The sequence below is a fragment of the Micromonospora sp. NPDC049301 genome, assembly GCF_040678715.1.
Classification (GTDB): domain Bacteria; phylum Actinomycetota; class Actinomycetes; order Mycobacteriales; family Micromonosporaceae; genus Micromonospora.
In genome coordinates, this window is the sequence record NZ_JBFAQO010000007.1 from 199,606 (window position 1) to 291,611 (window position 92,006).

The 92,006-nt window shown below is 69.6% G+C and carries 69 protein-coding genes and 8 pseudogenes (1 of these 77 running past the window's edge); 38 read left to right on the plus strand and 39 right to left on the minus strand.

Annotated elements, in window-relative coordinates; translation table 11 throughout:
* Both AB0K07_RS22220 and AB0K07_RS22225 read right to left on the minus strand, forming a co-directional pair.
* Window positions 1-1,312, minus strand: partial view of a PQQ-dependent sugar dehydrogenase gene (locus AB0K07_RS22220; RefSeq protein WP_363757327.1) — the start only. The gene continues 1,511 nt to the left of window position 1, outside the view; the window shows 1,312 of its 2,823 coding nt (coding positions 1-1,312); its start codon is at window positions 1,310-1,312; the stop codon falls past the left edge of the window.
* An 88-nt stretch (window positions 1,313-1,400) separates the two neighbouring features.
* A complete protein-coding gene (locus AB0K07_RS22225) occupies window positions 1,401-2,570 on the minus strand; it encodes a ThuA domain-containing protein (RefSeq protein ID WP_363757328.1) in 1,170 nt (389 codons plus the stop codon).
* 338 nt (window positions 2,571-2,908) lie between these two features.
* On the opposite strand from AB0K07_RS22225, the gene AB0K07_RS22230 reads away from it, so the two are divergent.
* The 9 genes from AB0K07_RS22230 (at window position 2,909) to AB0K07_RS22270 (ending at window position 14,345) form a co-directional block, all read left to right on the plus strand.
* Window positions 2,909-3,232, plus strand: a complete 324-nt coding sequence (locus tag AB0K07_RS22230) for a metalloregulator ArsR/SmtB family transcription factor (RefSeq protein ID WP_363757329.1) — start codon at window positions 2,909-2,911, stop codon at window positions 3,230-3,232.
* Window positions 3,229-3,708 (plus strand): SRPBCC family protein, encoded by a 480-nt coding sequence (locus AB0K07_RS22235; protein ID WP_363757330.1) that lies wholly within the window; start codon window positions 3,229-3,231, stop codon window positions 3,706-3,708. Before AB0K07_RS22230 ends, AB0K07_RS22235 begins: the two co-directional genes overlap by 4 nt.
* Window positions 3,709-4,006: 298 nt before the next feature.
* A complete protein-coding gene (locus tag AB0K07_RS22240) occupies window positions 4,007-6,217 on the plus strand; it encodes a glycogen debranching N-terminal domain-containing protein (RefSeq protein ID WP_363757331.1) in 2,211 nt (736 codons plus the stop codon).
* Between the two features lie 9 nt (window positions 6,218-6,226).
* Window positions 6,227-7,192, plus strand: coding sequence for a PfkB family carbohydrate kinase (locus AB0K07_RS22245; RefSeq protein ID WP_363757332.1), 966 nt, complete (start codon window positions 6,227-6,229; stop codon window positions 7,190-7,192).
* Window positions 7,193-7,393: 201 nt separating this feature from the next.
* Window positions 7,394-7,870 (plus strand): hypothetical protein, encoded by a 477-nt coding sequence (locus AB0K07_RS22250; protein WP_363757333.1) that lies wholly within the window; start codon window positions 7,394-7,396, stop codon window positions 7,868-7,870.
* Between the two features lie 34 nt (window positions 7,871-7,904).
* Window positions 7,905-9,743 (plus strand): glycoside hydrolase family 15 protein, encoded by a 1,839-nt coding sequence (locus AB0K07_RS22255; RefSeq protein ID WP_363757334.1) that lies wholly within the window; start codon window positions 7,905-7,907, stop codon window positions 9,741-9,743.
* 112 nt (window positions 9,744-9,855) lie between these two features.
* A complete protein-coding gene (locus AB0K07_RS22260) occupies window positions 9,856-10,215 on the plus strand; it encodes a hypothetical protein (protein ID WP_363757335.1) in 360 nt (119 codons plus the stop codon).
* A gap of 329 nt (window positions 10,216-10,544) precedes the next feature.
* A complete protein-coding gene (locus AB0K07_RS22265) occupies window positions 10,545-13,025 on the plus strand; it encodes a M14 family metallopeptidase (protein WP_363757336.1) in 2,481 nt (826 codons plus the stop codon).
* Window positions 13,026-13,271: 246 nt separating this feature from the next.
* Window positions 13,272-14,345, plus strand: coding sequence for a CapA family protein (locus AB0K07_RS22270; protein ID WP_363757337.1), 1,074 nt, complete (start codon window positions 13,272-13,274; stop codon window positions 14,343-14,345).
* A 184-nt stretch (window positions 14,346-14,529) separates the two neighbouring features.
* Here the strand turns inward: AB0K07_RS22270 and AB0K07_RS22275 are convergent, their stop codons facing one another.
* Window positions 14,530-15,111 carry a type 1 glutamine amidotransferase domain-containing protein gene (locus AB0K07_RS22275; protein ID WP_363757338.1) on the minus strand — a complete coding sequence of 194 codons (582 nt, stop codon included), beginning with the start codon at window positions 15,109-15,111 and terminating at the stop codon, window positions 14,530-14,532.
* Window positions 15,112-15,355: 244 nt separating this feature from the next.
* Between AB0K07_RS22275 and AB0K07_RS22280 the strand changes: the two genes are divergently transcribed.
* Entirely contained in the window at window positions 15,356-16,198 is an 843-nt protein-coding gene (locus AB0K07_RS22280) for an aldo/keto reductase (protein WP_363757339.1), read from the plus strand.
* Between the two features lie 36 nt (window positions 16,199-16,234).
* Here AB0K07_RS22280 and AB0K07_RS22285 read toward each other — a convergent pair whose 3' ends face one another.
* Both AB0K07_RS22285 and AB0K07_RS22290 read right to left on the minus strand, forming a co-directional pair.
* Window positions 16,235-17,344, minus strand: a complete 1,110-nt coding sequence (locus tag AB0K07_RS22285; RefSeq protein WP_363757340.1) for a hypothetical protein — start codon at window positions 17,342-17,344, stop codon at window positions 16,235-16,237.
* 316 nt (window positions 17,345-17,660) lie between these two features.
* Window positions 17,661-18,344 carry a TMEM175 family protein gene (locus tag AB0K07_RS22290; RefSeq protein WP_363757341.1) on the minus strand — a complete coding sequence of 228 codons (684 nt, stop codon included), beginning with the start codon at window positions 18,342-18,344 and terminating at the stop codon, window positions 17,661-17,663.
* Window positions 18,345-18,503: 159 nt separating this feature from the next.
* Here AB0K07_RS22290 and AB0K07_RS22295 point away from each other — a divergent pair, with 159 nt between their 5' ends.
* The 3 genes from AB0K07_RS22295 (at window position 18,504) to AB0K07_RS22305 (ending at window position 21,766) form a co-directional block, all read left to right on the plus strand.
* Window positions 18,504-19,661, plus strand: a complete 1,158-nt coding sequence (locus AB0K07_RS22295) for a glutathione-independent formaldehyde dehydrogenase (protein ID WP_363757342.1) — start codon at window positions 18,504-18,506, stop codon at window positions 19,659-19,661.
* Window positions 19,662-20,240: 579 nt separating this feature from the next.
* Window positions 20,241-20,594, plus strand: coding sequence for a hypothetical protein (locus AB0K07_RS22300; protein WP_363757343.1), 354 nt, complete (start codon window positions 20,241-20,243; stop codon window positions 20,592-20,594).
* Window positions 20,591-21,766 (plus strand): zinc-dependent alcohol dehydrogenase, encoded by a 1,176-nt coding sequence (locus AB0K07_RS22305; RefSeq protein ID WP_363757344.1) that lies wholly within the window; start codon window positions 20,591-20,593, stop codon window positions 21,764-21,766. Before AB0K07_RS22300 ends, AB0K07_RS22305 begins: the two co-directional genes overlap by 4 nt.
* 356 nt (window positions 21,767-22,122) lie before the next feature.
* Here AB0K07_RS22305 and AB0K07_RS22310 read toward each other — a convergent pair whose 3' ends face one another.
* Window positions 22,123-23,277, minus strand: a complete 1,155-nt coding sequence (locus tag AB0K07_RS22310) for a CapA family protein (RefSeq protein WP_363757345.1) — start codon at window positions 23,275-23,277, stop codon at window positions 22,123-22,125.
* A 536-nt stretch (window positions 23,278-23,813) separates the two neighbouring features.
* Between AB0K07_RS22310 and AB0K07_RS22315 the strand changes: the two genes are divergently transcribed.
* The gene (locus AB0K07_RS22315) at window positions 23,814-24,107 is read left to right on the plus strand and encodes a hypothetical protein (RefSeq protein ID WP_363757346.1); all 294 of its coding nucleotides are present in this window, start codon (window positions 23,814-23,816) and stop codon (window positions 24,105-24,107) included.
* Here AB0K07_RS22315 and AB0K07_RS22320 read toward each other — a convergent pair.
* The 3 genes from AB0K07_RS22320 to AB0K07_RS22330 form a co-directional block, all read right to left on the minus strand.
* A complete protein-coding gene (locus tag AB0K07_RS22320) occupies window positions 24,082-24,717 on the minus strand; it encodes a poly-gamma-glutamate hydrolase family protein (RefSeq protein ID WP_363757347.1) in 636 nt (211 codons plus the stop codon). The two genes, AB0K07_RS22315 and AB0K07_RS22320, sit on opposite strands and share 26 nt — an antisense overlap.
* Before the next feature lie 108 nt (window positions 24,718-24,825).
* Entirely contained in the window at window positions 24,826-25,095 is a 270-nt protein-coding gene (locus AB0K07_RS22325; protein ID WP_363757348.1) for a hypothetical protein, read from the minus strand.
* Between the two features lie 21 nt (window positions 25,096-25,116).
* On the minus strand, window positions 25,117-25,305 hold the full coding sequence (locus AB0K07_RS22330; RefSeq protein ID WP_363757349.1) for a hypothetical protein: 189 nt from the start codon (window positions 25,303-25,305) through the stop codon (window positions 25,117-25,119).
* A 21-nt stretch (window positions 25,306-25,326) separates the two neighbouring features.
* Between AB0K07_RS22330 and AB0K07_RS22335 the strand changes: the two genes are divergently transcribed.
* Window positions 25,327-26,157, plus strand: a complete 831-nt coding sequence (locus tag AB0K07_RS22335) for an FkbM family methyltransferase (RefSeq protein ID WP_363757350.1) — start codon at window positions 25,327-25,329, stop codon at window positions 26,155-26,157.
* A 33-nt stretch (window positions 26,158-26,190) separates the two neighbouring features.
* Here the strand turns inward: AB0K07_RS22335 and AB0K07_RS22340 are convergent, their stop codons facing one another.
* From AB0K07_RS22340 to AB0K07_RS22350, 3 genes and pseudogenes are all read right to left on the minus strand, one after another.
* Complete coding sequence (locus tag AB0K07_RS22340; protein ID WP_363757351.1) at window positions 26,191-26,436, minus strand: integrase; 246 nt, start codon at window positions 26,434-26,436, stop codon at window positions 26,191-26,193.
* A 204-nt stretch (window positions 26,437-26,640) separates the two neighbouring features.
* Window positions 26,641-29,169, minus strand: coding sequence for a LamG-like jellyroll fold domain-containing protein (locus tag AB0K07_RS22345; protein WP_363757352.1), 2,529 nt, complete (start codon window positions 29,167-29,169; stop codon window positions 26,641-26,643).
* A 277-nt stretch (window positions 29,170-29,446) separates the two neighbouring features.
* A pseudogene (locus AB0K07_RS22350) lies at window positions 29,447-29,608 on the minus strand (LD-carboxypeptidase); the annotation flags it as partial.
* 303 nt (window positions 29,609-29,911) lie between these two features.
* Here AB0K07_RS22350 and AB0K07_RS22355 point away from each other — a divergent pair.
* Window positions 29,912-31,807, plus strand: a complete 1,896-nt coding sequence (locus tag AB0K07_RS22355) for a M14 family metallopeptidase (RefSeq protein WP_363757353.1) — start codon at window positions 29,912-29,914, stop codon at window positions 31,805-31,807.
* Window positions 31,808-31,879: 72 nt separating this feature from the next.
* Here the strand turns inward: AB0K07_RS22355 and AB0K07_RS22360 are convergent, their stop codons facing one another.
* The 9 genes and pseudogenes from AB0K07_RS22360 to AB0K07_RS22400 all read right to left on the minus strand — a co-directional run bounded on the left by AB0K07_RS22360 (window position 31,880) and on the right by AB0K07_RS22400 (window position 40,767).
* The gene (locus tag AB0K07_RS22360; protein WP_363757354.1) at window positions 31,880-32,596 is read right to left on the minus strand and encodes a hypothetical protein; all 717 of its coding nucleotides are present in this window, start codon (window positions 32,594-32,596) and stop codon (window positions 31,880-31,882) included.
* The gene (locus AB0K07_RS22365) at window positions 32,586-33,386 is read right to left on the minus strand and encodes a M14 family metallopeptidase (protein ID WP_363757471.1); all 801 of its coding nucleotides are present in this window, start codon (window positions 33,384-33,386) and stop codon (window positions 32,586-32,588) included. The genes AB0K07_RS22360 and AB0K07_RS22365 overlap by 11 nt, the downstream gene beginning before the upstream one ends.
* Entirely contained in the window at window positions 33,284-33,640 is a 357-nt protein-coding gene (locus AB0K07_RS22370) for a M14 family zinc carboxypeptidase (RefSeq protein ID WP_363757477.1), read from the minus strand. Before AB0K07_RS22370 ends, AB0K07_RS22365 begins: the two co-directional genes overlap by 103 nt.
* Window positions 33,641-33,952: 312 nt before the next feature.
* On the minus strand, window positions 33,953-35,593 hold the full coding sequence (locus AB0K07_RS22375) for an amidase (RefSeq protein ID WP_363757355.1): 1,641 nt from the start codon (window positions 35,591-35,593) through the stop codon (window positions 33,953-33,955).
* Entirely contained in the window at window positions 35,590-35,892 is a 303-nt protein-coding gene (locus tag AB0K07_RS22380) for a hypothetical protein (protein ID WP_109818861.1), read from the minus strand. The genes AB0K07_RS22375 and AB0K07_RS22380 overlap by 4 nt, the downstream gene beginning before the upstream one ends.
* Window positions 35,893-36,348: 456 nt before the next feature.
* A pseudogene (locus AB0K07_RS22385) lies at window positions 36,349-36,540 on the minus strand (hypothetical protein); the annotation flags it as partial.
* Window positions 36,541-36,564: 24 nt separating this feature from the next.
* The gene (locus AB0K07_RS22390) at window positions 36,565-38,289 is read right to left on the minus strand and encodes a glycerol-3-phosphate dehydrogenase/oxidase (RefSeq protein ID WP_363757356.1); all 1,725 of its coding nucleotides are present in this window, start codon (window positions 38,287-38,289) and stop codon (window positions 36,565-36,567) included.
* Window positions 38,290-38,367: 78 nt separating this feature from the next.
* Complete coding sequence (gene glpK, locus AB0K07_RS22395; RefSeq protein WP_363757357.1) at window positions 38,368-39,885, minus strand: glycerol kinase GlpK; 1,518 nt, start codon at window positions 39,883-39,885, stop codon at window positions 38,368-38,370.
* Between the two features lie 48 nt (window positions 39,886-39,933).
* Window positions 39,934-40,767, minus strand: coding sequence for an MIP/aquaporin family protein (locus AB0K07_RS22400; RefSeq protein ID WP_363757358.1), 834 nt, complete (start codon window positions 40,765-40,767; stop codon window positions 39,934-39,936).
* 190 nt (window positions 40,768-40,957) lie between these two features.
* Here AB0K07_RS22400 and AB0K07_RS22405 point away from each other — a divergent pair, with 190 nt between their 5' ends.
* The gene (locus tag AB0K07_RS22405; protein ID WP_363757359.1) at window positions 40,958-41,725 is read left to right on the plus strand and encodes an IclR family transcriptional regulator; all 768 of its coding nucleotides are present in this window, start codon (window positions 40,958-40,960) and stop codon (window positions 41,723-41,725) included.
* 46 nt (window positions 41,726-41,771) lie between these two features.
* Complete coding sequence (glpK, locus tag AB0K07_RS22410; protein WP_363757360.1) at window positions 41,772-43,295, plus strand: glycerol kinase GlpK; 1,524 nt, start codon at window positions 41,772-41,774, stop codon at window positions 43,293-43,295.
* Between the two features lie 95 nt (window positions 43,296-43,390).
* Here glpK (AB0K07_RS22410) and AB0K07_RS22415 read toward each other — a convergent pair whose 3' ends face one another.
* The gene (locus tag AB0K07_RS22415) at window positions 43,391-43,756 is read right to left on the minus strand and encodes an integrase core domain-containing protein (protein WP_363757361.1); all 366 of its coding nucleotides are present in this window, start codon (window positions 43,754-43,756) and stop codon (window positions 43,391-43,393) included.
* Between the two features lie 39 nt (window positions 43,757-43,795).
* On the opposite strand from AB0K07_RS22415, the pseudogene AB0K07_RS22420 reads away from it, so the two are divergent.
* A pseudogene (locus AB0K07_RS22420) lies at window positions 43,796-44,110 on the plus strand (tyrosine-type recombinase/integrase); the annotation flags it as partial.
* 354 nt (window positions 44,111-44,464) lie between these two features.
* Here the strand turns inward: AB0K07_RS22420 and AB0K07_RS22425 are convergent.
* A complete protein-coding gene (locus AB0K07_RS22425) occupies window positions 44,465-45,823 on the minus strand; it encodes a hypothetical protein (protein WP_363757362.1) in 1,359 nt (452 codons plus the stop codon).
* A 361-nt stretch (window positions 45,824-46,184) separates the two neighbouring features.
* Between AB0K07_RS22425 and AB0K07_RS22430 the strand changes: the two genes are divergently transcribed.
* Genes AB0K07_RS22430 through AB0K07_RS22465 form a run of 8 tightly spaced genes read left to right on the plus strand, consistent with a single transcriptional unit; the run spans window position 46,185 to window position 55,225 of the window.
* On the plus strand, window positions 46,185-47,231 hold the full coding sequence (locus AB0K07_RS22430) for a LacI family DNA-binding transcriptional regulator (protein WP_363757363.1): 1,047 nt from the start codon (window positions 46,185-46,187) through the stop codon (window positions 47,229-47,231).
* Window positions 47,232-47,270: 39 nt separating this feature from the next.
* Complete coding sequence (locus tag AB0K07_RS22435; RefSeq protein WP_363757364.1) at window positions 47,271-48,866, plus strand: FAD-dependent oxidoreductase; 1,596 nt, start codon at window positions 47,271-47,273, stop codon at window positions 48,864-48,866.
* Between the two features lie 27 nt (window positions 48,867-48,893).
* Window positions 48,894-50,177, plus strand: coding sequence for a sugar ABC transporter substrate-binding protein (locus AB0K07_RS22440; protein ID WP_363757365.1), 1,284 nt, complete (start codon window positions 48,894-48,896; stop codon window positions 50,175-50,177).
* Window positions 50,178-50,187: 10 nt separating this feature from the next.
* The gene (locus AB0K07_RS22445; RefSeq protein ID WP_252414336.1) at window positions 50,188-51,135 is read left to right on the plus strand and encodes a sugar ABC transporter permease; all 948 of its coding nucleotides are present in this window, start codon (window positions 50,188-50,190) and stop codon (window positions 51,133-51,135) included.
* Entirely contained in the window at window positions 51,125-51,967 is an 843-nt protein-coding gene (locus tag AB0K07_RS22450) for a carbohydrate ABC transporter permease (protein WP_252414337.1), read from the plus strand. Before AB0K07_RS22445 ends, AB0K07_RS22450 begins: the two co-directional genes overlap by 11 nt.
* Window positions 51,964-52,878, plus strand: coding sequence for an ROK family protein (locus tag AB0K07_RS22455; protein ID WP_363757366.1), 915 nt, complete (start codon window positions 51,964-51,966; stop codon window positions 52,876-52,878). Before AB0K07_RS22450 ends, AB0K07_RS22455 begins: the two co-directional genes overlap by 4 nt.
* Window positions 52,875-53,582, plus strand: a complete 708-nt coding sequence (locus AB0K07_RS22460) for a putative N-acetylmannosamine-6-phosphate 2-epimerase (RefSeq protein ID WP_363757367.1) — start codon at window positions 52,875-52,877, stop codon at window positions 53,580-53,582. Before AB0K07_RS22455 ends, AB0K07_RS22460 begins: the two co-directional genes overlap by 4 nt.
* Window positions 53,583-53,584: 2 nt before the next feature.
* Window positions 53,585-55,225 carry a DUF4127 family protein gene (locus tag AB0K07_RS22465; RefSeq protein WP_363757368.1) on the plus strand — a complete coding sequence of 547 codons (1,641 nt, stop codon included), beginning with the start codon at window positions 53,585-53,587 and terminating at the stop codon, window positions 55,223-55,225.
* Between the two features lie 120 nt (window positions 55,226-55,345).
* On the opposite strand, the gene AB0K07_RS22470 is transcribed toward AB0K07_RS22465, so the two are convergent.
* The 3 genes from AB0K07_RS22470 to AB0K07_RS22480 form a co-directional block, all read right to left on the minus strand.
* Entirely contained in the window at window positions 55,346-55,525 is a 180-nt protein-coding gene (locus AB0K07_RS22470; protein ID WP_363757369.1) for an acyl-CoA dehydrogenase family protein, read from the minus strand.
* Between the two features lie 175 nt (window positions 55,526-55,700).
* Window positions 55,701-56,726, minus strand: coding sequence for a hypothetical protein (locus tag AB0K07_RS22475; protein WP_363757370.1), 1,026 nt, complete (start codon window positions 56,724-56,726; stop codon window positions 55,701-55,703).
* 10 nt (window positions 56,727-56,736) lie between these two features.
* Window positions 56,737-57,369, minus strand: a complete 633-nt coding sequence (locus AB0K07_RS22480) for an alpha-ketoglutarate-dependent dioxygenase AlkB (RefSeq protein WP_363757371.1) — start codon at window positions 57,367-57,369, stop codon at window positions 56,737-56,739.
* 662 nt (window positions 57,370-58,031) lie between these two features.
* Here AB0K07_RS22480 and AB0K07_RS22485 point away from each other — a divergent pair.
* Together AB0K07_RS22485 and AB0K07_RS22490 are read left to right on the plus strand one after the other, a co-directional pair.
* Window positions 58,032-59,903 (plus strand): transketolase, encoded by a 1,872-nt coding sequence (locus AB0K07_RS22485; RefSeq protein ID WP_363757472.1) that lies wholly within the window; start codon window positions 58,032-58,034, stop codon window positions 59,901-59,903.
* A gap of 69 nt (window positions 59,904-59,972) precedes the next feature.
* On the plus strand, window positions 59,973-60,380 hold the full coding sequence (locus AB0K07_RS22490; RefSeq protein ID WP_363757372.1) for a DUF2267 domain-containing protein: 408 nt from the start codon (window positions 59,973-59,975) through the stop codon (window positions 60,378-60,380).
* A 28-nt stretch (window positions 60,381-60,408) separates the two neighbouring features.
* On the opposite strand, the pseudogene AB0K07_RS22495 reads toward AB0K07_RS22490, so the two are convergent.
* Together AB0K07_RS22495 and AB0K07_RS22500 are read right to left on the minus strand one after the other, a co-directional pair.
* Window positions 60,409-60,801 (minus strand): annotated as a pseudogene (locus AB0K07_RS22495) (IS6 family transposase); the annotation flags it as partial.
* Window positions 60,802-61,345: 544 nt separating this feature from the next.
* Window positions 61,346-61,708, minus strand: a pseudogene (locus tag AB0K07_RS22500) (transposase); the annotation flags it as partial.
* A 413-nt stretch (window positions 61,709-62,121) separates the two neighbouring features.
* Here AB0K07_RS22500 and AB0K07_RS22505 point away from each other — a divergent pair.
* Complete coding sequence (locus AB0K07_RS22505) at window positions 62,122-62,700, plus strand: dihydrofolate reductase family protein (RefSeq protein WP_363757373.1); 579 nt, start codon at window positions 62,122-62,124, stop codon at window positions 62,698-62,700.
* Here AB0K07_RS22505 and AB0K07_RS22510 read toward each other — a convergent pair.
* Together AB0K07_RS22510 and AB0K07_RS22515 are read right to left on the minus strand one after the other, a co-directional pair.
* Window positions 62,682-63,392 (minus strand): helix-turn-helix domain-containing protein, encoded by a 711-nt coding sequence (locus tag AB0K07_RS22510; RefSeq protein WP_363757374.1) that lies wholly within the window; start codon window positions 63,390-63,392, stop codon window positions 62,682-62,684. The genes AB0K07_RS22505 and AB0K07_RS22510 overlap by 19 nt on opposite strands.
* 161 nt (window positions 63,393-63,553) lie before the next feature.
* Window positions 63,554-64,078 (minus strand): hypothetical protein, encoded by a 525-nt coding sequence (locus AB0K07_RS22515; protein WP_363757375.1) that lies wholly within the window; start codon window positions 64,076-64,078, stop codon window positions 63,554-63,556.
* A gap of 619 nt (window positions 64,079-64,697) precedes the next feature.
* On the opposite strand from AB0K07_RS22515, the gene AB0K07_RS22520 reads away from it, so the two are divergent.
* From AB0K07_RS22520 to AB0K07_RS22535, 4 genes are all read left to right on the plus strand, one after another.
* Window positions 64,698-66,803 (plus strand): PQQ-dependent sugar dehydrogenase, encoded by a 2,106-nt coding sequence (locus AB0K07_RS22520; protein WP_363757376.1) that lies wholly within the window; start codon window positions 64,698-64,700, stop codon window positions 66,801-66,803.
* A 19-nt stretch (window positions 66,804-66,822) separates the two neighbouring features.
* A complete protein-coding gene (locus AB0K07_RS22525) occupies window positions 66,823-67,764 on the plus strand; it encodes a sugar phosphate isomerase/epimerase (RefSeq protein WP_363757377.1) in 942 nt (313 codons plus the stop codon).
* 281 nt (window positions 67,765-68,045) lie between these two features.
* Window positions 68,046-71,498: a ThuA domain-containing protein gene (locus tag AB0K07_RS22530; protein ID WP_363757378.1), complete on the plus strand. Its 3,453-nt coding sequence runs from the start codon at window positions 68,046-68,048 to the stop codon at window positions 71,496-71,498.
* A gap of 206 nt (window positions 71,499-71,704) precedes the next feature.
* A complete protein-coding gene (locus AB0K07_RS22535) occupies window positions 71,705-72,823 on the plus strand; it encodes a sugar phosphate isomerase/epimerase (RefSeq protein ID WP_363757379.1) in 1,119 nt (372 codons plus the stop codon).
* Window positions 72,824-73,069: 246 nt separating this feature from the next.
* Here AB0K07_RS22535 and AB0K07_RS22540 read toward each other — a convergent pair whose 3' ends face one another.
* A complete protein-coding gene (locus tag AB0K07_RS22540; protein ID WP_363757380.1) occupies window positions 73,070-74,611 on the minus strand; it encodes a ricin-type beta-trefoil lectin domain protein in 1,542 nt (513 codons plus the stop codon).
* A 1,270-nt stretch (window positions 74,612-75,881) separates the two neighbouring features.
* Between AB0K07_RS22540 and AB0K07_RS22545 the strand changes: the two genes are divergently transcribed.
* Window positions 75,882-76,010 carry a hypothetical protein gene (locus AB0K07_RS22545; RefSeq protein ID WP_363757381.1) on the plus strand — a complete coding sequence of 43 codons (129 nt, stop codon included), beginning with the start codon at window positions 75,882-75,884 and terminating at the stop codon, window positions 76,008-76,010.
* 152 nt (window positions 76,011-76,162) lie between these two features.
* Here AB0K07_RS22545 and AB0K07_RS22550 read toward each other — a convergent pair whose 3' ends face one another.
* From AB0K07_RS22550 to AB0K07_RS22580, 7 genes and pseudogenes are all read right to left on the minus strand, one after another.
* Window positions 76,163-76,597, minus strand: coding sequence for an ester cyclase (locus tag AB0K07_RS22550; RefSeq protein ID WP_363757382.1), 435 nt, complete (start codon window positions 76,595-76,597; stop codon window positions 76,163-76,165).
* Between the two features lie 319 nt (window positions 76,598-76,916).
* Window positions 76,917-77,204, minus strand: a pseudogene (locus AB0K07_RS22555) (YdcF family protein); the annotation flags it as partial.
* Between the two features lie 526 nt (window positions 77,205-77,730).
* Window positions 77,731-78,258 carry a carboxymuconolactone decarboxylase family protein gene (locus AB0K07_RS22560; protein ID WP_363757383.1) on the minus strand — a complete coding sequence of 176 codons (528 nt, stop codon included), beginning with the start codon at window positions 78,256-78,258 and terminating at the stop codon, window positions 77,731-77,733.
* 182 nt (window positions 78,259-78,440) lie between these two features.
* Window positions 78,441-78,884, minus strand: a complete 444-nt coding sequence (locus AB0K07_RS22565; RefSeq protein WP_363757384.1) for a PPC domain-containing DNA-binding protein — start codon at window positions 78,882-78,884, stop codon at window positions 78,441-78,443.
* 885 nt (window positions 78,885-79,769) lie between these two features.
* Window positions 79,770-80,828 (minus strand): CU044_5270 family protein, encoded by a 1,059-nt coding sequence (locus AB0K07_RS22570; protein ID WP_363757385.1) that lies wholly within the window; start codon window positions 80,826-80,828, stop codon window positions 79,770-79,772.
* Window positions 80,828-81,433 (minus strand): RNA polymerase sigma factor, encoded by a 606-nt coding sequence (locus tag AB0K07_RS22575; protein WP_363757386.1) that lies wholly within the window; start codon window positions 81,431-81,433, stop codon window positions 80,828-80,830. Before AB0K07_RS22575 ends, AB0K07_RS22570 begins: the two co-directional genes overlap by 1 nt.
* A gap of 110 nt (window positions 81,434-81,543) precedes the next feature.
* Window positions 81,544-85,053 carry a S8 family serine peptidase gene (locus AB0K07_RS22580; protein ID WP_363757387.1) on the minus strand — a complete coding sequence of 1,170 codons (3,510 nt, stop codon included), beginning with the start codon at window positions 85,051-85,053 and terminating at the stop codon, window positions 81,544-81,546.
* Between the two features lie 381 nt (window positions 85,054-85,434).
* On the opposite strand from AB0K07_RS22580, the pseudogene AB0K07_RS22585 reads away from it, so the two are divergent.
* The 3 genes and pseudogenes from AB0K07_RS22585 to AB0K07_RS22595 all read left to right on the plus strand — a co-directional run.
* Window positions 85,435-85,689 (plus strand): annotated as a pseudogene (locus tag AB0K07_RS22585) (transposase); the annotation flags it as partial.
* 85 nt (window positions 85,690-85,774) lie between these two features.
* Window positions 85,775-85,972: pseudogene (locus tag AB0K07_RS22590) on the plus strand (prolyl oligopeptidase family serine peptidase); the annotation flags it as partial.
* Window positions 85,973-86,571: 599 nt separating this feature from the next.
* The gene (locus AB0K07_RS22595; RefSeq protein WP_363757388.1) at window positions 86,572-89,883 is read left to right on the plus strand and encodes a S8 family serine peptidase; all 3,312 of its coding nucleotides are present in this window, start codon (window positions 86,572-86,574) and stop codon (window positions 89,881-89,883) included.
* A 647-nt stretch (window positions 89,884-90,530) separates the two neighbouring features.
* On the opposite strand, the gene AB0K07_RS22600 is transcribed toward AB0K07_RS22595, so the two are convergent.
* Window positions 90,531-91,106, minus strand: coding sequence for a hypothetical protein (locus AB0K07_RS22600; RefSeq protein WP_363757389.1), 576 nt, complete (start codon window positions 91,104-91,106; stop codon window positions 90,531-90,533).
* Window positions 91,107-92,006 lie beyond the last annotated feature (900 nt).

Consider the following 92,006-nt stretch of genomic DNA (forward strand, 5'->3'; position numbering starts at 1 on the left):
CGGCGTTGACCGCGATCGCCTTGATCCACCGGCGGCCGTACTCGCCGGCGAAGAACTGGCCGTCCAGCGACGCCGGGAACTTGACGCTGGAGTTGAGCCCGGCGTTGTACCGGTACACCGGCCCGCCCATGGGCGACTCGGAGCCGCCGCCGAACTCCGGCGGCGATCCGGCGTCGCCGTACTTGATCCAGCTGGGCTTCGCGGCGGGCAGCGTGGTGAGGCCGGTGTTGCGGAAGGAGTTGTTGGTCGGCCCGGCGGCGCAGTTGTACTTGGCCTGTGACGGCCCGGACGGGAACGTGTACTCGTTGTACGTCTCGGCCGTCGTGTTGGTGCCGGTGCAGTACGGCCAGCCGTAGTTGCCGGGTCCGGTGATGCGGTCGAACTCGACCTGGCCGCCGGGGCCACGGTTGGGGTCGGCGACGCCGGCGTCGGGGCCGTAGTCACCGAGGTAGACGATGCCGGTTGGCTTGTCGACGCTCATCCGGAACGGGTTGCGGAAGCCCATCGCGTAGATCTCCGGACGGGTCCGGGCCGTGCCGGGCGCGAACATGTTGCCGGCCGGGATCGTGTACGACCCGTCCGGCTGCGGCTTTATCCGCAGCACCTTGCCCCGCAGGTCGTTCGTGTTGCCCGACGAGCGCTGCGCGTCGAACTGCGGGTTGCGATTGGTCCGCTCGTCGATGGGCGTGTACGAGTTGGACTCGAAGGGGTTGGTGTCGTCACCGGTCGTCAGGTACAGGTTGCCGGCGGCGTCGAAGTCGATGTCACCGCCGACGTGGCAGCACTGGCCCCGGTCGTTGTCGACCTGGAGCATGATCCGCTCGCTGCCCAGGTTGAGCGTGTCGTCGGTGTTCAGGGTGAACCGGGACAGCCGCAGGTGCCCCTTCCACCGGTCGAAGTCCGCCGCCGTGCCCGTGGTCGGGGCGTCCCCGGCCGGGGTGTTCAGCGTGGGCGAGTAGTAGAGGTAGACGTACCGGTTCGCGGCGAAGTTGGGGTCGACGGCGACGCCCTGCAGACCCTCCTCGTCGTGCGTGTAGACGGACAGGGTGCCGGCGACCTTGGTGTTGCCGGCCGCGTCGGTCACCCGCACGGTGCCGTTGCGGGCAGTGTGGATCACTGAGCGGTTGGGCATGACGGCCAGGGACATGGCCTCGCCGAGCTCAGCCGAGCCGGTTGCGAGGGTGACCTGTTGGTAGTCGGCGGCGGGGATGACAGCCGCCTGGGCGGGGGTGGCGACGGCGAGGGTCACGCTCGCGGCGGTGGTGAGCGCCGCGACGAGTGCGCGGGGCCAACGCCGGGGGGAAGCGGGCATGATCGTCCTTTCTCGACGACCGGGGGCTGGGCGCGCGGGGGCGCGCCACGGCCAGGTGGTGGTGGCGTGCGGGTGGGACGGGCGGCGGTCAGCCGGTGACCAGGTCGAACTTCTCCCACTGGCCGATGGTGGTCCGGTTGGCGATCAGGGCGGCGGCTCCCGCGTTCTCCGCGACGACGTACCGGTTGTTGACCAGGGCGCGCAGGCTGACCGTGCCGTCGGAGTTGCGGACGAGCTGGAAGGTCTCCCAGGCGCCGGCGGCGGCCCGGTTGGCGATCAGCGGGGCGGCGCCGGCGTTCTCGGCGGCCACGTACATGCCGTTGGCCTTGGCGCGCAGCGCCACGTTGCCGCCGCCGAGGTCGACCAGGTCGAACCGCTCGGTGGTGCCGACGGCGCTCCGGTTGGCGATCAGCGCGGTGGTGGCGTTCGGCGCGCTGACGTACTGGTTGTTGGCCCGGGCGCGCAGGCTGGAGCCGCTGGGCGGCGGGGTCGTCGTTCGCGGCGTGCAGTCGGCCGTCACGGCGCCCGCCGCGACGCGGAGGCCGCCAAGCAGCATCCGGGTGAAGTTCGGGTCGGTGTACGACTGCTCGGTGTGCCCGAGGCCCGTGTACCAGGCACGCCCGCCGCCGTAGGCCTTGCACCAGGTGATCGGGTGGTCGCCCATGTTGCCGCCGCTGTACGACGACTCGTCGAGGCTGGCCAGGACCCGCACGTTCGGGCGGGGGTTGGTGCGGTAGTTGTACCACTCGTCGCTGCGGACCCAGGTGTCGGCCAGGTGGGCGGTGGACGGGTTCGTCCGGTCCTCGACGCGGATGGTGGCCGTCTGGATCGCCGGGTGCGAGTCGAACCACGCTCCGACCAGCCCGCCGTACCAGGGCCAGCTGTACTCGGTGTCGGCGGCGGCGTGCACACCGACGTAGCCGCCACCGGCGGCGATGTACGACTCGAAGGCCGTCTGCTGGGTGGCGTTGAGGACGTCGCCCGTCGTCGACAGGAAGACCACCACCTGGTACTGGGCCAGGTTGGCGGTGGTGAACTGCGCGGCGTCCTCGGTCGCGGTGACGGTGAAGCCGTTGGCGGCTCCGAGCTGCTGGATGGCCGCGATGCCGTTGGGGATGGACGAGTGGCGGAATCCGGCGGTCTTGCTGAAGACCAGGACCTTGGTCAGCGGCGCTGCGGAGGCCGGGGACGGCAGGGCCACCAGGGTGGCCAGCAACACGGCCAGGCCGGTGATGAGTGCTAACGCACGGGTACGCATGCTCTGCTCCTCTGCTGAGCGTCGGCCCGGGCGCGCACGGCACTGGCGTGCGGGGCCCGCCGGGGCCGGGGTTGGCGGTGGTACGGAGCCGGGCCGCCGATGCTCGGCTGAGGCGGTGCGAGGTGGTGCGGTGCCGCGATGGCAGGGCCGACGGATCCCGGACGCGCCAGTGTGGACGGTCGGAACGCATCGACTTGCATCGCTGAGGCAGTTAACCTCCGATGTCTGCGCCCCGTCAAGCCCTCACTTCCGGGCCTCCACGTGACAGGCCCCTCACCCCGATCCCGGGCGCTCGACGGCCTTGACCCGCCGATCCGGTAAGCTGTAGCTTACCGTTCGTGGCTACTTACCGAGTTGGTGATGGCTGGGACGCGCTGGGCGATCCCACCAGGCGCGCCATCGTGGCGTGCCTGGCCGAGCGGCCCCGGGCCGTCGGCGAACTCGCCGACGAGTTGCCGATCAGCCGCCCCGCCGTGTCGCAGCACCTGAAGGTGCTGAAGGACGCCGGTCTGGTCACCGACCGCGCTGCGGGCGCGCGCCGGGTCTACCGGCTCAATCCGGCGGGCGTGGCAGCGCTGCGGGACCAGCTGGAGACGTTCTGGAACCGGGCACTGGACGGCTATCAGGACGTCGTCGAAGAAACGACCAAGGAGGACAAATGACACAGGCAGCGGCCGTGGTGAGCCGTCAGATCGTCGTCGAGGCGCCGATCGCGCGAGCCTTCGCCGTGTTCACCGAGCGGTTCGGCGACTTCAAGCCGCCGGAGCACAACCTGCTCGGCGCGCCGATCGCCGAGACCGTGTTCGAACCGAAGGTCGGCGGCCACATCTACGACCGGGCCGCCGACGGCAGCGAGTGCCGCTGGGCGCGGGTGCTCGCGTACGAGCCGCCGAACCGGGTCGTGTTCAGCTGGGACATCAGCCCCCAGTGGCAGGTCGAGACCGAGCCGGACAACACCAGCGAGGTCGAGGTCCGGTTCGTCGCCGAGACCCCGCAGCGCACCCGGGTCGAACTGGAGCACCGCCACATCGACCGGCACGGCCCCGGATGGCAGGCCGTCAGCGACGGCGTCTCCCACGACGAGGGCTGGCCGCTGTACCTCACCCGGTACGCCGCGCTGCTCGCCCAGACGAGCTGACCACCCGCCAACGACCCGCACACCTCCCACCAATGGCCTGCCACTGGCGCGGCTGAGCAATCACCGGGGCGGGTCCGACCGACGGTGTCCGGCCGCGAGGCGGCCGAACCGGACAGTCGGGCCCGTACCGCCAGCGCGGCGTGCGGGACAGGTCAGCTTCACGCGGGCCCACACCCGGCGAACAGGCCGGGATGACTTGCGTGTGGCCGGGAACCCGGGAGCGGAGACGGCGGGGCGGGCTCGGCGGCGATCGGCCGCGGGCAACGCCCGCGGCTGGCGACGAGCCGAGGAGGTGCAGGTGACAGCGACGACACGGCGACCGACGCCGGCGGACCCGCGCCCGGACCTGTCGGCGGAGAGCCGGGTGCCCAGCGGCGCCTGCCGGGACCTGCCACCGGAGTTGGGGCCCGACGCGATCGGCGTGCTGGAAGGTCGGACGTTCATGTTCTCCGACGCGGCGGGGGACGTGCCGAAGGGCTCGATCGCCGGCCTCGTCCACGACGACACCCGGTTCCTCAACCAGTGGGAGCTGACGATCGACGACGCTCCGCTGATGGTGCTCTCCTCCGGGACCGTCGACGCCTACTCGGCGGCGTTCTTCCTGGCGAACGCCGACCTGCCCCACCTGCCCGCGAACCGGGTCGGCGTGCGGCGCCAGCGCTTCGTCGGCGACGGCCTCTACGAGCGCGTGGAACTTCGCTACTTCGGCACCGAAACCACGTCGATCCGTCTACGCCTGGCGATCGGGACCGACTTCGCCGACCTGTTCGAGATCAAGGAGTCCGGCCGGGACCGCACGCCGGACATCACCCGACAGCACGGGCCGGACGGCTCTGCACTCGGGTTCCACTACCGCAACGGCAGCTACGTCGCCTCCGTCCACGTCGAGGCCGACCCGCCGGCCGACCTGGTCGACGGCGATGCCCTCGTGTGGGACCTGCGCCTCGAGCGGGGACAGCAGTGGACCTGCGAGTTGAGCGTGCCGCTACGGTGCGGCGCGGAAAACACCCGCCCCTCGGTGCGCGGGTTCGGCGAGGCGGTCGATCACGGGCCGGACGACCCGTCGACGCGCTGGGTGACGGAGAAGCCCACTCTGCACGCGGAGGCGGAACTCCTTCGCGAGGTCTACCACAGGTCGGCGATCGATCTGGTGGCCATGCGGATCGAGAAGAGCATCGCCGGCGAGCCGGTCGTCCTCCTCTCCGCGGGTCTGCCGTGGTTTCTGACCACCTTCGGCCGCGACACGCTGATCACCGCCTACCAGACCATGACCTGCGGGCCCGAGGTTGCCCGGGGGGCACTCATCGTGCTGGCCCGGCATCAGGCCACCGCGTTCGACGACTTCACCGACCAGGAGCCGGGCAAGATCTTCCACGAGTACCGCTCGGGTGAGCTCAGCCAGCTCGGCGTCAAGCCCTACCGTCCCTACTATGGTGGCGCCGACACCACGGCCCTCTGGCTGATCCTGCTGTCCGAGTACTGGCGCTGGACGCGGGACGACGCGCTGGTGCTCCGGCTGCGCGGCAACGCCGAGGCGGCGCTGGGGTGGATCGACCGCCACGGCGACCGCGACGGCGACGGCTACGTCGAGTACGCCACCCGGTCCACCCAGGGCCTGGGCAACCAGTGCTGGCGGGACTCCCCCGACGGTGTGCAGTACGCCGACGGGACGATACCCGTCCTGCCGATCGCCACCTGCGAGACACAGGGCTACACCTATGACGCGAAACTGCGCATGGCCGAACTCGCCGACGGGCCGTGGGACGACCCGGAGCTGGCCCAGCGCCTACGCGCCGACGCCGCGCAGTTGCGCGAGAGGTTCAACCGGGACTACTGGATCCCCGAGCGGGGCGGCTACTACGCCATCGGCCTCGACGGCGACAAACGGCCCATCGACTCGATGACCTCCAACATGGGTCACCTGCTGTGGAGCGGCATAGTCCCCGACGATCGCGCCGGGCAGCTCGCGCGACATCTCATGTCGCCGGAGATGTTCTCCGGATGGGGCGTACGCACCCTGTCCACCTCCGACGTCGGCTACAACCCGATCGGCTACCACGTCGGCACGGTCTGGCCGCACGACAACTCGATCATCGCGGCGGGGCTGGCGCGGTACGGCTACCGGGAGGAAGCCAATCGGATCGCGATGGCGATGCTGGAAGCCTCCCGCCACTCCGGCTACCGGCTGCCCGAGGCGTTCTCCGGCTACGACCGGTCCTTCGGGCGTCAGCCCGTGCCGTACCCCACCGCCTGCAACCCGCAGGCCTGGGCCAGCGGGGCGCCGTTGCTGTTCCTGCGCACCATGCTCGGCCTCGAACTGGGCGAGGACGAGCTCCACGCCCGCGCCCACGTCCCCGACGAACTCGGCCGGATCGGCCTGCATCGCGTGGCGGCGCTCGGCCAGCACTGGAACATCGACGCCAGCGGTTCGGACTGCCGGGTGTCGCTCGCCGACCAGGCGATCCAGACCGCCGGGGCCGCGCCGGTAGACGTGACCGGTACGGGGTAGCACTGCACCATGAGCAACCCACGCGCGGTGGTGATCGGCCAGCTCGCCCGCGACCTCGTCCTTCAGATCGACCAGTGGCCGGAGGTCGGCCACGCCGCCGACGTCCACCGGCGGCACGAGATGCTGGGCGGCAAGGGCGCCAACCAGGCGGTGGCACTCGCCCAGCTCGGCGTGGCGGTGGCACTCGTAGCCGTGGCCGGCGACGACGACATCGGCGACAGCCTGCTCGCGCAGGCCACCCGGGACGGGGTGGACGTCTCACCGGTGGTCCGCCGGCCGGACACGTCCACCGGGCTGATCGTGGAGGCGCTGGACGGGAGCGGGCGGTGGCGGTACCTCCAACACCTGCCCGACGAGGTGCTCCTCACCGCGGCCGACGTCGAAGCCTCCGCCGGGCCGCTCCGCGCCGCGGATGCCGTACTCGTGCAGTTGCAGCAGCCGCCAACAACCGCCCTCGCCGCCGCGCGCCTGGCCGACGACGCCGGCCGGCTCGTGATCCTGGACGGCGCACCGGTCAGCGGGAGCGACCGTCCGGCATTGCTCGCCGCGGCCGACGTCGTGCGCGCCGACGCCCACGAAGCCAGCCTGTGGACCGGGGCGCCGACCGACGACATCGACCGGGTGCTGGCCGCGGCCGGCGACATCCTGGCGGCCGGGCCCGGGCTGCTCGCCTTCGGGGTGGAGGGCGGGAACCTCTTCGCGTGGCGCGACCAGCGGTGGGGCGACGGGCACCTGCTCGTCCCCCTGACCGACCAGACGGTGGTCGACACCACCGGAGCCGGCGACGCCCTCGTCGCCGCGCTGACCGCGGCGCTCCTGCGCAAAGACGCGCCCCCGGCCGCCGCCCGGTACGCCGTCGCCGCCGCCGGGGCAGCCGTCGGACGTCCCGGCGGCCGGCCGCACCTGAACGCGGATGCGCTGCGCGCCCGGCTGGCCGACGACGAGGCGAAGGCGACCACACCGACGACCCGGTGAGGTGCCGAGCGAGGGATTCCGCTCGACCGGACAGTTCGGTGGCTTATGGTGAAAAGCCGACGCGGCCAGTGCCGTGCGACGTCCAGATCCGGACCACAGACCTTCACGTTGTCCAGCGGAGGGACGGACCGATGACCGAGAGAACGTCGCGGTGCCGCGTGCCGACCGGTGCCGACGCGCGCGACGTCCAGCACCGCTGAGATGGACTGGGCCGGATGGGCGTTGTTCGGGTTGGTCGCCACCGCGGTGCTGACCGCAGCGCTGATCATCGCTCAACTGGCCGGCCTCACGCGCATCGACTTTCCCCTGCTACTGGGAACCCTGTTCACCGAGGATCCCGACCGGGCCCGCGTCGTCGGGTTCCTCATCCACCTGTGCGCCGGTCAGGGCTTCGCCCTCGGTTACGCGACCACGTTCGCCCTGCTGCACCGCGCCACATGGTGGATCGGGGCCCTGCTCGGGACCGTCCACGTCGGGATCGCGCTGGCGGTCCTCCTGCCGCTGCTTCCGGGCGTCCACCCGCGCATGGCCTCCCATCGGGCAGGCCCGGCCAGCACGGCTGTGCTGGAGCCGCCCGGCCTGTTCGGCGTCAACTACGGCATCCAGACTCCCGCGGTCGTGGCTGTCGTGCACGTCTTCTACGGGGTGGTCCTCGGGCTGCTCCTCCAGGCCGATTGACCCGCGTCGCACGACTCGTCACGAAGCGATCTCCATGACCGGTGGGCACGACACGACGGCTCCCCGGCCTTCAGCGCCGATCAGCGACTACGGGCTGCTGGGTGACACCCGCACCGCCGCCCTCGTCGCCGGTGACGGCGGCATCGACTGGCTCTGCGTGCCCCGCTTCGACGGCGAGCCCCTGTTCGGCCGGCTGGTCGGGGGCCCCGACGCGGGAACGTTCCGCATCGGCCCCGCCCGGCCCGCCACGGTCGTGCAACGGCGCTACCGCCAGCACACCGCCACCCTGGAGACGACGTGGTCGGTGGGCGGCGGCCGGCTCACCCTCACCGAGGGGATGGTGGCCGAGGTCAGCGGTCGCCTGCTGCCCACGACACTGATCGTGCGGCGGCTGTCGACCGAGCAGGCGGCGGTCGACGCCGTCGTCGAGTTCGACCCCCGCTTCGGCGTACGGCACCGCCGGCCCCGAGTCCACCACCGGCGCCAGGCGCTGGTGTGTCTGTGGGGGTCGCTCGCGGTCTCCCTGGGCAGCGCACCCGACGTCACCGTCGAACCCGGTCGGCCTACCTTGATCACGGTCAGCCCGGGCCGTCCCGTCACCCTCGTGCTGGCCGTGGCCCACCGCGAACCGCTGATCCACGTCGACCCGGCAGCGGCCTGGGACCTGCTGACCGAGGACGAGGACCGCTGGCGGGCCTGGTCCGCAGAGATCGACCGGTCACTGCCCTTCCGGGAATCCGTCGTACGAAGCCTGCTGACCCTGCGGCTGCTGACCTACTCGCCCTCCCGAGCCCCGGTGGCCGCACCCACCACGTCCCTGCCCGAGGATCCCGGCGGGGTACGCAACTGGGACTACCGCTACGTCTGGCCCCGGGACGCCAGCATCAGCGTCAGCGCCTTCCTCAGCGTCGGCAAAGCCGACGAGGCCCAGGGTTTCCTCGCGTGGCTGCTGCACGCCAGCCGGCTGCAACGGCCACGCCTGCCGGCGCTGCTCACCCTTCACGGCCGCCACGTGCCGGCAGAACGGGAACTGCCCGGCTGGCCCGGCTATCTCGACAGCGTCCCGGTACGGGTCGGCAACGGCGCCGCCGGGCAACACCAGCTCGACGGCTACGGCTGGGTTATCGACGCCGCCTGGGCGTTCGCGCAGGCCGGGCACCGCCTCTACAGCGAGACGTGGCGGGCGGTGCGCGGCTTCGCCGACATCGTCGCCCGGTACTGGCAGGAGCCCGACGCCGGCATCTGGGAGGTACGCCAACCTGCCCAACACGTACATTCCAAGCTCATGGGCTGGCTCGCCCTGGATCGAGCCCTGCGCATCGCCGACACTCATCGCCTGTCCGACCGCCAACGTCGACGCTGGCGGGAAGCACGAGATGCGATCGCCGCCGAGGTGCGGACATCCGGCTTCAACCCGACGGCGGGGAGCTACGTCCGCAGCTACGGCTCCGAGGGCCTCGACGCGGCACTGCTCGTCCTGCCGCTGCTGGAGATGGACAGCATCGAGTCACCCCGCGTGCAGGGCACCATCAACGCCATTCGGGACCGGCTCTCCGCTGGCGGTCCGCTGCTCTACCGCTATACGCCGGGATGTGACGGCTTCCACGGCACCGAGGGCGCGTTCCTGCCCTGCTCGTTCTGGCTGGTGCAAGCCCTCGCCCGCACCGGGCGCCGCACTGAGGCCGTCGAGCTGTTCCAGACCATGCTCGACCACGCCAGCCCGCTCGGCCTCTACGCCGAGGAACTGGACCCCGCGACCGGCGCCCACCTCGGCAACTACCCCCAGACACTGACCCACGCCGCGCTCGTCCAGGCCGCACTCGCCATTCGCGACGCCCCCGCTGGCGGGGCTGGCCGTCGCGCCTCCGCGTGACCACACCGCAGCGGCCCGCGCCCGGGTGACGGCAGCCATCGGCGCAGGCATGTGTAGGCAGCCGCGTGGGTGGACCGGCTGGCGGCCCTCGCACCCGCCGTACCATCCCACGATGGTCTTGAACAGCTTCGTTGCGCGCGGCGGGCTCAGCTACGTTGACCGCCTCGACTTCACCCGAGGCGACACTGCAAGGGTTGTCCGGCGACTGGCCTGGCCGACGGTAGGGCTCCGCGCCACCGACACCACGCTCACCTTCTCGTCGCGTACCGGTGCGGACACCGTGCAACACGCCCAGGTGACCGCACAGCCGCACCGACCGTTCTACGGGCGGTTTCCTCTGCCGGCGTCCGCCGTCTCCTTCGAGGTCGAGGGACGCGACCAGGTCCTGCTCTTCTGGACTCCCCGCGTGGGCGCGGTACTGCGTGGACTCGCCAAACTGGGCTGGGACGCCGAAGATCACCTTCATGACTGACTAGGCGTAGATCGCTTCCGCTCGCACCGGCCGACGCTCGTCCAGTCGTCAGTCGAGCGCCGGACGACGGCTGCTTCGGCCCCCGGGTGAACGACTAACTCAAGCAATGCTCAAGATCGGGCGCACGCCGTCCGTCGATGTGAAGAATTCACATACACTCACCGCACCCAGTTCGCTCACAGCCCGCACGCTGCTCTAACGACGTCAACCGCCGTCGTCAGCAGGCTCACCGCGGGCGACCTCAGCATGTCCATCCGAATGGATCGGTCCGGCCCGCTCGTGGGCCGGCCACGGCATCAACCACAGGCCGCAAACAGAAGGAGGGAAGCATGCAACGCAGACGGCTGCGCATCGCGCTTCTCGCGCTGCCCGCCCTGGTGGCGAGCGTCCTCATCGTGCCCGCGCCCGTAGGCGCGGATCCCGCGGCGTCCACAGCCGCGGCGCGTTCGGGACGATCCCACCTGGAGGACCAGGAGTCGGTACGCCTCGTACGCATCGGGCTGACCGGTGCCGACATGCTGGACAAGGTGGTGGGAGCCGGCTTCGACCTCGAACACGGCCTCAGGCGCGTGCCCAGCGGCATCGAAGGCGAGGCGGTGGTGACCGCCGAGCAGGTCGCCGAACTCGAGGCGATGGGCGTCGAAGTCCTCGGCGACGACGAAGGCTTCGCCTGGAGCGAGGAGGCCGACGGCGGCATCCAGGCCTTCCGTACGCAGGCTGCCCAGCCGCTCAGCCACGAGGCGACGGTACGGATCGTCCGCGCCGACTGGTTCACCACGAAGGGCCAGGGTTTCCTGTACGTCGAGGCGCGGACCACCGAAGGGCAGCAGGCGGATCCGATCGTCACGATGCAGCTCGAGAACGACTCAGGCCGGCGCACCCCGTTCGGCTTCGCCCGGACGATGAGCCGGTTCGTCGACTCCGGGCAGTACATGTTCCACCGGAACCTGTTCAAGCTCGACGCGCGCCCGCACCAGATCCGGGTCACGAGCTCGACCAACGGCGTCGCCACCGGCGACGTCTCCGACTGGCTCGAAAACGCTCCGCCGCCGCTGACGGAGAATCGGGGCTACAAGTCGGACTTCGTCGACGGCTACCGGAACCCGCAACAGCTCTACAGCCGCGCCAAGGAGATCGCCCGGCAGTACCCGGACATCGCCGAGATCGTCTACCTGCCGAACCAGACGAATGGCTACCAGCGCAAGGCGCAGGCCACGATCGGCGGTACCGGGCAGTCCGCGGTCGTCCTCAGCTCGGCCGCGTGGGGCCACGAGGGTGGCAACGACATCACCGTCGAGTTCGTGGAGCGGCCGGGGGCGAGCCTCCCGCTCAGCGTCGAGGTGGCGGGCAAGGCGATCCGCGTCCTCCTCGCCAAGGACGCCTCCGCCGGCGTCGCGAGTACGGCTACCGAGGTGGCAGCGGCGCTGGAGGCCCAGTCCCAGGGCCTCATCGACCGGGCGCACCCGTACCGAACCAACGCGGGCACCGGCATCGTCGCGCCGACGTCCGGCCCGGTCGCGCTGACCGACTTCCTCGACCAGAAGCGCGTCGGCGCACCGGAGGGCGAGGTGCCGCGTGGCCCGGCCACGATCCCCGTCCTGCGGATCGGTAAGCACCGCGACGGCAGGAACCCCGGTGTGCTGATCCAGGCGCAGGACCACGCCCGCGAGTGGGTGCCTGCGACGACCTCGCTGGAGTCGGCCGAGCGTCTGGTGCACAACTACAGGTCGGACAGGGAGACGAAGAAGATCGTCGAGGGCACCGACATCTTCTTCATCCTGTCCAACAACCCCGATGGGGCGAACTACAGCTTCTACAACTTCGCCTCGCAGCGCCGGAACATGACGAACCACTGCCCGGATCAGAACGCCGATCCGGCCCGGCGTAACTCCTGGGGCGTCGACCTGAACCGGAACTACCGGGTCGGGTCGGGTCACGACGGCTACTCGGGTGCGTCGACCAGCTGCGTCAGCGACACCTACCAGGGACCGGAAGAGCTGTCCGAACCTGAGTCGAAGAACATCATCTGGCTGGTCGAGAAGTACTCGAACATCAAGTTCATGATGTCGGTGCACTCCAACGGCGGCCAGCTGTTCTGGCAGCCCGGCGCCTATATCGCGGACGGCCGGATCACCACGCCTCGCCCGCCGCTGGGTGACGAGGCGTTCTACTGGCAGTCGGCCGGCAGGATCCTGTCGCAGGTCAAGGCGTACCGGGAGACCGTCGTCACGCCGGAGAACGTCGGCGGCTCGTCGGACGTTCTCTACTCCTCCGCGGGCAACGTGCGCGAGGATCTGTACCACACCTACGGGATCTACGCCTTCGGCTGGGAGGTCGGCGGCTCGGTCTACAACCCGGCCACCGGCGACTGGCAGGGCGGCTCGTTCCAGCCGGCGTGGGAGGGCGATCCGAACCTCGTCAGCGGCCACGCCGAGACGATGGAGTACGCCAACGGAATCATGGAGATGTTCCGGGTCGCGGCGGACTGGGGCAAGGACAAGAAGGACCCGACCTCCAAGCTCGTTCCCGGCGGCGGAAAATACTCCACGCCCGTTGACGTGCGCTTCGAGACGAACGAGCCGGCCACCATCTACTACACCACGGACGGCAGCCGGCCCACACTGCAGTCGCCACGCTACGAAGCGACCGAATTCCGTGAGCCGGGCGAGGTGTTCCACGTGACCGAGACGACCACGTTCCACTGGTTCTCGGTCGATGCGGCGGGCAACATCGAGCAGAACTACGACCCGACGAAGAACGACCGACGCGACAACTACCGCAAGGCGACCATCACGATCCGCCAGAAGTAGGCGCCCATCGGGTCGGGGCGGATCGCGGGTCAGTCATGTGAACCGGTTGGATCAGATTCGTCCGCCGGTACGGGTTCTCCTCGGAACCTGTACCGGCGGACCTCGCTTTAGATGCCCCCGGTAGCGAATACGCCGTCGCCAGCCGCCCGGTCCACGCCTCCGCGCTGCCGGCGGACGGCAGTCAGGCCGAGGGCAATCCTGGTCAAGTAGGCCCACGGTCGGGCGGGTTTCCGTACGCTGCGCTGAGTGACATGGGCACGATCCTTCGTCGCGCTGGCGGCGACCCTGACTCTTGCGGCATGCGATGCCGCCCCCGCCCGGACCCCGCCGGCCGGAGCGCCGACCCGCGCCGCCCCTACTGCCTCCCCTGCCGCCTCCCCGTCGCACCCCACCGAGATCACCTTGGCCTTCGCGGGCGACGTGCACTTCGCCGGCCGTACGGCGGACCTGTTGGGCGACCCGGCGACCGCGTTCGGTTCGATCTCGTCGACCCTGTCGGCCGCAGACCTGGCGATGGTCAACCTGGAAACGGCGGTCACCACCCGCGGCGCTCCAGAGCCGAAGGAGTTCCATTTCCGGGCGCCCGCAAGCGCGTACGACGCGGTGAAGGCCGCCGGCATCGACGTCGTGTCGATCGCCAACAACCACGCGTTGGACTACGGGCGGACGGGGCTCGCCGACACCGTGGACGCCGCCAGGGCTGCTGGGATGCCGGCCGTCGGGGCGGGCGCCGATGCGGCAGCGGCGTACACGCCGTGGTTCACCGAGATCCGCGGTACCAGGATCGCTGTCCTCGGTTTCAGTCAGATCTCCGAGCTGTGGTCGGAGTGGAGAGCCACCGACACCCGGGCCGGCATCGCCATGACCCGGGACCTGCCGCGCGCCACCGCGGCGGTGCGCGCCGCCCGACGACAGGCGAGCGTGGTCGTCGTCTACGTCCACTGGGGCACGGAGGGCGACGCCTGTCCGCCCGCCGAGGCTCGCGCGTTCGCTGACGAGATGGCCGAGGCGGGGGCCACGATCATTGTCGGCACCCACGCCCACCTCCTGCTCGGCGACGGGTGGATCGGCAACACCTTCGTCCAGTACGGACTCGGCAACTTCCTGTGGTGGCGTGACGACGCGTACAGCAACGACACCGGGGTGCTGCGGGTGACCCTCGACGGTTCGGCGACCTCGAAGACGGAACTGGTGCCCGCGACGATCTCCCGACGCACCGGTCGTCCGGAACTCGCCGCCGCGGCGGACGCGGCCCAGATCCGCCGGGAGTACGCGGGCCTGCACGCCTGCACCGGACTCGCCGCGAGCCCCACCCCGTAGTCGGGGCGAAGCACGCCCGGCAACGCAGGAGTGAATGACCCCAGCCAAGCGAGGGTGACATCTCCGGCATCGGAAACGGTTGGCCGTTGGAGTGGGCGCCGTACACACGCGGCGGTTGGCGGGGATGCCCGCCGGGCCGGGGCTCAAGGCCGGGCTGATCCTCCCGGCCCTGAGCCCTACCGGGTCAGGCTGTCGCCATCTGGCGGACGTGCCTGCCCTCGGTGAACTCCTCGACCATCTTGGCACAGAAAGCCGGAAGGTCGCTGGGGCTGCGGCTGGTGACCAGGCCGTTGTCGACCTGCACCTGTTGGTCCACCCAGTTCCCGCCGGCGTTGCGGATGTCGGTGCGCAGGCTGGGGAACGAGGTGACGGTCCGGCCGTTGACCATGCCGGTCTCGACCAACGACCAGGGGCCGTGGCAGATCGCCGCCACCGGCTTCTGTTGCTGGAAGAACGCCCGGACGAAGTCCATCGCCTGCGGGTTCACCCGGAGCCGGTCGGGGTTGACCGTCCCGCCCGGCAGCAACAGGGCGTCGTAGTCGGCCGCATTTGCCTCGTTCACGGTCCGGTCCACCTGATAGTGGTTGGCCGGGTTGATGTCCTGGTTCATCGACTGGATCTCGCCGGATTTCAACGAGATCAGGTGGACCTCGGCCCCCGCCTGCTCCGCAGCGGCCCGAGACTGGGTGTACTCCACGTCCTCCACCCCGTCGGCGGCGAGGCAAGCGACTCGCTTGCCGGTCAGTGGCTGCTGGCTCTGCGCCATTTCTGCGGCCTCCCTTCGCGGCGCCACCCCGTCGGCGGCGCATCGCTCGCTCGCGGTCGCCTTCCCGGTGCGGGCACGGGCAAACAGGCCAGCGAACGCCGCTCGATGGCGGACAATCCGGCGCATGCACCCTGCACAGCGAGGGCCTGCGCGGAGAAAGAAGGTGGCGCTACGAGGGTGTGCTGCCTGTCGCGGCGGGTAACCGAGCCGACGTACTGGTACCCAAGCTCCCGGAAAGGTCGACATGACCCTCGCTGCCGCTGCCATCGAACTGCCGTCCGGCCAGACGATGCCCGTGCTCGGCCAGGGAACCTGGTACCTCGGCGAGCGCCCCGCGGGGCGGCGGGATGAGTTGGCCGCCCTGCGCACCGGGCTCGACCTGGGCATGACCATGATCGACACTGCGGAGATGTACGGTGACGGCGCTTCCGAGGAACTCGTCGGCGAGGCGATCATCGGACGACGCGCCGACGTCTTTCTGGTCGACAAGGTGCTGCCGTCCAACGCCAGCCGACGGGGTACGGTGCAGGCCTGCCGCCGCAGCCTGCAACGACTCGGCGTCGACCACATCGACCTTTATCTGCTGCATTGGCGCGGCACGCATCCACTCGCGGAGACGATCGAGGCGTTCGCCGAACTCGTCGACGCCGGTGACATCGGGCAGTGGGGCGTGAGCAACTTCGATCTTTCGGACATGACGGATCTACTTGATGCGGGCGGAGACGCCTGCGCGACCAATCAGATCCTGTACAACCTCACCCGCCGCGGTCCCGAGTACGACCTGCTGCCGTGGCTACGCGAGCACCATATCCCGGTGATGGCGTACTCGCCGATCGAGCAGGGTCGACTGCTCGGCCACCCCCAGGTCGCGGAGGTCGCCGCCCGGCACGGGGTCACGGCCGCTCAGGTCGCGCTGGCCTGGGTGCTGCGGCACGAGATGGTCGCGGCCATCCCCCGATCGTCCAAGCCCGAACACACCCGGGAGAACGCGGAAGCGCGCGACCTGCATCTGACTGAGGAGGACGTGGCCGCACTCGACACGGAGTTCCCGCCGCCGGCCGGCCCGCAACCGCTGGAGATCTTGTAGCGTCACCGAACTCGAATCATCCCGCCCACCGTGGGGCTACCCGTCCCTCTCGTCCCGCCAGCCGCCGGGTTCGGGATGGTAGCCGTAAGCAGCGGCCCGCACCGTTTCCTCGTTCTCCAGCCCGGAGCCGATCGCGCCGCCGACGGTGGCCAGCGAACTGGTGATCCAGGCGAGCGTCAGGTAGTCGGTGAGATCGACAGGCCGCTGCAAGGTCTGTTCCAGCACGGATGTGTCGATCAGCAGCGCCCCGACGAGCAGCGTTCCAGCGAACAGCACCAGGTAGGACACCCCCGTCGCCAGAGCGAGGGTGAGGGTCGTACCCAGGTTGAACAGCCGGGCCAGCTCAGCCGGTGTCTTGCGGTCTGGTTTCTCCCACAGGTCGTGCGCGACGATCAGCCAGGCCACCAACGCGCTCAGCCCGAGTAGCATGATCACGGCGAGCCGGAGTCCGCCGAGCGCATCGCCCATCTGCCAGATGGTGTCCGTGGTGAGCGCGATCGCGGCCGTGCCGAACGCGCCGACCAACAGCTTGGACAGGCCCAGCAGGGCGCGCCCCGGGCGGTTGGCTCGGACCATGCCGGCCAACAGCCGCACCCGGCCGATCAGCCCCGAGGCGACGTAGCTCAGTTCCCCGACGTCGGTCTCGCCGACGACCTTGTGGATGGCGGTAACCCGCCTTGCCATATCGGCCGGCGCCCAGCCGGCCGCCGGCACCCGCTGGTCCAGAGCGTCGGTGAGTAGCCGGCTCACCAGATCCGGAAGGGCCGCGCGGGTTGCTCGCAGCTGCTGCAATCCCAGCGCGGGCAGGGACACCGCCGCGACTAGGCGCCGGGCGGAGGTCCGCGCAACCAGCGGCGCCCGCCCGGTGTGCAGCGGCAGGTCGGTCAGGCAGATCGCGACGTCCCACTGGTCGTCGGTGCGCCGTTGGGCAAGATCGTCGAGCAGCGCCTCAACGCCGCCGTCGCGGCGCGGCGCCACCTCGCCCCAGCCGTCCCGGACGGTCCACCGCACGTCCGCGTTCACCCGGTCGGCGAGCCGACCGGCCAGCTCGGCGGTGAGCAGCGCGGCCACCCGGGCCGGGTAGTCCGGCGGGGTCGCCACCAGTCCGACGACGATCTCCGGGCGGTGCTGTTCACTGTGGGTCATTGGTGCTCCTCACCGGTAGCCGGGCTCGTCGCCGTCCATCGACACCAACCGGGTCGTCGTGAGCTCTCCGCGGGTTGTCACCCCCGGTACGGCGCAAGATGGCCGAGTCAGCGGTGGCACAACCCGCGCCGCAGGTCGTAGAAGCCGTTGCTACGCCGTCCGCAGAAGAGCGAAAGCAGGAACAGGACGACCAGTACGCCGGCTCGTTGACCAGCCAACCAACCACGCCCGCTGGGTCGCCCGCCTCGGCGTCTCAGCAACAATAGCTAAAGATCATCCGTTACCGAATGTTACCGCCGTTGCCGGAGAAGAGCCGTCAGCTCCCCGATGCCGGGGGGCGACGCGCGGTCCGGCGGGTGAAAGGCACAAGGTACAGACCGGCGCTGGTGACGCCGTAGAACACCGGCAGCACGACGAAGATCACCAGGCCGGCGAGCGGTGCGACCAGGTACCCGATGAGCCCTGCGGCGGCATAGAGGATGACCCCGACGAGTGCCCGCACCCGCTCGGCGGCGAAGTGCCGCTCACTCACCTCCTCCTCGAGCAGGTCCTCGCGCCGGGCCAGGTAGTGGAAGAACGCCAGCCAGCTCCCGCAGAGCAGCGCGCCGATCAGCGCGTAGAAGGCGACGGCCACGCGTTGGTCCTGCTGGTCGTGCTCCTGAAGCGCGCGCGAGACGACGGCTGTCGGGAACGGCAGCAGCGCCGTGGTGAACAGGACGAAGAGGTTCACCCAGTGCAGGCCCCGATCACTCTCCTTGATGCGATTGAACGCGCCCTTGTGGTTCAGCCAGACGATGGCCACGTAGGTGTACGAGGCGAGATAGGCGAGGTAACCCGGCCACTGCTCCAGCAGCCCCGACAGCAGGCGACCGGGCGGTACGTCCGGCACCCCGAGATCCAGCACGAGCAGCGTGATGATGATGGCGAAGACGGCGTCGCTGAACGCTACGGCACGCCTGGTGTCCGACCGGGTGCCGATGTCGTCGGTTGGCCTGCTCACGGCCGGTGGCTACCCACCGACGCCCGCCATAACCGGCTCCTTTCAACCGAGCCAATAGCGCGGATCATGAGGTGGGGGGCGAAGCGGATTGCAAGAATTTGACTGCCAGGCGGTCTTGGAGCCGCAGTAGGGACGGAATCTTCACGCGGGGGGTAGTGAATGAAGGCTGTCGTGTACGACGGGCCACGGACGGTCAGCGTCAAGGAGGTGGCGGACGCCAGGATCGAGCGGCCGACGGACGCCTTGGTACGCATCACGACGACGAACATCTGCGGATCCGACCTGCACATGTACGAGGGGCGGACGGATCTGCAGCCGGGCATGGTGCTCGGGCACGAGAACATGGGTGAGGTCATCGAGGTCGGCGAAGGGGTCGACCTGGTCAAGGTGGGCGACATGGTCTGCCTGCCGTTCAACGTCGCCTGCGGCGCCTGCGCCAACTGCAACCAGGGCCTGACCGCGTTCTGTCTGGTGGCCAACCCGGCGCCCGGCATGGCCGGTGCCGCCTACGGCTTCGCCGACATGGGTCCGTACGCGGGCGGTCAGGCCGAGTTGCTGCGGGTGCCGTGGGCCGACTTCAACTGCCTGGTCCTGCCGCCGGACGCCCGGGACATGAGCAGGCAGAAGGACTACGTGATGCTGGCGGACATCTTTCCCACTGGCTGGCACGCGACCGAGCTCGCCTGCGTGCAGCCGGGCGACAGCGTGGCAGTTTATGGTGCCGGACCGGTCGGGTTGCTGGCCGCGTACTCCGCGATCATCAAGGGTGCCAACAAGGTGATGGTGGTCGACCGGCATCCGGACCGGCTGCGCCTGGCGGAACAGATCGGCGCGATCCCGATCGACGATTCCAAGGCATCACCGGTGGACCAGATCCTGGAGCAGACCGGCGGGATGGGCGCGGACCGCGGCTGCGAGGCCGTCGGTCACCAGGCGCACGACCCGAGTGGCCAGGAGAAGTCGGGGCTGACCTTGAACAACCTCGTGCACTCCGTGCGGTTCGGCGGCACGATCGGCGTGGTCGGCGTGTACTTCCCCAAGGACCCAGGATCCCCGGACCCGCTGCAGAAACAGGGCAAGATGCCGTTCGACTTCGGCATGTTCTGGTTCAAGGGACAGAGCATGGGCACCGGTCAGTGCAACGTGAAGAACTACAACCGGCGGCTGATGAACCTCATCGCGAACCACAAGGCCGAGCCCTCTTTCCTGGTGTCGCACGAGCTGAAGCTGGACCAGGCACCGGAGGGGTACCGGAACTTCGATGCCCGCAACGACGGCTGGACCAAGGTCCTGCTGCACCCGGACGGCGGGCGCTGACCACGGCTTGGCCCCAATGAGGCGTGGAGGCGGCACCCGGTGGGGGTGCCGCCTCCGTCAGGAAGGCATCGCCTGCGGATCGCCGCGACCCGCCCGTCCGCCAGGGACCAGCAGGACTTGCGTCCCACGCCCGACAGCGGCCCTTCCAGGAACTCCGCGCCGGTCCGGCGCGGCTCCGCCCGAACGAACCGGCACGCGACACGCGGCAGGGCCACTCACGACGGCGGCTACGAGGAGCGCCGCGGTCGGTGGATCGGCTTGTTCGTGGCTCGGCTGCTCGTCGAGCGGTGAGGCCCCTCGCCCGCGCGGTGTCGCGCCCGTAGCACTGCCCCTTGCCGCGCGCGGGAATCGTCAGCCTGACAGTGCACCGATATGAAAGGGTTTGTCCGTGACGGAGCCGTCGGTCGGGCAGATGCGGCGACGGGTGGGGTCGACTCGGGGGCGCACATGAGGGCATTGGTCAAGGCGGGGGTCATCGTGGTCGGGGGGTGGGTCCTCCGCAGGTTCCTGCTTCCGTCGGGGCGTCAAGGGCCCTGGCGGCGGGCCCCGTTGATGCGGCGCGAACCGCGGTGGCACGTGGTGACTGTGAACCCGGCCCGCGACGAGCTGACCCCGGACTCGCCACTTCCCGAGCCACTGGCCGGTCTCGGTGACGCCGTGGAGGTGCAGATCCGCCGGGCCGCGGCTGACCGCGGCATCGAGCTGGCGGTACGGCTGCGCGACGGCGCCCAGTCGCCGGCGACCGCGGGAGCCAGGCGACTCGCGGGTCGCGATCCCAACCAGGCGATCCGGGCCGCACTGCGCGAGGCGAAGCAGCTGCTGGAGACCGGCGAGGTGCTGCACCCCGACTTTCCACCCACCACCCAGACGACGGCGGTCAACAAACCGCTGCAGATGGCGACGCGGCAGGGCCGCCGGGAGGGGCGACTGTGAAGGCACTGTTGTGGCAAGGCGTCAACGAACTGTCGGTGAACGAGGTTCCGGACCCGACGATGCGCAACGAGCAGGACGCCATCATCCGGGTGCGCAAGACGGCGACGTGCGGCTCCGACCTGCACCTGCTGGGTGGGTACATCCCGTTCATGGAGCGGGGCGATGTCCTCGGGCACGAATTCCTGGGCGAGGTGGTCGAGGTCGGCCCGCAGGTGCGTAAGCACAAGGTGGGCGACCGGGTCGTGGTCTGCTCGTTCGTCTCCTGCGGCCGCTGCTGGTACTGCCAGCAACAGCAGTACTCCTTGTGCGACAACGGCAACACCAACCCCGCGATCACCGAAAACGTCTGGGGCTTCGCACCCGGCGGCTGCTACGGCTACTCGCACGCGCTCGGCGGCTTCGCGGGCAGCCACGCCGAGTACATCCGCGTTCCGTACGCCGACCAGGGGGCCTTCACTGTCCCGGACGGGGTGAGCGACGAGCGTGCTCTCTTCGCCTCCGATGCCGCCCCGACCGGCTGGATGGGCGCGGACCTCGGTGGGGTCAAGGCCGGTGACGTGGTCGCGGTGTGGGGCGCGGGCGGGGTGGGCCAGATGGCCGCACGCGCGGCGGTCCTGCTCGGCGCGGAGCGGGTGATCATCATCGACCGTTTCGCCAATCGGCTGCAGATGGCGGAGAAGTACCTGGGCGTGGAGACGCTCAACTACCAGACCCAGGACGTCGGCGGAGAACTGCTGGAACGCAGTGGCGGGCGCGGGCCTGACGTGTGCATCGAGGCGGTGGGGATGGAGTCCCACAGCACCGGACCGCAATACCTGTACGACCAGGTCAAACAGCAGCTGCGCCTGGAATCGGACCGTCCGATCGCCGCCCGCGAGGCCATCTACCACTGCCGCAAGGGCGGAAGCGTGTTCCTGCTCGGCGTCTACGCCGGCCTTGTCGACAAGTTCCCGCTCGGGGCACTGATGAACAAGGGCCTCACCCTGCGCGGCGCCCAACAGCACGGACACCGCTACATCCCGATGTTGCTCGAACGGATGGCACGCGGCGAACTGGTCACCGAACACCTCGCGACACACACCATGCCACTCGACGAGGCGCCACAGGGATACAACATGTTCAAGAACAAGCTCGACGGCTGCGTACGCGCGGTCTTCGAGCCCGCCCGATGATCGGTGCGCGGGGTCGTGTCGCCGGTCGGCTCGACACGAACGGGGCGATGAGGACCCGGTAGAAGCGGTGGTGCGCCGGCAGCGCCACGACCCTGACGGCGGACACCGCGTACCTGGCGCATCTGCTGGCCGAGCGGCCGTACCCGCCGGCCCGAGCCGGCGGCCCGTCGCCCGCGCCGAGCTTCGCCACCGGGCCGACCACGACCACTGCGGGGACGGCGTGCCGGGCAGACGCGTGGTGTCAGCCGGATGAGGTCCGCCCTCCCGGCTGCGTTGCACGAGCAAGGACAGGTCGGGTTGACTCGTTCGCCGGCCCTCGGGACGTCGACAGCGCGCAGTGGGGCGCAAACGTGTCCTTAGCGCCTCACCTCAAGGCCCGCGGTGATCGCGCCGCGGCTGGCGAGGTGGCCGACAACGCGATCCTGAGCCGCGGTGTACAGAGCATGCCGGCGGTCGGCGCTGGGCAGGGAATCCAGCTCCGCGGACAGGTCCAGGACACGGATGTTCGGTTTGAGGGACAGCCAGGTAGGGACTGCCTCAGCGCGGGTGACGAGCCACCGTCCATTCGACTGCCGAGTGAACGTGAATTTGGCGAGGACACCCTCGCGGTTGGCGTCGCGGGGAAAATCGTGGCGAGCGAGCAAATTTCCCACTCCGTAGGCGATCCACTTGTCGCCCACCCGTTCCATGGGCTGCACGACGTGGGCGTGATGACCGATGATCAGGTCAATGTTGGGGTCGGCGATGAGTTGTTTGGCCCACGATATTTGCCTACCGTCCGGTGCGTTGACCATTTCGGTGCCCCAATGGGCAGAGAGCACGATGATCTCGGCACCCGCCTTGCGGGTGGCCGCTGCTGCGGCGCGAATCGCGTTGACGTCGATCCGGTTGGCCAGCCACGCCTTGCCCGGAGGTGGTTCGATGCCGTTGAAGTGCAGTGACCAGGAGAGATGGCCAACTGCGACTCCGTGCACCTGGTAGATCGTCGGGGTTGCCTGCTCGGCTGCGTTGCGGAAGGTGCCCGAGTGGCGCAGGCCGGCTCGGTCGAGCGCGTCGAGGTTGTCGTACACGCCTTGCTCGCCCTGATCAAACGCGTGATTGCTGGCTGTGGAGCAGGCGTCGTAACCAGCTTTTTTGACCGCAGGTGCCAGTTGCACAGGAGCGTTGAAACGCGGGAAATCCTTGGGCTCGCCCGGCCCCATCGGTGCCTCCATGTGACAGATCGCGAGGTCCGCCGATTCGACGGTCGGACGGATCGACGCGAACATCTGATCGAAGTCGTAGCCCGACTGGCCTTCCGATCTCGCATCAACCTGCGCCTGTCGCCAGGTCGGTGGATGCACGAGAATATCGCCGGATCCCAATATGCTGAACTCGCGTTGTTTCGCAGGATCCCGGTTTTCGGCGACCATTGGTACATGGGTTGACGGGCTCTGCGGGCCGTGTACCGCGGGAAAGCCCGATACGGCCGCGACGAATACCGCCACGACGCGGACGAAGGTTGCTCGCATTGGGTCTCCTCCTTCCTGCGGAGCGAGAACTGCCGCACCCCCCGGTCAGCGGCAACGCTGCGTTGGCGCTCCGCGTTGCAGTGACACGGACGGTATGTCCCGAGCCCTCAAATTCAGGAGAAAGGGCGAGGTTACTCCTTCCAGCATCCGCGATGCGTCCGCCGGTGGATTTTATCGATCAGTCTCCGCGGTTGGCCAGACGTCGCATACCGCTTGTTTTGAAGGGCCACGTGCGTTAAGCGTCGAAAGTGTGGCCCGCTACACCTTCCCCGCCGGCCAAGGTTCACACGTATGTCTTCCCCAAAGTTCACCGACAGACCCGGCCGCTCCGGGCGCCGTTGGGCGACCCTCCGTGTTTCACCACGGATTCGGGTTCATCGAGTTCTGCGGTGTTCCCCCGCGTAGTAGGAACCCCGCGATGCCGCCGTCCGGCCTGAACGGCACCCTCATGAGCATTGCCGGCCGCTGGTCGTGTGTCGGGCATCTCCGGGCCGGCCCGGTTGTCCGCCCGCCGTCCGGTGCGTCAGTCTCAGCGGTTGGTGATCCTGCTCAGCGCGTTCGGCATCGTGCTGCTCGGCGCCTTCGCCCAGGCGGTCAGCGGCTTCGGGTACGGGCTGGTGACCGTGCCGTTGCTGACCGCCGCCGTTGACCCGCGCCGCCTTGGTGGTGTCGGCGCTGACCGTCACCGCGGCCATCCGGGAACGCGCCCACGCCCGGTGGCGTCGTGGCACCCGGGCTGCCTCAGCAGGGAGAGCTGGTCCGATCTCTGGGGACCCGAGGATGGTCACGCCCGGACTCAGCGCCTCACGACGCCGGCTGAAAAGTGGTGACCACCGACTTGATGGCTTCGACGTAGTCGTAGAAACGCGCCGTCCGTTGCCCCGAGTCTCTCATTGATCGGGACAAGTCCCCGGTGGGAAAGAACGACTTGCGCAGAGCGTGAGAGAGTTCTAGCTGTACCCCCGCTCCTCGCCGGTCCTTGTTGCAGATGTTGCCGGGGTAGGTGCCGGCCACCTCGCTCGAGGCCGATATGACCCGGAAGCCTTTGTCGATCAGCGCGGCCGAAACGCTTGGCTGCAGGTCGGCGTCCAGCCCTCCAAGGGCCGTTTCTGCCCGGTCGGCGGTGCCGGCGTAGCCATGGAATGATATACATCTGTCCGCCGCCCCAACCAGGGCTAGACATTGCGGCTCATCGAAATGCGAAGAGGTGATGTGCAGATCGGAGTTGTGGCTGGCTTTGATGCCGGCGAACACATACGTGTCCATGAGTCCGTCGCCTACGGCGAGCGCCAACTCACCACTACCGGCTTCTATGCCGCCCCCGTGGATCGCGATGGAAGCCCACGACGTGTTGGGTCGGTAAAGCGCGGTCCGGGTGTAGGTAGCTCCCTCTTCCTCGGCGGCAGCCAACTGGGCGTAGTTGTCATAAAGGTTGCCCACACATGCCTCCGATCAGGACACCCGCCTCGCCGAAGAAGTCCGAGATGCTGTCAGCGGGATCCGCGCCGGATCGGCCGAGGTTGCCGACCGGCGCGCTCGACTCCGCGCTCACAGCGGCAACGTTACCCGCTGTTCTGGGGTCATTAGATCGATTCGGTGAGCACACACGCGGAAGCCGCCCATGCCAACCCTTGACAATTGCTGCGCCACGACTGGCGGGCATTCGGGCCGACGCGCCAGCGTCAGCGCCGGGTGTCCCGGCACCACCCGTTCATTCCCGGCGATCGCTTCCGCGATTGCAAGCTTGGTGCCCGCGCCGGCATCCGGCCACAGCCGCTCCGCCAGCCACGCTCCGAACGTGGGGTCGTTGCTCAACACGTTCCGCAGGGCCTTTGGCCATCACGCGGGTAATGCTGGTGCCCACGTCAGATCAGCGGGGACGGTCCCTGTCGAGCTGTACAGATCGCACGCGAGCGCGAGCCGCAGCGGTACGGCAGACACGTTGTGCACGGTCGCCGAGCGCACGGCGTCGGAGAGGGACTCGATGAAGCGTTCGGTCCCCACCTCCCCGCGGGCCAGCTTGGCCATGTATCCAGGGGTGCCCGGCAAATGGACGCGAATCGCCCTCGCGTTGCTCCGGACGCGACTACGGTCAGACCAGTGGTCGATGACCTCAGCACGGTGGAGGCACTCAAGGCGGACCCGACCCTGTCCGGGTTGCGCCGCTCCCTGGAGGCGTACTACGGCGACCCGGCCCGCGAGGCGGCGATGGACGCGTTCTACGCGCCCCTGGTCCGCCCGGGAGACCTGGTCTTCGACGTCGGCGCCCACGTGGGCGACCGGCTCGGCAGCTTCCGGCGGCTGGGCGCCCGCGTGGTGGCCGTCGAGCCGCAACCGCTCTGCACCCGGGCCCTGCGCGCCCTCTACGCGGACGACGACCGGGTGACCGTGGTGGAGGCGGCGTGCGGGGCGTGTACCGGGCCGGTGCGGCTGCACGTCAACTCGGCGAACCCGACGATCTCCACGGCGTCGGCGGATTTCCTGCAGGCCGCCGAGGGGGCCGGCGGCTGGGAGGACGAGATCTGGGACGTCGAGATCGAGGTGGCCGGAACGACACTCGACACCCTGGTCGCGGCGCACGGCGTGCCGGGCTTCGTAAAGATCGACGTGGAGGGATTCGAGGACGCCGTGCTGGCCGGGTTGAGCCGCCCCCTGCCGGCGCTGTCCTTCGAGTTCACCACCATCGAACGGGACCTGGCCGCGCACTGCCTGGACCGGCTCACCCGGCTGGGCTTCACCAGGTTCACCGTGGCGCTCGGCGACGAGATGGCGTTCGCCCTCGATGGCTGGCGGCCGGCGGGCGAGGTGGCGGCGTACCTGCGGGCGCTGCCCCATGAGGCCAACTCGGGCGACGTCTACGCCCGCGCCCGGCCCGCCTGACCCTGCCCTTGCCGGAAACATCGTCCGCCCAGGTCACGCGGCATATTCGTACTCGTGAAGGATTTCGCCCAGGCGTTCACGCCTACGTATGTCGAGGCGGGCGATCTGGCCCGGATCGGTGATCGCCCGAGGCCAGGCGTGCAGCGGTCGGGCGTTCGCGATGCCCTGATGCGGCCGATGGGAGTTGTAGAACCGCTCGAACTCCCGCAGGGCTTGGCAAAGGTGGCGCTGGTTCCCGATCAACGCGCGGTCCAGCAACTCACGCCGGCAGGTCTGCACCCTTCCCCTGCCGAATACCTAATAGCATCGGTGGGCATCCAAAAGCGGTGCTCAGAGTGGGTGCCTCACCGGGTGATCGGTTCGAGGCGTACCCGATCCGCAGATCGCCGTCGGCGGCGTCCTCGTCGGGATGGTCCTTTCCGCCCGTTCGCCGGCACGGGCCGGGAGGGGGCGTCGTCGCCCCCTCCCGGGAAACCCGCGGTGCTACTTTCCGGACTCGTAGAGCGTCGTCACCTCGGCGGCGCTCAGCGCGCGGTCGTAGACGTGCACCTGGTCGATCGTGCCGTCGAAGTAGTCGACGGGGTTGCCGCCGAACTTGCCGCGGCCGATGACCAGGGGCCCGGTGGAACCGTCGCCGAGGCAGGCGCTCGCCTGCCCGGCGAGTTGCCCGTCGACGTAGAGGCGCAGCTGGCCCGTCGCCGCGTCCCGGACACCGACGAGGTGGTACCACTGCCCGGCGACCGGGGTGGTCGGCGCGAGGGCCCGCACCCCGGCGAAGCTCATCGCGAACCGCCGGTCAGCGCCCGAGTACTGCAGGTAGAAGGCGCTGTTCGAGGTGCCGTCCTGGCTCACCACCGTCTGGAAGGCGCCACCCGCGCTGTCGAGCCGCACCCACGCCGAGGCCGAGTAGCTGGCGGTGGTGTCGAGGATGGTCCTGCCGGTGTCGACGTACTGGTTGCTGCCGTTGAACAGCAGGCCCGAACCCGTCTTACCGGCCGTCCAGGTGGGCCCGGCGACCAGCCGGCCGTCATTGTTGCCCGCCTCGTCGTTGGCCGTGTCGCCGGCATTCTCGTCCAGCGGCCAGTAGCCGACTCCGGTGAGGCCGGGCGTGCCGGGCGGCGGCGGAGGAACGTTCGCGCCGGTACCGTCGGCCGAGCGGATGACCGCCTCGTTCACCGCGCGCACCTGGTCGAAATCCATCTTCTCGACACGGCGGTCGTAGGTGAAGAAGCCGTTGACCTCGTGCTCGACGTCGGTGATCTGGGTGTAGACGCCGGCCGAGACCCCGCAGGTGTTCGCTATGCGCAGCAGGTCGCGCTGGTTCTCCACGTACCGTCGGGTCAGCGTTTCGGAGTCCGGCGCCATCCAGTACGCGCCGCCCTCGCCGAACCACATGTGACCGTCGACCTCGAGGCCCATTCCGCCGTGCTCTCCGTCGACGGCCACCCGGTCGGCGGTGGGCAGTGGCGACGCCGGACCGAGGTACTGGTGGTGGTCGATGATGTCCCCGCGTCCGGAGTCACCGAGGGAGTCGCAGCAGTTCACGCCGCTGTGCGCGTTGACGAGCCGCGTCGGGTCCTGCTGCTTCACCGAGTCGGCGATGCGGCCGGTGGCGCCCCGGTCCCACTCACCCCAGCCCTCGTTGAACGGCACCCACACCACGATCGACGGATGGGCGGCGTGTTCCCGGATCATCTCGCCGAGCTCGGATTCCCACTGCCGCTGCCACTCGACCGTCGGGCGGCCGGGCTTCGTCGCGGGCATGTCCTGCCACACCATCAGCCCCAGCCGGTCCGCCCAGTAGTACCAGCGGCCGGGCTCGACCTTGATGTGCTTGCGGACGGTGTTGAAGCCAAGCACTTTGTGCTGCTCCAGGTCGAAGCGCAACGCCTCGTCCGTCGGTGCGGTGTTCAGCCCGTCGGGCCAGAAGCCCTGGTCGAGGGTGGACATGTGGAACAGGATCTTGCCGTTCAACGTCATGCGGAGCTTGCCGTCGGCGCCCTTCGCCTTGCCGATCTCCCGCATCCCGAAGTAGGAGCCGACCTCGTCGACCCGCTTGCGGCCGTCGAACAGGCGTACCCGGAGGTCGTAGAGGAAGGGCGAGTCGGGTGACCACAGCTTGGGCTCGGCGATGGGTATCGTCAGGTCGGTCCCGGCCGGACCGGAGACGCGCGCGACGGCCTTGCGTCCGTCGTACGCCACGGCCTCGACGGTGAGGCCCTCGGCCCCGGATGTGGGGTTCGCGCGTAACCGCAGGGACTTGTCGCCCGGGTCGGGCGTCAGGTTCAGCGAGTCGATGGCGCCCGTGGCCGAGACGGGCTCCATCCAGACCGTCTGCCAGATGCCGGAACTGCCCTGGTAGAAGATGCCCCGGTCGCCGACCCGGCGCTGCTTGCCGATCGGCTGGAACGTCGCGTCGGTCAGGTCCTCGGCCCAGACGATCAGCTCCTGCTGCCCGCCGGGCCGCAGTGCGTCGGTGACGTCGGCGTCGAAGCCGTCGTAGCCGCCCCGGTGCGTCGCCACCTGGCGGCCGTTGACCCATACCTTCGAGTCGTAGTCGACCGCGCCGAAGTGCAGCACCAGGCGCTGGCCCCGGCCGACCTGCCACTGCTTGGGCACGGTGAAGGTCCGGCGGTACCACATCCGGTCCTCGTGCCGTTGGACGCCGGAGAGGGCCGATTCGATGGGGTAGGGCACCAACACCCGCTCGGCCAGCTGCTCGCCGACCGGCGGAGCCTCGCCGGCGGCCCCACCGGCGAACTCCCACACGCCGTTGAGGTTCTGCCAGCGGGACCGGGTCAGCTGCGGCCGCGGATATTCGGGCAGCGCGTTGGTGGGTGAGACGTCATCCGTCCACGGCGTGGAGAGCGGCGGTGTTCCCTTCGTCCAACCGGTGTCGGCGTCGGGTTGGGGCGCGGCGGTCGCGGCGGTCGGCGCTGTGGTCGCGACCAGGACGGCCGCGGTGGCGAAGGCGAGGAATGGCCAGCGTCGGCTTGAGGCGCGTCGGGTCATGCGGTCGGCCCTTCGGGAGTGCGGACGGGGGCGGCGGCCCGTGGTGCGCTCCGAGGGTGGGCGGTCGGTCACTGGTCGATGTTCCCGGGGCGGGACGTGCCCGCTGCCAGATCCCACCACGCGCAGGTCACGGCTGAACACATTCCAACGTTGTCCCCGCAGCGATGTCAATAGATATCGACAAGGCTGAGCTGATTCGGCCACCACCGAACACGCTCGAACAGCGGGCAGCCCTGGCGCGGACGGGCCGGGCGGGAAACTCGGCCGCCGGGCTCAGGATGATCAGCACCCCGCCGTGCAGAATCTCCGGGGGAAATGGGAAGCGTCCCGCCGTCAGGATCCACTGGATGACTTCCAGGCAGCCGCCCCAGGTGGTGCCGGTGACCGCGCGGCGCGGCCCGTACCAGCTCCACGGCTCCGACGGTTCGCGTTCTCCGAAGGATCCGTCACGCTGCTCCGATGCCGCCGGAGGTAAGGAGCCAACGGCATGCAGGCATTTACATCTATGTGCCGACCGATTACGGTGATCCCAACTCGAGTACCCAGTGGGTTGCAACCCTCACAGAACGTAGCTGCCCCTGCCTACGCGCGGGCAAGCACCACGTGACACGGGAGATTTGCCTTGGGTTCCGACGTTCGACAGCCCTCATCCGGTCAGTCACCAGCCTCCTCTCACTCTGCCGCCGTTCAGCGGTCGCTCGGGAGAGGGCACCTCCGCCGACGCCCGCGCCCGCTCTTCATGGTGGCGGCCCTGGCAGCGGGGGCCCTCGTCCTCGGTGCCACGCCCCTCTGGGGGTCGGACCGCGCGGACCTCCTCGACGGCGCGGCCCTCTCCTCGACCCCCACCTACACCGTCGGCCTGCAGCCGCCGCAGGATCCGGGGCCGTTCCCCGGCAGCGTGACCCCCACGTCCCCCACCATCACCATCGCCGGCCAACGAGACGGCGAAAGCACGTTCAAGGTCGTCAAGTACGACCAGGTGCAGCCGAAGAACCCCGGCCAGATGGACTTCGACCACTACCACAGCGGCATCGAGATCCAATGGTGGCTGCGGAAGTGGGCACACGAACGTCCCGACATCGTCGACCTGCACATCGTCGGGGAGAGCTTCAGCGGCCAGCCGATCTACCAGGTGACCATCACGGACAAGTCCACCGGCGCGGACACCGACAAGCCGGCGGCCTACTTCGAGGGAAACCGGCACTCCGGCGAGGTCTCGTCGGCCGAAAGCTCGCTGTGGCTGGCGCACCACCTCATCACGCAGGCCGGGCGCGACCAGAAGGTCGACAAGCTGCTCGACGAGAAGACCGTGTACATCCGTCCGGTCAACAACCCGGACGGGCACGACATGTACCTGTACACCGCCCAGACCAACCGGTCGACGGTGCGGCCGTACGACAACGACGGGGACGGCAAGCGCGACGAGGATCCGGGTGAGGACCTCAACGGTGACGGGTACCTGAGCCAGATGCGCCAGTACGTCGGCGCCGGCAAGGGGACGCACGTCGTCGACGAGCGGGACCCGGCCAGGAACGCCATGCTCAACGTCGGCGCGGGCAAGGGCGACTACCTGATGTTCTCCGAGGGTACGGACAACGACGGCGACGGTCGCTACGACGAGGACGGTGTCGGCGGCCTGGACCTGCACCGCAACTACCCGTACAACTGGCACGTCATGCCGGAGGACGACGCCACCGACCGGAACCTGACCCAGGGCGGCGCCGGCGAGTACCCGTTGTCCGAGCCGGAGACCCGCCACGTCTACACCTGGCTGATGTCGCACACCAACATCGGCGCCGTCAACAGCATGGACACCCGGGTGCCCATGCATCTGCGAGGGCCCTCGACCTGCGACCCCGTCGAGTGCATGTACTCGACCGACCGCAAGCTCTACGAGCACTTCGACAAGGCGGGGGTCTCGTTCACCGGCTATCGGCATGCCGGGAGCGTCTACATCGACTACGCCACCCGCAACGGTGGCCAGCCGACGCCGCTGTTCGGGCACGGCCCCGACTTCGGCTACTTCCAGTACGGCGCCATCTGGTACGGCGACGAGATCTGGAACGGTGGTGACTTCACCGACTACGACAAGGACGGCAGGTACGCCGACTGGGAGCGGTCGCGGTGGTGCGCCGAGAACGGGCGGACGAACTGCTTCCTGCCGTGGACGAAGGTGGAGCACCCGAAGCTGGGGGCGGTCGAGATCGGCGGCATCAACCCGAAGTTCTGGTCGCAGAACCCATCGGCCGATCTGATCGGCGGGTGGGCCACCAACCAGGCACGGTTCAACCTGTATCTGACCGAGTCCCTGCCGCAGGTCGACCTCAGTGACGTGAAGGTCAAGAAGCTCAAGGGCGCTCAGGGTGACGGAGCCACGCACGAGATCACGGCTTCGGTCCGGAACACCGGCCGCATCCCGACCGCTCTCGAACAGGCCAAGGAAATCAAGATCGTCGCTCCGGACACCGTGCAGGTGGAGGGCGCGCGCGCCGTCGGAACCGCACCCCAGTTCTATCTGGACGGAGGTGACCGGCAGAAGGTCCGCCTGCGGGTCGTCAAGGCCGCCACCGACACCATCACGGTGAAGGCTGTCAGCGTCCGGGGAGGCCTGGACTCCGCGTCGGCGCGGCTGAACTGATCGCACGATCGTCCTACGCGCGTGCGGTGGCCGAGCGCAGAAGTGCGCTCGGCCACCACGACCCACGTCAGGTCAGCGGTGACCCCCCAGGTACATCGCGTTGAACAGCAGCTTGTAGGTGCCGTGCGACTGGGCCCGGTGCTGCGGCTTGAAGCCGATCATCACCACCTGGCCGTCGCCCACCTTCGCGGTCACCACGGCCGCCTTGCCGCCGATGACGTCCTCGCCGAGGAGGAAGCCGCTCTTGAGCAGCTTGGTCTTCGGCCAGGTGGCCACCGTGACACCCTCGGCGCCCTCGTTGACCCGGGGGTCGAGGCCGTACGCGTACTTCGGCGCACCGGCCACCGCGCCCGTCGGCACCGTCGGCCAGTCGACCGCGACGGTCTCGGCCCGCACGGCCTGATTGAGCTTGTTGACGGTGACGCCCATCTGGAACGAGAGCGTGTATCCGGTGATGTCGTACGGCGGCTCGAGCGGGCCGCCGGGGTAGAGCCGGCGATCCGGGTAGACCTGCGGGTTGAGCAGGTCCAGCACCGCCGCCCGGTACGGCTGCGCCTCCCGGACGAGGTAGCTGCCGGCCGGGTACCTGCGGTCGCCCACGGTGAACGGCTTCACCGCGCGCTCGACCCGGATGTTGTTCCAGCGCAGCTTGTCCACCAGCTTCGTGACGGTCGGGAAGTCCGCCTGATCCGCGGGGATCACGTAGGTGGTCGAGGCGCCGTTGCGCCCCTCGTCCCGGGCCATCTGCGCCGCACCGTAGAGCAGAGCCTCGCGGTCGTCACTGGCCACGCGCAGCATCGCCCACGAGGCGGTCTTGATGTAGTCGCAGCTCTGCGACAGGTGCCACTCGCCGCCCTTCCAGGGGCTCGGGTAGAAGACCGAGGGCTCGCTCGTGGAGGTGCCGTCCGCGAAGGTCTTCGGGAAGGTCGCCGGGTCGTAGACCCGCGGCGTCGCCGAGGCGTGCGCGGTCTCGGTCAGAATGCCGATCTGATTGTGGTAGTACGGCGCGGTCCGTGGCGCCGCCGTTCCACCAGATGTCGTACGACTGGCGGGCCAGCGCGCCGCCCTTGCCCTCGCGTTCCAGCCGCTGGCCCATCGCGTCACCGACGATGTTGACGCCCCGAACCACCTGGGGGTGGATGTTCGGGTTCAGCGGGTCCTCGTACGGCGGGATGCTGATCCGGGCAGGGAAGACCGCGGTCTGGTGGACGTTGTGCATGACCTGCGGGATCCACTCGTGGAACAGTTGGCGCCCGACGTTCTGCGTCTCCTGCAGGTTGAACATGTACCAGTCACGGTTGTTGTCGTGTCCGGCATACTTCTGGTACAGCTCGGGATAGCCGGCGTCCTGGTAGGGCCCGCCCAGGTTCTGCCGGTACCACTCGGCGACCTTCGTTCCGCCGTCCGGGTTCACGTTCGGCACCAGCAGGGTGATGAGGTTGTCCCGGATCTCTCGCGCCTCGGACGTCTCGCTGGTCACCAGGTCGTACGCGAACTGCGGGGCGGTCTGGTGCCCGGCCACCTCGGTGGAGTGGATGCCGAAGTCGACCCAGGCGATGCCCTTGCCGCCCTTCGCCAGCGCCCGCGCTCCGACTCGGAGAGCGAGTCGCCCTGCGAGAGGCGTACCGAGGTTTCCCGGTAGCGCTTGAGGTTCGCGTCCTTGAGGTTCTTCTTCGAGGAGACGATGGCCATCAGCTGCGGCCGTCCCTCGCTGGTCTTGCCGATCTCCACCAGCTTCATCCGGTCGCTGGCCTTGTCGAGCTTGCGGTAGTAGTCGGCGATCTGCTCGTAGGTGGCCAACTTGTAGTCGATACACGGCGTCCAGCCGATCACCGACTCCGGCTTCGGTACCCGGTTCGAGGCGGTAGCGGTGGTCGCCGACGTCAACGCCGGGGTACCGACCAGAGCCAGCGCGCATACGACCGGCAGCGCGGTCCGAGACAGTCTTCGTTTTACCTGACACCCCTTCGCAGTACAGGACGGAAAAGGGTCCGGCAGGGGCGGCCGCGCCAACTCGGATGGCTTGATTCAACAGGCTTCGATCGATGTCTGGAGCGGTCAGGGTGGCAATTGAGGAAATCTTGGGCCTCGCCACCCGCAATGAGGAAAACGAACGGCGGGCATCAACTGCCCGCCGTCCGCACGTTACTGGCTGAGCTCGGCGACCTCCTCAGCCGTCAGGCGGAGCACTTGGGCCGGAGCCGCACCACGGGCGCCGGCGTCGGTCGGCGGGTCGGCCGGCCGCCGCAGATGCCAGTCCGTCACCGCCTGGTAGGCAGCCACCACCGACAACAGCCGGTCCTCGGCGTACGGGAGGCCGCCCAGGATGGTGCCGATCGGCAGCCCGGCGGCGGTGGCCCCGATCGGGAAGGCGATCTCGGGCAGGCCCAGGATGTCGAAGGGCACCGGGTCGGTCTGCACCACCACGTCGCAGCCGTCGAAGAGCTCGTTGAGCACCCGGTCCAGCAGCAGCAGCTTGGCCCGCTGAGTGGTGATGAACTCGTTGCCACCCAGCAGCGCTCCCTGCAGCCAGCTGGTCACCGACACCCCGAAGCCGCGCAGGTCGGTGCGCAGGTAGGGCATGAACGGCTCGGTGCGCTCGGGCAGCCGGGCGTTGTTGAAGTTGCTGCCGGTCAACAGGCTCCACTCGTCCGGCAGCGGCACGTCCACCAGGGTGGCACCAGGGATCGCGGCGAGCTGCGCCAGGTACGCCGCACGGGCCAGTGCGGTGGGCGAGGTGCCGTTGGCGAAGCCCGGCAGCACCCCGATCCGGGTGTTCCAGCGCAGTTTGACGCGGCGGCGGTGATAGACCGGGCTGGCCGCGCCGATCAGGTCGGGCACCTGGGGCAGGCCCTGGCTGCGCGGGTCCATGGCGTCCTCGCCAGCCATCGCGGTCAGCATGATCGCGGCGTCCTTGGCGTCCCGAGCCAGCGGTCCCGGGTGGTCGCGAGTGTAGGTGAGCGGGATGATGCCGGCCGCCGAGACCCGGCCCATGGTCGGCTTGAGGCCGGTCAGGTTCTGCGCGTTGGACGGGGCGGTGATCGAGCCGCCGGTCTGCGTGCCGATGCCGGAGGTGGCCATCCGGCCGGCGACCGCGGTGGCGCTGCCGGTGGACGACCCGCCCGGGTCGATGCCGCCGTTGGTGGGCGCCCAGGCGTTCACCGTGGTGATCACACCGGCTGGCGTGGTGGCGCGGGTGGTCGCCAGCGGGCCCATCTGGGTCTTGCCGAGCACGATCGCACCGCTTGCCTTCAGCCGGGCCACCGCCGTCGCGTCGTACGGCGGCACGAAGTCCTGGAACAGGAAGGAGTTGGCGGTGGTGGGGACTCCTTCGGTGTAGTAGTTGTCCTTGATGGCCAACGGGATGCCGTGCAGCACGCCGTCTCGGGGCCGGCGCGCGGCAGCTCTCGCCGCCGCGATGGCGGCGTCGGCGAGCACCAGGTTGAACGCCTGGTAGCTGCCGTCGTACCGGGCGATGCGGGCCAGGTACGCCTCGACCAACTGCTCCGGGGTGAGTCTGCCGGCGCGGATGAGCCAGCCTGCCTCGGCGATGGTCAGCTCGGTCGGCTCGGCCAGTGCCGCCGGCCGGGGCTCGGTGTAGGCGTCGGGCTGGTCCAGCGGCCGTCTCCTCGTTCCCGGCCCGGTGCTGGTGGACAGGCTGCTGCTCGCCAGCGCCACCGAGGGCAGTCCGACGGTGGCGCCCACGGCTGAGGCGGTGGCCAACGCGGCAGCGCGGGCCAGAAATGCCCGGCGGTCGACCGTACGATCGAACGGTTCGGACGTCATGCCTTCCGCCATTCCGTGCTGTTGGAGGGGTATAGGACCGGCACGTGCTGCTGCGACAGCGCGTTCGCGACCTCGGGATCGGTGCCAACGGGTGCGGGTAGCTGGTATGCGGCGAGCGTCGCCACGGTGCCCCGCACGAAGGAGCGCAGGGAGGCGAGCACGGAGTCGCGGCCGGGCGAGCCGGTTTCGGGGTCGGGGGTGGTCCCGGGCGGAAGTTGGTCGAGGTCGATGCCGAGCGCGGCGAGCCGGGCGCGAATCAGAACGTTCAGTTCAGCGTCCGTCGGCGGAGTAGGTGCCATGACACTCCCAGGGATGTCGCGTGATCCGGTCGAGGTGAACTGACCGTAGGCCGGGCGCCATTCGCGACAGCCCGCTGCGGGCACAAGTTGCGCAACATTTGAGTTTGCCGATCCCCAGCGTCCAGCGTCGTGGGCATCTGGTCGACGGTGCTGGCGGAGAAGACGTTGCGGGTGCCGATCGTGCGGACGAGCGGGCCCACGTGGAGCCCGCCGGCCATCGTGTGCACGTTGGGATTGCCGAGGTAGGCGGCGACCGCGTCGGGGCCGCCGGCCGGGCGGCGGCCAGCCCGGCCTCGACGGCGGCGAACGCCTCGTCCCAGCCGACCTCGCGCAGCGTGCCGTCGACGCGCAGCAGCGGCCGGCGCAGGCGGTCCGGGTCGGCGAGGAGCTGCGGGAACGCGGCCCCTTCGGGCAGATGAAGCCGTGGCTGAAGACGTGCTCGCGGTCGCCGCGGGCGTGGGTCACCCGATCGTCGGCGATGGTCGGCGTCAGGCCGCAGGTGGCCTCGCAGAGCGGACAGGTGCGATACGCCGTGCGCGTCGCGGTCGTTCCCGGCGTCGCGGGCCCCTTCCGGTGGGATACCGACTGGTCGGTATGGTGGCACGCCGCCGGGCGGCTGTCACCCCCGGCCACCGGCTCCGGCGGCATGCCGGGCACACCGCCGGAGCCCGCTCAGGCCGCCACGGCAACCGCCGGCACCACGTCGGGCGCGTCCAGCCGGAAGGCGTCGGCCGCCGCGTCGTCGGGCTGCTCGTGCGCGGCCCGCTCGGCCCGGACCCGCGCGACGTAGTGCGCCACCTCCCGGTCGACCCGCTCGTCGCCCCAGCCAAGGACCGGCGCCATCAGCGTCGCCGCCGGCCGGGCGGCCATCAGGCCCCGGTCGAAGCTCTCGATCGAGATGTGGGTGCGCCGGGTCAGCACGTCCTCCAGGTGCAGCGCCCCCTCGGCGGACGCCGCGTAGACGACCTCCACCCGCAGGTAGTCCTCCGCGCCGTCGAGCGGCTCGCCGAGCGTGGGGTCCTCCCGCAGCAGCGCCAGCACCTCGTCGACGGCGGCGCCGTAGCGCCGCAGCAGGTGCTCCACGCGCTCCACGTGCAGGCCGGACTGCTGCGCCAGCCGGCGGCGCTGGTTCCACCGGGCGACGTAGCCCTCCGCCCCCAGCAGGGGCACCCGGTCGGTGCACGAGGCGGCCACCGCGCCGCCGAGGCCGCGCACCGCCTCATCGACCGCGTCGCGCGCCATCACCCGGTACGTCGTGTACTTGCCGCCGGCCACCACCACGAGTCCGGGCGCCGGACTGACCACGGTGTGCTCCCGCGACAGCTTGGCGGTCGCGTCGGACTCTCCGGACAGCAGCGGGCGCAGGCCGGCGTACACGCCCTCGACGTCGTCGCGGGTCAGCGGGGTGGCCAGCACCGCGTTGACGCGCTTCAGCAGGTAGTCGATGTCCCGGCTGGTCGCCGCCGGATGCGCCTTGTCCAGGTCCCAGTCGGTGTCGGTGGTGCCGACCAGCCAGTGCCGGCCCCACGGGATCACGAACAGCACGCTGGACTCGGTGCGCAGGATCAGGCCGGTGCTGGACCGGATCCGGTCGCGCGGCACCACGAGGTGGATGCCCTTGGAGGCGCGCACCTGGAACTGGCCCCGCTCGCCGACGAGGGCCTGGGTGTCGTCGGTCCACACCCCCGTGGCGTTGATGATCTGCCGGGCGCGCACCTCGAACACCCGGTCGGTCTCCAGGTCGTGCACCCGCGCGCCGGTGACCCGGGCGCCCTCGCGCAGGAAACCCACGACGCGGGCCCGCGCCAGCGGGTGCGCCCCGTGCGCGGCGGCGGTGCGGACGAGGAAGGTCACCAGCCGGGCATCGTCGACCTGGGCGTCGTAGTACTGCAGAGCGCCGACCAGCGACTCGGGCCGCAGCGACGGGCAGGCGCGCAGCGCCCCGCGGCGGCTCAGGTGCCGGTGGGCCGGCAGGCCGCGCGCGTGGCGGCCGGACAGGCTCAACGTGTCGTAGAGCAGCACGCCGGCGCCGGCGTACAACCGTTCCCAGCCCCGGTGGCGCAGCGGGTAGAGGAACGGCACCGGGCGGACCAGGTGCGGGGCGAGCCGCTGCAAAAGCAGGCCCCGCTCGCGCAGGGCCTCGCGGACCAGCCCGAAGTCGAGCATCTCCAGATAGCGCAGGCCACCGTGGATGAGCTTGCTGGACCGGCTCGACGTACCGCTGGCCCAGTCGCCGGCCTCGATGAGCCCGACCGACAGACCCCGGGTGACGGCGTCGAGAGCGCAGCCGGCGCCGGTGACGCCGCCGCCGATCACCAGGACGTCCAGTTCCTGGCCGCTGCCGAGGGCGGCCAGGGACCGCTCGCGGGCGGCCGGTGACAGTGTCGCGGAAAGCATCCGTCTTCTCTCTCCTGAGGAGGGTGGGGGCGGCCAGCGAAGGGCGCCGGCCGCCCGGATCCTTGAGGGGGTGGGGCGTCAGTCGACGTCGACCCAGTCGAGGGTGCGCTGGACCGCCTTCTTCCACCGGCCGTAGCCGTCCTCGCGCTGCTCCGGCGACCAGCCCGGCTGCCAGCGCCGGCTCTCGTTCCAGTTCTCGCGCAGCTCGTCGGTGTTCTTCCAGAAGCCGACGGCGAGGCCGGCGGCGTACGCCGCACCGAGGGCGGTGGTCTCGGCGACCACCGGCCGGCTGACCGGCACGCCGAGGATGTCCGCCTGCATCTGCATGCACAGGTCGTTGACGGTGACGCCGCCGTCGACCTTGAGGCACTCCAGGTGCACCCCGGAATCCTGCTCCATGGCGTCGGCCACGTCCCGGCTCTGGTAGCAGATGGACTCGAGAGTGGCCCGGGCGATGTGGGCGTCGGTGTTGAACCGGGAGAGGCCGACGATCGCGCCACGGGCGTCGGAGCGCCAGTACGGTGCGAAAAGGCCGGAGAACGCGGGCACGAAGTACACCCCGCCGTTGTCCTCCACCTGGCGGGCCAGGATCTCGCTCTGCGCGGCGGTACTGATGATCTTGAGCTGGTCGCGCAGCCACTGCACGGCCGAGCCGGTGACCGCGATCGAGCCTTCGAGCGCGTACACCGGGGCGTCGTCGCCGAACTGATAGCACACCGTGGTGAGCAGCCCGGCCTTCGACCGCACGATCTCCGTGCCGGTGTTGAGGAGCATGAAGTTGCCCGTGCCGTAGGTGTTCTTCGCCTCGCCCGGGGCGAAGCAGACCTGCCCGACAGTGGCGGCCTGCTGGTCGCCCAGGTCGCCGGTGATCGGGACCCGGCCGGCGAACGGGCCGTGCTGCCGGGTGCTGCCGTACGAGCGGGGGTCGGACGACGGCCGGATCTCCGGCAGCATGGCGCGGGGGATGTCGAAGAAGGACAGCAGCTCGTCGTCCCAGTCCAGCGTCTCCAGGTTCATCAGCATCGTGCGACTGGCGTTGGTCGGGTCGGTGACGTGCACCCCGCCCTCGACGCCGCCGGTGAGGTTCCATAGCAGCCAGGTGTCGGTGTTGCCGAAGACGGCCTCGCCGCGCTCGGCGGCCTCCCGGACCCCGTCGACGTTCTCGAGGATCCACTGGATCTTCCCGCCGGAGAAGTACGTCGCCGGAGGCAGGCCGGCCTTGCGTCGGATGACGTCGCCCTTGCCTTCGCGTTCCAGGGCCGAGGCGATGCGGTCGGTACGGGTGTCCTGCCAGACGATGGCGTTGTAGTAGGGCCGGCCGGTCCGGCGGTTCCACACCACGGTGGTCTCGCGCTGGTTGGTGATGCCGAGCGCGGCCAGATCGGAGGCGGTCAGGCCACGGGCGTTCATCGCGGTCTGGATGACCGTCTGGGTCCGCTCCCAGATCTCGAGTGGGTTGTGCTCCACCCAGCCGGCCTGCGGCAGGATCTGCTGGTGTTCGAGCTGGTGGCGGCCGACCTCGTTGCCGCCGTGGTCGAAGATCATGAAACGGGTGCTGGTGGTGCCCTGGTCTACCGCGCCGACGAAGCCAGCCATGCGGGTGCCTCCTTCTGTGATGGTCGCGAGGATGCGGGTCGGCGGATGTCAGACGCGGGCGGGCTCGGCCCGGGCCGCGACGGTCTCGGTGGCCAGGGTGCCCGGCTCCGGCTCGTCCTCGCTGGGCAGGAAGCGGCCGATGATCAGCTCGTAGAGGCCGGCGCCGATGACGCCACCGACGAGCGGCCCGACGATGGGCACCCAGAAGTACGGATAGCCGCTGGTGTCCTGGAAGGCCGTTTCGTAACCGGTCAGGAACGAGGCGAGGCGGGGGCCGAAGTCGCGGGCGGGGTTGATGGCGTAGCCGGCGTTGGCGGCGAAGGCCATGCCGATCGCCACCACGATCAGGCCGATGATCAGCGGGGCGAGGTTGCCGGCGGGCAGCGAGTTGCGGGCGTCGGTGACCGCCAGGACGAGGAACAGCAGGATGGCCGTTCCGATGATCTGATCGCGCAGGCCACCCCACTCGCTCACGCCGGCGCCGGGCATGGTGGAGAAGACGCCCTGGCTCTTGCTGGTGAGGCCCGGGTCGAACCGGGACAGCACCTCGCTGTAGTTCCAGCGGATGATCAGGGCCGCGACGAACGCGCCGGCGGTCTGGGCCAGCGAGTACGGCAGCACCTTGCGCCAGGAGAAGCCCTTGAAGACCGCCAGGGCGACGGTGACCGCGGAGTTGAGGTGCGCGCCGCTGATGCGGCCCGCCACGTACACGCCGAGCGTGACGCCGAGGCCCCAGGCCCAGGCGATGCTGTCGAACTCGCCGGTTCCCGCCGCGGCCACCTGGGCGACCACGCCCACGCCGAACAGGATGAGAATCGCGGTGCCGGCGAACTCGGCGGCCAACTCGCCAACGAGCCCCGGCGCTTTCAACCGTTGCGCCATCTTGCCTCCAGAAACGGTGGGGGTGGCAGCCCTCCCGTCGGGGGAAGTGGAGGGCCGGTCGGTGACGCCGCGGTGCAGTAACGTCACCGTGCGGTGAACCGTAGGAAACCCTCGGGGCCGGGTCAACGAACCCCGGTCGACAATGCCGAACACTGTTGCGGCCGCCGAAACGCGTTTAGCATTCCGCCCCATGCCGGGTCAGGTGCAGTCCATCGCGCGGGCCGCGGCGATCCTCCGCCTGCTGGCCAGCAGCTCCGGCCGCCTCGGCATCGGGGAGATCGCCCGCTCCCTCGACCTGGCCAAAGGCACCGCGCACGGCATCGTCCGCACGCTGCAGGACGTCGGCTTCGTGGAGCAGGACAAGACCTCCGGCAAGTACCAGCTCGGGGCGGCCCTGCTGCACCTGGGCACCAGCTACCTCGACGTCAACGAACTGCGCTCACGCTCCATCAACTGGGCCGACCCGCTGGCCGCGCGCAGCGGCGAGGCCGTCCGCATCGGCACCCTGTTGGACGGCAAGGTGCTGGTGGTCCACCACGTCTTCCGGCCCGACGACACCCTGCAGACCCTCGACGTCGGGTCCCTGCTGCCCCCGCACGCCACCGCGCTCGGCAAGGTCCTGCTCGCCTATGACGTCGGCGCCGCCAACGCGGTCATGCAGGGCGAACCCGAGCCGTACACCCGGCGCACCCTGGTCACCGCCCGGGCCCTCAGCCGGGCCCTGACCAAGATCCGGGACAACGGCTGGGGCGCCGAGATCGAGGAGATGACCCTCGGCGAGGCCGGTGTCGCCGCGCCCATCCGCGGCTACGGCGGCCTCGTCGTGGGCGCGATCGGGCTCTCCGGCCCGGTCGACCGCGTCTGCGACGCGCAGCGCCACCCCCGCCCGACGCTCGTCGCGTACGTCCGCGACGCCGCACGCGCGGTGTCCCGGGATCTCGGCGCGGCGCGCTGGTGATCCGTCCACCCTGCCCCGCCACTTTTTGCGCCAGAGAGGACGAGGAATGACTGACAGCTACGTCGTCTCCATCGACCAGGGCACCACCTCGACCCGATGCATCGTGTTCGACCGCCGGGGCAACCTCGTCTCCGTGGCGCAGCGGGAGCACCAGCAGCACTTCCCCCGGCCCGGCTGGGTGGAACACGACGCGCTGGAGATCTGGCGCAACGTCGGCAAGGTGGTGCCGAGGGCCCTCGCCCAGGCCGGCATCGTCGCGGGCCAGGTCGCCGCGATCGGCATCGCCAACCAGCGGGAGAGCACCGTGGTGTGGGACCGGCGAACCGGCGTCCCGGTGGCGCCGGCGATCATCTGGCAGGACACCCGCACCGACACACTGGTGGAGACGCTGGCCCGGGCGCCCGGCGCCGAGGACCTCCGGCAACGCTGTGGGCTGCCGCTGGCCACCTACTTCTCCGGCCCCAAGCTGCGCTGGCTGCTCGACCACACGCCCGGGCTGTACGAGCGGGCCGAGCGCGGCGAGGTGCTCTTCGGGACGATGGAGAGCTGGCTGATCTGGAACCTCACCGGCGGCCCGGACGGCGGTCTGCACCTGACCGACGTCACCAACGCCAGCCGGACCATGCTGATGGACCTGCGCGCGCTCGGCTGGCACCCGGACTCGCTGGACTTCTTCGGCATCCCGGCCGCCATGCTGCCCGAGATCCGCTCCTCGTCAGAGGTGTACGGCACTGCGACCGCCGTCCTGCCCGGCGTGCGGATCGCAGCGGCGCTCGGCGACCAGCAGGCCGCCCTGTTCGGCCAGACCTGCTTCGCGCCGGGCGACGCCAAGTGCACCTACGGCACGGGCAGCTTTCTGCTGCTCAACACCGGCACGGAGCCGGTGCACTCCAGCCACGGGCTGCTCACCACCGTCGGCTACCAGATCGGCGGCCAGCCAGCCGTCTACGCCCTCGAAGGCTCCATCGCGATCACCGGGTCCCTGGTGCAGTGGTTCCGCGACCGGCTGGAGCTGATCAGTTCGGCGCCGGAGATCGAGACCCTCGCCCGCACGGTGGACGACAACGGCGGCTGCTACATCGTGCCGGCCTTCTCCGGGCTGTTCGCGCCGCACTGGCGCAGCGAGGCGCGCGGCGTGATCGTCGGGCTCACCTCGTACATCACCAAGGGGCACTTGGCCCGCGCGGTGCTGGAGGCCACCGGCTGGCAGACCCGCGAGGTGGTCGACGCGATGAACGCCGACTCCGGCCTGGAGTTGACGGCGCTGCGGGTGGACGGCGGGATGACCGCCAACAACCTGTTGATGCAGTTCGTCGCCGACGTGGTCGCGGTGCCGGTGGTGCGCCCGATGGTCGCCGAGACGGTCTCCCTCGGCGCGGCGTACGCCGCCGGGCTGGCGGTCGGCTACTGGCCCGACCTGGAGGGGCTGCGCAGCAACTGGCACCTCGCCGCCCGCTGGGTGCCCAAGATGGACGACGCCGTGCGCGCCGAGGAACGGGAGAACTGGCAGCGCGCGGTGGAGCGCACCTTCGGCTGGATCAAGCCCGAGGCCCGGGCCGCCAACGAATGACCTTTGGGTATTGACCGTGACCTAACGCACATATTGGATGTCGGGTTGGAGAGATCCGCCGTCGGAGCGTGTACCGCTCGAAAAGTCGGTCAGAGCTACGCCACCTGGGAGTATTCGTTGATCAGCCCGTTGAGGATCTTTCTACGGCGCACTCGTGCGGACATCAGGTCGGCGACCGGTCGTGGCGGAATGTCGGTGGCGTTGGGCGGTTGTTGGCCCCGGGCTTGGTGCGGCCGGTGGTCGTCGTAGTGAGCCACGTACCCTCCGAGAGTGGCCAGGAGGTGTCGTCTGTTGTAGATCAGCATCCGGTCGAGGCACTCACGGCGGACCGTGCGGACCCACCGCTCCGTGTACGCGTTCGCCCGCGGTGACCGAGGCGGAGTTCGTAGGACCTCGATGCCTTCGGCGCTGAAGACCTCGTCGAAGGGCGCGATGTACTTGCTGTCACGATCCCGGATCAAGAACCTGAACTGAGCGACTCTGTCGCCGAGGTCCATCAACAGGAGAGGGCCGGCGAGGCGTGGCACGAAACCGGCATGGTTTTCACGACCCGCTACGGGCTACCGGTCGAGCCGCGGAACTTCGATCGCTCCTACGACGCTCGCATCGCGAACGCCGGCGTCCCGAAGATCACGGTTCACGACGCACGACGCACCTGCGGTTCACTGCTGGTCGACCTGGACGTGCACCCTCGGGTCGCGATGGCGATCCTGAGACACGCAGACTTCTCGATCACGATGGAGATCTACAGCCAGGTCTTGTCCAAGACGACCCGCGAAGCCCTACGGAGGCTCGGCGAGAGCCTCGATCAATGAGCCGTTGCTGTACTTCGCTGCTGTACAAGATCAGAAGAGGCCATCCGGAGATTCCCGAATGGCCTCTGACCTGCGTCGGGACGGCCGGATTCGAACCGACGACCCCTTGTTACCGAACGTAGCCATCCCGACCTTGTCATTGACTGCCAGGAGTAGGCGCTGAGCTGCACAGACACGCCTACGCGATAATCGCTTCTTGTCACTGGTTGTCAACCACAGCTGGGGGTTTTCGGGGGGTAAACGGGGGCAGGCCGGCGGGCGGTTTTCCCGCCTGAGCCCGACCCGGACGCTCGACCAGCTGTTGCACGCCCGGCAGTGCGCCCACAGGTGGTAGGGCGCACTGCCGGCGACGATCTACCGGTTGCCGCCCTGGTCGTGTGGGACGGTGACGGTGACGGTGCAGCCGACCGGCCGTCCGATCTCGTCGTGGCCGGTGTACGTGAGGTGGTACACCCGGTCCCCCGCGTTGCCGGCTCGTTCGGCCCGTAGCTTGCCACTCGTGTCCGGCGTGCCGATGGCGAATCCGCTGACGTCCGCGGCGTCACCGCCGGTCACGCTGGTCAGGGTGAACGCGTTCGGGCCGAGCACCCCGTCGTGCAGGTCCACGGTGACGTTGACGTCGACCAGCTTGTGGTTCGGCGGCCACAGGACCGGTCGGTCCGGCACACAATCGAGCTGCCGTACGGGCAGCGGGTTTGCCAAGGTGGCGGTGGCGTGTCCGATGGTCGCGGTGAGCCGGCTGCCGGCTTCGTAGTACATGTGCGCGGTACGTCCGTCGAAGTAGAACGTCGGCGCGGCCGAGCGGCCGAGGTCGGGCGCGGCGGACATCGAGTCGTGCACGATGCCGAGGTGGATCTCCTGGTCGAAGTCCTGCCCGACGTCCACCGCGTGCATGTTGCCGTCGGCGGCGTGGAAGATCACCAGGTTGCGGTCGTTCCAGCGCAGGTAGAACGGTCCCGAGGCGTTCGGGCCTTCGATGCCCTGCGGGGTCACGATCGGTTCGGGCTGTATGGCCCAGGTCCGCGCGTCGTTGGAGACCGCCCAGCGGATCCGTCGCGACACCGGACCGGTCGGTCCGGGCAGCGCCGCGGTCGGATTGTCCATGAAGAGCATCAGGTACCGGGTGCCCAGGCGGGGCACGGACTGCTCGAACACCCGGGCGTAGGAGGTCTCGCCACCGGTCGTGTCGTTCCGGCTGACCGCGGTCCCGCCGTAGCTGAAGTGGATGCCGTCGTCGGAGGTCGCGTACCGGGTGATGGAGTTCTCGCCGTGGAAGTAGAGGAAGAGCTTGCCCTCGCCTTCGATCCACACCGCGTGCGGCGAGGAGACGTGGCTGACCGTGGAGTAGTGCGGCAGCCAGGTGTTGCTGATCAGGGGGTTGGCGACGTATTCGGTCCACGGGCCGTTGATCGAGTCGGAGTACGCGAGGGCGATCCCGCCGGGACGCTCGTGCGGCGCGTAGTACAGGTAGTAGGTGCCGAGCGGGTTGGGGAAGTAGTCGGCGGCCCGGATGACGCTGGGGAAGATGAACTCGTTCGTCGGGTTGAAGGCGAGCATGCCCTTGTCGAACGCGGTGCCCTGGTAGGTGAACTGGGGGAAGTCGAGCTCGGGTTCGGCGGCTGCTGGCCCGGCGCCGGCCACGGCGGCAACGAGCAGGCCGGCACTGGCGGCCGCCAGGACAGCGCGTCGGGACGGGGCGGATGGTCTCGTCATGCGGCTACCTCTTCGGTCGGTCGGTTCGCGGCAGGAGCAGCGCGGAGTAACGCTCAGTAAGAGCACAGGGGACACCGATCGGCGGTTGCCCCTGGGCGCCGCCGAGCTAATACGTATTAGCATCTATGTTTCTCGAATGTTGCGCGTTCGGCGGCGCTTCTGTCAAGAGGCGGTTCGACGACCCGCCGATCCACCCGGGCGCGGACCAGACCGCTGGGGACCCGACCGCTAATGCGCATTACTCCAGGGAGTTCATCGCGCCGAAATCTTGCGGCCGCCCCTTGACATGCACCGGTCGGCCCGCCAAGCTCCTTCCCAACACGAGGGCTAATACGCATTAGCCGCACCGGAAGGACCCGACGTGAGCACTCCCCCCAGACGTGTCACCCAACGTGACATCGCGCGGATGGCCGGTGTCAGTCAGGCGACGGTGTCGCTGGTGCTCAACAACCGGACCGACGCCGAGGTCCGCATCGCCCCGGAGACCCGGGACCGGGTGTTGCGGGTCATCGCCGAGACCGGGTACGCCGCCGACCCCGTGGCCCGCCGCCTCGCCTCGCGGTTCAACCGGATCATCGGCGTCTTCACCTACGAGCCCGCCTTCCCCAGCGGCAGCCGGGACTTCTTCCACCCATTCCTGCTCGGTATCGAGGAGTACGCCGAGCGGTTCGGCTGCGACCTGCTGCTGCTCACCAGCGCGCCGGTGGTGGACGGCCGGCGACGCATCTTCCACCAGGACAACCGGCTGCGTCTGGCCGACGGGTGCATCCTGCTCGGGCGCGAGATCGACGGCGCGGAGCTGCACCGGCTCAACCGTGACGGATATCCGTACGTCGCCGTCGGGCGCCGCGACGACGCCGGCGGGCCGGTCCCCTACGTCGGCGCCGACTACGCCTCGGCGGTGGCCCGGCTCGTCGAGGGGGCGCTACGGCGCGGTCACCGCCGCCTGACGTACGTGAGCATGGGCACCACCGCGGAATCCTCCGAAGACCGGCTCCATGGGTTCCGCGCCGCCGCGACGACCGCGGAGAGCGCCGGACAGATGTCGGCGCTGGCCGGGGACGCCGACACGACCATCGACACCCTGCTGGCCGACGGGACCACCGTCGTCTTCGTGGAGGACTTCGCCACGGCGGTCGCGCTGGAGTCGGCCGCCCGTCGGCGCGGCCTGACCGTGCCCGGCGACCTGTCGATCGTGACCCTCGGCGATCCGACGGTCCCGGTCCCCACCGACATCGCGTTCACCGGGTTCCGCATCCCTCGCGAGGAGATGGGCCGCCAGTCGGTCGAGGTGTTGACGGGCGTCATCGACGGCAGCGCTGCCGGCCTCCAGCAGCGACTTCTCGCCTGCGAACTCGTCGAGGGCATCACCCTCGGCACCCCTGATCCAGCGGTCGACCGGCGCTGAGCTGTCGGCCGCGCAACTGGAAGGAAGCACGTGTTACTCATGCGTACGGACGTCCTCGTCGTCGGGGGCGGACTGGGCGGCGTCGCCGCGGCGCTCGCCGCGGCCCGGTCCGGCCGGTCCGTCATCCTGACCGAGGAGTTCGACTGGCTCGGCGGGCAACTCACCAGCCAGGCCGTCCCGCCGGACGAACACTCCTGGATCGAGCAGTTCGGCGCCACCGCCAGCTACCGGGCGCTGCGCAACGGCATCCGCGACTACTACCGTCGCCACTACCCGTTGACCGAACGGTCCCGGGCCTGGGCCGACCTCAACCCCGGTGCGGGTTGGGTGAGCCGGCTCTGCCACGAGCCGCGGGTGGCCGTTGCCGTCCTGGAACAGATGCTCGCCCCGTACCTCGGTTCCGGCCGGCTGCGGGTGCTGCAGCCGTACCGGCCGGTCGCTGCGGAGACCGACGGGGACCGGGTGACCGGCGTGACGCTGGCGCACCGCGACCGGGACGAGCGGATCGACGTGGTCGCGCCGTACGTCCTGGACGCCACCGAGACCGGCGAGTTGCTGCCACTGACGGGCACCGAGTACGTCACCGGGTTCGAGTCGCAGGCGCAGACCGGTGAGCCGAGCGCCCCGGCCGAGGCCCAGCCGATGAACATGCAGGCGGTGTCCGTCTGCTTCGCCCTCGACCACGTCGACGGCGACCACACCATCGACCGTCCCGCGGGGTACGACTTCTGGCGCGACTACAAGCCCGACTTCTGGGGTGACCGGCTGCTGTCCTGGAAGTCACCGCACCCGCGCACGCTGGAGATCGTCGAGCGCAGCTTCACCCCCAACCCGGACGACGATCCGCTGAGCGTCAACGCCGATCAACGCGTCAATCCCGGTGACGGCAACCTGTGGACGTTCCGGCGGATCGCCGCGCGGCGCAACTTCACCGACGGCGCGTACGGCAGCGACATCACGCTGGTCAACTGGCCAATGATCGACTACTTCGAGGGTCCGGTCATCGACGTACCGAACGCGTCGTGGCACCTGTCCAAGGCCCGCGAGCTGTCGTACTCGGTGCTCTACTGGCTGCAGACCGAGGCGCCCCGGCCGGACGGCGGCACCGGCTTCCCCGGCCTACGACTGCGCGGCGACGTGACCGGCAGCTCGGACGGCCTGGCCCAGGCTCCGTACATCCGCGAGTCCCGCCGGATCCAGGCCGAGTACACCGTGGCCGAGCAGGACCTGTCCCTGGCGGTCCGGGGCGACCACGGCGCGGTCAGCTACCCGGACGCGGTGGGCGTGGGCATGTACCGGATCGACCTGCACCCGTCGACCGGCGGCGACAACTACATCGACGTCGGCTCCTGCCCGTTCGAGATCCCCCTCGGCGCGCTGATCCCACGGCGGATGGAGAACCTGCTGCCGGCCGGCAAGAACATCGGCACCACCCACGTCACCAACGGCAGCTACCGGCTGCACCCGGTCGAGTGGAACGTCGGCGAGGTCGCCGGTCTGCTCGCCGACTTCTGTCTGGCGCGGGGCGAGTCCCCGCGTGCGGTCCGCAACACCCCCCGTCTGCTGGCCGACTTCCAGGACCGCCTCACCGCGGCCGGCGTGGAACAGCGCTGGCCGCGGATCGCGGGCTACTGAACACACACCCCCGGTGAGGAGAAAATTGTGAGAGCAGGAAAGGCTCTGCGCGGCGTCGCCGTGGCATTGACCGGCGCGCTCGCCCTGACCGCCTGCGGCGGCGGTGGCGAGGCCGCCGACAGCGGCCCGGCGAAGCTGCGGATGACCGTCTGGTCGGCCAACGAGGCGCACCTCAAGCTGTTCAACGAGATCGCCGACGAGTACCGCAAGAGCCACCCTGACGTGGCTGAGATCAAGTTCGACCCGCTGCCGTTCGACACCTACACCACGACCCTGACCACCCAGATCGCGGGCGGGAACGCGCCCGACCTCGCGTGGGTGTTCGAGAACTCCGCCCCGGACTTCGTCGCCTCGGGCGCGCTGCTGCCCCTCGACGACACGCTCAAGAAGGCCGAGGGTTACCAGTACGAGGACATCTCCCCCGCCACCCTCAAGCTCTGGCAGAACGACGGGAAGCTGTACGCGTACCCCTTCTCCACCTCGCCGTTCGGGGTCTTCGTCAACACCGACATGCTCAAGAAGGCCGGGCAGAAGACCCCGGCCGAACTGATCGCGGCCGGTCAGTGGACCTGGGACAACGCCCTGACCACGGCCGCGGCGACGGCGGCGAACTCCGGCAAGGCCGGCCTGGTCATTCGGGATTTCGACTACAAGGGCTGGGACAACCTGTCCACCTTCTGGACCGGGTGGGGAGCCCAGGCATGGAGCGAGGACGGCAAGACCTGTGGCTTCAACAGTCCGGAGATGGTCGACGCGATGACCACCCTGCACAAGGCCACCTTCACCCAGAAGGCGCTGCCCGGCCCGGGCACGACCGCCGACTTCTTCGCCGGTGACTCGGCCATGACGATCACCCAGATCTCCCGCGCCTCGCTGCTGAAGGACGGCGGCTTCGGGTGGGACCTGGTGCCGCTACCGGCCGGGCCGAAGGGGGACTACGCGGTGGTCGGCCAGGCTGGCCTCGGGGTGCTGAAGAAGAGCCCGCACGCCAAGCAGGCGGCAGACTTCCTGGCCTTCTTCACCAACCCCACGAACTCGGCCAAGCTCGCCCAGTTCTTCCCGGCGCCCCGACAGTCGCAGCTGACCGCCGAGACGCTCGCCAAGACGAACCCGAAGCTCAAGCCGGAGCAGCTGCAGAAGGTCGTCATCGACGGCATCACCAATGGTGTGGTCAAGCCCAACCACTCCGGGCAGGCCGAGCTGAGCCAACAGGTCCGTGCCGGCCTCGACCCGCTGTGGCAGCCGAACGCGGACGTCAAGGTCGTGCTCGACGGCGTCTGCGCCAAGATCCAGCCTCTGCTGGCGAAGTAGGGCAACGATCATGACCCAGACGGACACCAGGGTGGGCTCGGCTTCGGCCGGGCCCGCCCCGGGCCCGGCCCGGCCGTTCTGGACCAGCCGACGCCGGGACCAGCTCACCGGTTTTGTGTTCATCGCCCCGCAACTGCTCGGCAGCGTCGTCTTCGTGATCCTGCCGCTGATCCTCGTGTTCTGGTACAGCCTGCACGAGTGGAACGTCCTCGCCGGGACCTTCGACTTCGTCGGCACCGAGAACTACCAGGGCCTCGCCGACGACCCCAATCTCGGCGCGGTGCTGCGCGCCACCGGGCTGTTCTCGATCGGCCTGGTGGTGTTCAACCTCGGCCTGGCCCTGCTGCTGGCCGTCCTGCTCAACCAGAGGCTGCGGGGCACGATCGTGTTCCGCACACTGTTCTTCTCCCCCGTGGTGGTCTCGCTGGTGGCCTGGACCATCGTCTGGGGCTTCCTGCTTCAGGACAACGGCGGGATCAACGGATTGCTCGACACCATTGGCGTGGACGGGCCGAACTGGCTGCGCGGCGAGGGCACCGCGATGGTGTCCGTGATCGTCGTGCAGGTGTTCAAGAACGTCGGCCTGAACATGGTGCTGTTCCTGGCCGCCCTGCAGGGCGTGCCGGCCGATCTGTACGAGGCCGCGGAGGTGGACGGGGCGAGCCGGATGCGCCAGTTCTGGCGGATCACCGTACCGCTGATCAGCCCGACGATCCTGCTGACCTCGATCATCACCGTGGTCGGGTCGCTGCAGGTCTTCGCGCAGATCGCGGTGCTCACCCAGGGTGGACCAGGCACCTCGACGACGGTGCTCGTCTACTACCTGTACCAGCAGGCCTTCCAATTCCATCACTTCGGCTACGGCGCCACGCTGTCGATCCTGCTGTTCGTCATCGTGCTCGCCCTCACCGTGCTGCAGTGGCAGATGCGCAAGAGGTGGGTCTTCCATGAATCGTGACCTGTCCCGGCGGACCAAGCTGGTGCTCTACGGGGTGCTGCTGGTCCTGGCGATCCCGTTCGTCTTCCCGACCTGGTGGATGGTCACCTCGTCGCTGAAGCCGGTGTCGGACATCTTCGCCTTCCCGCCCAAGCTGCTGCCGACCAACCCGCAGATCGACGCCTACCAGCGGGTGTTCGAGTTGCAGCCGTTCGGGCAGCAGTACCTGAACAGCCTCTACATCGCGCTGGTCGTCACGGTCGGCACCATGGCCGTGGCGGCGCTGGCCGGGTACGCCTTCGCGCGCATCCGGTTCCGGGGCCAGAACGTGTTGTTCCTGGTCGTCCTCGCGGGCCTGCTCATTCCCAGCGAGGTGACGATCGTGCCGCTGTTCCAGATGTTCTTCAAACTCGGCCTGGTCAACACCCACTGGCCGCTGATCCTGGTGCCGATCTTCGGTGCGCCGAGCGTCCTGGCGACGTTCATCATGCGGCAGTTCTTCATCAGCCTCCCCGATGAGCTGGAGGAGGCGGCCCGGGTCGACGGGTTGGGACGCTTCGCCACCTTCTGGCGGATCGCCCTGCCGCTGTCGCGGCCGGCACTGGGCGCGGTGGCGATCTTCACCTTCCTGCACAGCTGGAACCTCTACCTGGAACCGATCGTGTTCCTCTCCTCTCCGGAGAAGTTCACCCTGCCCCAGGCGCTCACCCAGTTCGTCGACGCCTACGGCGGTCCCATGTGGGACGTCCAGATGGCCGCGGCGTCGATGACCGCGCTGCCGGTCCTGGTGGTCTTCGTCATCGCGCAGAAGCAGTTCGTCGAGGGGCTCGCGCACACCGGTCTCAAGGGATGACGGCACCGGTTGTCGGCATCGACATCGGCGGCACCAAGACGGCGGCCGCGCTGGTCGACCGGGTCGGGCAGGTGCTGGAGCGCCGCGAGGTGCCCACGCCTGCCCGGTCCGGGCCCGGGGCCGTGCTGGACGCCGCCGCCCGGCTGGCCACCGACCTGCTCGGCGCGGCCGCCGAGCCGGTGGGGGTGGGCACGGCCGGCACGGTCGACCCCGCAACCGGCGGCATCCGGTACGCCACCGACAGCCTGCCCGGCTGGGCTGGCACTCCGGTCGCCGACGCGTTGGCCGCCCGGCTGGGTCGACCCGTGCGGGTCACCAACGACGTGAACGCCGCCGCGCTGGGCGAATGCTGGGCCGGCGCCGGACGGGACCGAGCCCATGTGCTGCTGGTGGCCGTCGGCACCGGGCTGGGCGGGGCGGTCGTCCGCAACGGCCGCGTCGAGGCCGGTGCCCGCGGCGCCGCCGGCGAGGTCGGGCATCTGCCGGCCCCGGGTGCCGAGCGGCTGCGGTGCGGGTGCGGCCGGTACGGGCACCTGGAGGCGATCGCATCCGGCAGCGGGCTGGCCGCCGCGTACTCCATCGAGACCGGTACCCGCGTCACCGGGCGGAGCGTGGCGGACCGCGCCGCGGCCGGGGACGGGGTCGCCCAACGGGTGGTGGAGCGGGCCGGAACGGCTTTCGGCGCGGCCCTGGCGGGGTTGGTGGCCCTGCTCGATCCGGAAGCTGTCCTGGTGACCGGCGGGGCGGCCGGCGCCCTGCTGCCCGCCGCGTCGGTCGCCTACTCGGCCGAGGTGCCCGCGGGCTGGGCCGACGTTCCGCTGCTGCCCGCCACGCTGGGCGTGGACGCCGTCGTGGTCGGCGCCGCCCGACTGGCCATCGACAGACCCGACATCGGAAGGACCAACGGGTGAACGTGCTCGACGATCTGGCCGGCGGGCTGGTGGTGTCCTGCCAACCGCTGCCCGACGACTCTGACGACCCGATGCGCGATCCGTACGTCCAGGCCCGGGTGGCGGCCGCGGTGGTACGCGGCGGCGCGGTGGGGGTCCGGATCAACGGCCCGGACGACGTCCGAGCGGTGCGCCCCGTCGTCGACGTTCCGGTGATCGGGCTGTACAAGCACGGCACCGAGGACGTGTTCATCACCCCGACCGCAGCCCACGCGCTCGAGGTGGCGCTGGCCGGGGCGGACATCGTCGCGATCGACGCCACCGACCGCCCCCGACCGGACGGACGCCCCTTCGCCGAAACGGTCCGCCTGCTCCGCCAACGGACCGACGCACTGATCCTGGCCGACGTCTCCACCACGGCCGAGGGCGTCGCCGCCGTCGAGGCCGGCGCGGACGCCGTCGCCACCACACTGTCCGGCTACACCCCGGCCAGTCCACCGACTGACGGGCCCGACCTCGGGCTCGTGGAGCGACTCGTCGCACTGCTGCCCGTGCCGGTGATCGCCGAAGGGCGGTACCGCACCACGGAACAGATCGGCCGGGCCTTTGAGGCGGGTGCGCACGCGGTGGTGATGGGCAACGCCGTCACCTCACCACTGTGGATCACCCGCCGGCTCGTACCGGCCACCCCCCGCGCGGCGAGCGCCCCGACACAGAGGGAGTGAACATGAGAAGACGAACCCTCCTGGCCACCGGCATGGTCGGGCTGACCACCGTGGCCGTCGGCCGACCCGCATTCGCCGGGCCCGCGAACCGGCGGCTGACCGTGGCACTGGTCCCGTTGGACGACCGGCCGGTCAACACCTACGCCCCGCAAATGACCGCGGCGAGCGCCGGCGCCCAGGTGCAACTGCCGCCGCGGGATCTGCTGGGCCGCTTCTTCACCCCCGGCGACGGAGCCGCCATCGCCCGCTGGCTCGGCTCCACCGACGGGGTCGACGGGTACGTGATCTCAGTCAGCATGCTCGCCTACGGCGGCCTGATCGCCTCCCGCACCGCCGCCCCGACCCTGGCGGCCGCCCTGGAGAACCTGGCGGCGATCCGAAACCTGCGCTCGACCCGGCCGGGTGCGGTGATCGAGGTGCACGACACCATCCAGCGCCTCGCCATCACCAGCACGGGCACCGAACTGGACACGTACCGCGACCTGCTGGTCACCTGGGCGAAGCTCTACGACCAGGTGGTGAACCTCGGGCAGGAGGAGCTGCGGGCCCAGCTCGACGCCATCCGGGCGCGGATCCCCGACCAGGTCGTCGAGAACTATCTCGCCGCGCGGGCCCGCAACCACCAGGTCAACCGGCTGATGGTGGAGTGGGTCGCCGACGGCACCATCAGCCACCTTGTGCTCTCCGAGGACGACACCGCGCCGGTCGGCCTGGCCCGAGCCGAGCGGGTGGAGTTGGAGGCGCTGGTCGCCCAACTCGGCGTCGGCGACCGGGTGGAAATCTTCCCCGGCGCCGACGAGGTCGACGCGTTGCTGGTCGCGCGGGTGATCGCGGCCCGTACGGCGCCCACCTACCGCGTGGAGTACGCCGGCGTCTCCGGCGAGGACTGGACCGCTCAACTGGAGGGCATCCCGTTCGCGGAGAACATCCGCCGGCACGTGGCCGCCGTGGGGGGCCGGGTCGTCAGCGACGACGCGGACATCGTGCTCGCCGTGAACACCCCCTCATCGGCACCCGGGCAGCGGGCCGCCGACCTGGACGCCTTCGTCGGGCGGATCGGCAGGCTGCTGGCTGCCGGCACCCCGGTCATCGTGGTGGACCCGCTCATCGTGAACAAGGCGGACCACGAACTGGTCGAGCGGATGGAGAATCGCCTCGATCTCGCGGCGCTGCTGTCGTACTCGGGGTGGAACACCGGCGGCAACGCACTCGGTCTGGCGCTCAGCCACGGCACCGCCCGGTGGGCGTACCTCCGCTCCTCCGGTAGCGGGTTCGGTGTGCCCGACCTGCGCGGGCCCGGCCAGGCGCACGCCGAGTACCTGCTCTACCGGTTCGTCAAGGACGACCCGTGGAAGAACATCGTGCAGGTCGAGGCGTACGCGCACGCGCGGGCGCAGGGCTGGGACCCGCTCGCGCTCACCCCCGAGCAGAGGAGCTACTTCGACGGCTGGGTGAGCGACCGGCTGGTGCCGCTGACCGAGCGGTACTTCGCCGACCACTTCGCCGGGCACCGCATCGTGCTGGGCCAGCGCGGCGCGAAGACGTTCACGGCCACCCTGGCTCGCTTCGAGTCGGCGCGCGTCGAGCTGCCGTGGGACCGGCTCTTCGAGGTGGTCCTCGAACCTCGGCTGCGACTGTCCTGACAGGTGACCGTCTGATGCTCCGGTAGGACCGTGGGAGCATCAGACGGTCAGTTCGCCGCGTACGAGCGCCTTCGCGACAACGGTTCGCAGGATGTCGTTCGTGCCCTCGCCGATGCTCAATCAGGATTGAGTCCCGTAGAGGCGCTCGACCTCGAACTCGGTGGAGTAGCCGTAGCCGCCGTGCACCTTCATCGCGTCGATCGCGGTCTCGGGGGCGACCTCCGAGCAGAACACCTTGGCCATTCCGGTCTGCCCGTCGGCGCGACCGTGCCGGACCGCGTCGGCCGCCCAGTACGCCATCTCGCGGCACGTCGATCTGCACCGGCCCCGACGCGTCGGTCAGTACCGTTTTCGACCGGCTGCCGTTGCGGCGGCGGCCTTCGCCTCCGCCGACGGCTCGGGCCTCTTGCCTCCGGTCTGCTTGTTCAGTGTCGCGGTCATCACGGCACCCTTCTCACCAGGCACAACGCGGACGTCATCGGCCGGGCGACGGAGCCTGCCGGCAGAGCCGGCGGTACTCGGCGGTCACCACGGCGAGCAGGAAGAGGTCCACCGCGAGCGCGGAGAGCGCCCCGAACTGGTTGACGGTGAAACTGAAGATCTGCCCGAACAGCAGGTCCACCAGGAGCGCGAGCTTGAACAGCCGGAAGGCCCGCACCCGGTCGCGAGGCAGCAGCGACGCCCCACGGATGCTGAGCACCACGGTGATCAGCGCCGAGGCCGAGACCCCGAGCACCGAGCGCCATTCCCGCTGGTCGTCGAGCTGGCCGGTGACCACGTCCAGAAAGACGTTCCCCACGACCACGAACGGCTCGCCGACCAGATAGAGCACCACCAGCGCCACCACCCACCGGTGGGTGGTCACCCAGACCACGGCCCGGCGGGCCCACCTGAGCCACGGCTGCCAGAACCGGGAGCCGGGTGGCTCGCGTCGAGGCACCGCGTCGAGCAGCCGGGCCACCCCCTCCTCGACGTCCGGACCGCACCCACGGACCAGCCGGGCGACCGCCGCGCGACGATCATCGGTGAGGCCGGTGCGGAGCCCACCAATCACCCCGTACAGGGCGTTCGCCGTACGCTCGGGGCCGGAGAGCCGGGCCCGCCCCCGGAGGGCCTGGGTGATCACCACCAGCAGGGCGAAGGCGCCGTAGATGATGCCGGCGGCCGGGGCGTAGAAGTAGTCGGTCCCGGCGGTGACGAACTTGCCCACCTCGTCGATGAACAGCCCGAACCCGATCCCGCCCAGAACCGCGCCGAGGCTCCGCGCCGCGCTACCGAGGAAGACCAGCGCGGCCCCCAGGCCGGCGGTCATCAGGACACCACCCCAGAGCACGTGCGCGATGTGCAGCCCACCGCCGCCGAGTTGCGGATAGCCGGCCGCCTGGAGAAAGGCGCGGGTGACCAGCACCGTGACCACGCCGGAGAGGACGAACGCCTGCAGGTACGACGGCGCCTCCAGCACCCGGAGCGGCCTCGACCAGCGGGACGGACGGGCGGGCATGGTCCCGACGCTAGCGGTGCTGTCCGTCACCCCGGGCTGGTTCCGCCGGAGTTGGGAAGGCCGCCGGCCTCGGCACCACTGCCTCTGCCTGCCCCCGGCGAACTTGCCGGAAGGTGACCGAGTACCGCAGCTCCGGCACCGGCGGGATACTGTGCTGCCAGCTGGAGCGGGCGGCCCCGGACAGCACGTACGCCGACCGTGGCGCCAGCCCCACCTCGTACACCCGGCGTTTCTCGGCCGTGCCGCGTTGAAAGCGCATCAAACAGGCGGAGCCCAGCGACAGGCCGACCACGGTCGGCCCGAAAACCGGCGCGTCCCGGTGCCAACCGATGACCGAGCCGGGTGGATAGCGGGTGACCAGGGCCTCGGCCAGGCTCGTCTCCGCCACCCCGGCAAGGTCGGCGCACCGCCGCCGCACCTCCTGCAGTGCGACCGGCATCGGTTCGGCCTCGGTGAGCTGGAACGATCCGAAGTCGTAGTCGACGCCGAAGGACCGCACCGTGCGGCGGGCGGTCTGGCCGTGCATCCGGATCTCGCGGAAGTCGAGCGCCGCCACGGTGGCCAGCAACGACCGTTCCTCGTCGCTGCTGACCACGTCCGGCTGGTAGGTCAGACCAGCGGGTCGCTCGTGGATACCCCGCATCCGTCCCATCGGCTGCGCCCCCCGGTGATGTGCGTGCATGATGGCGACTGCTCTGCTGGCCGTTCCCATCGTCGCAATCCGCACGACCGGACAGGCGGGATTCGACCCATCGGGTCGGCACCTGGCGACGATCGGGCGGGGCGGCCTGATCGCCGTTGCTCCGCACCCGATCCCATGCCACCGACAGGAACGCGGGGTCGATGACGACTGAACAGTAACTCGGAGGGGCAACGCCACGTCCCATCGATCAGCTGAAGGATGGAGGACCGACCTCGATCAGGCCGCCGAGTGGTTGACCACCTGGACCGCCGCAGGCATTGAGGGCGTCTTGTAGTTAGGGTTTGTGGTTGACCGTTTGACCGCTGGCCTTGCCGCTGAGTTCCGGGGCCAGCGAGATCTTGGGCGCTGCGAAGACGCGCGAGCAGCACGACAAGGCAATACGTCGTTCAACTCAGCTTCCACCGCGTCAAGTGCGTGCCATCCCGGCCAAACGGCTACCCGTGTCGGTCAGTGAGCTTCGTCAGCTTGGTGACGTACGCCGGCGGGCTGGCTGGTCGGCTCCCGGTCGTGGCCGGCCTGCTCTGCCCATGGCAAATAGGCGGTTACCGGGGTAATGCGGGTCTTTCCTGACTACGGTATCTGCGGAGGCGATGCCGGTGACGATGGAAGCAGAGCGCACCCTGCGCGCGGAGGAGCTCACCCGACTGGGTGAGCTCGCCGCCCAACTCCGAGTGGACGCGATCCGGTGCAGCACCAGGGCGGGATCGGGGCATCCGACCTCGAGTCTGTCCGCCGCGGACCTGCTCGCGGTGCTGATCTCCCGGCACCTGCGTTACCAGTGGACGGACCCGCGCGGTCGGACCAACGACCACCTGATCTTCTCCAAGGGTCACGCCTCGCCGCTGTTGTATGCGGTCTTCAAGGCGGTGGGCGCGATCACCGATCAGGAGTTGGTCGATACCTACCGTCAGTTCGGGTCGCGCCTGCAGGGACACCCGACGCCGGCCCTGCCCTGGGTCGACGTGGCCACCGGGTCGCTCGGTCAGGGACTGCCCGTCGGGGTCGGGATCGCGCTCGCCGGCCGGTACCTCGACCACCTGCCGTTCCACGTGTGGGCGCTGTGCGGCGACAGCGAGATGGCCGAGGGCTCCATCTGGGAGGCGCTGGACAAGGCCGGCCACTACGGGCTGCGCAACCTCACCGCGATCGTCGACATCAACCGGTTCGGGCAGCGGGGCCCGACCGAGTTGGAATGGGACCTGGACACCTACCGCCGCCGGGTCGAGGCGTTCGGCTGCCAGGCGCTCGTCATCGACGGCCACGACCTGGCCGCGATCGACGAGGCGTTCGGCCGGGCGCGGCAGGCGACGGGTCCGACCGTGGTGCTCGCCCGGACGGTCAAGGGCAAGGGGGTGCCGGAGGTCGAGAACCAGCCCGGGTGGCACGGCAAGCCGCTGAAACCCGACATGGCCGAGCAGGCCGTGGAGGCTCTCGGCGGGATACGCCAGATCCGCGTCACCGGGCCGCAACCCGAGTCCGCCCCGTCCGCTGATGCCCCCGTCGGCGAGCCGCCCACGCTGCCGCGGTACGACAAGGGGGCGAAGGTGGCCACCCGGAACGCGTACGGTGACGCCCTGCGCGCGCTGGGCTCGCGGCCGGACGTGGTCGCCCTGGACGGTGAGGTCAGCGACTCCACCCGCGCCGACAAGTTCGGCGAGGCGTATCCCGACCGGTTCTTCGAGATGTTCATCTCCGAACAGCAACTGGTCGCCGCCGCGGTCGGGCTGCAGGTACGCGGCTATCGGCCCTTCGCCGCGACCTTCGCGGCGTTCTTCTCCCGCGCCTACGACTTCGTACGGATGGCCGGCATCTCCCGGGCCGACATCGCCCTGTCCGGGTCACACTCCGGGGTGGAGATCGGGGCGGACGGTCCCTCGCAGATGGGGCTGGAGGACCTGGCAGCCATGCGCGCCGTGCAGGGGTCGACGGTGCTGTATCCCAGCGACGCCGTGTCCTGCGCGGCCCTCGTCGCGCAGATGGTCGACCGCAAGGGCGTCAACTACCTGCGCACCACCCGAGGCAAGTACCCGGTCCTCTACGACAACGAGGACGCCTTCCCGGTCGGCGGCAGCAAACTGCTCCGCGGCGGCGACGAAGACGACATCGCGCTGATCGGCGCCGGGGTGACGGTGCACAACTGCCTCGCCGCCGCCGACGAACTGGCGCGCGAGGGGATCAAGGCCCGGGTCATCGACCTGTATTCGGTCAAGCCGCTGGACCGGGACCGGTTGCTCGACGCCGTCCGGGCCACCGGCGGCCGGCTGCTGGTGGTCGAGGATCACTACCCGGAGGGTGGCCTGGGGTCGGCGGTCCTCGAGTCCCTGGCCGACCTCGCCGAGCCGGTGCGGGTGAAGCACCTGGCGGTACGGGGCCTCCCCACCTCCGGTACCCCGACGCAGCTGATGGACCAGGCCGGGGTCGGGGTGAGCGCCATCGTCGCGGCGGCACGCGCCGCGCAGGCCCCCGGCCAATGACGCGGCGGGCGCCGTTTCACCGTTGGAGGCGCGGGTAGACGCAGCATTCGCGGCAGGAGGGGGTTCGAGGTGAAGTACGAGGAGTTCATCCAGTCGGTGTCGACGCGACCGAAGATGTCACCGGCGCTGGCCGAGCCGATCACCCGTGCCACGCTCGCGACGTTGGCCGAGCGGCTCAGCGGCGGCCAGGCACGGGATCTCGCCGTGCAGCTCCCCGAGGGACTGCGGGGAGACCTACGCAAGCCCGACGAGGAGGCCGAACCGTTCGAGCTTCCCGAGTTCTTCGAGCGGGTGCAGCAACGCGCCGCGGTGGAGTTCCAGACGGCGAGCGACGGGGTGCGCGCCGTGCTGGACACGCTGCGGGACGCGGTCAGCGCGAAGGAGTACGAGGACTCCATCGCCCAGTTGCCGAAGGAGTTCTGGCAGCTGACGGGGCCGGCAGCCACCCGGCTCGAACCCCGCCGGATTGGCACGTAGGCCCGGCGGCGCGGTTGCGTTCGACGTGGTGCCAGGCGGACGGGATCAGCTCGTCGAGCACGGCGGGGTCGACCGGCGCGGCGTCGGTGACGACCTCGCTGGGTGTCACCTTCAATGTCGACAGCGCTCGGCGAAAGAACCTGCCGGCCGCTTCGGCGTTCCGGCGGGCCGAGACCAGCACGTCGATGACATGCCCGACCTGGTCGACCGCCCGGTACACGTACCGCCACACGCCCGTTGACCGCCACGTACGTCTCATCGATGAACCAGCGGTCACCTGGTGATTGACCTCCACGCCACGTTCGACCAGCAGGTCCTCAACGTCGCGATACGAGAGGTTGAAGCGTAGATACCAGCGGACCGCGACCACGATCACCTCCGGTGGGAACCGGAACCCGGCGAACGCGGACGTCGGAGGCAGCCACGGTCCAGGTCGGGGCCGATGACTTCACTGCTCAAGCCTGCCTCGATCTTGCCGACGTTCAACGCAACATAGCCGCTATGTCTAATCGGCGGCTTATTGGCGGATTAAATCGGCCATAACCGGCGCCCGAGTGTCAGTGGGGGCCGATACTCTTCACCACGCGGAAGGTCGGGGTCCGAAGGACTTCTGCACCCGGCCGCCCCAGGCAGTGAACCGCCGAGGGCAACGACCCCGGCCCTTCCGTCCAAACGGCGCCGTTGCGTTATCGGATCGGCGGACGTGTTAACCCGGGTCGGGTCCGCGGTCAGATCGCTTGGGCGAGTTCGGTGAACGCGGCGGGGCGCTGTTGCGTTGCCGGTGGCCAGGGGCCGAGCAGGCTCCGCGGGTGAGGCTATCGAGCCGTCGTCGCCCTTGGTCGCCACCAGGGCGGGAACCCGTGCAGTGATGGCAGCCGCTCCAGACTCGACCGGGCGCTCGCCGTGTATGGGTGCGCTTCACCAGCACCCGAATGTAGTCGGCCAGCACGTCCGTTAGAGGCTCTTCACGATCGAGGGTGTAGGGCCGGTCTGAAGCCGCCGGTCTCGAGCAGTGACCTGGCGATGTAGTTGGTCAGGTTGCGGAACCCGAGCGCAGATCCGCGGAGGTGCTCGAGCCGGCCGTTGATGGCCTCGGTCGGCCCGTTGGATGTGCCGGGCCGGTCGAAGTAGGCCAGGACGTCGACGGCGGGCTTCTTCAGCGTGCGTACCAGCGTGATGACCTCGCTGAGTGCCTTCGGAACGCCGTGGCTGATCGACTCGATCAGGTTGGTCATCAGCTCGCGGCCACGACGCCGGTCCTCCTCGCGGTAGGCGGCGATCATTCGCTGGTAGATGCCCCAGGTGGCCTCGACCTCGACATGGGCGTCGTGCCGTGCCTCGGCCAGCACGGTCCGCGGATCTACCGCCGACCATGCATCCACCGAGATGAAAGCCGTCACGCCCAGTGACCGACCTTCCATATGGGCCTACGTCCGGAACTGCCGAATTGAGTGCGTCTGATCTTGCGGCCGTGCTGCCTGGAACTGGAGTGGATGAGCCGCGAGCGGCTACTGGACGAGCGGATGCACGGGCAGCTGATGCGGGCGCTGTCCCGCGTCGGCCGCCGCCCGGTTGTGGCAGTTTCACTGCCTCCTCGTGCCGTCGTTTTCGTACAAGACGGCCGCAGTGGCGCTTCCTAGCATGGGCGTGGGCACTCTGCCGCGGTGCGTCGGCGTGGCGCTGCTGCCCGCTTGTCGATCTACCTGGCGGCCTCGTCGCCTGGCAATGAGGAGAACAGCACATGCGTGATCTGGTCTACACCGGGTTCGTTTCGCTCGACGGCGTTGTGGACTCCCCGGGGGGTGGACCGGGCGAGGATCACCGCAGCGGTGGCTGGGTGGTCAAGGACATCGAATTCCTGCCCGAGGCATTCTCGCTCAAGGGCGAGGAGCTCGAGGATACGACGGCGCTGATGTTCGGCCGCCGCAGCTATGAGGTGTTCGCGCCGCTCTGGCGCGACTCGGCCGACCACGCCGCCTACAAGGAACTGCCCAAGTACGTAGTCTCGACCACGCTGCCCGACGACGCCCTCGTCGAGGGGTGGGGTCCGACGACAATCCTGCGCTCGACCGAGGACGTCGTCGAGCTTAAGAAGAGCGAGGGTGGCGCGATCTTCATCCATGGGAGTGCGGAGCTCGCTCGACGCCTGTCAGACGCGGGCCTGATCGACCGGTACAACCTGCTCGTCTTCCCAGTGCTGCTCGGAGCCGGGAAGAGCCTGTTCAGCAGCGCGGACAAGGACAAGCAGGTACTGAGGCTTCGGGCGTCCGCGGCCTACCCGAACGGTGTCGTCAAGCTGATCTACGACGTGGTCGGCTGATACAGATCCAGGGCGATCGCACCGCCGGTGCCCTCGCGGAGTTGTCGCGCCGTACGCCCGACGTACCGGCGCAGCGCACGGGCCAGGTGTGGCTCGTCGAAGTACTCGATCCTGGAGACAACATCGGCGACCGGGACGCCGGCGGCCAGGAGCGCCGAAGCCTTGCATGCGCGTTCAATCTGCCGTACAGCGCCCTGGGTGAGCCCGGTCGCCGCTCGGAACCGCCGTTCGACGGTGCGTCCCGAGACCGCTGGACGGTGCCCTCGGCGGACCTCGGTGACGAGCGGGTCACGGACCACGGCTCCGGAACGGACGAGACGGTCGACCAGGGCCTCAGCGTCGTCGGGGCCAGGCGTCTCCCACCGGACGCCGCCCAGCCGAAAGCTCCTGCGCGTGGCGTCGGGGAGTTCGACGCCATGGTCGACCAGGGCTGGCGTGGGCACGGCCCGGAGCCATGTGCCCACGGCAAACTCGATGCCGACGAAGGTCGCGCCCTCCGGCACCGGCGCGGTGCCGGTCCTGGTCTCAGGGCCGGTAATGCTTGCGTACGCCGTGCCCTCGAGCTCCCAGAACACTAGGCCCCAGCACACCGCCGCAACAGAGGTCATCTCCACGACCTGCTCGCTCGTACAGGTCCATACGGTGTCGACCCACGGCGAGTCGGACGCGCGTGTCTCGAACCGCAGTGCCACGGGAGAAGGATAGGCACAGTTCGTCGTACACCCAATCGAGCCGCCGGCACTTCCGGTGCAGTTGGCGCTGCACATCGACCGGCTCCGCGGAACACTCCCGAGCCCGACCCAACCAAAGTCACGTGCCCGGATCTGCCGCCGACCGTGCGTCACGTGGACGACTACGCCGTTGTGGCTCCGGCAACGGCGTTGTGCTGCTGGTTTGCTGCGGTGCGCCGGACGACCTGGATACCGGCGGTCGTGGTGGTCACGATTGCTACGGATGCGGCGACCAGCAGCAGGGTGGTCTCGGCCAGGACGGTGCGCATGTACTCGCCCCCGTTTGCGGTGGCGGACAGGTACTGCACGGCTGCGATCAGGTTGAGGGGTACGGCGACGATCGCGCTCATCCGCCACCACGCCACTGGCGCTGTGGGTGCGACCGGTGGCCCGGTGCGCCGGGCCCGGATGACCCAGTTGGCGACGCCGGCCCAAGCGGCGAGCAGCGTGAGAAGCAGCAGACAGAACATCGCTGCGGACAGCTCGCGAAGCGGCACGATGCTGTCGAGCATGTCCACCGTGCCGGACCCGTCGTGGGTCACTACGCCGATCCGGTGCTCGTACGCCGCGAGGGCGACGATGGTGTGGAAGACGTCAACGACCGTGAGGGCGACAAGGGCGGTCACGGCGGTGCGGGCACCGGGCATCTGACGACGATAGCTGAAGGTGAAACATCGCTTGAGCGCTGATCCTTGGTTCACGGGTCGCCTCGTAGAGTCCACGCTCGCGTGCACGGACCTGCCGCCGACCGCGCGTGACATGACAGCCCCGGACGACTATCCGAACCGGTCACTGAGCTTGGCTGCTTGTTGAGGTGCACCGGGGCCAGGTGCATCCGCCCTCCGAACCGGCTCCGCCGTACCCGCGGCTCGGGGTTGACCAGCGCGCGAGCCTACCGACTCCATTGGCAAGCGCGCACGAAGAGCTACTTTCGTCCGTCTCGGACGAAAGTTCGGTTGAGTTGAAGGAAAGTTATAGACACGCCTACATGTCTTTTGTAGCGTCGGCCAGGTCGATGGTGTTTCGTCGCGGTTAACCGCGAGGTTGGCGGCCCTGGCTGCCGGCCGATATCTGACCGCACCTGTCCCCCTACCCCTGTCCTTCGCCTGTTCCCGACCACGCAGCCGCGAGGCCGTTGGCAACCTGCTCGACGCCGCGGTGGCGGCGTGCGTCGCGACGGGCGACTCAGCCATGCCCGCACAGGTCCATCAAGGAGTTGTTGGCTTCCTCGACCTGCCCCGACCAGTCCCGAGCAAGGAGAGGCAGATGAATAGACGACTCGCGCTCGCAGTAGCGGGTCTGACGACCATCGCGCTCGTCGCTACCCCCACCGTCGCGACGGCCGCGCCGACCAGCCCGCCGCCCGAGAGCGACTTCCAGAAGGTGACCCTCAACGACAACCCGGGCGAGCCGATGGACCTCGCGGTGCTGCCCGACCGCCGGGTGCTGCACGTGACCCGCGCCGGTGAGGTCCGGCTGCATGACCCGGACACCGGCCGCAACACGATCGCCGCGACCCTGGACGTCTACCGGCACGACGAGGAGGGCCTGCAGAACGTCGCGATCGACCCGAACTTCGGCAAGGCCGGCAACAACTGGGTCTACCTGTACTACTCCCCGCCCATGAACACCCCGGTCGACGACCCGTCGACGCCGAACGTCAACGAGGGCGACGCACCGGGCTGGGGCACCGCCGCGGACTTCGCGAAGTTCAAGGGCGCCCTGCGGCTATCCCGGTTCCGGCTGGTAAAGGACAAGCTGGACCTCACCACCGAGCAGCAGATCCTTGACGTACCGGTCGACCGCGGCATCTGCTGCCACGTCGGTGGCGACATCGGCTTCGACGCCGAGGGCTATCTGTACCTGTCCACCGGCGACGACACCAACCCCTTCGAGTCCGGTGGCTACGCGCCGCTGGACGAGCGCCTGGGCCGAAACCCGGCATACGACGCGCAGCGCACCTCGGCCAACACCAACGACCTGCGCGGTAAGATCCTGCGCATCAAGGTCGGCGCCAACGGCGGGTACAGCATCCCGGACGGAAACCTGTTCCCGCAGGGCACGGCCGGCACCCGTCCGGAGATCTACCTGATGGGCCTGCGCAACCCGTTCCGGATCGAGCTGAACCGCGAGACCGGCGACCTGTACGTCGCCGACTACTCGCCGGACGCGCGCCAGGCGGACCCGCTGCGTGGGCCGGCCGGGCAGGGCAAGTGGCTCGCCGCCCGCGAGGCCGGCAACTACGGGTGGCCCTACTGCGCTACCGCGGCGCTGCCGTACACCGACTACGACTTCGCGACGGGCGTGTCCGGGGCGCCGTTCAACTGCTCCGCGCCGGTCAACGAGTCGCCGCACAACACCGGCCTGCGGGAACTGCCGCCGGTGGCGCAGCCGCAGGTGTGGTACACCTACGGCCAGTCGGCGCGGTTCCCCGAGCTGGGCACCGGCGGCATCGGCCCGATGGCCGGGCCGGCGTACCAGTTCAGCAATCCAGGGACGCAGGGACACGCGCCGGTGGCGTGGCCGGCCTACTACGACGGCGTCCCGCTCCTGGCCGAGTGGACCCGCGACTACGTGAAGGGTCTGCGGCTGGACGCCGGCGGCGACCTGACCGGAATCGAGCCGGTGCTGCCGTCGTTCACGTTCGACAACCCGATGGACCTGGAGTTCGGTCCGGACGGGGCGCTCTACGTGCTGGAGTACGGCGACGGCTACTTCAGTGAGAACCCGGACGCGCAGCTGGCCCGGATCGACTACACGGGCTGGACGGGCAACCACACTCCGGCGCCGCAGGTCTCGGCCACGCCCACCGCCGGGCTCGCGCCGCTGACCGTCACGTTCTCCAGCGACGGCACCACGGACTACGACGGCGACCGGCTGAAGTATGCGTGGGACTTCGACAACGACGGCAAGGTCGACTCGCGCGCGGCGAACCCGTCGTTCACGTACCGGGACAACGGGCTTTACAACGCCACCCTGCGGGTGACCGACCGCGGTGGGCTCTCGGCCGCCGCGTCGGTGTCGGTGGTGGTCGGTAACGCCCCGCCGGTGGTGGAGCTCGTCAAGCCGGTCGCGGGCCAGCCCTTCGCCTTCGGTGACACCGTGCAGTTCGAGGTGCGGGTGACCGACGACCAGCCGGTGGACTGCTCCCGGGTCAGCGTCACGTACATCCTGGGCCACGACACCCACGGGCACCCGCAGACCACCGCGAACGGCTGCACCGGCTCGATCCAGACGACGGTGCCGTCCGGTCACGACCCGGCGACCGACCACCTGACCGGGGTGTTCGTCGCGTCCTACACCGACCCCGGCGGTGACGGCCTGCCGTCCCTGACCGGCACCGATGAGGTCGTCCTCGTCCCCAGCGCATAACGTTCGAGAAGGAGAGACCATGTGTTACGGACATGACGGGATGGCTGCGCTGCGGCGCTCCGTCGACCGGCGCAGCCTGCTGCGCGGCACGCTGGCCGCCGTCGGCTTCGGGCTCGCCTCGTCCGGCCTCGGCGCGACGGCCGCGTCGGCCACCGCCCACCGGACCGGACGGCACCACGTACCCCCGGGTCTGATCAGCATCCAGCTGTGGACCGTGCGCGACGCGCTGTGGGGTGCGCCCGGCTACGACGCCACCCTCACCCACCTGGCCCGGATCGGATATCCGCGCGTGGAGCTGGCGCTCGGCTACTTCGGTCGGACCGCCGCCCAGCTGCGCCAGTTCCTGGACGGCATCGGCATCAGGGCCAGCTCCAGCCACGACGGGATCAGCGGTACTGCCGCGGAGCTGGAGCAGAAGGTCCAGAACGCGGTCACGCTGGGCCAGCAGTTCATGGTGGTGCCTTACCTGTACTCCGAGAGCATGGACGACTGGAAACGCTGGGCGGAGCAGATGAACGTCGAGGCCGCCGCGGCGCGGGCAGCCGGCCTGCGCTACGGCTACCACAACCACGCCCACGAGTTCACCATCGACCTCGGCGGCGGCAGGCGGCCGTGGGACGTGCTGACCGCCGAACTCGACCCGAAACTCGTGCACCTGGAGGTCGACCTCTACTGGGCGGTCACCGGCGGCATCAACTCCGGCGACGGCGTCGCGGACCCCGAGGGCTTCACCCTCGACGTCATCCGCTCCGCGCCGCAGCGCGTCCTGCAGTACCACGTCAAGGACCGGGACGAGACCACCGGCGACATGGCCGACTTGGGTACCGGGACCGTCGACTTCGCCCGGATCTTCCGCGAGCACTCGGTCCTGGAGTACATCGTCGAGAACGACACGCCCGACGTGACACCGCAGCAGACGGCCGAGATCGGCTACCGCTACCTGCGCAAGCTGCGGTTCTGAGGAACCGCCGAGGGGAGTGCTGACGGGCACCAGGGCCGGCGGCCGGAAATCTCGGCTCTGGTGCCCGACCAGCATTTATTGTCGATATCAAACTGACCGCGATAACCACTCCCTCTTCGCGAGGAGAGTGGTTATCGGCATGCCATGAAACGACAGCAAGAAATGCGCCAACGCCGAATGCGGGCGCCGTCGGAATATTGACCTGTCAAAATTGATCTCGTAGGGTTCAGGGCACGTGGAAAGCGCTTTCTTACCACCGACCCTCGCCAAGGAGCGCGTGTATGAGACGCCAACGCACGCTACTGTTCGCCCTGCTCGTGGCCGTCACACTTCTGTTGCCGAGCACCGCAGCGACCGCCGCCGAATCCGCGACCGCCGCCAATTTCCGGGTGCTGGTCTTCTCCAAGGTCACGAACTTCTACCACGACTCCATCCCGGCCGGTGTCGCCGCCATCCGGCAGCTCGGCGACCAACAGGGATTCGCCGTCGAGGCGACCACCGACGCGGGCGCGTTCACCGACGCCAACCTCGCCCGCTTCGACGCTCTCGTGTTCAACAACACCAACTCCACCCCGGCGTCCGGCGACCTCCTCGACGCCGACCAGCGGGCCGCGCTGCAGAAATTCATCCGTAACGGCGGAGGCTGGGTCGGCCTGCACGCCGCGTCGGCGAGCGAGCGGAACTGGACCTGGTACGAGGGACTGGTCGGGACCATCTTCGACCAGCACCCGGACTTCTCCGCCACGGGCGGCACCTTCCCGGGCCGGATCAAGGTCCTCGACCAGGCCCACCCGTCCACCAAGGACCTGCCGGAGCTCTGGGAGCGCAGCGAGGAGTGGTACAACTGGCGGACCAACCCCACCGGCAAGGTCCACACGCTCGCCCAGATCAAGGTGCGCGACGGCATTCCCGGGCTCGACGAGGGCACCGACCATGCCTACTCGTGGTGCCAGAACTACGACGGCGGGCGCTCCTGGTTCACCGCCGGCGGGCACGGCTCCTCGTCGTTCCAGGAGCCGGCCTTCCTCGCGCACCTGCTGGGCGGCATCAAGTGGGCCGCCGGCGCCGCCACCGGTGACTGCGGCGCCACCAGGACCACCAACTTCGAGCGGATCCCGCTGGTCAACCAGGACCTCTCCGACCCGTTCGAACTGGCGGTGGCGCCGGACCGCCGGGTCTTCTACATCGAGCGCACCGGCGCGCTGAAGGTCGTCAACCAGGACACCCTCGCGGTCACCACGCTGCTGGACTTCGCCTACACCCCGGCGCAGACCAGTCAGTCCGACGGGCTGCTCGGCATGACTCTGGACCGACACTTCGCCAACAACAACTGGCTCTATCTGCTCTGGTCCGACCGGGTGGAGAAGCAGCTGAACCTGTCCCGCTTCACCGTTGACGGCGACAGCGTCAGTCTCGCCTCGGAGAAGCGCCTGCTCACGATCCCGACCTGGCGGGGTGAGGCTCGCGCCAACTCGCACATGGGCGGCTCGGTGACGATGGACCGGCAGGGCAACCTGTACGCCGCGATCGGTGACAACACCGACCCCTTCGAGTCCAGCGGCTTCACCCCGATCGACGAGCGGACCGGCCGTCGCGCGTACGACGCCCAGGGCACCGCCGGCAACACCAACGACCTGCGGGGCAAGATCCTGCGGATCAAGCCCCTGCCCAACGGCAAGTACGCCATTCCCGACGGCAACCTGTTCGCCCCGGGCACGGCCCGCACCAAGCCCGAGATCTATGCGATGGGTATGCGGAACCCGTTCCGCATCACCGTCGACTCCAAGGCGAACGCGCTGCTCGTCGCCGATTACGGCCCCGACGCCCGGTCCGCCAACCCGGCCCGCGGGCCGGAGGGCACGGTCGAGTTCAACCGGATCACCAGCGCCGGCAACTACGGCTGGCCCTACTGCATCGGCAACAACATCCCGTTCAACGACTACGACTTCGCCACCGCCACCTCGGGGCCGAAGTTCGACTGCGCCGCGCCGGTCAACGACTCCCCCAACAACACCGGCCTGACCACCCTCCCGGCAACCCGGCCGGCCCTGGTCTCGTACGCCTACTCGGCCTCCCCGCAGTTCCCGGAGCTGGGCACGGGCGGCGGCGGCCCCATGAGCGGGCCCGTCTACGACTACGACCCGTCCAACAAGCGGCTGACCAAGTTCCCCCAGTACTACGAGGGCAAGTGGATCGTCTACGAGCTGACCCGCAGGTGGTTCAAGACGCTGTCGATCCACGACACCGCCCAGACGTTCAGCGATCCCCGCTTCGGCCCCACCAATGCCGGTGACCTGCAGTCCATCAATGGGATCCTCGGCAACATGTCGTGGATCCAGCCGTTCGAGGCGGAGTTCGGGCCGGACGGCTCGCTCTACGTCATCGACTTCGGCGAGGGCAGCGGCAGCGGTCGGGGCGGCAGCAACGAGGGCGCCGGCATCTACCGCATCGACTACGTCGCCAACAGCCGGCCGCCGGTGGCCAAGCTGGCCGTCGACAAGGACAGCGGCCCGGCGCCACTGACCGTCGCCTTCTCCAGCGCCGGCTCCAGCGGGCCGGACGGCACCGCGATCCAGTACGCCTGGGACTTCGACGGCAACGGCAGCGTCGACTCCACCGCCGCGAACCCCAGCCACACCTACAGCACATCGGGGCGCTTCACCGCCCGGCTCACCGTCACCGCCACCAACGGGCAGACCGCCGTCGCCGTACAGGAGATCACGGCCGGCAACACCCGCCCGACGGTGACCCTCAGCGTCCCCGACGGGGCCTTCTTCGATTTCGGTGACCGCATCCCGTACACGGTGACGGTCACCGACCCGGAGGAGAGCACCATCGACTGCTCCAAGGTGGTCGTGCAGACCCAGCTCGGCCATGACTCACACGCCCACCCGCTGGACAACTACGTCGGGTGCGCCGGGGTGGCAGTGACCGAGAGCAACGGCGGCGACGGGCACGGCCCGGGACAGAACCTCTACACGCTGCTCTCCGCGCAGTACACCGACGGCGGGGCGAACGGGGCACCGAACCTGGTCGGCTCGACCCGGGCCGAGCTGCAGACCAAAAGCAAGGAGGCCGAGCACTTCGACGGCCAGAGCGGCATCCAGGTCCTCGACCGCGCGACAGCGAGCGCCGGCAAGCGCGTCGGCGACATCGACAACGGCGAGTGGATCAACTTCGGCCCGGTCAACCTCCGCAACATCGACTCGGTCACCTTCGGAGTCGCCTCGGGCAGCAGCGGCGGCGACATCGAGATCAGGGCCGACTCCCCCACCGGCCAGCTCCTCGGCCGGGCCACCATCGGCGGCACCGGCGGCTGGGACAACGTCGTCTCGCCCACCGTCGAGCTGAGCGATCCGGGCCGCACGACCACCCTCTACCTCGTCTTCCTCAACCCGAACCAGACCGGTGGCACCCCCGACCTGATGGCGCTGGACTGGCTGCGCTTCAACGGCGCCGGGGTACGCGAACAGACCGACGCCACCGTTTCGGCCTCGGCCACGCCCACCACCGGCACCGCGCCGCTGGCGGTCGCCTTCGCCGGGACAGCCTCGCCGGCGGCCGGGCGCACCATCACGGATCACGCGTGGGACTTCGGCGACAACTCGGCCGTCGTGCACGGGGCGTCGGCCAGTCACACGTACGCCCGCCGAGGCACGTACACGGCACGACTGACCGTCACCGACAGCGTCGGGGCGACGACGTCCTCGATCGTGGTCATGACGGTGAGCTGAGCGTCACGGGTGGCGGGGCGGAACGCCGCCCCGCCACCACCGACCGGCGCGGCCCCGACAGCCTCCGACAACCGCCATCCGTGGCGCCGCCCTCGGTCGCCTGACCACCTGCCCCTCCGACTTCCGGGAGACAAACGATGAACTCCAGCTCCGCCCGCCCGTTCCACCATCGACCGCGAGCCCGTCACCTCGCCGTGTTGCTCGCAGTGACACTCCTGCCGCTCACCGCGGCTCCGGCGTCGGCCGCCGAACCTGACACGTCCGCCGCGGAACAGGTCGCCGCCGACCTCTGCCCGTGGGGCTACACCACCTCGTCCACGGTCTTCTTCGGCCGTGCCGGCGCCGACTCAGGCGTACCCAACCGCGACCTCGGCAACGGGTGCACCATCCTGGACGCCGTCTGGGCGAAGGCCCCGTTCGCCGACCACGGCAGCTTCGTGAGCACCGTCAGCGGCCTGACCAACACCCTCCGGCAGGACGACGTCATCACACCGAGGGAGCGCGCGAGCATCGTACGAGCGGCGGCCCGCTCCGAGATCGGCACACCGCAGCCGGCATCGGGGACCCGCGCGCTACCCGACGACCGCATCGGCCTCGTCCTCTACACGGTCCGGGCCACGATGTCGAGCGCACCCGAAGCCACCCTCGGCGCGCTCGCCGCCTGCGGCTACCGCAACGCGGAACCCTCGGGCGCGGTCAACAACTTCTACGGCAGGACGGCCACCGCGCTCGCGCCCCTGGTGGCCGACGCCGGACTGTCCGTTCCCTCCATCGGGATCGGCCTCGGCGACCTCCAGAACAACCTCGACGGCGTCATCGCCAACGCCAAGGCGTTCGGCGCGAAGTACGTCCGCATCTCCGGATCGGGCTCCTGGACCCTCGCCGACTACTCCAGGGTGGCCGTGACCCTCAACACCGTCGGCGCCACGCTCAAGCAGGCCGGCATCACCGTCGCGTACCACAACCACGGCTTCGAGTTCACCGCCCAGAACGGTGTACGCGGCTACGACGTGCTGGTCCGCGAGACCGACCCGAACCTGGTGGCGATGGAGCTCGACCTCTACTGGGCGGCCAGCGTCGGCGTCGATCCGGTGGAGCTGATCAAGCAGTACCCGGGCCGGTTCTCGCTGTTCCACGTCAAGGACATGGCCACCGACGGCTCCTTCGCCGACGTGGGCGAGGGCACCATCGACTTCGCCCGCATCTTCGCCTACAGCCAGATGAGCGGAGTCGGCCTCTACCTGACTGAGAACGACAGCCCCCGCCCGGACGGCGTCTCGTCCGCCTGCGACAGCTACGCAAACCTCCGCGCCCTGCGCTACTGACAACTCCCACAGGTTCGCCCGCTCCGGCGACCCGGCGTGTCGGCCGGAGCGGGCAGTACCCATACACCAAGAAGAAGGCAGCCATGCACGTCAATGCAATGGCCACCTCCACCCCCGCCGACCGATCGCGGTGCGCGTCAGTCGTCGCCGCGTCGCCCAAGCGGCGACCACCAGGGGCGACGACGACCGCCGGGCCGGGAACGGGTCGGCCGGCGACGAGGCCCACCGACCCGACCGGAGTTGTCCTCAGCCGCGCCGCCACTTCTGGTTGGCGCCGCCGTGGCACTCCCAGAGCAGCAGCCGCGCGCCGTCCGCGCTGTTCCAGTCCTGCACGTCGACGCACTTGTTAGCCTGCGGGTTGACCAGGTCTCCGGCCCCGCTGAGCACGAACTGCTGGGCCGGGTTGCCGCTGCAGTTGGCGAGCTGGATCACCGCGCCGTTCGCGGTCGACCCCCAGGCCACGTCCATGCACAGCCCGAGCGCCCGGACGGTGCCGTCGCCGGCGAAGGTCCACCGCTGGGCGTTGGTGCCGTTGCAGGTCCACAGTTGCAGGTACTGGCCGTCGGCGGCGTTGGAGTTGGGGACGTCGATGCACTTGCCGGCGTATCCGATGATCTGGCTCGCGCCGCCGCCCCCGGTGGTGGTGAGGGCGAGTCCGTACGCGCCGAGGATCTCGTTCACCGGCTGGTAGACGGTGGTGCCACCGGAGTTGCAGTCGCCGCCGGCACCGGAGGTGACGCCCTGGGCCTGGTTGCCGGAGATGAACGAGCCGCCGGAGTCACCGGGCTGCGCGCACGCGCTGCTGGCGACCAGCCCGTAGACCAGGGAGCCGGAGTAGTTGACCGTGACGTCCCGGGCGGTGATCGTGCCGCAGCGCCAGCCGGTGGTCCGGCCGGAACGGCAGACCGAGCTGCCGATCGCCGCCTCCGCGGAGCCGACCACGCTGGTCGTGCCGCCGTTGTAGGTGTTCACCGTCGGCGTGGCCGTCCAGGACGAGTTGACCTGCACCCAGGCGTAGTCGTTGCCCGGGAAGGACGAGCCTCGGAAAATGCCCTGCGCGACGCCGCTACCGCTGGTGGTGCTGCCCACGCCGCCGCAGTGTCCGGCGGTGACGAAGCCACCGGCGACCGCGAACCCGACCGAGCACAGCACACTGTTGTTGATGACATACTGGTCGCCGCCCCGGACGTCGTACACGGGGCGGTACGGCTGCGCGCTCGGCACAGTGCGCAGCGTGTCGGCGGTGGCACCGGTGGTGCGGACGAACTCGTGGGCCGTCGCGGTGTCCGCGGCCCGGACCACCACGCTGTTGCTCGCCGGATCCACGTACCAGGAGTGCACGGCCGCGCCGGCGCGGCCGGCCCGGCGGTCGAGGGCCGCCTTGGTCCGGTCCAGGTCGGCCATGCTCCAGCGGACCACCTTTGGCTGGGCGCCGGCGCTGCGGACCCGGCCGGCGCGGGCGGCGGTGGTCACCCCGACCACCAGGGTGGTGCCGTCCGCCGCGATCCAGGACCCGCCGTAGGTTGTTCCCAACTCGGCGCGTAGTCGTCGTTCGATCGACGGCGCGCCCGCCTCGACGGTCGACCGTTGCCGGATCTGGTCGTCGGTCAGGCCGAGGTCACGGCGCAGGGCGGCTCGTTGGCCCGCCGGCAGGTCGGGTGAGGGGTGGTCTGCGGCCGGTGGCACCGGGCCGGGCGGCGGGGCGGCTGACGCGCTGACGGCGGGCGCCGAGGCCAGCGCGGTGACGAGCGTCGCGACCCCCAGGACAACACCCAGTTCGCGGATCATGGTGCACCCTCCAGCTGGATTGACTAGGTCGTGAGAGCGCTCTCAGCACCAATCCTCACCAATCAAACGACGGATGTCAATCAACAAGCCCTCGGGGGCGGGCCACCCGACGTCGTCAACCAGCACGTATTGACACTCACCGAGACGGCAAGAACGTTCTCGTAGACGCGTTTCCGGTGACCGGCCACCACCGACCCAGGCCGAACGCGCCCAACCTGCCCCCTGTTCACGGTCACCAAACACCGGCCGGGGCGATGCCGCCTACCCCTCTGTGAAGCAGCGACGTGTCGCCGGGGGTTCGCAACAGGCCCATCGCAATCAGCATCGCGCCGACCAGTGCGGCGATGCTGCACGGTCCAGGACTGGTGCGCAGATACGCCGATCCGTACTTTTCACCCCCCCGTTGAGGCAGATATATGCGGGTAGCCCTCGACCGGGAGCCGGGTACCCCCGAAGTCCGCTGACCTCTGGCCAGGGCAGGCGCAAGGCGCCGACAGGCTGCGCGGGTTTTCAGCGACAGCAACGACGACAGCAACGGGCTGGACGAGGGGCAGTGGCCGACTGCAGCACCCGGACAGTCGCCCGCGGTAACGGACTCGGACGGGTGCTGGCGGACTACATGCACAGAACTGGTAAGCGAGACGTCGGGCAGGAGCCGGCAGCCGGCCGAGGCTCAGGCCCGTCCTCTGGCTGCCTCGCCTGGGTCGCTTGGTCCGACCTCCTCACACCATGCCTTCTGCTGGCGCAGCAGCGAGGCCATGAGCATCATGGCCACAAGGGAATTCTCGGCCGTGAAGTGCTGAGCGGTGGGCTGGTGGACTACGACGTGGCGAGAGAGAGTTTCCGGTGGCGCGTCGCCTCGCCCAGGGAACCAAGGAGTGAAAAACCGCGGGATTGGCGCCATGACCAGTTGCTCCGTGAACCTGAACCTTGGATCCGGGTCGGCCTCCAGTTCCAGCTCTGCGCAGCGGTACTTGCCGAACCGCTTCCGGCGCTGATCCATGCATTCTGCTCTTGCCAGGAGTCGAACGAGCGGACGCGGGGAGTGGAGGCCCATGCGGCAAGCGGCTCACCGAGGCTCACCGCCAGTGCCATGGCCGCCTCGGCCCTCATCGGCGAGCAGGTGTCGGCCCTCGTCGCTCGGCGCTCAGGACCGGCCAGTGTCGAGGCTCGCGCTGCCTTCCTGCTGCCTTGCTGCCTGACGCCTCCCGTACCAGCTCTGTGCGTGGCGTCCGTATGACTCCGAAAATGGCTGCAAGCCAGGAGGTCTGTGGCGCTCATCATGGGCGGCACCGCCACCGCGCGCATGCCCACCCCAGCCGAACGATGCGAGCTGGAGATCGGCGAGGGCATCCCGGTCATCGTGATCTTCCGCGCCCACGGCTCACGCGAGCTGTAAGCCGCCGACCGCGTTCGGGTCGGGCCGTAGCGACCCACCAACGAACCCTCTCGTGAAGGCGCATCCGGCGATGGTCGAAGCGTTCGTCACCGCCAGCTCCGTTGATGTCAACCGCGGATGTCAGCGCCTGCAGCGCCGCCTTCACACCAGTGTCAGGACATCAGGCCGAGCTGCGCCATGATGCCCGCCAAGTCGGGGTGGATACTGAGTTCCACGAACCGCCCATCCTTCACCCGAGCGAAATACGCCCCCCGACCGACCACCGACTTGCCGGTGGGCGGCACCTGCGTCGAACCCACCGCCATGGGCCCGGTGTGGGTTCCGGTGAACTCCACCTCGGCGGCGACCGCACCATCATCATCGTCCACGAGGCGGCTGGTACGGCGAATCCGCATGTCCGGCAACGCGGTCAGCCATGCCTGCACGTATTCACGCGCGCCCTCCTTGGTAGCGATTGGCGCGCCGATCGTGGTGTCGCGAAGCACGAAATCATCGGCGAGCAGGCCAACGAAGGCATCGAGACGGTGGGTGTCCCACGCCGCGAGCCGGGCATCATCCAACCTCTCGAGGGCTACCCTGTCGATCACGCACCTCCAGCTGACAACCTCGCATGCTCTCGGTACATCCTGCCTGGGCACCGCCCACCAGCCATCGCATATCGCGTATTCCGCACCGATTGGTGGGCGACAGCACCAAAGGGTGGAAGGTCCCAGCTGGAACCGCATCGACCACGCACTCGCCGCCTTCTGAACCCGGAGTTCATAGGGCCCGACCAGGTGCGCTACCACCAGCTCTCCCGCGACCTCGTCCGGGACATCCTCACCCGCCCCCGGCCACCCCGACTGGCTGTCGAACTCAGCGAACGGATGGGCGTCCGGACGGGAGGACCTCGCTGGTAGCGGGGGCTCAGATCAGCCGGGGCGTATAGCCGGCCGCCACCAGGCGACCAAAGGCCACCTGTACCTTGTCCGGCATCTCCTGCGGAATCGCGAATCCGCACTCCGCGTACACCTCGATCCGCTGCGTGTCACCGACCAGCATGTTCACCACCCGCCGCGGGTCACCGATGCTGCGCACGTAGTCGTCAAGGTCCAGAGGATTCGACGCGCACACCACATCCACCTCCGGCCAGATCCGCTTGCAGGTGGCGTAGGCCCGTCGCTGCTGGTACGGCCGCGACATGATCAACACCGACGTCACCATCGGGCCCGCGCGCATGTAGAAGGTCACAGCACCATGTCCACCACCGAGCGGAATGGACCCACGGCGCTGCCGCCTGCAGACCCGCTGTCTCCCAGACATGCCAGCGGGTCCCGGCCCTTCAGCAGAGGCTTAGGTCGGCGGTACCGACGCCACGTCGCCATTGATCATCCGCCCGCAACCGGCACAGCAGCCCAGACGATCATCACCGAGTGGGACGCCAATCTGGAGCGCTACCGCGCCGCCCTCGACGCTGGCGCCGACTCCGCGGTAGTCACCGGCTGGATCGCCCAGACACAGGCCGAATGCACCCGCGCGGAAGCGGATCTCGGCAGGAACGCGGGCACCACCCAGCCCCGGATGAGTCAGGCAGACAGGGGTGCTTGCGTCAAAGCTGCCGGCAGGGTCGCCCACCCTGCCAGCGTTGAACGCGGGCCGAGGGTGGGAACCTTCGGGGCCTGGCGCCGACGCGGAGGCTCGTGACCGTGTGAGCGTCAGGGACGTACGAGAGCGTTTGCCATCAACCGGTGGCGCCGTAAACGGCGGCGCCCATCGGCTGGTCGAGTTCCAGGTCGGTTGCTGCGGCGACCCGGGCGATCATCATGTATTGCCCGATCACCATCAGGAGTTCGACCACCTCGCGCGGGGAGAGTCGCCCTGTCAGTGCGGTGACGGTTTCGTCGGAGGGACGGACGTCGCGGACGATTTCGGTCGTGAAATGCAGGACGAGCCGCTGGTTTGCCGAGAAGCATTCGGCTTCGATCTCGTCGCGCCCAAGCGCGTGGATCATCTCGTCTGTGGCGCCGACGGAGCGGGCGATCGGCTCGTGCTGAACCCACTCGTACCTGACGTCGCTCAGCCGGGCAACTCGCAGGATCGCGATCTCGCGGAGCAGCGGGTCGAGGGCTAGGTCCTTGAGCAGGGTGCCTCCCCAGCGCATCCAGTCCGGAAACGCCGTCTCGGCGTTGGCCATCACGCCGAAGAACTTCAGGGGAAGCGCGGCCTGCAGCGCCTCGCGGACCGCCGCTGGGGCGTCGGCAGGGTTCACGTAGGGTAGGCGGCTCACAGTCTTTCCCCTCGTAATCGGCAAATCAGACGTCACGGACCATTATCCGATTGCCGCCAGCTACCGGGCCGGCATTCGGGAAAGCGCAAGTGGGAACGACCTGCCGCCACGGCGACCTGGTGAAGAGTATCTTCGATGATTTCCAACCAGGATCCCCAACGTCACTAACGCTGGATTGCGCCCGTCATGAGTGGGAGTCCGGATTCCTGGTCGACCCGCTTGATGAGGCTCGCTCCGACCTCGGTGATGATGACCTCAAGAGTTGGCCACACCTTCCCGTACAGAAGGTGGCCCCCTACGGTCGTGCCGTCGCGTCGGCCGAGCACCGCGTGCACATGCAGCACCGCCTTACCCTCATGGTCCGCGACATCTCCGACCAGAGACAGCACCTCGGCCTGTTCCGTAACCGGTATGCGCAGGTAGTCGCGCTTCTCACGGTCGAAGTAGCCCAGTTCGGCCGATTCAAAGGCACCGACGGCGGTGACCCGGGCACCGCGAATGCGGTACCGCTCTGCCACCTCGTTGATGGCCGCCACGGCGTCCTCGCCCTTGTCTACCGCAACCACCACGACCCGCCGGTCGCCATCAGTCAGCGCGACATCCTTCATGAACTTCCTCGCAGCTGGTGCACGTCGTAGCTGACGATCCCGGCTTCCGCACGGGTCGGAGGCATCAACTGCAGGAGCGCGTCCCGGACGACGCCGACCCGGTCCGGAGCGGTGATGAACTGCCCCAAGATCGTCACCCGTTTCGGTGACGTCGCCTGTAGCTCCGACCCTGACCGTCGTCGTCCGCTCTCTGCCATCGCCGGGCCTTCCGTTCTCAGCTATGCCATGCCGCTGAGGAGATACCTTACGGACTGCGTTGCCGTTTTTTCCCGATTCAGTGAGCGGCTGCGTCCGCGCGGTCAGCTGGTGGCGCGTAGGTGCCCGTACCTGCCGGGTGTCTTGCGCCCGTACGCGTTCGCGAGGGGGCGTAGCGGCTGACGAAGACCCCGGGGCGGGCCTGGCGGAGACGACCAGATCGCGTAGCAGCCCAGTCCAACGGCGATCGTGGCCGCGTCGAGTCGATCCGGACCTCCCCGATCTCGCCGGGCTTCCAGCCGGGCACCCACGCCGTCCACGCGCCTTCTCCGGTCGGTCATCTCCGGCCATCCCGGCCCGCCACGACGGCGGCCAGCAGGACGCCGACCACCAGCGCCGCCGCAGGGCGCCGCCGAGCAGCCGGACTTCGGCACTGACGGAGGCCACGCTCTGCATGCCACTCGTCCCCGCGGCCGCGCCGAGCAGCACGGCTCGCCCACGTACTCATCTGGGCCGGGGCGGAGAAGTTCCACGATCTCTCAACGCGGGTAGGCCGACGACGATCTGGACGCCGGGTTCCACTTCGGCCTGGAACGCGTGCTCGACGGCATTGAGGCGCTGGTGCGGGCCCGTGCGGTGCGGTAGGGGCTGGCCCCGAGCACCGATCGCCCGGGGCCAGCAGCTGTCCGGTCAGCCGCTCTGGCCCGGCCGATCGACGATCCTGACTTCGGTCACCACGAGTCGCTGGACCGTGCCGCTCTTCACTCGTACGGTGCCGTCTAGTCCCTCGGCGGTGTAGTTCTTGATCGCCACGGCCCGCTCGCCGATCAGCCGATGGGTGTCCGGGTCCAGCAGGACCTCTTCGCGCAGCCACCCGCTCTGGACCCGGCCGAGCGCGACGGCGGGCCGTCCATCGACGTTGACGGCGTCCGGCACCAACGTCACGCCTGGAATCTTCGCCATCGCCCGGTAGATCGCGGCTTCCACCTCGGGTGGGAGCACGTTGTTGCGGAGGGTGACGTTCAGTTGTCCGAACGTGTATGCGTTGCGGTCTTCGTCGGTGGCTTCGCCCAGCCCGCCCGCTGCCTGGTGCATCCGCTGCAGCAGGGCGTCCGGGTCGGTGGGCAGGGCGGCCAACGTCTGATAGTCCGACGGTGGCGTCGTCTGGGCCGGCTGGTCCTGGAACTGGAACTTGCCGTCCCGGAACCAGGCGATCTGCCGGCCGTCCGCCCGCATCCAGTGTTGCAGCACCCGGGTCCGGTACGGCCCCCCGGTGACCAGGCCACCGGGCCCGGTCCCACTGGTCATCCGCTCCTCGACGTGGATCCACTGATCCGGGCGCGGCGCGGTGAACGACTGGGCCTGCGCGGCGGCGGCGGCCCGTTCCAGGGCTTCCGCGGCACTGGCCGGGCGCGCGGCTGGCAGGCCGGGGAACGCCGGAACGCCAGGGACCGGTGACCCCGCCGACACCGCCGGTCCCCGGTCGACCGGTCCGTTGACGCTCTCTACCAGGACCAGACCGCCGACCACCGCGGCTGCCGCCACCGTGACGACGCCCACCCGCCGGCCGAGCCGGGGCAGGCGCCACCCGACGAACACCCTCGCCGCACGCGGCGGCACCCGTTGCGGGACCACGGTGTCGGCGTTCGCGGCGCGGGCCAGCAGCGCCGCACGCGCCTGCGCATGAGCCGCCGGCGACGGGGCCCTCACCTCGTGCCAGGATTCGCGCAATATCGTCAGGTCATCCATCAGTCGTTGTCCTCTCCGTTGACGGTCGGGTCGACGCCACCCAGTGCCGCCCGTACCTTCTTTCGTGCCCGGTGCAACCGCGACCGGGCGGTACCGGACGGAATCTCCAGCGCCTGGGCCGCCTCCTCGCAGCTGAACCCCGCCCACGCCACCAGCAGCAGTACGTCCCGATCGCGCGCCGCGACCTTGGCCAACGCCGCCGCCAACTGCCCACGGACGGCCTCGACGTCGAGCCGTACGGCGACCCGGTCGGCGTGCCCCTCGGCCACCTCGAACCGGTCGACGCGGCCCAACGCCCGGAACTGACGCACCTCCGTGCGCTGATGACGGGCGATGAGGTTGGAGGCGATCCCGTACAGCCACGGGCGGGCGTCCGGGCGCGCCGTGTCGTACCGCTCGCGTTGGTCGAACGCGATCAGGAATGTCTCCGCCGCGATGTCGTCGGCCAGGCTGCCGCCCAGCCGCCGGGTCGCGTATCTGTGAACCTCCAGGTAGTACCGGTCGAACACGGTCGCGAACCGTTCGGGCTCCTGCCGGGCCTGTCCGATGACGACGGCGTCGGTGTCGTCCGTAGCGGCCGCCGCCGCCCGGGTCAACACAGCCATGTCCAGCTCCTTCACGTCAGGTCAGCCCACTGTCGCCGGGCTCGCACTTTTTCTTCGCCGATGCGCCAGGAAGTGTTCGCGGGCAGACGTGCGGCCAGCACCGGCCGGGACTACCCACCGATCTGGTACGCGCGCAGCGAGGTCTGCTCAACCGTGTTGCCGTCGGTGTCGGCGGCCCGGGCCCGGAGCGAGGCGTAGCCCGTGCCGGGATTCGTGACACTTACTGCCCAGTGGTCACCGGCCCGGGTGACGGTGGCCGGCTGCCAGGTGCCGCCGTCGTCGTACGACACGTCCACGGTGAAGGAGGCGACCGTCACGCCGTCCGCGCCCTGCCGCTCGACATAGGCCGGGAAGGTGAACTTCCCGCCGGAGGCCTGGTTGCGTACGTTGACCGCCGGGTCGAACCGGGCCGTCAGTAGCGGCAGTGCGGCCGCCTCGTCGGCGACCGACGAGCGGAAGTTCCATGCCGCGGACACCTTCGCCCACAGTGGCCACCATTCGCCCGCCCGGCTGGTCTCGGCAACCAGCCGGTACGTCGCCGGCTCGTCCGGTACGTCGAACCGGGCCGCGTCGGGCACCGGCTCGGTCCGCACAAGCGCCCCGTTCCGATAGAGGCTGATGGAGCCGGTGTCGGTGCCGTCGTAGGGGAAGGGCTGCCGTGGCCGCCCGGCCGCGTCACCGTACATCGGCAGGATCACGTCAATCGCGCCGTCCTTGCGCCAGGCCCACCGCCGCTCGCCGTCCTGGGTCCAAGTCGTGCCGCGGAAGGTCGGGCCGGCGACGGCCTTGTTCCAGGCGAGCCGGTGGTCGCGCCCGGCCGCCAGGTGCAGGGTGTCGCGCAGCATGTCGCCGCCCCGCCAGCCGAGGTCCAGCTCCCATGTACCGGGGGTGAAGTACTCGGTGCGTTCCTGCGGGACCCGCACCGGCAGCGTCCAACCGGCTGACAGGGACGTGCCGAAGAACGGGGTCACCGCCCCGAAGTACCGCACGGAATCCGGTCCGTTGTCGTGATAGGTGGTCCGCACCGCGGCGAGTTCCCGGGTGCGCGGCCGGTGGACCTGCGGCGAAGTGACCTGTCGCTGCACGCCGTACGCCAGTTCGTATCGAGATGCGGTCTCCGGTCGGCTGGTGTACGACGCCGTGGTTTCCCCCGCCTTGACCAGGGTGGCGAACCGCTGCGCGGTCTGACCGTAACCGGCCAGGGTGGGCAGCGCCGGCGCGGGCTCGCCCGGTTCCTGCCCGCCGGCGCGGACCAGACCAGCGGCGTCGGCCAGCATGCTGACCATCGCCATCCGCCCGCCGGCTTCCTTGATGGCGACGGTCCGCTGGAGCACCTCCTCGTAGGGGGTGTCGCCGGCCACCTCGATCAGCACCAGTTTGCCTGTGGCGTCGATCCTCGCCAGGTCATCCGGGGCGCCCTGCCCGCCGTACACGGCCGGCAGAGTGGCGTGCTCGGCCGGCGTGGGTGAGCCGGACAGCCAGCCGACTGCTACCTCGAACGGGTTCTTGGCGCCGGTGAACAGCTCCAACGCCGGCTCGGTCGCCCGCCGCGCCTGCCCGAAGGCAAAGCTCGGCGAACTGGTGCCCGGCACGGTTGCCGCGTACGCCTCCTGAAAACGGGGGTCCAGCAGAGCGAGGACGCCGGAGGAACAGGCGCAGTCGCCGACCCTGGTGTGCAATGAGATGGCGTAGCCGCCGCCCCGGGCCTCGGGGTTGTCCGGGTTGACCGACACCCGCTTGCCGTCCCGGGCATCGAGGGTCTGCACCCGGTCCCGATCGAGCTTCAGCTCGGGGTGGGAGATGAAGCTGTACGTGGGCTCCTGCCCGGCCCGCGGGGTCTGGATCGTGGCATGCACGGCATACCGACCGACCGGCAGCCGCACCTTGCCCGGCGTCCCCCAGAAGAAGAAGTCGCTGCGGTCCAGATCAATGATCGACACGCTGGGAAAGTCGCCCGACGGCGGGGCGGTTCCCGCCCGGTTGATCAGGTTGACCGTCAGGTCGTACGCCTCCGCTTCCTGGACCACCGACAGCGCGGTACGCGTGCTGGTCGCGCCGTCCGCGCTCCGGGCCACGAGCACCCCACCGTACGTGCCGGCGGCGCCGGCCCGGCCGGTCACCGTCAGCTCCACCGGCGCGCTCCCGCCCGGCGGTACGGTCACCGACTCGGCCGACAACCCGAGCAACCCGGCCGGAGCCGGCTGCCCGTCACGTCGGGCGAGCGCCACCGCAAGGGCGAGCGTCACCGGGGCAGAGCCAGTGTTGTGCCAGGTAACCGACCGCTTCTGCTGCTGGCCCGCGGTGGGCCACTTCAGGAACGCCGATACGCTGCCCGTCGCGGTAACCGGCTGACCGGTGGCCCGACCGACGTCGACCCGGCCGGTGCCGACCGCGTACGGTCCGGCGCCGGCGACCTCGACTGCCGTACTCGTCAGGGCGGACTTGATCTGTTCCGCCGTCCAGTCCGGATGCTGTTGTGCGAGCAGCGCCGCCGCCCCGGCCACGTGCGGGGTCGCCATCGACGTCCCGTCCAGCTGTTGGTAGGCCTCGCCGACCGGCGCGCCGATCGGTGGCACACCGCCCGGTCGGGCTGCCACGATCCCCTCACCCGGGGCGGCGAGCTCAGGCTTCACCGTCCCGTCACCCGAGCGAGGACCGCGGTTGGAGAACGCGCTGAGCTGGTCGCTCTTGTTCACGCTGCCGACGGCCAGCGCCGCATCCGCCGCCGCCGGCGTGGTCACCGCCTCCTCGGCACCGTCGTTACCCGCGGCGGCGACAAAGAGCGTGCCGTAGGCGCGGGTCAACTCGTTGACCGCCGCGGACACCGGATCGTTGCCGTCCGTGGCATAGCCACCCAGGCTCATGTTCACCACGGTGGCCTTGGCGTCCGCCGCCGCCCACCGCATCCCGTCGATGATCGCGTCGAAGGACCCGTAGCCGGTGTCATCAAGCACCTTGCCGACCGCGAGGGTGGCGCCCGGGGCCACGCCCCGGTACCGGCCATCCGAGGCGGCGCCCGAACCGGCAATGGTCGAGGCGACATGGGTACCGTGCCCGTGGCCGTCGTCGACGCTGCCCTTGCCGGAGAAGTCCTTCGACTGGGTCACCTTTCCGGCGAGGTCCGGATGGTCGGTGTCGACGCCGGTATCCAACACGGCCACCGTCTCGCCCTTGCCGGTCAGTCCCTTCGCCCAGGCGGCCGGCGCGCCGATCTGCGACACGCTCTGCTCCAGACTCGCCCGGACCCGGCCGTTCAACCACACCTTCTCGATGCCGCCAGCCAACCGCGTCCTGACGCTCGGCTGCTCGGTGCCTAGCCGCAGCCCGCGCCAGAACTCGACCGCGCGGGACTTCTTCTCATCGAGCGCCGTCATGCCCAGTCGGGGCAGCGCCCGGCGCACGTTCGCCCCCGCCGCCGGGGCCGAGCGGGCCGCCACTGCGGCGTCCGCGTACCGCACCAGCAGCGGAAGGTTCGACGTACGCCGGTCGTCGTACCCCTGCCGGACCAGACCGGTGAGGTTGAACAACTCCCAATCCAGCACGCCGGCCTGCACCAGCGGGGCCGCGTCCGCGGGCAGCAGGTATCGATCACCGCGTCTCGTCAGCTCCCGGAAACTCACCGGCCCCGACCTCCGTGCCGGGTCCACCACCAGGTCGGTCCGCCCGACCGAGGTCCGCACCAACACCCGGTCACCGGTTATCAGGGTGACCCAACGCCCCTGGCCCGAAGCCGTAGCCGAGGCAGCCGATGGCGGCGACGCGGTCGCCGGGGTCGCCTGGATCGGCACCATGGCCGACGCACTCGTGACCGCCAATGCCAACGCCTTTGCCAGACCCTTGCGTCTGATCATCTCGCTCCTTGTGTCGCCGATTCCTGTCGGCTGCTATTGCCCGAAGCCGTCCCGGCCGTTCTCAGCGCCACTCCGTGCGCCCCGACCTGCGGGGCGCATCGGGTCTACGTGCGGCATCCCACCACCGTGGATCCCAACCTGAAAGAGCCAGTGGAACCTCCACGACGCCCCTACCGCACCGACCTGTCCGACGCCCGCTCCCTGCTGATCGAACCGATGCTCACGGCCTGGCGCGTGGGCCGGGTCGGGTTGGGGATCTCACCGACACGACGCGACCTACGCGAGATCGTGAACGTGATCTTGTACGTGAACCGGACCGGGATCCCGTGGGAGTACCTGCCGCACGACTTCCAGCCGTACAAGACCGTGCACAGGTACTTCACCCTCTGGGGGAAGGAGGGAATCACCGAGTCGACCCACGATGCGCAGCGCGGCAAGACCGGCAAGGCTGCGGGCCGGTCGCCGGATCCCACGGCGGCGATCCCGGATGGGGGCGTTCGAGGCCGCCCTAGGCGGTAGCAGCGGCTGGGAAGGAACGGGTCCACACCGCCACGACAAGCTCAGCCCGATCTCGTACGCCTCCAAGGTCCGCACGCCGGTGCTGATCCTGCACGGCGGGAACGACACGAACGTTCCGGTATCACAGGCGGAGTTCTTCCACCGGGCGCTACGCAGGTTCGGGGTCGAGGCCGGCCAGGCAGCGGATGGTCCGCACAGCAGCAGGTGCCATCCGGGCGTGGAGGTGAGCCGATGCAGTGTGCTGGCGTCTCCGGTGCCGGGCAGCGGGCGGCTACGGACAACGAAGTCCTCACTAAGGGGCGGGGCGTCGAGCTGCTGGGCTGGTGGGCGGCACCCCGCCCCATGGGGCAATCATCCGGGAGCTGAGCGGGATCGCAGCATCCACGTCGGTGGCCAACGGGCAACACTCGCTACGGAGCGGCGTGGGCGGAGTAGTCGGCTGCCCAAGTTCAGCAATCGTTTAGCCGCCGTTGCGGCCTCCGACTGCGGTCCGCCGGCGGAGGTCGGCATCGCCGACAGGTCTGACCGGGTGGCGTCACCATGCCCCGGCCACTGCGCAACGACGACGGTGACGGGCCGAATGCTGGTCAAAGGAACCGTCCTAAGAGATCGGCCGCCGATTCCCGTCCCGGCAAGCAGCCCGCGCTCGCGACGTCACGGAGAGATCACAACGTCAGTACATGTATCGACATCGACTACCAACACCGCGAAGGATTCGCTCAGCGTGCCCTGCACCGATAGGGCCCTGTTCTCTGGAGGAAAGAGAACGTGAGTAGACCCCGCAACTTGAGCAGGCGTACCTCCGCCGCGCTCTTCGCATCGGTCCTGGCCGCCGGCGCCATGACCGTGACGGGTGGTGCCGCCACCGCGAGCGCCACCCCCTCCGCACCCGACACTCCGCAGGCCACCCCCGCTGAGACGTTGGGCTCGCACGACGCCAAGCTCCTCGCCCAGGCCGAGGCGAAGCACGCGCCAACGGTGACCCTGATCGTCGCCACCGAGAAGGGTGAGACTCAAGACGTCGCCGACGGCGTCCAGGCCCTGGGCGGCGCCGTCAACCGGCGCTTCGACCAGATCGGCTACGTCCTGGCCACGGTGCCGACCGCAAAGGTACTCAAGGCGGCCACGCTGCCGGGCGTCGCCGCGGTCGACCTCGACGAGACGATCCAACTCCCGGACCCCGCCCCCGAGGCCGCTCCGAACGGCGCCAAGGCCGCCAAGCAGGCCGCCACGCTGGCGGGTCCCGGCGCGGGCACCGGCGCGGTCAATCCGTACATGCCGACCAACGAGACCGGCGCGGAGACGTTCAAGGCGGCCCACCCGCAGTGGGACGGCCGCGGCGTCACCATCGGCATCATGGACTCCGGTGTCGACCTGGACCAGCCGGCACTACAGAAGGCCACGACCGGTGAGCGGAAGATCGTCGACTGGGTGACCGCGACGGACCCGGTGACCGAGAACGACGGCACGTGGCGGCGGATGGCCACCGAGGTGAACGGCCCGTCGTTCACCGCCGGCGGCGCGACCTGGACCGCTCCCGCCGGGACGTACCGGTTCAACCTGTTCCGCGAGTCGATCACCGCTGCCAGCGACCCGGGCGGCGACGTCAACCGGGACGGGGACACCACCGATGCGTGGGGCGTCCTCTACGACCCCGCGACCCACGACATCTGGGTGGACGTCGACCAGGACAGCAGCTTCACCGACGAGGCGCTGATGCGCCCGTACCGGGAGAAGTTCGACGTCGGGCACTTCGGCGCCGACAACCCCGCCACCGCCGTGCGGGACCAGATGCCCTTCGTGGTCGAGTACCGCGAGGACGTCGACATCGACCCGGCCGACGGTAAGCCCGGCCCGTACGCCGACTACGTCAACATCGGCATCATCGAGTCCACCCACGGCACCCACGTCGCCGGCATCACTGCGGCCAACGACATGCTCGGCAACCGCGCATTCGACGGCGCCGCCCCGGGGGCCAAGCTCGTCTCCGCGCGGGCCTGCTCGTGGGGTGGCGGCTGCACCGCCGCCGCGCTGACCACCGGCATGGCCGACCTGGTCATCAACCGGCACGTCGACGTGGTCAACATGTCGATCGGTGGCCTGCCGTCGCTGAACGACGGCGCGAACGCGCGCGCGCAGCTCTACAACGACCTGATCACCACCTACGGCGTGCAGTTGTTCATCTCGGCCGGCAACTCCGGTCCGGGCCTGAACACCGTCGGCGACCCGTCGGTCGCCGAGGACGTCGTCAGCGTGGCGGCGAACATCAGCAGCGACACCTGGCTGGGCAACTACGGCTCGGTGGTGCGTACCAAGAATGCGCTGTTCAACTTCTCCTCCCGCGGCCCCCGGGAAGACGGTGGTTTCAAGCCGAACATCGCCGCTCCGGGATCGGCGATCTCCACCGCGCCGACCTGGCAGCCGGGCAACGCGGTTCCTGAGGCCGGTTACCCGCTGCCGCCGGGTTACCAGATGCTCAACGGCACCTCGATGGCCTCCCCGCAGGCCACTGGCGCGGCCGCACTGCTGCTTTCAGCCGCGAAGGCAACCGACAAGGGTGTGACCCCGGCCGCGCTGCGTCGGGCCATCTACACCTCCGCCAAGCCCATCGCCGGCGTCGCCACGTACGCGCAGGGCTACGGCATGTTCAATGTGCCGGGGGCGTGGAATCTGCTCAGCAAGAACGTCGAGGCCCGGTCGTACGTATCGGATGCCCCGGTCTGCACCGAGCTGTCGCCGAATCTCACCCGCTACGACCGCGAGCTGAGCAGGTTCGTTCCGAACCCGAACCGCGGCGCTGGCGTCTACAACCGCTGCACCTCTGCCGAGGGCGGGCAGAAGGTCGGCCAGAGCCGGACGTACCAGGTCAAGGTCACCCGGACCAGCGGCCCAGCCGGCACGGTCAGCCACAAGCTGGCCCTGCGCGGTAACGACGGCACCTTCACCGCACCTAAGACGGTCGGACTTCCGCTCAACAAGGCCGTCACGATCCCGGTGACGGCCAAGCCGAAGTCCACCGGCGCGCACGGCACGATCCTGACCGTGGACGATCCGAAGACCTCCGTGATCGACTTCGAGGTCTCCGCCGTCGTGGTGGCTGCCAACAACGTCACGAAGCCCGGCTACTCGTTCTCCGCTGAGGGATCGGTGGCGCGCAACGGCTTCACGTCGTACTTCGTCACGGTGCCGGCCGGGGCGGGGGCGCTGCAGGTGAACCTGTCGGGCATCGCCACCGGGTCGCAGACCCGGTTCATCGCCATCAACCCGTACGGCGTGCCGGTGGAGAGCACGGCGAGCACCGCCTGCTACACCAACTTCTCCGACGCCGCCGCCTGCAAGCCGCAGGAGCGGGACTACCAGAACCCGATCGCTGGGGTCTGGGAGATCGAGGTCGAGGCGCGGCGGACGTCACCGGCGCTGAACAACCCGTTCCAGCTTCAGGCACGGGTGCAGGGCGTGCAGGTCGAGCCGTCCGTGATCGAGCTGCCGTCGGTCACCGCCGGTGAGCCGACCTCGGCGACCTGGACGCTGACCAACACCTTCGGCCCGGTCGCGGTGACCGGTCAGGGCGGTCCGCTGTCCAGCGTGCACGCCGAGCGGCCGACCATCGCCGAGGGCGCCCAGCAGGAGTACCTGGTGGACGTTCCGGAGGGTGCCACCAGCTTCACGGCCCGGATCGGCAACACCGCCAACCTGGGCGCGGACCTGGACCTGACGGTGTTCCGCGGCGCTGTGCAGGTCGGCCAGGCGGCCGACGGCGACTCCGAAGAAGCCGTCACCGTCGCGAACCCGCCGGCCGGCACCTACCGGGTCGTCGTCGACGGGTATGCCGTGGATGGGCCGGGAACCAGCACGGCCTACGACTACCGGGACTCGTTCTCGGCCCCGTCGCTGGGCGCTCTGGCCACCCCGACCACGCCGCTCGCCCTGCCCAACGGCGCCACCGCCACCCTCACCGGTACGGTGACCGCCCACTCCGCTCCGGGCGCCGGGCGTGAGCTGTTCGGTGAGCTGGCCGTCGTGACCACCGAGGGCGCGGTCGTCGGCCGCGGCGCGGTATCCATCGGCAACGTCAACTGAACCACGGCGCCACACGGGAGCCCACCCCCGATCTTTCGGGAGTGGGCTCCTTGCGCACCGGCCCAACGAGACCGCGACGCCGCCGGCGCGCCTGCGACAACGAGTAGCCGAGCGGCAATTGCCCCGCTGGACAGAGTTGCTGACCGACTATCTGGCCTGCATTCAGACGTAGTTCTGTCTGAGCGATCGCAAGCGCGGAAAGCCGAGATCATCAAAAACCTGGCAACACCGATGACTGCGGCGCTCGACCCCGGCCGGATCTGGCGCGTGCCTGCCGGCGTGCGGCCTTGGGGGGCCCGGAAGTTGATTCTGGCCACCCAGGTCCCGGCAGAGGAGACAGACGTCGATGAGGTTGGGCGAGTTGCCACTGCTCGGACGACGCCAAGAGGAACTGGCTAAAACACTTGCTCCGGAAGCCTCGTTTCGCCAGATCCTGCGGCTAGGATCCGGAGCAATGCCCGCTGCGCCTCCGGCGGCGCGGCTCCTTCGCCGGCGGCCGAACCGTAGCCGGTTCTGGTGGCCTAGGGTTGCAACAGCGGCACGGGCAGGACGGCTCTCCACCTTATCCCCGTCGGGGGAGGCTGGACGGTCTGGCGACTGCCCGACGAGGAGATTCGCTTCAGCGCTAGCCGCGACGCCCTCCGAAATCAGCGAGGCGCGCATGGCCGCTCAGCCCCGTAGTGCCAGACGCTTCCCGCTACGGCGACTGGGTAGCTGACCTCACTGACCTGTCGGTCGGCGGTCTCGACGGAGAACCGTATCGACAACGGCTCGCTCCCAAAGGCGAGAGCGCATTCGATGCGCAGCTTGACATTGATCCAGCCGGTACCGCCCGGGCGCAGCAGCCGAGACTGGCCGGTGTCATGGACCTGGACGCCGGGTCGTTGACCGCTAGCCGCACTCACCGTGATCGGCGCGGGGCCAGCGTTGATTACTGCCAGTTGCCCGTCCATCCAGAGGATGCCCATGGCGTCCGAACCCCCGCCAGCGGCGGATGCAGGGAAGGCCACGAGTGAAACCGAGGCGTTCCGCTCTCGCTCCTCCCGCGAGTCTCGCAGCTCGCCAACACCGATACCGCCGAGCACAACGCCGACCACGAAGGCAGCTACGAGCCGTACATTCCACTTCCGTTTAGTCACGAGGCGGACAGAAACGGTTCCGTCCGACAGCGCCGGCTGGGGATCGTGCTCGTCTAGGTCAATCACGTTGTGCTCGGCCGACATGGCGTCAGCCTAGGGCTTTCCGTGGCCACCCGTCGGCCGGCCGTACAGCCAAGACCATCCGCTGACGCCGACTACCCGACAACGGCAGATGGGCCGACCAGGAAAGCCTCTGCCTGACCGGCTATCCCCGACGCTCCTATTTCCCGCAAGTGGTTGGGGATGGTCTTCACCGACCGCTCGCCGTACGAGCACCATTGGGAGCACCAATGCGTTCACCGGTGACGAACGGCAAAGGCGCCTGACCTCTTTTATAGCAGGTCAGACGCCTTTTGACCTTGTGCGCCCGAAGGGACTCGAACCCCTAACCTTCTGATCCGTAGCAAGGTTGATCACGGCAGTCCACGCCGTTCCCGCACTTTCCAAGTGCGTCGCGACGGGTACCAGCAGGTCGGGCAGATCATTTATCGAGAACGATGGCAACGAGTTGCCCTGGACGGGACGCAAGTCCTGTCAGGTACCGGCGTGTCCGCGTCAGTTCGCCGACGTCCGAGCACCATCCGAGCAACAAGGGATCCCCGGCCACGCCGTTGCCTGCGGTAGCGCGGCGGCGGCGAGTTCTGACAGGGCCCCGGCCCCGCCGTCCACCTCTGATGAGGGCATCAGAATTGGCTGTTATCGTCGGCCGGCGGCGATGAATTCGTCCCGGCTGGTGAGGGGTGTGCCGGGTGAGGGCGACGCGGTGGGGGTATGACCGGTGGCGGATCCCGCTCCGTCCCGAGTGATGATCCCCGACCAGGCCACCAACCGGCGTTACTCAGCGGTCGCCACCGTGGTCGTCATATCCGGTGTCGTCGCTGCCCCGGTCGTCGCTGCCCCGGTCGTCGCTGCCCCGGTCGTCGCTGCCCCGGTCGTCGCTGCCCCGGTCGTCGCTGCCCCGGTCGTCGCTGCCCCGGTCGTACG

Excerpts from the sequence above, each read along its gene's own strand:
- AB0K07_RS22225 (WP_363757328.1), bottom strand. The coding sequence starts at position 2,570 with ATGCGTACCCGTGCGTTAGCACTCATCACCGGCCTGGCCGTGTTGCTG.
- AB0K07_RS22235 (WP_363757330.1), top strand. The coding sequence starts at position 3,229 with ATGACACAGGCAGCGGCCGTGGTGAGCCGTCAGATCGTCGTCGAGGCG.
- AB0K07_RS22245 (WP_363757332.1), top strand. The coding sequence starts at position 6,227 with ATGAGCAACCCACGCGCGGTGGTGATCGGCCAGCTCGCCCGCGACCTC.
- AB0K07_RS22250 (WP_363757333.1), top strand. The coding sequence starts at position 7,394 with ATGGACTGGGCCGGATGGGCGTTGTTCGGGTTGGTCGCCACCGCGGTG.
- AB0K07_RS22255 (WP_363757334.1), top strand. The coding sequence starts at position 7,905 with ATGACCGGTGGGCACGACACGACGGCTCCCCGGCCTTCAGCGCCGATC.
- AB0K07_RS22260 (WP_363757335.1), top strand. The coding sequence starts at position 9,856 with ATGGTCTTGAACAGCTTCGTTGCGCGCGGCGGGCTCAGCTACGTTGAC.
- AB0K07_RS22265 (WP_363757336.1), top strand. The coding sequence starts at position 10,545 with ATGCAACGCAGACGGCTGCGCATCGCGCTTCTCGCGCTGCCCGCCCTG.
- AB0K07_RS22275 (WP_363757338.1), bottom strand. The coding sequence starts at position 15,111 with ATGGCGCAGAGCCAGCAGCCACTGACCGGCAAGCGAGTCGCTTGCCTC.
- AB0K07_RS22280 (WP_363757339.1), top strand. The coding sequence starts at position 15,356 with ATGACCCTCGCTGCCGCTGCCATCGAACTGCCGTCCGGCCAGACGATG.
- AB0K07_RS22285 (WP_363757340.1), bottom strand. The coding sequence starts at position 17,344 with ATGACCCACAGTGAACAGCACCGCCCGGAGATCGTCGTCGGACTGGTG.
- AB0K07_RS22295 (WP_363757342.1), top strand. The coding sequence starts at position 18,504 with ATGAAGGCTGTCGTGTACGACGGGCCACGGACGGTCAGCGTCAAGGAG.
- AB0K07_RS22310 (WP_363757345.1), bottom strand. The coding sequence starts at position 23,277 with ATGCGAGCAACCTTCGTCCGCGTCGTGGCGGTATTCGTCGCGGCCGTA.
- AB0K07_RS22330 (WP_363757349.1), bottom strand. The coding sequence starts at position 25,305 with ATGGCCAAGCTGGCCCGCGGGGAGGTGGGGACCGAACGCTTCATCGAG.
- AB0K07_RS22335 (WP_363757350.1), top strand. The coding sequence starts at position 25,327 with ATGGACGCGAATCGCCCTCGCGTTGCTCCGGACGCGACTACGGTCAGA.
- AB0K07_RS22345 (WP_363757352.1), bottom strand. The coding sequence starts at position 29,169 with ATGACCCGACGCGCCTCAAGCCGACGCTGGCCATTCCTCGCCTTCGCC.
- AB0K07_RS22375 (WP_363757355.1), bottom strand. The coding sequence starts at position 35,593 with ATGACGTCCGAACCGTTCGATCGTACGGTCGACCGCCGGGCATTTCTG.
- AB0K07_RS22380 (WP_109818861.1), bottom strand. The coding sequence starts at position 35,892 with ATGGCACCTACTCCGCCGACGGACGCTGAACTGAACGTTCTGATTCGC.
- AB0K07_RS22390 (WP_363757356.1), bottom strand. The coding sequence starts at position 38,289 with ATGCTTTCCGCGACACTGTCACCGGCCGCCCGCGAGCGGTCCCTGGCC.
- glpK (WP_363757357.1), bottom strand. The coding sequence starts at position 39,885 with ATGGCTGGCTTCGTCGGCGCGGTAGACCAGGGCACCACCAGCACCCGT.
- AB0K07_RS22400 (WP_363757358.1), bottom strand. The coding sequence starts at position 40,767 with ATGGCGCAACGGTTGAAAGCGCCGGGGCTCGTTGGCGAGTTGGCCGCC.
- AB0K07_RS22405 (WP_363757359.1), top strand. The coding sequence starts at position 40,958 with ATGCCGGGTCAGGTGCAGTCCATCGCGCGGGCCGCGGCGATCCTCCGC.
- glpK (WP_363757360.1), top strand. The coding sequence starts at position 41,772 with ATGACTGACAGCTACGTCGTCTCCATCGACCAGGGCACCACCTCGACC.
- AB0K07_RS22425 (WP_363757362.1), bottom strand. The coding sequence starts at position 45,823 with ATGACGAGACCATCCGCCCCGTCCCGACGCGCTGTCCTGGCGGCCGCC.
- AB0K07_RS22435 (WP_363757364.1), top strand. The coding sequence starts at position 47,271 with ATGCGTACGGACGTCCTCGTCGTCGGGGGCGGACTGGGCGGCGTCGCC.
- AB0K07_RS22445 (WP_252414336.1), top strand. The coding sequence starts at position 50,188 with ATGACCCAGACGGACACCAGGGTGGGCTCGGCTTCGGCCGGGCCCGCC.
- AB0K07_RS22450 (WP_252414337.1), top strand. The coding sequence starts at position 51,125 with ATGAATCGTGACCTGTCCCGGCGGACCAAGCTGGTGCTCTACGGGGTG.
- AB0K07_RS22455 (WP_363757366.1), top strand. The coding sequence starts at position 51,964 with ATGACGGCACCGGTTGTCGGCATCGACATCGGCGGCACCAAGACGGCG.
- AB0K07_RS22465 (WP_363757368.1), top strand. The coding sequence starts at position 53,585 with ATGAGAAGACGAACCCTCCTGGCCACCGGCATGGTCGGGCTGACCACC.
- AB0K07_RS22470 (WP_363757369.1), bottom strand. The coding sequence starts at position 55,525 with ATGGCGTACTGGGCGGCCGACGCGGTCCGGCACGGTCGCGCCGACGGG.
- AB0K07_RS22475 (WP_363757370.1), bottom strand. The coding sequence starts at position 56,726 with ATGCCCGCCCGTCCGTCCCGCTGGTCGAGGCCGCTCCGGGTGCTGGAG.
- AB0K07_RS22480 (WP_363757371.1), bottom strand. The coding sequence starts at position 57,369 with ATGCGGGGTATCCACGAGCGACCCGCTGGTCTGACCTACCAGCCGGAC.
- AB0K07_RS22485 (WP_363757472.1), top strand. The coding sequence starts at position 58,032 with ATGGAAGCAGAGCGCACCCTGCGCGCGGAGGAGCTCACCCGACTGGGT.
- AB0K07_RS22505 (WP_363757373.1), top strand. The coding sequence starts at position 62,122 with ATGCGTGATCTGGTCTACACCGGGTTCGTTTCGCTCGACGGCGTTGTG.
- AB0K07_RS22515 (WP_363757375.1), bottom strand. The coding sequence starts at position 64,078 with ATGCCCGGTGCCCGCACCGCCGTGACCGCCCTTGTCGCCCTCACGGTC.
- AB0K07_RS22520 (WP_363757376.1), top strand. The coding sequence starts at position 64,698 with ATGAATAGACGACTCGCGCTCGCAGTAGCGGGTCTGACGACCATCGCG.
- AB0K07_RS22525 (WP_363757377.1), top strand. The coding sequence starts at position 66,823 with ATGTGTTACGGACATGACGGGATGGCTGCGCTGCGGCGCTCCGTCGAC.
- AB0K07_RS22530 (WP_363757378.1), top strand. The coding sequence starts at position 68,046 with ATGAGACGCCAACGCACGCTACTGTTCGCCCTGCTCGTGGCCGTCACA.
- AB0K07_RS22540 (WP_363757380.1), bottom strand. The coding sequence starts at position 74,611 with ATGATCCGCGAACTGGGTGTTGTCCTGGGGGTCGCGACGCTCGTCACC.
- AB0K07_RS22565 (WP_363757384.1), bottom strand. The coding sequence starts at position 78,884 with ATGAAGGATGTCGCGCTGACTGATGGCGACCGGCGGGTCGTGGTGGTT.
- AB0K07_RS22570 (WP_363757385.1), bottom strand. The coding sequence starts at position 80,828 with ATGGATGACCTGACGATATTGCGCGAATCCTGGCACGAGGTGAGGGCC.
- AB0K07_RS22575 (WP_363757386.1), bottom strand. The coding sequence starts at position 81,433 with ATGGCTGTGTTGACCCGGGCGGCGGCGGCCGCTACGGACGACACCGAC.
- AB0K07_RS22600 (WP_363757389.1), bottom strand. The coding sequence starts at position 91,106 with ATGTCGGCCGAGCACAACGTGATTGACCTAGACGAGCACGATCCCCAG.